We start from the raw sequence: 112,604 nt of genomic DNA, 5'->3' as shown, positions 1-112,604 counted from the left end.
CCAATGGAAATCCAACCGATCCTGAACACCATCAAGGACCTCACCGAGCGTTCCCAGTCAATTCGGGGGTATCTTTGACTACGATCACAAGCATGACCGCCTGATCGAAGTCAACCGCGAGCTGGAAGACCCCAACGTCTGGAACAAGCCTGAGTACGCCCAGGCACTGGGCCGCGAGCGTGCCATGCTGGCCCAGGTCGTCGAGACCCTGGACAAGCTGTCCAACGGCCTGGGTGACTGCCAGGACCTGCTCGACATGGCCGTCGAAGAAAATGACGAAGGCGCCGTCGGCGACGTCGTGACCGAGCTGGAAAGCCTGGAAGAAAACCTGGCCCAGCTTGAGTTCCGTCGCATGTTCAGCGGCGAGATGGACATGAACAACGCCTACCTGGATATCCAGGCCGGCTCCGGTGGTACCGAAGCACAGGATTGGGCCAACATCCTGCTGCGCATGTACCTGCGCTGGGCCGACAAGCGTGGTTTCGACGCCACCATCATCGAGCTTTCCGAAGGTGAAGTGGCCGGCATCAAGGGTGCCACCGTGCACATCAAGGGCGAGTACGCCTTTGGCTGGCTGCGCACCGAAATCGGCGTGCACCGCCTGGTGCGCAAGAGCCCGTTCGACTCCGGCGCCCGTCGCCACACATCGTTCTCGGCGGTGTTCGTATCGCCCGAGATCGACGACAAGGTCGAAATCGAGATCAACCCGTCCGACCTGCGCATCGACACCTACCGCTCCTCCGGTGCCGGTGGTCAGCACGTGAACACCACCGACTCGGCGGTCCGTATCACCCACGTGCCGACCAACACTGTGGTGGCTTGCCAGAACGAACGTTCCCAGCACGCCAACAAGGACACCGCCATGAAAATGCTGCGGGCCAAGTTGTACGAACTGGAAATGCAGAAGCGCAACGCTGCTTCGCAGGCGCTGGAAGACAGCAAGTCGGACATCGGCTGGGGCCACCAGATTCGCTCCTACGTGCTGGATGACTCGCGCATCAAGGACCTGCGTACCGGCGTCGAGCGTAGCGACTGCCAGAAAGTCCTCGACGGCGACCTCGACCAGTATCTGGAAGCGAGCCTCAAGCAGGGCCTGTGATTAGCACCCCCATGCCGCGCTACCTGGCCAGCCGCCGGTAGCGCGTGCCCTGCCCGGAACGGGCAACGAATACCTGATGGAAAGAATGACGACATGAGCGACCTGAAGACCGAATCGCAAGACCTGCAACAGGAAGAAAACGCCCTGATCGCCCTGCGCAAGGAAAAACTTGCCGCCGAGCGTGCCAAGGGCAATGCCTTCCCCAACGACTTCCGTCGCGACAGCTACTGCAACGACCTGCAGAAGCAGTATGCGGACAAGACCAAGGAAGAGCTGGAAGCAGCCGCGATCCCGGTCAAGGTCGCCGGCCGCATCATGCTCAACCGTGGTTCGTTCATGGTTATCCAGGACATGACTGGCCGTATTCAGGTCTACGTCAACCGCAAGACCCTGCCGGAAGAAACCCTGGCCGCCGTCAAGACCTGGGACCTGGGCGACATCATCAGCGCCGAAGGCACCCTGGCCCGTTCCGGCAAGGGCGACCTGTACGTCGAAATGACCAACGTGCGCCTGCTGACCAAGTCGCTGCGCCCGCTGCCCGACAAGCACCACGGCCTGACCGACACCGAGCAGCGCTACCGCCAGCGCTACGTCGACCTGATGGTCAACGAAGAAACCCGCCACACCTTCCGTGTGCGTTCGCAGGTGATCTCGCACATCCGCAAGTTCCTCATCGAGCGTGACTTCCTTGAAGTCGAAACGCCGATGCTGCAGACCATCCCGGGCGGTGCGGCAGCCAAGCCGTTCGAAACCCACCACAACGCCCTGGACATGGCCATGTTCCTGCGTATCGCGCCGGAGCTGTACCTCAAGCGCCTGGTCGTGGGTGGCTTCGAAAAAGTGTTCGAGATCAACCGTAACTTCCGTAACGAAGGCGTTTCGACTCGTCACAACCCTGAATTCACCATGCTCGAGTTCTACCAGGCATACGCTGACTACCGCGACAACATGGACCTCACCGAGGAACTGTTCCGCGAGCTGGCGCAACTGGTGCTGGGCTCCACCGACGTGCCGTACGGCGACAAGGTATTCCACTTCGGCGAGCCGTTCGTGCGCCTGTCGGTGTTCGACTCGATCCTCAAGTACAACCCGGAGCTGACCGCTGCCGACCTGCAGGACGTTGACCGCGCCCGCGAGATTGCCAGGAAGGCTGGCGCCAAGGTGCTGGGCCATGAAGGCCTGGGCAAGCTGCAGGTGATGATTTTCGAAGAGCTGGTCGAGCACAAGCTGGAACAGCCGCACTTCATTACCGAGTACCCGTTCGAAGTGTCGCCGCTGGCCCGTCGCAACGACGAGAACCCGGCCGTTACCGACCGTTTCGAGCTGTTCATCGGTGGTCGCGAGATCGCCAACGCCTACTCCGAGCTCAACGATGCCGAAGATCAGGCCGAGCGCTTCCTGGCCCAGGTGGCCGAGAAGGACGCGGGTGACGATGAAGCCATGCACTATGACGCCGACTTCGTTCGTGCGCTGGAGTACGGCATGCCGCCGACCGCCGGCGAAGGCATCGGCATCGACCGCCTGGTGATGCTGCTGACCAACTCGCCGTCGATCCGCGACGTCATCCTGTTCCCGCACATGCGTCCGCAGGCCTGAGTGAGCTGAACGAGCCGCCTTTCGAGGCGGCTTTTTCTTGCCTGAAGCTTTATGTTGTCGGTACCGGCCTCTTCGCGGGTAAACCCGCTCCTACAAAGGCCTTGTAGGAGCGGGTTTACCCGCGAAGGGGCCAGCACTGACGAAACACCGCCCATGAGGTATCCCCCGTGACACCCGCCATGCCTGACCAAGGCGCCGCCGGCATCGCCACCGCCGTCGCCGAAAGCGTGCAATACCAAGGCCGCAAGACTGCCCGCCAAGGCAGCGAACAGCGTCGCCAGTTGATTCTCGATGCCGCCATGCGCATTGTCGTGCGCGATGGCGTGCGCGGTGTGCGCCACCGGGCAGTGGCCGCCGAGGCCGGCGTGCCATTGTCGGCCACCACCTACTACTTCAAGGACATCGAGGACCTGCTCACCGATACCTTTGCCCAGTACGTCGAGCGCAGTGCGGCCTACATGGCCAAGCTGTGGGCCAACACCGAGGTGGTGTTGCGCCAGTTGCTGGCACAGGGCGATGGCAGCCCGCAGGCCCGGGCGCGGCTGGCTGACGAGGTGGCGCGTATGACCGCCGACTACGTTCAGCGGCAATTGCTGAACCGCCGTGATTTCCTGATGGCCGAGCAGGCCTTCCGCCAGGAAGCATTGCTGTGCCCGCGACTGGCCGAGCTGGTGTGCGCTCATGAACAGATCCTGCTGCACGGCACCCGGCAATTGCTGCAGGTCGTGGGCTCGCGGCAGCCGGAGCAGGATGCACAGATGTTGACGGCGATTATCGAGCAGTTGGAATATCAAGGCCTGCTCAAGCAAGCGAATGCGCAAGCCGATGGGCAGATGCTCGCTATGCTTACCCGATACCTGCAACTGGTGCTGGCATCGGCCTGAGGCGAGAACGACCTTTTCAAGGAGAACCTGATGAAAGCCTGGCGTGTGGTGTTGTTGACTTTGTCATTCCTGCTGCTGGGCGGTTGTCTGGTGACCTTCCATGAGCCCTTGCCCAGCAACCAGGCAGCGCCCAAGGCCCTGCTCGGCAAGTGGAGCAGCAAGGACGCCTGGGGGGAGCCGCTGAAACTGGTGATCAGCCGTAGCGGTGGCGACGCCTACAAGGCGGTGGCCACGGCCAAGGGCAAGGCCCCTGAAGAGTACGTGTTCACCGTGTCACGCCACGGCAACCGCTGGTACTTGTCGGCTGGCGTGCCCAAGCGGCTGGGTGGCAATTTCCTGATTGGCGGCTTCGACATCGTCGATGGCAAGGAACTGGTGGTCTACAACCTGGACGTCGAGCAGGTGCAGCAGGCGGTGGACAAAAAGGAACTGACCGGGCGCAGCACCGAAGTGCCGGACGACAACGGCGACGGCGTGCTGATCGACAGCCCGGCGGCGCGGGTGCTGGCCTACCTGGACGACCCGGCCAACTCCGACCTGTTCGTCGAAGTGGCGCGGTTCCAGCGTTCCGGCAAGTAGTGGCCTGTACCGGCCTCTTCGCGGGCAAGCCCGCTCCTACGGGGGCCTTGCCAGGCCTGGGCTTCGTGATATCCATGTAGGAGCGGGCTTGCCCGCGAAGAGGCCGGTACAGGTTTCGTGTACTAGAAAGGAGTCCCCGGTGGACGAATACCAGCAAACCATCCGCGCCCTGTCCGACCGCATCGTTGCGGCACAGACGCCTATTCGGGTCCTGGACGCGGTGAAGTGGGACGACAACATCCGCCAGGGTTTTCTCAAGGCCAAGGGCAAGGAGCCGCCGGCGGTAGATCGTGCCTACTACCAATCGCGCCCGCTGTCGTTCGACTCCAGCGCTGTCAAGGCCGAGTTCCAGGGCATCGAGCGCGACATCATTCGCCAGCTGGGCCAGTTCAACCCGGTCGGGCAGATCATGAAGCGCATGTGCCGTGAATACCGCATGGTGGTGCGCATGCTTGAAGCGCGCGGTACCGAAGACTTCGGCCTGATCTCCCAAGAGCTGTATGGCGCCGCCTCGGATGCCTTCCACGCCGGTGACCCGACCCTGGCCGACCTTGGGCTGATGCTGTCGGACTACCTGAACAACATCGATGGCCGTGGTGACCTCAAGGATGAGCCAAAGAACCTCACCGCCAAGGAAGCCGTGGAGATCCTCCAGCATCGGCTGAACAAAGTGTTCGGCGAGGCCGAGGGAACCATTCGTGTGTTCGAGTCAGACGGCATCGTCGCTGACGCCGCAGCCGGTGCCGACTACATCAAGGTGCGTGCCGATGCCATGTTCAACACCCGCGATGTGCGCGCCCTGGAGGTGCACGAAGGGTTGGTGCATGTCGGGACCACGCTCAATGGCCTGAACCAGCCGATCTGCACCTTCCTGGCCAAGGGCCCGCCCTCGTCGACGGTAACCCAGGAGGGCCTGGCAATCCTCATGGAGGTGATCGCCTTTGCCTCCTACCCCAGCCGCCTGCGCAAGCTCACCAACCGCACCCGAGCCATCCACATGGTCGAGGAGGGTGCAGACTTCATGCAGGTCTACGGTTTTTTCCGCGAGCAGGGCTTCGAGATGGCGCAGAGCTACAGCAACGCCAGCCGGGTGTTCCGCGGGTCGGTGCCCAACGGCTTGCCATTCACCAAGGACTTGTCCTACCTCAAGGGCTTCATCATGGTTTACAACTACATTCAGTTGGCCGTGAAGAAGGGCAAACTGGAACAGATCCCGTTGCTGTTCTGTGGCAAGACCACCCTGGAAGACATGCGCACCCTGCGCCAACTCGTCGAGGAAGGGCTGGTCGAGCCGCCCAAGTACCTGCCCGAACAGTTCCGCGACCTTAACGCGCTGTCGGCCTGGATGTGCTTCTCCAACTTCCTCAACCACCTGAGCCTGGACCGTATTGAAGCCGACTACGCGAACATTCTCTGAGAACTGCCGCCTGCTGGTCCTGGGCCTGGTCCTGCTGAGCCTTGGCGGCTGCAGCAGCCTGCTGTTCTACCCCGAGCGTGGTCAGGCCTTCACCCCTGAGCGGGCCAAGCTGGAATACCGCGACGTCACGCTGACCACTGCTGATGGCATCCGCCTTCACGGTTGGTGGCTGCCGGCCAAGGCCGGGGTCGAAGTCAAGGGTACGGTGCTGCACCTGCACGGCAACGGCGGTAACCTGCCTGGGCACCTGGGGGGTAGCTACTGGCTGCCGGAGCAGGGCTATCAGGTGTTGATGATCGATTACCGCGGCTATGGCTTGTCTCAGGGCCAGCCGAGCCTGCCGGAAGTGTACGAGGACATTGCCGCAGCCATGGCCTGGCTGGAGCAGGCGCCCGAGGTCAGGGGAAAGCCGTTGGTATTGCTGGGGCAGAGCCTGGGCGGTGCGATGGCCATTCATTACCTGGCGGCCCACCCCGAGCAGCGCCAGCGCTTCAGCGCCCTGGTGTTCGATGGCGTGCCGGCCAGTTACCGCGCGGTGGGGCGCTTTGCGCTCAGCACCTCCTGGATGACCTGGCCATTACAGGTTCCGCTGTCGTGGCTGGTGCCGGACGGTGACAGCGCGATCCACTCGATCGAGCAATTGAGCAGCCCGCCCAAGTTGTTTTTCCACAGCATCGACGACAACCTGGTGCCGATGGACAACGCCATTCGCCTGTATCAGCACGCGCCACCACCGCGGGTGCTGCAACTGACCCGAGGGGGGCACGTGCAGACGTTCGCCGACCCTACCTGGCGCCAGGTGATGCTGCGATTCCTCGATGACCCCAGCCATTTCAACGGCCTGCGGCGGCTAGCCGAAGTGCCCAATTACCCTGACGAGAAGAACAAGCAATGAGTGAAGAACGCAACGCTATCCCGCTGATCCTGACCGGCGTCGGCAGCATCATCGTGACGGTGGGGGCTTTGTGGTATTACGGTTATCTGCATTTCGCCAAGCCCGAAGATGCCCTGCTGCTGCAGGATTTCACCATGCTCAAGACCATCCCCGGCGAGGACTACAAGGTATCGCTGGACCCGGCGCCGCAAGTGGCCCAGTGCGTCGATGGGGTGCTGGTGCTGTTCGACACCCAGCAGAAAGGCCTGACCGGCGTGCTGGTGGACAACCGCAAGCGTGCGGTGCGCTGCATGGGCGAGGAAACACCGCAGCAGGTGCAGTGAGTGTTCGGCGCAGCATTTTTGGCGCCCGCGAGATCGAGCGCCGCCCGCGCGGCGCATCGCGAGCAAGCTCGCTCCTACATCTGTTTCGGGCCAGTTACGCCTGTGACAGACGCGCGCGACCGCCTTGTTTGTACGACGCGATAACGCGCTATGCACCAAGGCGTTCGCGCGCCAACCCCACAGGCATAATTGGCCCGAAACAAACAGAAAGGCCTGACCGACGTGCTGGTGGACAACCGCAAGCGTGCGGTGCGCTGCATGGGCGAGGAAACACCGCAGCAGGTGCAGTGAGTGTTCGGCGCAGCATTTTTGGCGCCCGCGAGATCGAGCGCCGCCCGCGCGGCGCATCGCGAGCAAGCTCGCTCCTACATCTGTTTCGGGCCAGTTACGCCTGTGACAGACGCGCGCGACCGCCTTGTTTGTACGACGCGATAACGCGCCATGCACCAAGGCGTTCGCGCGCAAATCCCACAGGAATAATTGGCCCGAAACAGATGTAGGAGCGAGCTTGCTCGCGATGCGCCGCGCGGGCGGCGCTCGATCTCACAGGCGCCACAACATTATCGGCGAACAAAGAAAAGCCCCGCCTCAATCGCGGGGCTTGTCCTTTCAGCGTTCCAGCCTTACCGCTGAGCCTGGCTCACCGAGCGTGGTGCCACCGGCTGGTTGTCGTTGGAGATGGTCACCTCCACCCGTCGGTTCTGCGCACGCCCCGAGTTGCTCGAGTTGTCCGCTACCGGGTACTCCTTGCCATAGCCTTGCGAAACGATACGCGCCGGATCTACCCCGGCACGTACCAGTGCCATGCGCACGCTGTTGGCGCGGCGCTCGGACAGTGTCTGATTGTAGTTGGCCGAGCCGACGCTGTCGGTGTAGCCCTCGACGATCACCTTGCGTTCCGGGTTTTCCTGGAGGAACCGCGCCAGCTTGGTGATGTTCGGGTAAGCGCTGCTCTTGAGTTCGGCTTTGTTGAAGTCGAACAGTACATCGCCGAAGGTCACCAGCGTTCCGCGGTCGGTCTGCTTGGCGTTGAGGCTCTCCTGCAGCTTGGCTATCTGCGCGTCGCGGGCATCCAGCTTGGCCTGGGCGCGCTGGGCCGAGGCGTTCTTCAGTTCAGCTTCGGCAGTGCGCAGGGCAATGGTCTGCTTGGCCACTTCGACGCGCTGGTTGGTCAGGTAGGCCAGTTGGTCGACTTTCTTCTCGTCTTCACGGTCCATGTAGGCCTTGTCGGCCTTGTTCAGCCAGTCCTGGGCGTCCTTGGTCTCCAGCGCCGCAACCTTGCTCGCTTGCGGATTGCTCTGCAGAGAAGAGAAGTTGGTGCGGGCCGCTTCCAGGTTGGCATTCGGATCGTGCGAGCAGGCAGCAAGACCGACGCTCAGGGCCAGCAGGGCGGGAATCATGACGTGTTTGCGCATAGTGTTCATCCTTTGATCGAGTGCGAAGGCTAAGGTTGGCGGGGCAGGGTTCACTGAACGCTGCGCAGGCCTTCCTCACGTACGTCCTGAACGCCCTGGCGGGCATCCTGCACGGCCTTCTGGGCTTTGGCTGCCTGGGCCTTGCGTTCGGCGAGGCGGGCATCCCATTCGGCCTGTTGGGCCAGGCGCTTGGCCTCGTCGTACTTCTTGTCGTGCATGGCGATTTCGGCTTGCTTGAACTTGTCCTGAGCCGCCTTCATTTCCACGGCGGCGAACTCGGTACCGCCGGCGCTGACGGCGGAGTTCACGGCGGACTGGGTAACGGCATACTGCTCGGTGGGCGGATTGCCCGCACAGCCGGCCAGGACCAGGCTACTGCCCAGTGCCAGCGCGGCCAGCTTGAACCCGCGCACATGAGTGGATGACAGTTTGCTAGTGCGGGTCTTCATGGTGGTCAGTTCCATTGGATCACTCCTGATAACGACGATGTCCGTAGCAGTCCATCGCTCAATCCCTGACAAAACCGCGCGCTTCAGCTCAACGGTGCACGAGGGCAGTGTGCAGGGTTTTAGCGTGATGGCTATTGGCTCCGACTCGGACGTTTTTCGAATAGTTCAGAAAAAAGCGTCGTAATCGGATAACTATTTCTGACTGATCGGTCAGTGCGATTTGTCTGGAACTTTCTCAGGCTGAAGCGGTATTCCGGGCCTTTAGCAGGCCCGGAACGGGGGGAGCGGACGGTTACTTGTCGCTGTCGACTGTAGCGTTGCTCAAGTTGTGCAGGTGCTGGCGGGACAGGGAGAGAAAGCGCGGTGTAGGACCAACGTCTTCGTACAGGGGGTCACCCTCTTCGTCGGTGGCGATGACCTGGCGGCCCTGTACATAGGGGAAGCTGGCCTCCAATTCTTCAAGGGCGGCTGCGACCAGTTCGCCGAGCAGTTCTTCGGCCGTGCGTTTGGGGTACATGTCGATCAGCGCGGCCAGGCGCGCCTCGGACTCCAGGTCCAGGTGCAGGACATGGCCCGTACGGCTGAGGGTGCCGGCGGCATTCTGTTCCCAATGCTGGGCGAGTTCACGAATTTTCATGATGACCTCTGTTGACGCCTGGAAAGGCTGCACTGCATGGGAGTGCTGTGCTTTCACTTTAGTTTGGTTTGGCCGATCACGGCTTGCCATCGTCGCCCGGCTGTGGGCACTCTTGGGGGATACCGCCCCCCCTGTAGGAGCGGGTTTACCCGCGAACACCGGCACCGCCGGTGCCAGGCACCGCCTTGGGTTATTCACGGGTTAACCCGCGCTTGCACAGGGCGCGCTGAGGCTGATAGGGATGCAACGGAGAGAGCGCCAATGACTGATATCGATGTGCGTTTGCGTGAAGATGTCCATGTGTTGGGCGAACTGCTTGGCGAAACCATTCGCCAGCAGCATGGCGATGCGTTCCTGCAGAAAATCGAGGACATCCGCCACAGTGCCAAGGCCGACCGCCGCGGCCCTGGTGAGCAACTGAGTTCAACCCTGGCGGACTTGGCCGAAGAAGACCTGCTGCCTGTAGCGAGGGCCTTCAACCAGTTCCTCAACCTGGCCAACATGGCCGAGCAGTACCAGTTGATCCGCCGCCGCGACGCTGACCAACCCGAACCTTTCGAAGCGCGGGTACTGCCCGAGCTGCTGGGGCGTCTGAAGCAGGCCGGCCACAGCAACGACGCCCTGGCCCGGCAACTGGCCAAGCTCGATATTCAGTTGGTGCTCACCGCACACCCCACCGAAGTGGCCCGTCGCACGCTGATCCAGAAGTACGACGCGATCGCCGGCCAACTGGCCGCACAGGACCATCGTGACCTGACCGCGGCAGAACGCCAGCAAGTGCGCGAACGCCTGCGCCGGCTGATCGCCGAGGCCTGGCATACCGAAGAAATCCGCCGCACCCGGCCTTCGCCGGTAGACGAAGCCAAGTGGGGTTTCGCAGTGATCGAGCATTCGCTGTGGCACGCCATCCCCAGCCACCTGCGCAAGGTCGACAAGGCCCTGCTGGAGGCCACTGGCCTGCGGCTGCCGCTGGAGGCCGCGCCGATCCGCTTTGCCTCGTGGATGGGGGGGGACCGGGATGGCAACCCCAATGTGACGGCTGCCGTCACCCGCGAAGTGCTGCTGTTGGCGCGCTGGATGGCCGCCGACCTGTTCCTGCGCGATATCGACGCACTGGCCGCCGAGCTGTCCATGCAGCAGGCCAGCGACGCCCTGCGCGCGCAAGTCGGCGACAGTGCCGAGCCTTACCGCGCAGTGCTCAAGCGATTGCGCGACCGCCTGCGTGCGACACGCGCATGGGCGCAGTCGGCCTTGACCAGCAACCAACCGGCCGGTGCCGACGTGCTGGTGGAGAACCGCGAGCTGATCGCGCCGCTGGAGCTGTGCTACCAGTCACTGCACGAATGCGGCATGGGCGTTATCGCTGAAGGCCCGCTGCTTGACTGCTTGCGCCGTGCGGTCACCTTCGGCCTGTTCCTGGGCCGCCTGGACGTGCGCCAGGACGCTGCCCGTCACCGTGATGCGCTGACCGAGATTACCGATTACCTGGGCCTGGGGCGTTACGCCGACTGGGATGAGGAGCAGCGCATCGCGTTCCTCCAGGCCGAGTTGAAAAACCGCCGGCCCCTGCTACCTGCGCATTTCAAGCCGCAAGCGGACACCGCCGAAGTGCTGGCGACCTGCAGGGAAGTGGCCGCTGCACCGGCCGCCTCGCTGGGGTCTTACGTCATCTCCATGGCGGGGGCCGCCTCGGATGTACTGGCGGTACAACTGTTGCTCAAGGAAGCCGGCCTGACCCGCCCCATGCGTGTGGTGCCACTGTTCGAGACCCTGGCCGACCTCGACAACGCCGGCCCGGTCATGCAGCGCCTGCTTGGCCTGCCGGGCTACCGCGCGGGCCTGCGCGGCCCGCAGGAAGTGATGATCGGCTACTCCGATTCGGCCAAGGACGCCGGCACCACGGCTGCTGCCTGGGCGCAGTACCGGGCTCAGGAAAACCTGGTGCGTATCTGTGCCGAGCATCAGGTCGAGCTGCTGCTGTTCCACGGTCGTGGCGGTACGGTCGGGCGAGGCGGTGGCCCGGCCCATGCCGCGATCCTTTCGCAGCCACCGGGTTCGGTAGCGGGGCGTTTCCGCACCACCGAGCAGGGTGAAATGATTCGCTTCAAGTTCGGCCTGCCGGGCATCGCCGAGCAAAACCTCAACCTGTACCTGGCTGCCGTGCTTGAAGCCACGCTGTTGCCACCGCCGCCCCCGCAACCTGCCTGGCGTGAGGTGATGGACCAGTTGGCTGCCGATGGTGTCCAGGCCTACCGCAGCGTGGTACGGGAGAACCCTGATTTCGTCGAGTACTTCCGCCAGTCGACGCCAGAACAGGAGCTGGGGCGCCTGCCGCTGGGCAGCCGCCCGGCCAAGCGCCGCGCCGGGGGTATCGAAAGCCTGCGCGCCATCCCGTGGATCTTCGGCTGGACCCAGACCCGGCTGATGCTGCCGGCCTGGCTGGGCTGGGAAACCGCGCTGACTAACGCCTTGGCTCGGGGGCAGGGTGAGTTGCTGGCGCAGATGCGTGAGCAATGGCCGTTCTTCCGCACTCGCATCGACATGCTGGAAATGGTCCTGGCCAAGGCCGATGCGCAAATTGCCGAGGCCTACGACGAACGTCTGGTGCAACCGCACTTGCTCCCTTTAGGTGCGCACCTGCGCGACCTATTGTCGCAGTCGTGCCAGGTGGTGCTGGGCCTGACCAGGCAGCCGGTGCTACTGGCGCACAGCCCCGAGACACTGGAATTCATTAGCCTGCGCAATACCTATCTGGACCCGTTGCACCGCCTGCAGGCAGAGTTGCTGGCCCGCTCGCGCAGCCGCGAAGCCGCTCTGGACAGCCCGTTGGAGCAGGCCTTGCTGGTGACCGTGGCGGGTATTGCTGCCGGGCTGCGCAACACCGGCTAAGGGCAAGCCCGGGTCATGCCTGGCGAGTGTCATACAGGCCCGGCACAATGTCGGGAAGGGTGGTTGCGCCGGGCGCAACCGCCTGCCCGGTCAGCCGCAAGTGGCGCATTCCTGCAACTTTGGGACGCTTGTCTGGCTGCCGGGCGCTGTGTATCTTGAGCAGCCTTCTGACCGATTTATGGTCATACCCGATTTTCCGGACTTGGCCCTGGTTGCCGAATCCATTGAATTTCATAAAAAAATTTGAGGAGCACAAGATGCGCGTAATTCTGCTGGGAGCTCCCGGGGCCGGTAAAGGTACTCAGGCAAAGTTCATCACCGAAAAGTTCGGTATTCCACAGATCTCCACCGGTGACATGCTGCGTGCCGCCGTCAAGGCCGGTACCCCGCTGGGCCTGGAGCTGAAGAAAGTCATGGATGCCGGCCAGCTGGTCTCCGACGAGTTGATCATCAGCCTGGTGAAGGAGCGCATTGCCCAGCCTGATTGCGCCAACGGCTGCCTGTTCGACGGCTTCCCACGCACCATCCCGCAGGCCGAAGCCATGGTCGCTGCCGGTGTCGACATCGATGCCGTGGTCGAAATTGCCGTGGACGACGAAGAAATCGTTGGCCGCATGGCTGGCCGCCGCGTGCACCTGGCCTCGGGCCGTACCTACCACATTCAATACAACCCGCCGAAAGTGGAAGGCAAGGACGACGAGACCGGTGAAGACCTGATCCAGCGTGACGACGACAAAGAAGAAACCGTTCGCCATCGCCTGTCGGTCTACCACAGCCAGACCAAGCCGCTGGTGGATTTCTACCAGAAGCTGTCGGCTGCCAATGGCGGCAAGCCGAAGTACAGCCACATCGAAGGTGTCGGCTCGGTTGAAGCCATCACCGCCAAGGTCCTGGCAGCCCTGAGCTGAACCGGCGCCTGACGCACCTCGACAACGGCCCGCTTGCGGGCCGTTGTCGTTTGTAGGCCGCACAGCGGCCCCCTCGGGACACAACGCCGCTGCTGCTCTATACTGCCGCTCTTTTTCATTCGCACCTGGATACCCGTTCGATGACCACCCTGCTGGCCCTGGATACCGCCACCGAAGCCTGTTCCGTCGCGCTGCTGCATGACGGCAAGGTAACCAGCCACTACGAGGTGATCCCGCGCATGCATGCCCAGAAGCTGCTGCCGATGATCAAGCAACTGCTGGCCGACTCTGGCGTGGCACTGAATGCGCTGGATGCCATTTCCTTTGGCCGTGGCCCGGGCGCGTTCACTGGCGTGCGTATTGCCATCGGTGTGGTGCAAGGCCTGGCCTTTGCCCTCGAACGCCCGGTGCTGCCGGTGTCCAACCTGGCCGCACTGGCCCAGGGTGCATTGCGCGAGCATGGTGTGCAGCAGGTGGCAGCGGCCATTGATGCACGCATGGATGAAGTGTACTGGGGTTGCTACCAGGCCACGGCGGGCGAAATGCGCCTGGTCGGCCGTGAAGCCGTGTTGCCGCCCGAGCAGGTGGCGCTGCCGGCAGGCAGCAATGGCGAGTGGTTCGGTGCCGGTACCGGATGGGGCTATGCCGAGCGCCTGGCGGTACAGGTGGCGGCTAGCAACCCGGGTGCCTTGCCCAACGCCCTGGACGTCCTCAGCCTGGCCACCTTTGCCTGGGCCCGTGGCGAGGCAATCGTCGCCGAGCAGGCGCAGCCGGTTTATCTGCGCGATAATGTAGCCACGCCCAAGAAGCACTGAGTGCTGTTCGTCGGTTATCGCCGAACACGCTAAAACCTTTTGCGCGATCTGTGGTCCAGTTATCACTCAAGCATTAGCGACGGAACCCTGATGCTGCTAAATTGCCATCATTGGTCCTGAGTGCTCATGCCATGCGTATCGACGGTTTCTCATCGCAGTCCTACCCGCTCAAGCGCACCTCGCGCAAAGCAGCGGTGCGTGACCAGGCCATCGACGATGCCGAGGTAATCGAGGAGGCAGAAGCCGCCCCGCAGGAAACCACCGCCCGCCGCCCTGGTGGTGGACTGCCAGCCCGGCAGCAAGACATGGTTTTCCCTCGTGCCCGTGACCGCCGCACCGCCACCGCACTGGCCAGCTACCTGAGCACTGCCGGTTTTACCGACTGGGACATGGAAGTACTGGGGCTCGACCTGTACATTTGATGGATGAATCCGTCACCACTGCCTTACTTTCTCGGTTGCCCGTCGTGGAGCGAAAACGCCTGGCGCGACTACCTGTACCCCGCTGACGCCAACAGTAATCAAATGCTTGGCTTCTACAGCCAGGTCTTCAACGCCGTCGAAGGCAACACCACTTTCTATGCACGTCCCGCGCCCGGGACCATTGCCCGCTGGGCGCAAGTCATGCCCGAGCACTTTCGCTTCACTGCCAAGTTTCCGCGGGATGTCAGCCATGAGGGCGACCTGCGTGACCAGCTTGAACCTGCCTTCGACTTCACCCGGCTGATGGCCCCGCTGGGCCAGCGCGTATCACCCTACTGGCTGCAGTTGCCGGCCCAGTTCGGCCCGGCGCGCCTGGGTGAGCTTTGTCACTTCCTCGATCAGATCGCCGTGCCGGTGGCCGTGGAAGTGCGCAACCAGGCCTTTTTTGCCAAGGGTGAGGAAGAACGCCTGCTCAATCGCCTGCTGCACGAACGCGGCGTAGAGCGCATCTGCCTCGACCCCCGTGCGTTGTTCAGTTGCATCTCGCGCGACCCTGCCGTGCTGCATGCGCAGTCGAAGAAGCCCAAGGTACCACCGCGTCCGGCAGCCTTCAGCCAGCATCCGCAGGTTCGCTTCATCGGCCATCCGGAACTGGAGGCCAATCAGGCCTTCCTTAGCCCTTGGGTAGAAAAGGTCGCCGCCTGGATTGAAGAAGGCCGCAATCCCTATATCTTCCTGCACACCTCGGACAATCGCCTGGCTGCGGCGCTGGCCCAGCGTTTCCATCAGCGCCTGATGGCGCGCCTGCCTGGCCTGGCACCTTTGCCGGAATTGCCGCGCGCCCCTGAGGTCGAACAATTGGGGCTACTCTGACCTTTCCCTGACTGCCGGAGGTTGAACCATGGATGTGCAAACCCTGCGAGCTGAGGCCTTCAAGGCGTTACACGAGCGCGAGGGCGCGTTCGTCATTCCCAACCCGTGGGATGCCGGCTCCGCCAAGTTGCTCGCCAGCCTGGGTTTCGAGGCACTGGCTACCACCAGTGCCGGCTTGGCCTTCAGCCTGGGCCGGCCAGACGCCGAAGGCGCCTTGAGCCTGGACGATACACTGGACAATGCCGGCGAGATCGTCGATGCCACCGCGCTGCCGGTGGCCGCCGATCTGGAAAACGGCTTTGGCGACTTGCCCGAAGACTGTGCCCAGACCATTCTGCGTGCCGCCGAAGTCGGCCTGGTGGGCGGCTCCATCGAAGATGCCAGTGGCCGCAGTGATGCGCCCATCTATGACTTCGGGCTGGCCGTGGAGCGGGTGCGCGCCGCCGCGCAGGCTGCGCGAAGCCTGCCATTCCCGTTCACCTTGTGCGCCCGGGCAGAAAATCTGCTGCACGGACGCATGGACCTCGACGACACCATCCTGCGCCTGCAAGCCTATGCCGAGGTCGGTGCCGACGTGCTCTACGCCCCCGGGCTGCGCACCGTGGAGGAAGTCCGTGCCGTGGTGCAGGCAGTCGCACCGCGCCCTGTGAATGTGCTGATGGGCATGGCGGGCGTGCCGCTGAGCGTCAACCAGTTGCAGGACCTGGGCGTGCGCCGCGTAAGCGTTGGCTCGTCGCTGGCCCGTGCTGCACTCGGGGCCTTCTACCGGGCGGCGCAGGAAATTCGCGATGAGGGCACGTTCGGCTACGGTGAGCAGGCAATGCCGTTTGCCCAGCTGAACGACCTGTTCCGCCGCTGATGCGGGCATTGCTGGCGCTACTGGTCGGCCTGCTGACGGTGGCCGGCCTGGCCTGGCACTTTGGCTGGCGCCTGCCTGCCGCATGGAACCCCTGGGCGCCGCTGGACGTACGCCAGCCGCCCAACCTGCTGACCCCCTACAAACTGTCGCGCCTACGCGATGACCCAGCGCTGTGCCGGCAGGCGCTGGAAACCAGCCACCTGCGTTACCGGGCACAAGCCGATAGCCCGGCGTCGGCCAGCTGCCCACTGCGGAACGTATGGCGCATCGAGGGCGGCCAGGCGCGGCTGAGCAGCAGCTTTCTGGCCAGTTGCCCGTTGGCGGTGGCCTATGCACTGTTCGAAAACCATGGCTTGCAGCCGGCGGCGCAGGAAGTGTTTGGGCAACCGGTGACGCAGGTCGATCACCTGGGCAGCTTTGCCTGCCGCAACGTCTACCACCGCAAGCAGGGCCGTTTGAGCCAGCATGCCACGGCCAATGCCTTGGACATCAGCGGTTTCCGCCTGCAGGACGGCCAGCGGATCGTGCTGGCGCGTGACTGGCAGGCGGGTGGGCAGAAGGCCGAATTCCTGCGTCGGGTGCAGCGGGCGGCTTGCGAGAGCTTCAGCACGGTGCTGGGGCCGGACTACAACGCGGCTCACCACAATCACTTTCACCTGGACATGGGGCGCTGGCAGGTGTGCCGCTAGCCTCAGGCGTGAGCGCGCACGTTGTTCAGCACCACAGGGCGCGCCCAGTGGATGTCGAACTCCAGGTCATTTTGCTGCTTGGCCAGGGTGGCGTCGTCGAACGGTTCGGGCGCCGGGTCCAGCAGGTTCGTCTCGAACTCGGCAATGGGCAGGAATAGTGACCGTGGCGTGGGGCCAGGGCCGGGCTCGGCAATGGGCTGGCCCTGGCTCATTACCACCGGACGCAGCCAGCTGTTGTTGATGTCGAGCTGGCGCTGCTGCTCGATCAGTTCAATGGCACTGAACGGCTCGGGCGCGGGTGGTAGCAGCTTGGCTTCAAGTTCGGCCTTGGGCAGAAACAACGGTTCGGGCGGCGCCACGATGGTGTCGTGCACCGGGCAGGCGCGCTGGGCGTCAATCAACGCCAGTGCACGGGCGCCGCCGATGGGTTCACCGCTGTCCTGGTCGTACTGCACGAACGACTGGCTGACGCCGTCTACGGGCTCTTCCTGCTGCTCGGCCATCGCCCGGGCAAAGAAATCCTGCCACAGGTGGCTGACGCCCCCGAGTGCCTGGGTGTTGTGCTGACTGTAGTTGCCGACAGGCGACAAATAGGTCAAGCCGATGGGAAGAGTATCTGACATGGCAGTCGTGCGCGCTGTGCTCTGGCAGAATAGCGGGATATTGCCTGTATCGGCCGTGGCTGCCGATTCATTAAGGGCTTGGTTTGATTTTTCGGGTGTAAACGATGGAAGAGCAAGGCACGGGTATCAGGGTCGAGGCAATGGCAGCTGAGTATGCGCAACAGGCCAGGGCGTGGGCTGAACGCCTGGGCCTGCCGCTGCAGGACGATACCGCCGCCTTCGCGGTGCAGGTGGGCGCCGACGGCTTGCAGATTCAGCAACTGGGCCCGCAGGCGCCCGGGCCGGTGCGTGTGGACTTCGTCGAAGGCCAGGCTGCGCATCGCCGCCAGTTTGGCGGTGGCAACGGGCAGATGATCGCCAAGGCTGTGGGCATTGCCCAAGGTATCCGGCCGCAGGTGCTGGATGCCACGGCGGGGCTGGGCAAGGACGCGTTCGTGCTGGCCAGCCTTGGCTGCCAGATGACCCTGATCGAGCGCCAGCCGCTGATTGCCGCGCTGTTGGAGGACGGCCTGGCGCGGGCGCGAGCGGACGAAGAAGTGGGCCCGATTGTCGGGCGCATGCGCCTGCTGACCGGCAACGCCATCGAGCGCATGCGCGCCTGGGAAGGGGAGGCGCCGCAGGTGATCTACCTCGACCCGATGTTCCCGCACCGCGACAAGAGCGCCCTGGTGAAAAAGGAAATGCGCGTGTTCCGGCCTTTGGTCGGTGACGACCTGGATGCCCCGGCCCTGCTCGAAGCCGCCCTGGCGCTGGCCAGCCACCGGGTGGTGGTGAAGCGGCCGCGCAAGGCGCCGATCATCGACGGGCCGAAGCCCAGCCACAGCCTGGAAGGCAAGTCGAGCCGGTATGACATTTATCCGAAGAAGGCCTTGAAGGCCTGATCTGCCCCTATCTGGCCGGCTAGCACGATCATTGTAGGAGCGGCGTTAGCCGCGAACACCGGCAACGCCGGTGCCATCCACTGCGTCGCCTCCTTCGCGGGTAAACCCGCTCCTACAATGACCTGTTATTTCTTCCAGTAGTCATTAGTTGGCTAAGGGCGCGATCCTAACGGACATTTGATCCTGATTGAGGGTAATGTTCATGTCGCCTGCTCCTTATGCCCGGCAAGCTGGCCGCCAGTTTTTTTACTGTAACGGCAAGATAGTTGCTGAATTGAATGGCGATGCCCGCTGGCGTTTCTTTCAGGCTAATGACCTGGTGCTGGCTCAGAAAGATCATCAGTCCTCGGGCTTGTCCAGCATGCTGGCGGCATCCGACCAGCAGCGCTCGGTCCTATTCATTTATGAAAGGAAACGCCTGGAATCACAGGTTTACTCGCCCTATGGGCATCACAATCAGGGTAGCGGCTTGCTGTCGTTGCTTGCCTTCAGTGGCGAGCGGCTGGATGCAAGTTCGGGGCTTTACCATCTGGGGAATGGTTACAGGCAATTCAGCCCGGTCATGATGCGCTTTTGCAGCCCGGACAGTTGGAGCCCATTCGGTGCAGGTGGTTTCAACGCGTACGCATACTGCGCGGGAGACCCCATTAATCGCACTGATCCGACTGGACACTTTTGGGGGATCGGAAAGTTCTTCAGAAGACTATTCCGGCTGAAGCCGAAGCGGCCAAAGGTAACGAAGACTTTCGCTCCAGAGGCTCAAAGCGCCACTATTCAAGCTGCCAAAAACAGTACCTTATTTCCGAACGCTCAGCAGACGGTTGACGCGGATAATCAGATCATGAAGGATGTTAATCAAATCCAGATTGATGAACAATATGCGATCAGGCTACAAAACGAGAGTTCGTTGACTGACAATATTGCTGCTCAGTCGCAGATTACCATTCCGGGCCCAGAACAACTTTGGCGGAACGAAGGGCGGCACAGGAGCAACTCAACAAGAAGTCTGCAATTCAAAGGGCTTTTGCGGAGTTGGAAGAGGCTAGAGCCAGGACGCGAGACGGGATGAGCACCTCGAAAGACGCCATAATTATTGAACAGTTGGAGAGCAATATTCAGAGATGGTTGGATTAATGGTCTAAGTTGTTGTCTCTGCCTTCCGTAGATGGCGCACGAAAGGCAGAGGCAGAACTTCAGGGCCGGTATGTAATTTCAACCCTTCAAGGCTGGAACGCTCGCAAGAACACCCTCACCACCTCGCGCACATGCGCCTCGGCTTCATCGCCCTCCAGCGGCCCCGCACATCCCAGCAGCAACCGGTAATCCGGTGCCCCTTTGACCAGGCAGAAGAAGTGCTCCGCAGCGCGCAGCGGGTTGTCGATGCGCAGCAGCCCGCGCTCATGTGCCCCGCGCAGTAGCGCTTCCATGCCAGCGAGCACGCGCTTGGGCCCGGCTTCGTAGAAGTACTCGCCAAAACTCGGGTCCAGGCTGCCCTGGGCCATGATCAGGCGGCTGAGTTTGATCGCTTCGTCACTGCTGATAAGCGCCTGGAAGTTGCGGGCAATCGTCAGCAGCACTTCTTCCACCGGTACCCCCTCGGGATACTCGAACAGCAGGTCAGGCAACTGGATCTGGCAGGTGGCCATGACCGCCGAGCAGAACAGGGTCTGCTTGTCGGTGAAGTGGCTGTACACAGTGAGCTTTGAAACACCTGCCGCCGCAGCGACCGCATCCATGCTGGTGTTGGCGTAGCCAAGGCTGAGGAACAGCGTCTTGGCCGCTTCGAGAATTGCCTCGCGCTTGGCCAGGTCCTTGGGCCGGCCCGGGCCGATGGGTGCGTCGTTGGACATTGTGGTCTGCATCTGGTTGAAGGATCACCATCTTAACGGGTCAGGCGCCATCCGGCGAAAGCCAGGCTGCATTACCTGCTCACCGCGCGCTTGAAAAACCCGCGCACACCCTTCCCGGCATCGTTGCGCTGATTTAATATACCCGTCAGTACAAATATTAAATGTGCACTCCGCGAAAGGATTCATCATGTTGCGCCATGCCTTGTCCATCGCTCTGCCCGCCGCTGCTGCCCTGCTTCTGGCGGCATGTGGCCAGGAAGCCGCCCCACCCGCTGCGCCGCGCCCGGCGCTGGTGGTGCAGCCGCAGCCGGCCGAAGCCGCTGCCGACAGTTACCCCGGCGAAGTGCGCGCGCGCTTCGAGCCGGAGCTGGCCTTCCGCATTGGCGGCAAGGTCAGCAAGCGCCTGGTGGAGGAGGGGCAGCGGGTCAAGGCCGATCAGCCGCTGGCCGAGCTGGACCCGCAGGACGTGCGCCTGCAACTTGAAGCCAATCGCGCCCAACTGGCGGCTGCCGAGGCCAACCTGGCATTGGTGCGCGCCGAGCGCGACCGCTACCAGAAGCTGCTGGAACGGCAGATGGTCAGCCATTCCCTGTACGACAATGCCGAAAACCTCTACCGCGCAGGCCTTGCCCGTCTGAAGCAGGCCAAGGCCGAGTTCGATGTGGCTGGCAACCAGGCCGAATATGCCGTGCTGCGTGCGCCGCAGGCCGGGGTGATCGCCAAGCGCCAGGTTGAAGTGGGCCAGGTGGTCGCCGCCGGGCAGACCGTGTTTACCCTCGCCGCCGATGGCGAGCGAGAAGTGGCCATCGGCCTGCCGGAGCAGCAGTTCGCTCGCTTCGCTGTGGGCCAACCGGTGAGCGTGGAGCTGTGGTCGCACCCGCAGGCGCGTTTCCAGGGGCGCATTCGCGAGCTGTCACCGGCTGCCGACCCGCGTTCGCGCACGTTCGCGGCGCGCGTCGCCTTTACCACGGCCGCCGTTCCGGCTGAGCTGGGCCAGAGCGCCCGGGTGTTCATCGCCAAGGATGGGCTGATCCCGCTGTCGGTACCGCTGTCGGCAGTGACTGCGGAAAACGGTCAGGCCTATGTCTGGCGGGTGAACAAGGAAAGCCGCCTGGAGCGGGCGACGTTGCGGCTGGGGGCGTATGGCAGCGACAGTGTGCCGGTACTCGAAGGCCTGGACCCGGGTGACTGGGTGGTTGCCGCTGGTGGCCATGTACTGCGCGAGGGCCAGGAGGTACGCCCTGTGGACCGCAGCAACCGTGTAGTGAACCTGACGGCCAAGGAGTAAGTCCCGATGGGTTTCAACCTTTCTGCCTGGGCACTGCGCAACCGCCAGATCGTCCTGTTCCTGATGATCCTGCTGGCCGCCATTGGCGCCATGTCGTACACCAAGCTTGGCCAGAGCGAGGACCCGCCATTCACCTTCAAGGCCATGGTCATCCGCACCCTGTGGCCGGGCGCCAGCGCCGAAGAAGTGGCGCGCCAGGTGACCGAGCGCATCGAGAAGAAGCTGATGGAAACCGGTGAGTACGAGAGGATTGTCTCATTCTCCCGCCCCGGCGAATCGCAGGTCACCTTCATGGCCCGCGACTCGCTGCACTCCAAGGACATCCCCCAGTTGTGGTACCAGATCCGCAAGAAGGTTGCGGACATCCGTCATACCTTGCCGCCGGAGATCCAGGGCCCGTTCTTCAACGACGAGTTCGGCACCACCTTCGGCAATATCTATGCGCTGACTGGCGAAGGCTTTGACTATGCGGTGCTCAAGGACTACGCCGACCGTATCCAGATCCAGCTGCAGCGGGTCAAGGATGTGGGCAAGGTCGAGCTGATCGGCCTGCAGGACGAGAAAGTCTGGATCGAGCTGTCCAACCTCAAGCTGGCCACCCTCGGCGTGCCGCTGGAAGCCGTACAGAAGGCGTTGCAAGAGCAGAACGCGGTGAGCACCGCCGGTTTCTTCGAGACGCCCAGCGAGCGCCTGCATCTGCGGGTGAGCGGGCGTTTCGACAGCGTCGAGCAGATCCGTCAGTTCCCCATTCGCGTGGGTGATCGCACCTTCCGGATTGGCGATGTCGCCGAGGTGCACCGTGGCTTCAACGACCCACCCGCACCACGCATGCGCTTCATGGGCGAGGATGCCATTGGCCTGGCAGTGTCGATGAAAGACGGTGGCGATATCCTTGTTCTGGGCAAGGCCCTGGAAGGCGAGTTCGAGCGCCTGGCGCACAGCCTGCCGGCCGGCATGGAGCTGCGCAAGGTTTCGGATCAACCGGCGGCGGTGAAGGCTGGCGTGGGGGAATTCGTCCAGGTGCTGGTCGAGGCGCTGGTCATTGTGCTGCTGGTGAGCTTCTTCTCGCTGGGCCTGCGCACCGGCCTGGTGGTGGCGCTGGCCATTCCGCTGGTGCTGGCCATGACCTTTGCCGCCATGCATTACTTCGGCATCGGCCTGCACAAGATTTCCCTCGGCGCACTGGTGCTGGCCCTTGGCTTGCTGGTGGACGACGCGATCATTGCCGTGGAGATGATGGCGATCAAGATGGAGCAGGGCTACGACCGCCTCAAGGCAGCAAGCTATGCCTGGACAAGTACGGCCTTCCCGATGCTCACCGGTACGCTGATCACGGCAGCAGGCTTTCTGCCGATTGCCACCGCTGCCTCCAGCACGGGCGAATACACCCGGTCGATCTTCCAGGTGGTGACCATCGCTCTGCTGACCTCGTGGGTGGTGGCTGTGGTGTTCGTGCCTTACCTGGGCGAGCGCCTGCTACCCGACCTGGCCAAGCTGCATGCCGCACGCCATGGCAAGGACGGCCATGCGCCAGACCCCTACGCCACCCCGTTCTACCAGCGTGTGCGACGGCTGGTGGAGTGGTGCGTACGGCGGCGCAAGACGGTGATCCTGCTGACCGTTGCCGCCTTCATCGGCAGCATCCTGCTGTTCCGCTTCGTGCCCCAACAGTTCTTCCCGGCCTCCGGGCGCCCGGAGTTGATGGTTGACCTGAAGCTGGCCGAAGGCGCCTCGCTGGCCAATACCGCCAAGCGGGTCAAGCAGCTGGAGGCGCTGCTCAAGCAGCAGGACGGTATCGACAACTACGTGGCCTATGTGGGCACCGGTTCGCCGCGCTTCTACCTGCCGCTGGACCAGCAACTGCCGGCAGCCAGCTTTGCCCAGTTCGTGGTGCTGGCCAAGTCTATGGAGGACCGCGAGCGCCTGCGCAGTTGGCTGATCAGCACTGTGGACCAGCAGTTCCCCGACCTGCGTGCCCGGGTCACGCGCCTGGAGAATGGCCCGCCCGTGGGCTACCCGGTGCAGTTCCGGGTCACTGGCGAGCATATCGAGAAGGCCCGTGCACTGGCCCGTGAAGTGGCTGACAGAGTGCGCGAGAACCCGCATGTGGTGAACGTGCACCTGGACTGGGAAGAACCCAGCAAGGCGGTGTTCCTCGAAATCGACCAGGACCGCGCCCGGGCGCTGGGTGTGAGCACCGCGCACCTGGCGAGCTTCCTGCAAAGCTCGCTGATCGGCACCACGGTCAGCCAGTACCGCGAGGACAATGAGCTGATCGAGATCCTGCTGCGCGGCACCCTCCAGGAGCGCAGTGACCTGGGCAACCTGGGTAGCCTGGCGTTGCCTACCGACAATGGCCAAAGCGTGGCGCTGTCGCAGGTGGCGACCCTGGAGTACGGCTTTGAAGAAGGCATCATCTGGCACCGCAACCGCTTGCCGACGGTGACCGTGCGCGCCGATATCTACGATCAGGAGCAGCCGGCGACGCTGGTGAAACAGATTCTGCCGACCTTGCAGGACATCCGCGCCAAGCTGCCCGATGGCTATCTGCTGGAGGTGGGCGGCACAGTGGAGGACTCCGAGCGAGGGCAGAAATCGGTGAATGCCGGTATGCCACTGTTCGTCGTGGTAGTGCTGAGCTTGTTGATGATCCAGCTGCGCAGCTTCTCGCGCACGGTGATGGTGTTCCTCACCGCGCCGCTGGGGCTGATTGGTGTGACCCTGTTCCTGCTGGTGTTCCGCCAGCCGTTTGGCTTTGTCGCCATGCTCGGCACCATTGCCCTGGCGGGGATGATCATGCGCAACTCGGTGATCCTGGTGGACCAGATCGAGCAGGACATCGCAGCGGGGATGGAGCGTTGGCAGGCGATCATCGAGGCCACCGTGCGGCGCTTCCGGCCGATCGTGCTGACCGCGCTGGCGGCGGTGCTGGCCATGATCCCGTTGTCGCGTAGTGTGTTCTACGGGCCGATGGCGGTGGCGATCATGGGCGGGTTGATCGTGGCCACGGTGCTTACACTGCTGTTCCTGCCAGCGCTGTATGCGGCGTGGTTCAGGGTGAAGAAGGGCTGAAGACCGCAGGGGGAGGGCTTGGCCCTCCCTTCGCGGGTGAACCCGCTCCTACAGCGCGCCGAAGACCTTCTTGGCCAGGCTGGTAGCCGCAGCTGCCGGGTTCTGGCGAATGCTCTGCTCCTGTTTGCCGATCATCTCGAACAGGCCATCCAGCGCCTTCTCGGTCACGTAGTTCTCGATATTGGCGTCATCCTTGACCAGCCCCAGGCCTTTGGCCTGGGCGGCGAAGGCATTGTACTGCTGGGCCACGCCAACCTTGTCGGTGGCCTGCTTGACGATTGGCAGGAACTTGGCGCGGATCTGCTCGCGGCTGCTCTTGTTCAGGTACTGGGTGGCCGAGTCGTCACCGCCGCTGAGAATGCCCTTGGCATCGGTCACGCTCATGTTCTTCACGGCATCCACCAGAATCGCCTGGGCCTGCGGCACGGCAGCCTCGGCGGCCTTGTTCATGCTGGTTTCTAGGGCTTCGACTTGTTCACCCTTGCCGAACATCTTCATCGCCTTGGCAGCTTTGCCCAGGTTGCCTGGCAGCTCGATGCGCACGTCCGGGTTGTTGCTGAAGCCGCCTGGGGTGCTCAGTTGCTTGACGGCCAGTTGCGCACCTTGGGTCAGGGCGTCCTTCAGGCCGCCGGTGGCGTCTTTCTGGCTGAGGTCGCCGAGCGACAGGGCCAGGGCGCTGGCCGACAGCAGCAGGCCGGCGCACAGGGTGGTGAAGCGCAGGGAAGTGCGGATCATGAAGCTTTCCTTGTAAACGGATGAGTACGGGTATCAGCGAACCTGGTCTACCTTGATGCGTACCGATTGCGGGTCACTGCCATCGAGCGCGACAGCGTGATGTTCGGTGTTGATGAACAGCAACTTGCCATTCAGCTCGATGCGCGCGCTCACCGCATAGCGGTGGCCAGGCTTGACCTGCGCGGGGTCATAGGTGAGATGGAACGGCAGTGGTACGTTGCCTTTGACCGGGCCGGCCTGGCGCGCCAGGGTTACGGCAGGGGCGTCCATCAGCGACACATCCTGCAGTTCCACGCTCAGGGTGGCGGCAGGCGGCAGGGCAATACGCTGCAGGTAGAAGACTTCACCGTCCAGGCTGGCCTGGCTGTGTGGGGTTTGGCTGGAACAGGCTGCAAGCAGGGATGCGCAACACAGCATAAAGAGCTTTTTCATGGAATCTCCGGTGTCCTTGGAGCTGGCTTGTGGCCAACCCCAGGGACTTTAGCGGATTTTCCCGACCGATGAACCGTTAGAGGGCCGAAGTTTCCAGCCCGTCGTCACGGTGCAGGGCCACCTGGCGGATCGACAGGCGCAGCTCGGCCGACAGCACACGCTTGGCCACGCCCTCGGCCAGCTCGCCGAGCTTGTCCTGATAACCCAGCTTGCCTTGCGCGTCGGCGTGCAGCACGCCTTGCTCGAGCAAGGTCTGGATGAAGTGGCGGAACAGCGTCTTGTCGAAGAACTCCGGCGCGTTCAAACCATGCAGGATCGACAGGCGCTGGGCCATCATCACGCACAAGTCTTCCAGCGCTTCGGCGCTCAGGCTGTTCTGCCCGCTGTTGATCAGCAGCGAGGTGGCCATGTAGAAGCGCTGCAGGGTCTGGGTGATGGTACGGGCGAGCAGGGTCAGCAACACGAATTGCCGCGAGCTGGGCGCCGGGCGCACGTACAGATCGTTGTCCTGGCGCAGCAAGCCCTGTTCCACCAACGCGACCAGCCATTGGTCGATTACTTCGTCCAGCTGTTCTGGCGTCCAGCGCAGGAACAGTTCGGCCTGCAGGTACGGGTACAGCGCGTGCACATACTGGCCCAGCAGTTCACGGCTCATGCGTGAACTGCTAAGGAAGAAGCTGTCCAGCAGCGCCGGCAGGGCGAAGATGTGCAGCACGTTGTTGCGGTAATAGGTCATCAGTACCGCATTGGCTTCATCCAGATAGAGGATGCGGCCCAGGGCGTCCTTCTGCTCGGCCACCAGGTTCATGCTGCGTACATGTTCGATCAGTGCCTGGCCGTCGCCCTCGGGCAGGGTGGTATGCGGCGAGTAGGGCACTTGGCGCAGCAGCGCCAGGTACAGGTCGAGTACGCGGGTCAGGGCGCGTTCGTCCAGGGCAAGGCGGCTGGTGGACAGCAGTGCCAGGGCCACCAGGTTGACCGGGTTGATGGCGGCTGCCTCGTTGAGGTGACGGGCCACGGTTTCTCCCAAGCGGGCGGTGGTGGCGTTGAGCCAGTCCGGACGGTACTGCGGACCGTGATCCTGTTCACGCCAGCCGGGCTGCTGCTGGTCGAGGAAACCAGCCAGGCGGATGGGTTCGCCGAAGTTCACGTAGACCTGGCCAAAGCGCTGCTTGAGTGCGCCGAACACCTTGAAGATGTCGAACACCGACTCCTTCTTCTTGCTGGCGCCGCGCAGTTCGCCCAGGTAGGTACGACCTTCAAGCACGCGTTCGTAGCCGATGTACACCGGCACGAACACGATTGGCGTACGCGACGAACGCAGGAAGCTGCGCAGGGTAATGGCCAGCATCCCGGTGCGCGGCTGCAACATGCGCCCCGTACGCGAGCGGCCGCCTTCGACGAAGTACTCGACCGGGAAGCCCTTGGTGTACAGGGTATGCAGGTACTCGTTGAACACCGCCGTGTAAAGCGGGTTGCCCTTGAACGTGCGGCGCATGAAGAAGGCGCCACCACGGCGTAGCAGGTTACCCACCACCGGCATGTTGAGGTTGATGCCTGCAGCCACGTGCGGCGGAGTGAGGCCATTGCGGAACAGCAGGTACGACAGCAGCAGGTAGTCGATGTGGCTGCGGTGGCACGGCACATAGATCACTTCATGGCCAGGGGCGATACCCTGCACCTGTTCGATGTGGTTGACCTTGATGCCGTCGTAGATCTTGTTCCAGAACCAGCTGAGCACCACTTCGAGGAAGCGGATGGCGGTATAGGTGTAGTCCGAGGCTATCTCGTTGCCATAGCGCAATGCCTGGGCCTCGGCTTTGGCCAGCGGCAGGTTCTCGCGCTGTGCTTCGTCGGCAATCGCCTGGCGCACTTGTGGGGCATGGACCAGGCCTTTGACCAGGGTGCGTCGGTGCGAGATGTCCGGGCCGATAACCGCCGTCTTGAGGTTGCGAAAGTGCACGCGCATCAGGCGCTGTGCCATGCGCACGGTGCGCTCGTGGCCTTTGTTGTGCTGCACCAGTTCGCGCAGGTGGATTGGCGCGGAGAACTGTACCCGGGTCTTGCGCCCGAGGATCAGTACGGTCAGCAGCCGGCGCAGGCGCCCGGTTACCGCCCAGCTGTCGGCGAACAGCAGCTTCCAGGGGCTGGACTCGCTGGCCGGGGTCTGGCCCCAGAACACGCTGACAGGAATGATCTGCGCATCTTCTTCGGCATGCTGGCTGACGGCAGCCACCAGGCGCTCGAGCGTGGGCGGGGCGCCGCTTTTGTCCTGGCGGCCGAGCCAGTCCGGGTCGGGGGTCAGGTAGAAGAACCCGGCGGGTTCCTGCAGTGGGCCGACGGCTACCGGCAGCACCGGGCGCGGCAGCCCCGCCTTGGTGCACTCGTGGTCGAGCACGGCCAGGTCAGTGAGCGCGGGCGAGGGCAGTGCGTAGAACACCGGCCGGCTGCGGTCGAGGTTGAGGGTCATGGAAGACTGGTTGATGGTCTCGGAGCGCACCCACAGGTACAACAGGCGACGCAGGCCGCCGAAAATCAGGCGGCGCAAGGGGGAACGGGTCATGGGGTGTGTGCCCTGGGTGTGATTATCAGGTGAGTATCCTGCTATTTAGTCTGCCGTATCGGCGTAAGTTCAGCAAAATTCGGCCAACAGCGGGGCCGTCATCAATTTTTTTTGTTCTGTGTCATATACTCGGCCTGCCACTTGCAGGATATTTCGGCAAGCGGCGTTGGCACGGGGCAGGTGACCTCATGCCTGCAAGGCGATCTTCACAATAAAAATCCGGAGTAGTTCAGATGTCGTCTCGTGAGACTGGGAATGTAAAGTGGTTCAACGATGCCAAGGGTTATGGCTTCATTCAGCGCGAAGGTGGTGCGGATGTGTTCGTCCACTATCGGGCGATTCGCGGTGAGGGGCATCGTACCCTGGTCGAAGGGCAGCGGGTGGAGTACGCCTGCGTGCAGGGCCAGAAAGGCCTGCAAGCCGAAGACGTAGTGGGCCTCTGAGCCTCTGGTTTCAAGCCGTAGGAGCGGGCTTGCCCGCGAAGCAGCCACCACGGTGGCTGTCACGGGCATAGCCCATGTTCGCGGGTAAACCCGCTCCTACAGAAACAAGCAAGGCTGCCGTTTCATGATGTACGCCAGGTGATTTCCTCTTCACCGTCGGCGCTGATGCGGACCCAGCGGTCGGCATCTTCTTCCCCGTCTTCCTCAACCCAGCCACCCGGTGCGCAGCGCACTTCCACACCCAGTGCGGCAAATGCGGCGCGGGCGCAGGCAACGTCATCAACCCAGGGCGTCTGGTCGCTTTCCAGGTACAGGCTGTTCCATTTCCCTACAGCCTTGGGTAACCAAGTGACCGGAATGTTACCGGCCTGGCATTTGAAGGTATGGCCTTTCTGCTTCCATTCAGTGCACGGGCCGATCGCCTGGGCAAGCCATTCGGCAATCTGCTTGTGGTCGACGTCGGCGTCCTTCAGGTAGATCTCGATATCAGGTTGACGCATAAGGGCTCCGGATGTGCTCAGTCTTGGCGCACGAAATAGTCATAACGCATGGAAACCGTGACCTCGAACGGCTCGGGCTGGTCGATCACCTGGGCCCTTTTTTCAGCGCTGGCGCGCCAGCCGTGTGGGGTCATGGCCAGCAGGTCGGCGCGGGCCTTGGGCGCGGCCAGGCTCAGGCGGAACTCGAGGGTTTCGCTGTGTGCATGGGCCATGCCTTCAGGGACCAGGGCCAGGTGCTTGTCGTCGGCGTAAGGGCGTACTTCATCGTAGAGCACTTCACGCAGTTCCATCAGGTGGCCGCTGGTCGGGCCGACCCGCATCAGGCCGCCGCCGGGGCTGAGCAAACGCTTGGCCTCGGCCCAGTCAAGCGGGCTGAAAACGCTGGCGATGAACTGGCAGCTGGCGTCGGTCAGCGGCACGCGGGCCATGCTGGCGACCATCCAGGTGACCGCCGGTGCTCGGCGGCACGCACGCTTGACCGCTTCGCGGGAGATGTCCAGCGCATAGCCGTCGGCGGCCGGTAAGGCCTGGGCGATCTGTGCGGTGTAGTAACCCTCGCCGCAGCCGATGTCCAGCCAGGCGCCTGGCTGGCGCTCGGCGGCCAGCTCGGCCAGGCGGCGGGCGACTGGCGCGTAATGGCCGGCGTCGAGAAAGTCGCGGCGGGCCTCGACCATGGCCTGGTTGTCACCGGGGTCTCGGCTGTTCTTGTGCTGCACCGGCAGCAGGTTCAGGTAACCCTGGCGGGCGCGGTCGAAGCGGTGGCCGGCCGGGCACACCACACCATTGTCGAGCCGGCTCAGCGGCGCTTGGCAAAGCGGGCAGGCAAGCATCAGGCGAGCAACCGGACCAGGGTCTGGTAGTAGATTTCGGTCAGCAGATCGAGGTCACTGGCAAGGATCCGCTCGTCAACCTGGTGGATCGTAGCGTTGACCGGGCCGAGTTCGACCACCTGGGTGCCCATGGTTGCGATGAAGCGTCCATCGGAGGTGCCGCCGCTGGTGGAGGGCTGGGTATCGCGACCGGTGACGCCCTTGATGCTGGCCGCCACGGCGTCGAGCAGCTCGCCTGGCTCGGTCAGGAACGGCAGGCCCGACAGCGCCCAGTCGACCGACCAGTCCAGTTCATGCTTGTCGAGAATCGCCGATACCCGCGCCTGCAAGCCTTCAACGGTGGACTCGGTGGAAAAACGGAAGTTGAACAGCGCGGTCAGCTCGCCCGGGACCACGTTGGTGGCGCCGGTGCCGGAATTGACGTTGGAGATCTGGAAGCTGGTTGGCGGGAAGAACGCGTTGCCTTCGTCCCAGTGCTCGGCAGCCAGTTCCGCCAGGGCCGGGGCGGCCAGGTGGATCGGGTTGCGCGCCAGGTGCGGATAGGCCACATGACCCTGCTTGCCGCGTATGGTCAGCTTGGCGCCCAGCGAACCACGGCGACCGTTCTTGACCACGTCACCCAGCAAGGTGGTGCTGGACGGTTCGCCGACGATGCACCAGTCCAGGCGCTCGTTGCGCGCTTTTAGGCGCTCGACCACCGCTTTGGTGCCGTGGTGAGCCGGGCCTTCCTCGTCGCTGGTGATCAGAAACGCGACCTTGCCGCGGTGGTTCGGGTAGTCCTGCACGAAGCGCTCGCTGGCGATAACCATGGACGCCAGGCTGCCCTTCATGTCGGCGGCGCCACGGCCGCAGAGCATGCCGTCGGCGTCGATCAGCGCCTCGAAGGGTTCATGCTGCCATTGCTGGACCGGGCCGGTGGGCACCACGTCGGTGTGGCCGGCAAAACACAGTACCGGGCCGTCCTGGCTGCCGTGGGTGGCCCAGAAGTTGTCGACGTCTTCAATGCGCATCGGCTCCAGCTGGAAGCCTACGGCACCCAGGCGTTTCATCATCTGCGCCTGGCAATCGGCGTCGACGGGGGTGACCGAGGGGCGACGGATCAGGTCGCAGGCCAGTTGAAGGGTAGGCGAGAGCTCGGCAGGGGCCGTCATGGGGGACTCCGGGGCAAGGCAAGGCGGGGAAATCTGAGGGGCGTTATCTTATATCAAATGATTTCGGGCAGCACGGCCCATTCGCGGGCACGCCCGCTCCACCAGGTACCGCACAGCTCTGAATGCCTGTGGCAGGCCTGTGGGAGCGGGCGTGCCCGCGAATGGGCTGCACAGGTCAGCCCAGGCAACTTCAAGCCTGCTGCGCTTCGGCAGCCTTTTCTGCGGGCTTGGGCAGCGACGACAGAAATGCCATCACCAGCGCTGCCACATATGGCAACGACTGCACCAGCAACATCGCCACCCAGAAGCGCATGTCCGAGCTCGGCAGCCCCTGAACTAGGTAGATGCCTAGCGCCGCGCCCCACAGCAGCACCATGATGAACAGCTCTTCACGCGCTTCGGAAATCGCCACCAGCAACCCATGGCTGTCAGCATTCTTCGGCGTGCGGAAGAACGGCATGCTGCTGGTGAAGAAACCATACAGGACCGCCTTGGCGATGGTGTGCGACAGTGCCAGCCCGGCCAGTGCAGCTGCGAAGGCATCCTTGAGGTTCACCCCCACCGCTCGGCGGTACAGGAAGACGATCTTGCCGACCTTGAAGAAGAACAGCGCCAGCGGCGGGATGGCAAAGATCATCAGCGGCGGGTCGACCCGATGCGGCACGATGATCATCGCCGCCGACCACAGCAGCGCGCCGATGGTGAAGAAGATGTTCATGCCATCGGCGATCCACGGTAGCCAGCCGGCCAGGAAGTGGTAGCGCTGGCCACGGGTCAGCTGGCTGCCTTTGCCGCGCAGCAGTGCGCTGGCGTGGTGCTTGATGATCTGGATGGCGCCGTAGGCCCAGCGGAAGCGTTGCTTCTTGAAGTCGATGAAGGTGTCAGGCATCAGGCCCTTGCCGTAGCTGTTGTGGGCGTAGGCGGCTGACAGGCCTTTCTCGAACACGCGCAGGCCCAGTTCGGCGTCCTCGCAGATGCACCACTCGGCCCAGCCCAGTTCTTCCAGCACACTGCGCCGGGTCATGGTCATGGTGCCGTGCTGGATGATCGCGTCACGGTCGTTGCGGGTGACCATACCGATGTGGAAGAAGCCCTTGTACTCGCTGTAGCACAGCTTCTTGAAGGCGCTTTCGTGCTGGTCGCGGTAATCCTGCGGTGACTGCACCACGGCAATTTTCGGGTCGGCGAAGTGCGGCACCATGTGCTTGAGCCAGTTGCGGTCGACGCAGTAGTCCGAGTCGATTACCGCGATCACTTCGGCGTCCTTGGCCGTGTGCGGGATCAGGTAATTCAGTGCACCGCCCTTGAAGCCGGCCAGAGGCGCGACGTGGAAGAACGTGAAGCGCTCGCCAAGCTTCTCGCAGTGGGCCTTGAGCGGCTCCCAAACGGCCGGGTCCTTGGTGTTGTTGTCGATCACCAGCACTTCGTAGTCGGGGTAGTCCAGGGCGGCCAGGGCGTCGAGGGTTTGTTTCACCATCTCAGGTGGCTCGTTGTAGCACGGCACATGCACCGACACCTTGGGCCGGTAGGCACTGTCGGCCTGCACGGGCAGGAACTCGCGGCGGCGCTTGTGTATCCATACCGCCTCGGCCAGTTCGTGGGCCTCGGTGAGCAGCACGATGAACACGCCCAACGCGCCAAGGGCCAGCAGCACGCCCACGGTCAGGCTGAACCAGGTGCTGTACTGCTGGCTATAGTCGTAGGCGATCCACACCAGTACCGACCCGCACAGGAAGGTGATGAACGTCAGGAAGGTGCGACCACGCTGGCGCAGGGCCGAGCCATCGATGAACAGCACCGTCAGGGCGATCATTGCGAGCACCACAGACGCCACTGCCAGGGCCCGCCACTGCGGGATCGCCACCACGGGGCCGTCGAAGTTGAACTTCTGCTGGCGCTCGGCGTTGTAGACCCCCCAGTAGGCGCCTACCGAGCCTTCGTCGCTGGCTTTCCAGGGTTGGTCATAGGCTTCAATGACAAAGTAGTTATAGCCCCTGCGGTTGAGGGTGTTGACCAGGGTGCGCAAGTAGATGGCCTGGTCGGCCTGTGTGGCATCGGCACCACCGCGCATGCGGCCGTTGCTTGGCCAGCCGACTTCCGACAGCAGCAGGGGTTTGCGCGGGAACTGGCGCTTCAGTTCACGGGCGCGGTCGAGGACGAACTCGACCGAATCCTTCATCGGCACGAACTCCCAGTAGGGCAGGATGTGCGCCGCAATCAGGTCGACGTGCCTGGCCAGCTCGGGGTGTTCCTTCCAGATGTGCCATTGTTCACTGGTGGTCACGGGCACCTTTACAGCTGCGCGTACCCGGTCCAGGTATTTGATCAGATTTTCCGGTGTGACTTCTTCCCGGAACAGCGCCTCGTTGCCGACCACCACCCGCACCACGCTACGCGACGTGTTGGCCAACTGGATGGCCGTGGCGATTTCGCGCTCGTTGCGCTCCAGGTCCGGGCTGATCCATATCCCCAGTGTTACCCGCAGGCCCAACTCCTCAGCCAGGCGCGGGATGTCGGCCTGGGTGCCTTCCACGGTATAGATACGGATGCTGTCGGTCAGTTTGCTCAACTGCTCCAGGTCCTGGCGCATTTCGTCGTCAGTGGGATACTGACCCTTCTGTGGGCTTTCGCCCAGGCGGAACGGCGAATACGAAAAGCCAGAGATCTGTTCTGGCCAGGCGGGGGCGGAGACCGGGCGGTTGATCAGTGCCCAGAACCCGGTGAACAGTGCGGCGATGGCCAGCACCACTACCAGGTTCAGGCCGAATTTACGTGAAGACATCGTCGTCCATTCATGTCGAAGTGATAGGACATTAAAGCAGGGTTGGCAGTCTCTTTCCTAACGATGCAGGGCAAGGGCTCACTGGCATATAATGCGCGCCGGTTTTTTGGGGTATGAACATGAGCACAGAAGATCCACGCTTTGCCGGCGTTGCCCGGTTGTATGGCGACCAAGGGCTGCAACGGCTGGGCCTGGCCCATGTGGGCGTGGTCGGTATCGGCGGTGTGGGCTCGTGGGTGGCCGAAGCGCTGGCCCGCAGCGGCGTGGGCGAAATCACCCTGTTCGACCTGGACGATGTCTGTGTCAGCAACACCAACCGCCAGGCCCATGCGCTGGAAGGGCAGGTGGGGCGGCCCAAGGTCGAGGTCATGGCCGAGCGCCTGCGGGCGATCAACCCGGCGTGCACGGTGCATGCGGTGGCCGACTTCGTCACCCGCGAGACCATGGCCGAATACATCACCGAGCACCTCGACTGCGTGATCGACTGCATCGACAGCGTCATGGCCAAGGCGGCGCTGATCGCCTGGTGTCGGCGGCGCAAGATTGCCATTGTCACTACCGGTGGCGCGGGTGGGCAGATCGACCCGACGCAGATCCAGATCGCCGACCTGAACAAGACCTTCAACGACCCGCTGGCCTCGCGGGTACGCTCAACGCTGCGCCGCGACTACAACTTCTCGCGTAACGTCAGCCGCAACTATGGCGTGCCGTGCGTGTTCTCCAGCGAACAGCTGCGTTACCCCAAGGGTGATGGCAGCGTTTGCCTGCAGAAGAGCTTTGTCGGTGAGGGCGTGCGTCTGGACTGCTCGGGGGGCTTTGGAGCGGTGATGATGGTGACCGCGACCTTTGGCATGGTGGCGGCGAGCAAGGCGATCGAGAAGCTGGTGGCCGGCGCGCGCCGGCCGTCGGAACGGGTCAAGCCTGAATAGACCGCGTGGGCATCTTCGCAGGGCCGGCCGCTACAGGTATTGCCTCTCTCTCAAGCATGATGCCGTACCTGTGGGAGCGGGCAGGCCCGCGAAGAAACCGGCGCCGATTCAGCGGTTGGACGCCAACTCCGCCATCCGCTGCAACACTGCATGCAGCCCATTGCTGCGCGACGGCGACAATTGGCGCTCCAGCCCGAGCTGGGTAAACCACTCGCGCAGATCAAGCCCGGCCAGCTCCTCACTGGCCAGTCCCTGCACCCGCACCAGCAACAGCGCCAGCAGCCCACGCAACAAGCGGGCATCGCTGCTGGCCTTGAACCGCCACACGCCCTCGACCTGCTCGGCCACCAGCCACACCAGGCTCTCGCAGCCATGCACCCGGTTGGCTTCGGTCTTTTCGGCGTCATTCAGCGGGTCCAGCCGTTCACCCCACTGCATCAGCAGCCGCGCACGCTGTTCCCAGCCTTTGCCCTGTTGAAAAGCTTCCAGCGCTTGCTGCGCCTGTTCCGGCAGGCTCATCGCAACAGCTCCAGGCCTTGGTCCAGCGCGTCGAAGAAACGCTGCAAGTCATCGCTATCGTTGTACAAACCCAGTGACACCCGTATCGCGCCCTCCAGCCCCATCCCCTTCAGCAGTGGCATGGCACAGTGGTGACCGGCGCGCACGGCAATGCCCTGTTCAGTCAGTAGGTGGGCGATATCAGCGTTGTGCACGCCCTCGATGACGAAACTGGCCAGGGCCGTCTGCGGTGCGCCCAACACCCGCACGCCCTCGCGGTCGCCTAGGCCACGCAGCAGGTGCTGGTGCAGGCTGGCTTCATGCGCTGCGACCGCATGGGCATCGAGGCTGGCCAGGTAGTCCAGTGTCGCGCCCAGGCCGATCACCCCGGCAATGGGCGGCGTACCCGCTTCGAAGCCCAAGGGGGCGGGACGGAAGGTGGCGCTGTGGTACTCGGCCAACTGCACCATCTCGCCACCGAACTGCCAGTGGCGCAACAGCTGCAGAGCCTGGCTGCGGCCATAGAGCACGCCGACGCCGTCCGGACCGTACAGCTTGTGGCTGGAAAACACATAGAAGTCGCAACCCAGTTGCTGCACGTCATGGCGGCCATGCACCACGCCCTGGGCGCCATCGACCACAGTCAGCGCGCCCTGGGCGCGGGCATGGGCCAATAGCGCTGGCAGCGGCTGCCAGGTACCCAGCACGTTGGACAGCTGGCTGATGGCGAGCACCCGGGTGCGTGGGCCGATCAGTTGCAGTGCCTGGTCCTGGTCGATACGACCATGGGCATCCAGTGGCAGCACCACCAGGCGCAGGTTGCGCCGGTGCGCCAGCTGTTGCCAGGGCAACAGGTTGGCATGGTGCTCCAGGGCACTGACGGCAATTTCGTCACCGGCTTCCAGGCGGTGTTCCAGGCCATAGGCCAGCAGGTTCAGTGCCGAGGTGGCGCCGTGGGTGAACACGATCTGCCGCGAGTCTGCGGCATTGAGCCAGGCGGCGACCTTGTCGCGGCTGGTTTCGAAGGCCTGGGTCGCCAGCGCACCGGGCAAATGCTGGGCACGGTGCACGTTGGCCGCGCCATGGCCGTAGTAATGGCTCAGGGCATCGAGCAAGGCTTGCGGCTTCTGGGTGGTGGCGGCGCTGTCCAGATAGGTCTGGTGCTGCCGTTGCAGGGCGGCGATGGCGGGGAAGTCGGCACGCCAGGGAGAGGGCTGGAACATGTTTGCGAGGCCTGGAATGAAAATCGGGTCTGGTGCATTGGCGCCAGACCCGATCTTAACACCTCAAACCCGGCAAGGTTCTCAGTTGTGAGCGTGCAGCGCTTCGTTCAGCTCGATGGCCGACTTGTGGGTCTTGCACTCAACTGCGCCGTTGAGCGAGTTGCGGCGGAACAGCAGGTCGGTCTGGCCGGCCAGGTCGCGGGCCTTGACCACTTTGACCAGTTCGTTGTTCTCGTCCAGCAGGTTCACCTTGGTGCCCGCGGTGATGTACAGGCCGGCTTCGACGGTGTTGCGGTCGCCCAGCGGAATACCGATACCGGCGTTGGCGCCGATCAGGCAACCCTCGCCGACTTTGATGACGATGTTGCCGCCACCGGACAGGGTGCCCATGGTCGAGCAGCCGCCGCCCAGGTCCGAGCCCTTGCCGACGAATACGCCAGCGGAAACGCGGCCTTCGATCATGCCCGGGCCTTCGGTGCCAGCATTAAAGTTGACGAAGCCTTCGTGCATGATGGTGGTGCCTTCGCCAATGTAGGCACCCAGGCGCACACGGGCGGTGTCGGCGATACGCACGCCGGCCGGGACCACGTAGTCGGTCATTTTCGGGAACTTGTCCACCGAGAACACTTCCAGCAGCTCGCCCTTCAGGCGTGCTTCCAGTTGCAGTTCGGCCAGTTCGGTCAGGTCGACCGCGCCCTGGTTGGTCCAGGCCACGTTCGGCAGCAGCGGGAAGATGCCGGCCAGGCTTACGCCATGCGGCTTGACCAGGCGGTGCGACAGCAGGTGCAGCTTGAGGTAGGCCTCTGGGGTCGAGCTCAGTGCTGCGTCTTCGGCCAGCAGGGTGGCGACCAGCGGCTTGTGGCTCTCTGCCAGACGGGTCAGCAGGGCGGCCTGGGCAGCGTCCACGCCTTTCAGGGCTTCGGCCAGTTGTGCGGCCTGGGCGTTGCTGAAGGCGATGGCCTGGTTGCCACCTTCGTAACCGAGAACAGGGGCTACTGCAGCTACCAGTTCGGCGCTCGGGTTGAGCAGGGGTTGTGCGTAGAACACTTCCAGCCAGGCGCCCTGGCGGTTCTGGGAGCCGACACCAAAGGCCAGGCTGAACAGGGTATTGGACATGTGATTACCTCGTGCGAAATAGGGTAGGGGCTCAGGCCAGGGCAGCGGCGTACAGGTCGGGCTTGAAGCCAACCAGGGTACGCGCGCCAAGGTCGAGCACCGGGCGTTTGATCATCGACGGCTGGGCCAGCATCAGCTCGACGGCCTTGGCCTGGTCGAGGTCTGCCTTGCTGGCGTCGTCCAGCTTGCGGAAGGTGGTGCCGGCACGGTTGAGGATGACTTCCCAGCCGTGTTCGTCGCACCAGCGGTTCAGGCTGTCACGGTCAATGCCTTGGGTCTTGTAGTCGTGAAATTCGTAGGCGATGGCTTTGTCTTCGAGCCAGGTACGCGCCTTTTTCATGGTGTCACAGGCTTTGATGCCGTAGAGCGTGTAGGTCATTGTGTACATTGGGGGTACAAGTCGCCCCAATCTCTCCGTTTTTCGATGTCAGTCGCGGGATTATGCGGGAACGCTCCTCGCGGCGCCACGCCCGTGGCGCCCCTGTTTATTGATCAGGATGTGTTCAAGCGACCAGGCGCTGGACCGACCCGATGATCTCATCGCCGTGTTGCTGTTCGGCTGTGCGCAGATCGAAGGCCGTCTGCAGGTTGAGCCAGAACTCAGGGGTGGTGTCCAGGCAGATGGACAGACGCAGTGCCATGTCGGCGGAAACACCGCCCCGTTCGCGCAGGATGTTGTTGACGGTTGGCGTTGCTACACCCAACGCCCTGGCCAGAGCCGCGGCGCTGAAGCCCATTTCCTTCTGGAAGTCCTCCCGCAGGATTTCACCCGGATGGATTGGACGCATACCGTTCTTGAGCATGATGCACCTCAGTGGTAATCGACAATTTCAACGCTAACTGGCCCGTGTTCTGTCCAGGTGAAGCACAACCGCCATTGGTCATTTACACGGATATTGTGTTGGTCGGCGCGGTTGCCGCTCAGTGACTCGAGGCGATTGCCAGGTGGCGACCTAAGGTCTCGCAACTCTGTTGCGGCATCGAGCATGGCCAGTTTGCGCTCCGCGACTGACTTGATATCTGACCAACGCCGTGTCTTTCCCGTTGTGAAGAGCGCTTCCGTGTCGGCACAGCTAAAGCTTCGAATCATGAGCCTGAATGCTTAACGTTATTCGTTAATGTCGATTATACGACGGGATCGCTGTAGTTCAAGTCTTCAATAACGGGGCACGCGACTCCCAAGCTCCGGTCACATCTGCTGGGTATCATCATGTTACATATTCCCCCGTCACCTGCGACTATCGTGCAGCGGCCCCGAACCGTCGGTCGCCGCTAACATATTGTTTCAATGGCGATGCCTCGCCCTGCCATCGTTTCAGCTCACAAAGGAAGCTTTCCCGGATGCAGTCCGCCTACACCGTCCTCATCCTGTTGACGTTGGTCAGCCTGTCGAAGCTGGTCGGCCGCATGATTCCGCTGCCGTTGCCGTTGGTGCAGATCGCCGCCGGTGCTTTGCTGGCCTTGCCGACACTGGGCTTGCATGTGGCCTTGAACCCGGAGTTGTTCCTGTTCCTGTTCTTGCCTCCGCTGCTCTTTGCCGACGGATGGCGCATTCCCAAGCGTGAGTTGTGGCGCATTCGCGGGCCTGTGGTGGCGCTGGCTGTCGGGTTGGTACTGTTCACCGTGGTCGGGGCCGGCTACTTCATTCACTGGCTGCTGCCGAGCATCCCGTTGCCGGTGGCCTTCGCCCTGGCGGCAGTGCTGTCGCCCACCGACGCCGTGGCGGTTTCGGCCATCGCCCAGGACCGCCTGCCTACCCCGCTGATGCACATGCTGCAAGGGGAGGCCCTGATGAATGACGCATCAGGCCTGGTGACCTTCAAGTTTGCCTTGGCGGCGGCGATCACCGGGGCGTTCTCGCTGGCCGATGCAAGCTTCAGTTTCGTCCTGGTCGCGCTGGGTGGCCTGGCGGTGGGCGTTGCCCTGAGTTGGCTGGTCGGCCGCTTGCGCGCCTGGATGATCGCCCGCGGCTGGGACGATCCAGCTACCCATGTGGTCTTCATGCTGCTGCTGCCGTTCGCCGCCTACGTGCTGGCCGAGCGTCTGGGTGTTTCGGGCATTCTCTCGGCGGTGGCCGCCGGCATGATGCAGAGCTGGCTCGACTTGCTGCCGCGGCAGACCAGCACTCGCTTGCTCAACAGAAGCGTCTGGTCGCTGCTGGAGTTTGCCTTCAACGGCCTGATCTTTCTGCTGTTGGGCCTGCAATTGCCGGACATCATCAAGGCGGTGGTCAGCCACGAAGCTACCCTGTGGCCGACCCTGGCTTACCGCTGCCTGGATGTGGTGGCGATCTTTGCCGCGCTGATCCTGCTGCGGTTCGTCTGGGTGCAGAGTATCTGGCGCTCGATCGGTGTGGTGCGCCGCTGGCGCGGTAAACCGGCGCTGGTGCTGATGCCCACGGCGCGCTCCTGCTGGTTGCTGACCCTGGGCGGTGTGCGGGGCGCAGTGACCCTGGCCGGTGTGATGTCGATACCTTTGCTGATGGGGGCGGGCAAGGCCTTCCCGGAACGGGACTTGCTGATTTTCATTGCAGCCGGGGTGATCCTGCTGTCGTTGATCAGCGCCTGCATCGCGCTGCCGATATTACTGCGCGGGGTCACCAAGAGCCCGGACGAGCGCTTGCACCAGGAAGTGCAGGAAGCCTGGCGGCGCACGGCCGAGGCGGCGATTCATGCCTTGGAAGCAGAGGAGGTGATCGACGCCACTGCCCCGCAAGACGCCGCGCAGGCTACCTTGGCGACCGAGCTGAAGGCGCGGTTGATGGCAGAGTATCGGGATGAGCTGGAAAGCTATGACGACAGTGCCGAAGCCAGGGCATTGGCCGAACAGATGGACTTGCTGGAGCGGCGTTTGCGCTTGCGTGCACTGAGGGCGCAGCGGCTGGAGCTTTACAACCTGCATCGCCAGCACCTGGTGGGGGATGAGGTGGTGCGGCAAGTACTGGGTGAGCTGGATATGAGTGAGGCGAACCTGGGTTCAGTCAAGTAGATCCCAAGAGGGCTGCGTTGCAGCCCCTGTAGGAGCGGGTTTACCCGCGAAGAATCCAACGCGGTAAATGGCACCGGCCGTGCCGCGCTGGTAACCCGCTCCCACAGGCCCCTGCCAGATCAGCGGTTTTGCAGGAAGGCGCGAATCCGCTCCGCCGCCTCGATGCATTCGGCCAGCGGTGCAACCAGTGCCATGCGCACGCGCCCGGCACCCGGGTTCACCCCGTCCACTTCACGTGACAGGTACGACCCCGGTACCACGGTCACATGCTGGGCTTCGAACAGGTCACGGGTGAACTCGGCATCGTCGCCCGGTACCTTGGCCCACAGGTAGAAGCTGCCGTCCGGGCGCTGCACGTCCAGTACCGGCTGCAGAATATCCAGCACGGCGTCGTACTTGGCCCGGTACTGGTCGCGGTTCTCGCGCACATGCGCCTCGTCCTGCCAGGCGGCGATGCTGGCCAGTTGGGTTTGTACCGGCATCGCGCAGCCGTGGTAGGTGCGGTACAACAGAAACGGCTTGATGATCCGGGCATCGCCAGCGACGAAGCCCGAGCGCAGCCCCGGCAGGTTGGAGCGCTTGGACAGGCTGTGGAACACCACGCAGCGCGCAAAATCGCTACGACCAAGCTCGGCGCATGCCGTCAGCAGGCCTGGCGGTGGTGCGTCTTCGTCGAAGTACAGCTCGCTGTAGCACTCATCGGCGGCGATCACGAAGTCGTGCTCGTCAGCCAGGGCAATCAGCTTCTTCAGGGTGTTCATCGGCACCAGCGCACCGGTAGGGTTGCCCGGCGAGCACAGGAACAGGATCTGGCAACGCTTCCACACCTCGGCCGGTACGGCGTCGAAGTCCGGGTTGAAACCGTTGTTTTCCAGGCACGGCAGGTAGTGCGGGGTGGCGCCGGCCAACAGCGCTGCGCCTTCGTAGATCTGATAGAACGGGTTGGGGCTTACCACCAGGCCGTCATCGGCGCGGTTGACCACGGCCTGGGTGAAGGCGAACAGTGCTTCACGGGTGCCGTTGACCGGCAGGATGTGGCGGTCGGCGTCCAGCCAGCCGGTCGGCACGCCAAAGCGTCGTTCGCACCACTGACCGATGGCCTGGCGCAGGGCTGGCAAGCCGATGGTGCTGGGATAAACCGCCAGCTTGTCGAGGTTGTCGGCCATGGCCTGGGCGACGAACGCCGGCGATTCGTGCTTCGGCTCACCGATCGACAGGGCGATGGCGCGTTTGTCCGCCGCAGGCGTCACGCTGCCCAGCAGGGCACGAAGCTTTTCGAACGGATAGGGCTGAAGCTGGGTCAAGGCATGGTTCATCGGCGCAAGGTCTCGTCAATCGTCTAATCGTTAAAAGGTCACGCGGGTCTGGCTGGTGTCGCTACCTTGGCCGGCCTGCAGTTGCTGCACGATGGCCTCCTGCAGGCGGCTGCACAACTGCGGGTCTGACAGCGGTTGGTTGTCGGCATCGGTAATGAAAAACACGTCTTCTACCCGCTCGCCGAGGGTGGCGATCTTGGCGTTTTGCAGCGAAAGGTCGAACTCCAGGAAAATCCGTCCCAGCCGGGCCAGCAGGCCCGGGCGGTCTGGCGCGGTGATTTCGAGGATGGTCACCGGCCGCTGGGCATCGTTGAGGATGGTCACTTGCGGCGGGAAGTCGAAGTGCTTGAGCTGGCGCGGTACCCGGCGCTGGATGATGGTCGGGTAGTCCTCAGGGTTGCGCAGCGCTTCGGTCAGGCCGTCGCGAATCTGCTTGACCCGTTGCGGGTTGTCGCCGATCGAGCCACCGTCGTTGTCCAGCACAATGTAGGTGTCGAGGGTGAACTGGCTGCTCGACGTGATGATCCGGGCGTCGTGGATGTTCAGGTTCAACTGCGACATGGCCGCCACCGTCACGGCGAAGAAATCATGCTGGTCGGGGGCATAGATGAAAATCTGCGTGCCGCCTTCGAACTCGCGCTGGGTGGTTTCCTTGATCAGTACCAGTGGCCCGCCATCGGCCGGTTGCTGCAGGATCGCATCCGTGTGCCAGGCCACGTCGGCGGCGGTGTGCTTGAGGAAATAGTCATCGCCCAGTTGCGCCCATAGCTGCTCGACGTCGTCCGGGTCGGTCCCCTCGCGCACCAGGATATCCAGCGCTGACGACTGGGTCTGGCGAATCTGCTCTTCGCGGTCCAGCGGGTTTTCCAGGCCCCGGCGCAGGGCGCGCTTGGTCTCGCTGTACAGCTGGCGCAGCAGGCTGGCGCGCCACGAGTTCCACAGGCTGGGGTTGGTGGCGTTGATGTCCGCCACAGTCAGCACGTACAGGTAGTCAAGGCGTGTCTCGTCGCCCATGTGCAGGGCAAAGTCGTTGATCACCTGCGGATCGGACAAGTCCTTGCGCTGAGCGGTGGTCGACATCACCAGGTGGTTCTGCACCAGCCAGACGATCAGGCGGCTGTCCCAGGCCGGCAACTGGTGCCGTTCGCAGAACTTCTGCGCGTCCACTGCACCGATTTCCGAGTGGTCGCCCTGGCGACCCTTGCCGATGTCGTGGTACAGGCCGGCCAGGTAGATCAGCTCGGGTTTGGGCAGGCGCCCCATGAGCTTGCTGGCCAGCGGGAATTTCTCGGACACCGGCGTGTATTGCAGCTTGCGCAGGTGCTTGATGAGGTTGAGGGTGTGCGCATCGACCGTATAGATGTGGAACAGGTCATGCTGCATCTGCCCGACGATCAGGCCGAACTCTGGCAGATAACGGCCAAGAATGCCGTAGCGGTTCATCCGGCGCAGGTTGCGGTGGATGCCGATTTCGCACTTGAATAGCTCGATGAACAGGCTGGTATTGCGGATATCGGTCCGGAACGTGTCGTCGATCAGGTGGCGGTGTTCGCGCAGCAGGCGCACGGTATCGGCACGCACGCCCTTGATCTCGGGGTGTTGGGCCATCAGCACGAAGATTTCCAGCATGGCGAACGGCGTTCGCTTGAACACGTTCGGGTTGGCGGCCTCGATATAGCCGTCATGCAGGCGGAACCGCGCGTTCAGCGGCTGGGTGCTGCCACTTTCCTCGTCGGCGAGGATAACTTCTTCGAAGTGCTGGATGATCAGGTCGCACAGCTGGCTGATGCTCATCACCACCCGGTAGTACTGCTGCATGAACTGTTCGATCGCCCGCTTGGGGTTTTCGTCGCTGTAGCCCAGCAGCGTGGCGAGGCTGCGCTGGTGATCGAACAGCAGGCGGTCTTCGGCGCGCCCGGCCAGCATGTGCAGGGCATAACGGACTTTCCAGAGGAAGTCCTGGGACGAAGCCAGCAGTTCGTTCTCGCTTTCCAGCAAGAAGCCTTCGCCGGCCAGTGCATGCAGGTTCAGTGTGCCGTACTGGCGACGGGCTACCCACAGTACCGTCTGGATGTCGCGCAGGCCACCTGGCGAACCCTTGACGTTGGGTTCGAGGTTGTACTCTGTGTCGTTGTACTTGTGGTGGCGGGCCTTGAGTTCGGCGCGCTTGGCCAGGAAGAACTCCTTGCTCGGCCACATGTGTGCGGTGCTGGTGACTTCCAGCATGCGCTGGCGCAAGGCCTCGGGGCCGGCGATGGTGCGGCTTTCCATCAGGTTGGTGATTACCGTCAGGTCGGCGCGGGCCTGTTCGGCGCACTCGTCGACGGTACGCACGCTCTGGCCGACTTCCAGGCCAATGTCCCACAGCAAGGTAAGAAAGCGCTCGATGGCGTCGCGGTACTGCTCGTGCTCGGCAGCGCCTAGCAGAATCAGCAGGTCGATGTCCGAGTGCGGGTGCAGTTCACCGCGCCCATAGCCGCCCACCGCAACCAGGGCAATGCCGCTCTGGTCGCCCCAGTCGAACTGGTTCCACGCCTGTTGCAGGATATTGTCGACGAGCCAGGCGCGGGCCTCGATCAGCGGGCGAATGTCGCTGCCGGCGCGAAAACGCTTGTCGAGCACCTCGCCGGCCAGGCGGATGGCTTTCTTGAAGGCGGCGATGGGGCTCGCCTTGAGGGCCAGTTCCGCCTGGAACTGGCCACGGTCGAACAGCTCGGGGTCCACCTGGGGCATCGCGTCACGTTCCTGTCGTGGGGTGGCCTGTCGGGGTGCGGTCAGGCCGAAGTGCGCGGGATGGTGTCGTCCTTGCGCAGGGTGAAGATCTCGTAGCCGGTCGCGGTCACCACCAGAGTGTGTTCCCACTGGGCCGAGAGCTTGCGATCCTTGGTGATGGCGGTCCAGCCGTCGCCCAGCACCTTGGTGTCGGCCTTGCCCTGGTTGATCATCGGCTCGATGGTGAAGGTCATGCCTTCCTTCAGCTCCATACCCGTGCCAGCGCGGCCGTAGTGGAGGATCTGCGGCTCTTCGTGGAACACCTTGCCGATGCCGTGACCGCAGAACTCGCGTACCACCGAGAAACCGTTCTTCTCTGCGTGCTTCTGGATCACTTCACCGATGTCGCCCAGACGGCAGCCCGGCTTCACCAGCTCGATGGCCTTGTACATGCATTCCTGGGTGACCTTGGACAGGCGCTCGGCCCAGACCGGCACGTTGCCGACGTGGAACATGCGGCTGGTGTCGCCGTGGTAGCCGTCCTTGATCACGGTGACGTCGATATTGAGCGTGTCACCGTCCTTGAGCGGCTTGTCGTTGGGTATGCCGTGGCAGACCACATGGTTGATCGAGGTGCAGATCGACTTCGGGTAGCCCTTGTAGTTGAGCGGTGCCGGGATGGCCTGCTGGACGTTGACGATATAGTCGTGGCACAGGCGGTCGAGCTCTTCGGTGGTGATACCGGGCTTGACGTGTTCTTCGATCATTTCCAGCACTTCGGCGGCCAGGCGGCCAGCGATGCGCATCTTCTCGATGTCTTCTGCGGTCTTGATGGTGACGGTCATTACAGGCTCTCTACGGCGCCGTGCACGGCGCGAACAAACGGGAAAGGCCGGATTCTAGCAGAGCAGGGCGCCGATCGGTCGGGATAAAGGCGGCCATGCTGTTGTCTACAGCTGGCATTCTGGCGCGAAAGCCGGGGTGCTGCAAAAAGTGCTGACAGACGCAACAGTATCCGGGTTCCGTTCGCTCGCGGTCTGTGGTATAAAATGCGCCGCTTTCGGGGACGACCCCGTCAGTACTTAACCCACACACGTGTCGACACGATGACCTGGGTGCCCCGAGTTGCAGAATTCGCGGGTTGGTCATTGGGATACGTGGAGGCCCAACCCGACTTATCAAGGAACTATCATGTCCCAAGTCAATATGCGCGATATGCTGAAGGCCGGTGTGCACTTCGGCCACCAGACCCGTTACTGGAACCCGAAAATGGGCAAGTACATTTTCGGCGCGCGTAACAAGATCCACATCGTCAACCTGGAAAAAACCCTGCCAATGTTCAACGACGCTCTGTCGTTCGTAGAGCGCCTGGCCCAGGGCAAGAACAAGATCCTGTTCGTCGGCACCAAGCGTTCCGCCGGCAAGATCGTTGCCGAGCAAGCAGCTCGTTGCGGTTCGCCATACGTTGATCACCGTTGGTTGGGCGGCATGCTGACCAACTACAAGACCATCCGCGCTTCGATCAAGCGTCTGCGCGACCTGGAAACCCAGGCCGAAGACGGCACTTTCGCCAAGCTGACCAAGAAAGAAGCCCTGATGCGCTCCCGCGACCTGGAAAAACTGGATCGCAGCCTGGGTGGCATCAAGGACATGGGCGGTCTGCCAGACGCTCTGTTCGTTATCGACGTTGATCACGAGCGCATCGCGATCACCGAAGCCAACAAGCTGGGCATCCCGGTTATCGGCGTTGTCGATACCAACAGCAGCCCGGAAGGTGTTGACTACATCATCCCAGGTAACGATGACGCCATTCGCGCTATCGAGCTGTACATGACTTCGATGGCTGACGCAGTCATCCGCGGCCGCAACAACGTTGCCGGCGGCACCGAAGTTTACGCTGAAGAAGCGGCTGCACCTGCTGCTGAGTAATAGGCGCTAGCGTCTACTTGGCACGCAAAAAGGGGGCTCTGCCCCCTTTTTGCCACCTTGAAATCCTGCTGTCAGCATCGGCCCCGCATCATGGGCCTGCTGAAATCAAAGCAGCGGATTTGCAGAATTGAACGCCCGTGATTGACGGGTGGAATGGTTGAAAAACTTTCCAAGAGGATTTTGAAATGGCAGCAATTACTGCAGCGCTGGTAAAAGAACTGCGCGAGCGTACCGGCGAAGGCATGATGGATTGCAAAAAGGCCCTGGAAAAGGCCGGCGGCGACATCGAGAAAGCCATTGACGACATGCGTGCCTCGGGCGCCATCAAGGCCGCCAAAAAGGCTGGCAACGTCGCTGCTGAAGGCGCTATCGCCGTCAAGACCGACGGTACATCTGCCGTCCTGCTGGAAGTGAACTCGCAGACCGACTTCCTGGCCCTGCAAGACGACTTCAAGAACTTCGTGGCCGAAAGCCTCGAAGAAGCCTTCGCCCAGAAGCTGACCGACGCCGCCCCGCTGATCGCCTCGCGCGAAGCTGCTCGTGAAGCCCTGGTTGCCAAGTGCGGCGAGAACGTCAACATCCGTCGCCTGGTGCGCGTTGAGGGTGACGTTGTCGGTGCCTACCTGCACGGCAACAAGATCGGCGCTGTCGTCGTTCTGAAAGGCGGTGACGTTGAGCTGGCGAAGAACATCGCCATGCACGTTGCAGCTTCGAACCCTGAGTTCCTGGATTCGTCGGAAATCTCCGCCGAGGCCATCGAGCGCGAGAAGAATGTCTTCCTGCAGCTGAACGCCGACAAGATCGCCGGCAAGCCGGAAAACATCGTTGAGAACATGATCAACGGCCGTATCACCAAGTTCAAAGCCGAAGCCTCGCTGAAAGAGCAAGCCTTCGTCATGAACCCGGAAGTCAAGGTTGGCGAGCTGGCCAAGAAAGCCGGTGCTGAAATCGTTTCCTTCACCTACTTCAAAGTAGGCGAAGGCATCGAGAAGCCAGTCGACGACTTCGCTGCTGAAGTTGCCGCTCAGGTAGCTGCTGCCAAGCAGTAAGACAGCCCCGTCTGTCGCCCCAAAGAGGCTGCCCGCTCACGCGCGCAGCCTCTTTGTCAAAACGGAGAGGGGTTTATACGACTCCCTCTTCGCTGGCACCGAAGCGGTGCCACGCTACAGTTAGCAGGCTGCAAACAGCCCGCACGAATTTTCTAAAAGTACGCCGCAGGAGAGACTCGCAATGGCTCAGCAGGTGAGTGGTCGCCAACCTCGCTATAAACGCATTTTGCTCAAACTTAGCGGCGAGGCCCTGATGGGCTCGGAAGACTTCGGGATCGACCCGAAAGTGCTGGATCGCATGGCGCTTGAAGTTGGCCAGCTGGTAGGGATCGGTGTTCAGGTCGGCCTGGTGATCGGTGGTGGCAACCTGTTCCGCGGCGCCGCGCTCAGCGCAGCCGGCATGGATCGCGTCACGGGTGACCACATGGGCATGTTGGCTACCGTGATGAACGGCCTGGCCATGCGCGATGCGCTGGAGCGCTCGAACATCCCGGCCCTGGTAATGTCGGCCATTTCCATGGTGGGTGTCACCGATCATTACGATCGTCGCAAAGCTATTCGTCACCTCAACTCCGGGGATGTGGTAATTTTCTCCGCCGGTACCGGCAACCCGTTCTTCACCACCGACTCCGCGGCCTGCCTGCGCGCCATCGAAATCGATGCTGACGTGGTGCTGAAGGCGACCAAGGTCGATGGCGTGTACACTGCCGATCCATTCAAGGACCCGCACGCCGAGAAATTCGATCACCTGACCTACGATGAGGTTCTGGATCGCAAGCTGGGTGTGATGGACCTGACCGCAATCTGCCTGTGCCGTGACCACAAGATGCCATTGCGGGTATTCAACATGAACAAGCCTGGCGCCCTGCTGAACATCGTGGTGGGTGGCGCTGAAGGTACACTGATCGAGGAAGGCCAAGCATGATCAACGACATCAAGAAAGACGCGCAGGAGCGCATGGGCAAGTCCATCGAAGCCCTGTCTCGCAACCTGGCTGCAATCCGCACCGGTCGCGCTCACCCAAGCATCCTGGACAGCGTCAAGGTTACCGCCTGGGGTAGCGAAATGCCGCTGAACCAGGTCGCCGCGATCACCGTCGAAGATGCCCGCACCCTGAAGATCGTCGCTCACGACAAGAACCTCAGCGCTGCCATCGAAAAGGCTATCCTCACCTCCGATCTGGGCCTTAACCCGTCCAGCGCCGGTACTACCATCCGTGTACCGATGCCGGCCCTGACCGAGGAAACCCGCAAGGGCTACACCAAGCAGGCCAGCGGTGTTGCCGAGGATGCCAAGGTGGCCGTGCGCAACGTGCGCCGCGACGCCCTGGCTGACCTGAAAAAACTGACCAAGGACAAGGAAATCAGCGAAGACGAAGAGCGTCGCGCCGCTGACGAGATCCAGAAGCTGACCGACAAGTTCGTTGCTGAAGTCGATGCTGCCTTCAAAGCCAAGGAAAAGGACCTGATGGCCGTCTAAGGCCGGGGTTTTTTAATGGAAAAGACCAAGCCAGCGGCGCCGTCCTCGGTGCCGCGTCATGTCGCGATCATCATGGATGGCAACAACCGCTGGGCGAAAAAACGCCTGCTGCCTGGCGTGGCCGGGCACAAGGCGGGTGTGGACGCCGTTCGCGCGGTCATCGAAGTCTGTGCCAAGGCCGGGGTCGAGGTGCTGACCCTGTTCGCCTTCTCCAGCGAGAACTGGCAGCGCCCTGCCGAAGAAGTCGGTGCGCTGATGGAGCTGTTCTTCTCGGCGCTGCGCCGTGAGGCCAAGCGCCTTGACGAGAACAATATCAGCCTGCGCATCATCGGCGACCGTTCGCGTTTCCATCCTGAGCTGCAGGCCGCCATGCGCGAGGCCGAGGCAGCGACCGCCGGCAACAACCGTTTCATTCTGCAGATAGCAGCCAACTACGGCGGCCAGTGGGACATCGCCCAGGCTGCCCAACGGTTGGCGCGGGAAGTGCAAGCTGGGCATCTGCGCCCGGAGGACATCACCCCGGGTCTGCTGCAGACCTGCCTGGCAACCGGCGAACTGCCGTTGCCGGATCTTTGCATTCGCACCGGTGGCGAGCACCGCATCAGCAATTTCCTGCTGTGGCAGCTGGCCTATGCCGAGTTGTACTTCTCCGACCTCTACTGGCCGGACTTCAAACACGAGGCCATGCGCAAAGCCCTGGCCGATTTCGCTTCGCGCCAGCGCCGCTTCGGTAAGACCAGCGAGCAGGTCGAGGCTGGAGCTCGTGCTTAATGCTTAAACAACGCATCATTACTGCGCTGATCCTGCTGCCGGTCGCGCTGGGCGGTTTCTTTCTGCTCAATGGCGGGGATTTCGCCCTGTTCATCGGCTTCGTGGTGGCCCTCGGCGCCTGGGAGTGGGCACGCCTTGCCGGGCTTATGGCCCAGCCGCTGCGCATCGCCTATGCGGTGGTGGTCGCCGGGGCGCTGATGCTGCTGCACATCCTTCCGGAGCTGGCGCCCTGGGTGCTGGGCGCTGCGGTGATCTGGTGGGGGCTGGCCACCTGGCTGGTGCTTACCTACCCGCGCAGCAGCGATCTGTGGGCCAGTGCTGCCTGTCGGCTGTTGATCGGTCTGCTGGTGCTGCTGCCGGCTTGGCAGGGGCTGGTGCTGCTCAAGCACTGGCCCTTGGGGAACTGGCTGATCCTGTCCGTCATGGTGCTGGTGTGGGCTGCCGACATCGGTGCGTATTTTTCTGGCCGGGCGTTCGGCAAGCGCAAGCTCGCCCCGCAGGTCAGCCCGGGCAAGAGCTGGGAAGGTGTGTATGGTGGGCTGGCGGTCAGCCTGTTGATTACCCTGGGTGTCGGCATCGGCCGCGACTGGGGCTTTGGTCAGATCCTGCTGGGCCTGCTGGGCGCTGCGTTGCTGGTGATGTCTTCGGTGGTCGGTGACCTGACCGAGAGCATGTTCAAGCGTCGCTCCGGCATCAAGGACAGCAGCAATCTGCTGCCTGGGCATGGTGGTGTGCTCGATCGCATCGACAGCCTGACTGCGGCAATCCCGATCTTTGCAGTGCTGCTGTGGGCTGCCGAATGGGGTGTGATGTGAGTCGCCCGCAACGTATTACCGTGCTCGGGGCCACCGGCTCCATCGGCCTGAGCACGCTGGATGTGATTGCGCGTCACCCTGACCGTTATCAAGCGTTTGCCCTCACTGGCTATTCGCGCATCGACGAGTTGTTGGCGCTATGTGTGCGTCATCGCCCGGCATTCGCTGTGGTGCCGAGCACCGAAGCAGCGGTGAGGTTGCGCGCAAGTCTGGCTGCAGCCGGTTGCTCCACCGAGGTGCTTGAAGGCGAGGCCGGGCTTTGCCAGGTGGCGTCGGCCGCTGAAGTGGACGCAGTGATGGCTGCCATTGTCGGTGCTGCCGGTCTGCGTCCCACGCTGGCGGCAGTCGAGGCAGGCAAGAAGGTGTTGCTGGCCAACAAGGAAGCACTTGTAATGTCGGGCGCGCTGTTCATGGAGGCGGTGCGGCAAAAGGGTGCCGTGCTGCTGCCGATCGACAGCGAACACAACGCTATCTTCCAGTGCATGCCTGGCGACTACGCCCGTGGCCTGAGTGCTGTCGGTGTGCGCCGGATCCTGCTTACCGCTTCTGGTGGGCCGTTCCGCGAGACGCCGGTCGAGGCGCTGCTGGACGTGACCCCGGAGCAAGCTTGTGCTCACCCTAACTGGTCCATGGGGCGCAAGATTTCCGTGGATTCGGCCAGCATGATGAACAAAGGCCTCGAGTTGATCGAGGCCTGCTGGTTGTTCGATGCCGCGCCGTCCAAGGTTGAGGTGGTGGTGCACCCGCAAAGCGTGATCCACTCACTGGTCGACTACGTGGACGGTTCGGTGCTCGCGCAACTGGGCAACCCGGACATGCGTACGCCGATCGCCAGCGCGTTGGCCTGGCCGGAACGGATCGATTCCGGGGTCGCCCCCCTGGACCTGTTCGCCATCGCCCGTCTGGATTTCCAGGCGCCCGACGAACAACGCTTCCCTTGCCTGCGCCTTGCGCGGCAGGCTGCCGAGGCAGGCAACAGCGCGCCTGCCGTGCTCAATGCAGCCAACGAAGTTGCCGTCGAGGCATTTCTTGAACGGCGCATCCGCTTCCCGGAGATCGCGGGTATGATCGAACAGGTACTCGACCAGGAACCCGTCGTGCCACTGCCTTCGCTGGATGCGGTATTTGCCGCCGATCAGCGTGCCCGGGAGCTTTCCCGTGAATGGCTGAGGCGTCACGGTCGCTGATGCAGGCCCGCCAAGGTTCGTGAGGGGGCTGGGCAGCAATGCCGGCCCGCTGAACATCATTCGGAGATGGACATGACAGCGCTCTACATGATTATCGGCACCCTCGTGGCTCTGGGTGTGCTGGTCACTTTCCACGAATTCGGTCACTTCTGGGTGGCGCGCCGCTGCGGCGTCAAGGTGCTGCGTTTTTCGGTCGGTTTCGGCACGCCGCTGCTGCGGTGGCATGACCGCCACGGCACCGAGTTCGTTGTTGCGGCCATTCCTCTGGGCGGCTACGTCAAGATGCTCGACGAGCGCGAGGGCGATGTGCCGCCAGCGCTGGCCGGGCAGTCGTTCAACCGCAAGTCGGTGCGCCAGCGTATAGCGATTGTCGCCGCAGGCCCGATTGCCAACTTTCTGCTGGCTATCCTGTTCTTCTGGGTGCTGGCGATGCTGGGTACCCAGCAAATCCGACCGGTTATCGGTGCGGTCGACAGTGGCAGCCTGGCAGCATCGGCCGGGCTGACCGCGGGTCAGGAAATCGTTTCTGTTGACGGCAAGCCGACCAACGGATGGTCGGCGGTCAATCTGCAGCTGGTTCGTCGTCTGGGGGAGAGCGGTACCTTGCAGATTGGCGTGCGTGATGAGGGCGCCAGCAACGAGCGTCAGTTGCAGGTCAAGCTGGACAGCTGGCTCAAGGGCGCCGACGAGCCCGACCCGATTCAGTCCCTGGGGCTGCGCCCATGGCGCCCGGCGATCACGCCGGTGCTGGCCGAGATCGATCCGAAGGGGCCGGCTGCCGCTGCAGGCCTGAAAACCGGGGACAAGCTGCTGGCTCTGGATGGTGTGGCAGTGACCGAATGGCAGCAAGTTGTCGACAGCGTGCGTGCCCGCCCGGATGCCAGGGTAGTGGTGCGTGTGGAGCGCGATGGTGCAGCCCTGGAGTTGCCGGTGACCCTGGCCCGCAAGGGTGAGGGCAAGGCAGTGGGAGGCTATCTTGGCGCTGGCGTCAAGGGTGGCGAATGGCCTGCCAGCATGCTCCGCGAGATCAGCTACGGCCCGCTGGATGCGGTGGGTGAGAGCTTGTCGCGTACCTGGAACATGAGTGTCCTGACCCTTGAATCGCTGAAGAAAATGCTGTTCGGGGAGCTCTCGGTAAAAAACTTGAGTGGACCGATAACCATTGCTAAAGTGGCGGGCGCTTCAGCCCAGTCCGGCGTGGGGGATTTCCTGAATTTCCTGGCCTACCTGAGCATAAGCCTGGGGGTTCTTAACCTGCTGCCCATACCTGTGCTGGATGGGGGGCATTTGCTGTTTTACCTGGTCGAGTGGGCGCGCGGTCGTCCGCTGTCGGATCGGGTGCAAGGTTGGGGGGTTCAGATCGGTATCAGTTTGGTCATAGGGGTGATGTTGCTCGCCCTGATCAACGATCTGGGTCGACTATAAAGCTTCGCTCAATTGCGAACCTGTCGTTTGTGACGGCAGGTTGTTTATTGCCAGTTGGAATAAAAGGACTTCATGAAACGTCTGCTGCTAACTGCGGTCATGTCCGCACTGATGATCGCTGAAGTTCACGCCGAGTCCTTCACCATCTCCGATATTCGCGTCAACGGGCTGCAGCGGGTTTCCGCCGGCAGTGTGTTCGGTGCCTTGCCACTGAACGTTGGCGACCAGGCCGACGACCGTCGCCTGGTGGACTCGACTCGTTCCTTGTTCAAGACCGGGTTCTTCCAGGACATCCAGTTGAGCCGCGATGGCAATGTGCTGATCATCAACGTGGTCGAGCGCCCGTCGGTGTCGAGCATCGAGATTGAAGGCAACAAGGCGATCAGCACCGAAGACCTGATGAAGGGCCTGAAGCAATCGGGCCTGGCCGAAGGCGAAATCTTCCAGCGCGCCACCCTCGAAGGCGTGCGTAACGAGCTGCAGCGCCAGTACGTGGCCCAGGGCCGCTACTCGGCCGAGGTCGACGCCGAAGTGGTGCCGCAGCCGCGCAACCGTGTGGCGCTGAAGATCAAGATCAACGAAGGCACCGTCGCTGCCATCCAGCACATCAACATCGTTGGTAACAACGTATTCGACGACGAGACCCTGGGGCAGTTGTTCGAGCTGAAGACCACCAACTGGCTGTCGTTCTTCAAGAACGACGACAAGTACGCCCGTGAAAAGCTCTCCGGTGACCTGGAGCGCCTGCGCTCCTACTACCTGGACCGCGGCTACATCAACATGGACATTGCCTCCACCCAGGTGTCCATCACGCCGGACAAGAAGCACGTCTACATCACCGTCAACATCAACGAAGGCGAGAAATACACCGTTCGCGACGTGAAGCTGTCCGGTGATCTCAAGGTGCCGGAAGACCAGGTCAAGTCGCTGCTGCTGGTGCAACCGGGCCAGGTATTCTCGCGCAAGGTGATGACCACCACGTCCGAGCTGATCACCCGCCGTCTGGGTAACGAAGGCTATACCTTCGCCAACGTCAACGGCGTGCCACAGCCGAACGACCAGGACCACACCGTCGACATCATGTTCGTGGTCGACCCGGGCAAGCGTGCCTACGTCAACCGCATCAACTACCGCGGCAACACCAAGACCGAAGACGAAGTGCTGCGTCGCGAAATGCGCCAGATGGAAGGCGGCTGGGCTTCGACCTATCTGATCGATCAGTCCAAGACCCGTCTGGAGCGCCTGGGCTACTTCAAGGAAGTGAACGTCGAGACCCCGCAGGTGCCAGGCACCGACGACCAGGTCGACGTCAACTACAGCGTCGAAGAGCAGGCCTCTGGTTCGATCACCGCCAGCGTCGGTTTCGCCCAGAGCGCCGGCCTGATCCTCGGTGGTTCGATCAGCCAGAGCAACTTCCTCGGTACCGGTAACAAGGTATCCGTCGGTCTGACCCGTTCGGAGTACCAGACCCGCTACAACTTTGGCTTCGTTGATCCCTACTTCACTGCCGATGGCGTCAGCCTGGGTTATAACGCCTTCTATCGCAGCACCAATTACGACGACCTCGACGTCGACGTTGCCAGCTATGCGGTGGACAGCTACGGTGCCGGCGTCAGCCTGGGCTACCCGATCAGCGAGACTTCGCGCCTGACCTACGGCCTGAGCGTGCAGCAGGACAAGATCAAGACCGGCAAGTACACCGTTGACGAGATTTTCGACTTCCTCGAGCAGGAAGGTGACAATTTCCTGAACTTCAAGGCCTCGATCGGCTGGTCCGAGTCGACCCTGAACAAAGGCGTACTGGCCACCCGTGGTCACTCGCAAAGCCTGACCCTGGAGTCCACCATTCCGGGCAGCGACCTGTCGTTCTTCAAGCTTGACTACCGTGGCCAGCTGTTCAAACCGATCACCAACGACTACACCCTGCGCCTGCATACCGAGCTGGGCTATGGTGATGGTTACGGCAGCACCTCTGGCCTGCCGTTCTACGAGAATTATTTCGCGGGTGGTTTCAACTCTGTCCGTGGCTTCAAGGACAGCAGCCTGGGCCCACGCAGTACGCCTAGCCGCGGCGAGGCCAATGGCGGCAAGCCGGGCACTATCCGCGACCCGGATCAGGATCCGTTGCCGTTTGGTGGTAACGTGCTGGTGCAGGGCGGTGCCGAGCTGCTGTTCCCGCTGCCGTTCGTCAAGGACCAGCGTTCACTGCGCACCTCCGTGTTCTGGGACGTGGGTAACGTGTTCGACACCAATTGCGGCAACAAACCTGATTGCGAGAAGGTCGGGTTCTCGGGCATGGCCAGTTCGGTCGGCCTGGGCGTGACCTGGATTACCGCTCTGGGCCCGTTGAGCTTCAGTCTGGCAATGCCGGTCAAGAAGCCGGACGATGCCGATACCCAGGTGTTCCAATTCTCTCTGGGCCAGACCTTCTAAGGTCGGCCCCTGCTTAACGACAACGGTTTATCCAGGAGTGCATCGTGCGTAAATTGGCTCAACTGGCCGTAGTGGCCGCGGCGCTGGTCGCCACCCCGGCTTTCGCCGAAATGAAGGTTGCCGTCCTGAACTACCAGATGGCCCTGCTCGAGTCGGATGCCGCCAAGAAGTATGCGGTGGATGCCGAGAAAAAGTTCGGTCCGCAACTGACCAAGCTGAAAAGCCTGGAAAGCAGTGCCAAGGGCATCCAGGACCGCCTGATCAAGGGCGGCGACAAGATGCAGCAGCAGGAGCGTGAGCGCCTGGAGCTCGAGTTCAAGCAAAAGGCTCGCGACTTCCAGTTCCAGTCCAAGGAGCTGAACGAAGCCAAGGCCGTTGCTGATCGCGACATGCTCAAGCAGCTGAAGCCGAAGCTGGATGGCGCTGTCGAGGAAGTGATCAAGAAGGGCGGCTACGACCTGGTCCTCGAGCGTGGTGCGGTCATTGATGTCAAGCCTCAGTACGACATCACCCGCCAAGTCATCGAGCGCATGAACCAAGCCCGTTGATATGAGTGTGACCATGACGCTAGGCCAACTGGCCGAGGCACTTGGAGCCACCCTCAAGGGGCCCGAGGCGCTGCAGATTACCGGGCTGGCCACCTTGCAGGAGGCTGGCCCCGGTCAGTTGAGCTTCCTCGCCAACCCGCAGTACCGCAAATTCCTGGACGACAGCCAGGCGGCTGCAGTGCTGCTGAAGGCTGCGGATGCCGAAGGCTTTGCCGGCAATGCACTGATCGTCGCCGATCCGTACCTGGCCTACGCACGCATTTCCCACCTGTTCGACCCCAAACCCAAGGTTGTGGCGGGTATTCATCCCAGCGCCGTGGTAGCTGAGGACGCGCAGGTGGATGCCAGTGCCAGCATCGGGCCGTTCGCGGTCATCGAAAGCGGTGCGCGCATCGCCGCCAATGTCAGTGTGGGTGCACACTGCGTGGTCGGCGCACGTTGCGTGATCGGCGAGGGCGGTTGGCTGGCACCGAGGGTCACGCTGTATCACGACGTAACCATCGGCAAGCGTGTGGTCATTCAGTCGGGTGCCGTGATCGGCGGCGAGGGCTTCGGCTTTGCCAACGAGAAGGGCATCTGGCGCAAGATTGCACAGATCGGCGGCGTCACCATTGGTGATGACGTTGAGATCGGTGTCAATACTGCTGTCGACCGTGGCGCGCTGTCCGACACCCGGATCGGCGACGGGGTCAAGCTGGATAACCAGATCCAGATCGCTCACAACGTTCAGATCGGTGATCACACTGCCATGGCCGCTTGCGTCGGGATCTCCGGCAGCACGCGCATCGGCAAGCACTGCATGCTGGCCGGTGGTGTGGGGCTGGTTGGGCACATCGATATTTGCGATAACGTTTTCGTTTCCGGAATGACCATGGTTACCCGTTCGATCACTGAACCGGGTTCCTATTCTTCCGGCACTGCCATGCAGCCGCTGGCTGAATGGCGCAAGAGCGCCGCGCGTATCCGCCACCTGGACGACATGGCCAAGCGTCTCCAGCAGCTGGAAAAACGCGTCGATACCGTGACCTCAGGTGGCCTGCCGACATCAGAAGGCTGATACCATTCCCTGAGCAAGAGTGAACAGTCGCTAGCTGGCTCCTCTTTGGATTGCAAAAGGAGCGTGTGGTCAGCACCTGCGCTCCCTATTCTTATTACAGGCTTCCCCACCGAAATGATGGACATCAACGAGATTCGCGAATACCTGCCTCACCGCTACCCGTTCCTGCTGGTAGACCGTGTGACGGATCTGGACTTCGAGGCCCAGAGCATTCGTGCCTACAAGAATGTCAGCATCAACGAGCCGTTTTTCAATGGCCACTTCCCGGCACACCCGATCATGCCGGGTGTCCTGATCATCGAAGCCATGGCCCAGGCAGCCGGCATCCTTGGTTTCAAGATGCTCGATGCCAAGCCGGCCGATGGCACCCTGTACTACTTTGTCGGTTCCGACAAACTGCGTTTCCGTCAGCCGGTGCTGCCGGGTGACCAGCTTGTGCTGGAAGCCAAGTTCCTCAGCCGTAAAAGCATGATCTGGAAGTTCGAGTGCCGCGCCCTGGTCGACGGCAAGCCGGTCTGCTCGGCAGAAATCACCTGCGCGGAACGATCCCTATGAATTCGATTGATCCTCGGGCCATTATCGATCCGTCGGCCAGGCTGGCCGACGGCGTCGAGGTCGGCCCTTGGTCGATCGTTGGCCCTGATGTAGAAATCGGGGAGGGCACCGTTATCGGCCCGCATGTTGTGCTCAAAGGGCCGACCCGTATCGGCAAGCACAACCGTATCTTCCAGTTTTCCTCGATTGGTGAAGACACCCCGGACCTGAAGTACAAGGGTGAGCCGACGCGCCTGGTAATCGGCGATCACAATGTGATTCGCGAAGGGGTTACCATCCACCGCGGTACTGTTCAGGACCGTGCGGAAACCACCGTGGGCGACCACAACCTGATCATGGCCTATGCCCACATTGGCCACGACAGTGTCATCGGCAACCACTGCATCCTGGTAAACAATACGGCGCTGGCAGGTCATGTGCATGTGGGTGACTGGGCGATCCTGTCCGGTTACACCCTGGTTCACCAGTACTGCCACATTGGCGCCCACGCGTTTTCCGGTATGGGCACGGCGATTGGCAAGGACGTTCCGGCCTTCGTTACCGTGTTCGGCAGCCCGGCCGAAGCCCGCAGCATGAACTTCGAGGGCATGCGCCGCCGCGGTTTCAGCGACGAGGTGATCCATGTGCTGCGTCGTTGCTACAAGATTGTCTACCGTCAGGGCCTGACCGTCGAAGACGCACTCAAGGAGCTGGCTGAACCTGCCGCGCAACACCCCGAGGTCGAGCTGTTCCGTCAGTCGATCCTGAGCTCCGCTCGCGGCATCACGCGCTGATATGGCCCAGCTTTGCGTAGCGCTGGTCGCCGGTGAGGCCAGTGGCGATATTCTTGGTTCAGGCTTGATGCGCGCCCTCAAGGCGCGCCATCCCGACGTACGTTTCATCGGGGTTGGCGGCCCCTTGATGGAAGCCGAAGGCCTGCAATCCTATTTCCCCATGGAACGTCTGGCCGTCATGGGGCTGGTCGAGGTGCTGGGGCGCCTGCGCGAGCTGCTCAAGCGCCGCAAGTTGCTGATCCAGACCCTGATCGAAGAAAAGCCCGACGTATTTATCGGCATCGACGCCCCTGACTTCACCCTCAATATCGAGCTGAAGCTGCGTCAGGCCGGGATCAAGACCGTGCACTATGTCAGCCCGTCAGTGTGGGCTTGGCGGCAGAAGCGCGTGCTGAAGATTCGCGAGGGCTGCGACCTGATGCTGACGCTGTTGCCGTTCGAGGCGCGGTTCTACGAAGAGCAGGGTGTGCCAGTGCGTTTTGTCGGCCACCCGCTGGCAGACACCATCCCGCTTGAAGCCGACCGCTCTGCCGCGCGTGCCACGCTGGGCCTGGGCGAGGGGCCGGTGGTGGCACTGATGCCGGGCAGCCGGGGCGGCGAAGTAGGGCGCCTGGGCGCGTTATTCCTCGACGCCGCCGAGCGCCTCTGTCAACAAGTGCCGGGTGTGCGCTTCGTGTTGCCCTGCGCCAACGCCACGCGGCGTGCCCAGATCGAGCAGATGCTGGAAGGGCGCCAACTGCCGCTGACCCTGCTCGATGGCCAGTCCCACCAAGCCCTCGCGGCTTGTGACGCGGTGCTGATCGCCTCGGGCACCGCCACCCTCGAGGCGCTGCTGTACAAGCGGCCGATGGTGGTGGCGTACCGCCTTGCGCCCTTGACCTACTGGATTCTCAAGCGTCTGGTGAAAAGCCCTTACGTGTCATTGCCGAACCTGCTGGCCCAGCGAGAGCTGGTGCCCGAGTTGCTTCAAGACGACGCCACCAGCGAAGCGCTGGCCAACACCTTGGCGCCGCTGGTGCGCGATGGAAGCCAGCAGACCGAACGTTTCGACGAAATTCACCGCACCCTGCGCCGTGACGCCTCCAATCAGGCGGCCGAAGCGGTACTGGCCCTGCTCAAGGACCGCTGACATGCAAATTGGACTGGACTTCAACCTGGTAGAAGACCTGGTCGCCGGCGTTGACGAAGTGGGCCGTGGCCCGCTGTGTGGCGCGGTGGTCACGGCGGCGGTGATTCTTGATCCTGCACGGCCGATTCTCGGTCTGAACGATTCGAAGAAACTCACCGAGGCCAAGCGTGAGGCGCTGTTCGACGAGATCTGCGAAAAGGCCTTGAGCTTCTGCATCGCCCGCGCCGAAGTCGAGGAAATCGACAGTCTGAACATCCTGCAGGCCACCATGCTGGCCATGCAGCGGGCAGTGGAGGGTTTGCACATTACGCCGAAGCTGGCATTGATCGATGGCAATCGCTGTCCGAAGCTGGCTGTGCCTGCAGCACCGGTGGTCAAGGGGGACAGCCAGGTGCCGGCCATTGCGGCGGCATCGATCCTGGCCAAGGTGTCCCGTGACCGGGAGATGAGCGCCTTCGAACTGATCTACCCGGGGTATGGCATTGGCGGGCACAAGGGCTACCCGACCCCGGTGCATCTCGAGGCCTTGGCGCGCCTTGGGCCTACGCCCATTCATCGGCGATCCTTCGCCCCTGTGCGGGCGGCCTGGGAAGCGCGCGAAGGCGTCAGCGATTCCCTGATCTGACCTATTGAGGCCGCTTTGCGGCCCTTGGCGGGCACGCCCGCTCCCACAGGATTCATCGGTCTGAGCAGCGGTGCCGTACCTGTGGGAGCGGGCGTGCCCGCGAAGGGCTGCAAAGCAACCCCAAAAAAAGCCCCTAGTTAGGCTACAATCCCGCCCTTGTCGTTAAGCACTGCTACAGGATCTTCCATGTCGGTTTCCTTCGTTCACCTGCGCGTCCACTCCGAATTCTCGCTGGTTGACGGCCTGGTGCGGATCAAGCCGCTGGCCAAGGCGCTGACCGGGATGAACATGCCGGCGGTCGCCATCACCGATCAGAGCAACATGTGCTCGCTGGTGAAGTTCTACAAGACTGCCATGGGCGCCGGTATCAAACCGATCTGCGGTGCCGACCTGTGGCTGGCCGGTGCCGACCCGGAAGCCCCGCTGTCACGCATCTGCTTGCTGGCCATGGACCCCAAGGGCTATCGCAACCTCACCGAATTGATCTCGCGCGGCTGGACCGATGGCCAGCGCAACGGCCTGGTCATCCTCCAGCGTGAATGGATCGCCCCCGCCAGCGAGGGCCTGATTGCCCTTTCCGCGGGTAAGGAAGGCGACATCGGCATGGCCTTGCTGGCTGGGCGGCAAGATGAAGCCGAAGCGCTACTTCAAGACTGGATGGGCATGTTCCCCGAGCGCTTCTACGTTGAAGTGCAGCGCACCAATCGCGCACGCGACGAGGAATACGTGCATGCGGCGGTGGCGTTGGCCGACAAGCTTGGCGCCCCGCTGGTGGCTACCAACGACGTGCGCTTCATCAAGCAGACGGACTTCGACGCCCACGAAACCCGCGTATGCATCGGCGAGGGCTGGACCCTCGACGACCCGCGCCGTCCGCGTTGCTACAGCGACCAGCAGTACCTGAAGTCGGCAGAGGAAATGGCCGAGCTGTTCAGTGACCTGCCCGACGCCATCGCCAACACCGTCGAAATCGCCAAGCGCTGCAACATCCAGGTGCAGTTGGGCAAGTACTTCCTGCCTGACTTCCCCACGCCCAACGGCATGGGCATCGACGACTACCTGCGGCATGTGTCCCACGAAGGTCTGGAAGAGCGCCTGGCGGTGCTCTGGCCGAAAGAGACCACGCCCAATTATGAAGAAAAACGTCAGGTTTACCTGGACCGCTTGAAGTTCGAACTGGACATCATCATCCAGATGGGCTTCCCCGGTTACTTCCTGATTGTTATGGACTTCATCAAGTGGGCCAAGAACAACGATGTACCGGTTGGCCCGGGCCGCGGTTCGGGTGCTGGCTCGCTGGTGGCGTACGTACTGAAGATCACCGACCTCGACCCGCTGGCCTACGACCTGCTGTTCGAGCGCTTCCTCAACCCTGAGCGTGTTTCCATGCCCGACTTCGACGTCGACTTCTGCATGGACGGCCGTGACCGGGTGATCGACTACGTGGCCGAGGCCTACGGTCGTAATGCGGTGAGCCAGATCATCACCTTCGGTACCATGGCCGCCAAGGCAGTGGTACGTGACGTGGCGCGGGTACAAGGCAAATCCTATGGCCTGGCCGACCGCCTGTCGAAGATGATCCCCTTCGAAGTGGGCATGACTCTGGAGAAGGCCTACGAGCAGGAAGAAATCCTGCGCGACTTCCTCAAGGGCGACGAAGACGCCCGTGAGATCTGGGACATGGCCCTGAAGCTGGAGGGTGTGACCCGGGGTACCGGCAAGCACGCCGGTGGTGTTGTTATCGCACCGACCAAGCTCACCGATTTTTCGCCGATCGCCTGTGATGAAGAGGGTGGTGGCCTGGTAACCCAGTTCGACAAGGATGACGTCGAGGCCGCCGGCCTGGTGAAGTTCGACTTCCTCGGTCTGCGTACCTTGACCATCATCAAGTGGGCGATGGAGATCATCAACCGCGAGCAGGCCAAGAAGAACCTGCCCGACCTCAACATCGACTTCATCCCGCTGGACGACCGCAAGACTTACGAGCTGCTGCAGAAGGCCGAAACCACGGCGGTGTTCCAGCTTGAATCGCGTGGCATGAAGGAGCTGATCAAGAAGCTCAAGCCCGACTGCCTGGAAGACCTGATCGCACTGGTTGCGCTGTTCCGCCCGGGCCCGCTGCAGTCGGGCATGGTGGACGACTTCATCAACCGCAAGCACGGCCGCGCCGAGCTGGCCTACCCCCACTCCGACTACCAGTACGAAGGCCTCAAGCCAGTACTGGCGCCGACCTACGGCATCATCCTGTACCAGGAACAGGTGATGCAGATCGCCCAGGTGATGGCGGGTTACACCCTGGGTGGCGCCGACATGCTGCGCCGAGCCATGGGTAAGAAAAAGCCCGAGGAAATGGCCAAGCAGCGCGGTGGTTTCATCGAAGGTTGCGTAGCCAACAATATCGATGCGGACCTCGCCGGTAACATCTTCGACCTGGTAGAGAAGTTCGCGGGCTACGGCTTCAACAAATCCCACTCCGCCGCCTATGGCCTGGTGTCGTACCAGACCGCCTGGCTGAAAACCCACTACCCGGCGCCGTTCATGGCCGCGGTCCTGTCGGCGGATATGCACAACACCGACAAGGTGGTGGTGCTGGTGGAGGAGGTGCGCAGCATGAAGCTGCGCCTCGACGCGCCGGACGTGAACTTCTCGGACTTCAAGTTCACCGTCAACAACGACGGCCGGATCGTCTACGGCCTTGGCGCCATCAAGGGCGTCGGTGAAGGCCCGGTGGAGGCGATTGTCGAGGCCCGCGCCCAGGGTGGTCCGTTCAAGGACCTGTTCGATTTCTGTGAACGCATCGACCTCAAGCGGGTCAACAAGCGTACCCTTGATGCGCTGGTGCGCAGTGGCGCGCTGGACCGCCTTGGCCCGCACTTCCATGACGAGATCAAGGCCTACCACGCCAACATCGACATCAACCGGGCAACCTTGCTGTCGGCGCTGGGCGAGGCCATCAAGGCAGCCGAGCAGGCTGCGCACACCGCTGACAGTGGCCATGTCGACCTGTTCGGCGGCATGTTCGACGCGGCAGATGTCGACGTCTATGCCAACCATCGCAAGGTGCGCGAGCTCACCCTCAAGGAGCGTTTGAAGGGGGAGAAAGACACCCTTGGCCTGTACCTGACCGGCCACCCGATCGACGAGTACGAGACCGAAATTCGCCGCTTCGCCCGCCAGCGCATCGTCGACCTCAAGCCGTCGCGCGAAACCCAGACCATCGCCGGCATGATCATTGCGCTGCGGGTGATGAAGAACAAGAAGGGCGACAAGATGGGCTTTGTCACCCTGGATGACCGTTCCGGGCGGATCGAAGCATCGCTGTTTGCCGATGCCTTCATGGCGGCACAGTCTTTGCTGCAGACCGATGCCATGGTGGTGGTGGAAGGCGAGGTCAGCAATGACGACTTCTCCGGGGGCTTGCGCCTGCGGGTGAAGCAGGTGATGACCATGGAAGACGCGCGCACCAAGCTGGCTGAGAGCCTGCGCCTGAAGGTGGCGCACGACGCACTGAAAGGCGACCGGCTGAAGTGGCTGGGCGAGCTGATCACCCGCCATCGTGGTGCTTGCCCGATCACGCTGGAGTACACCGGCAGCGACGCCAAGGCCATGCTGCAGTTTGGCGAGCAGTGGGCGATCGACCCGGCCGATGGGCTGATTCAGGCGCTGCGTGACCAGTTCGGGCGTGAGAACGTCTTCCTGCAATATCGTTGAACCGACAAAAATTTAATCTCGACCTGAATGCGCCTGATCCCTTAAGGTATGGCGCCAAACGGATCAACCGGCCGGCCGCCTGGCCGTAGACCCAAGACGGATGACTATGAACCCGAATTTCCTCGATTTCGAACAGCCGATTGCCGACCTGCAAGCCAAGATCGAAGGCCTGCGCCTGGTGGGTAACGACAACTCGCTGAACATCAGCGATGAAATTGCCCGTCTGCAAGACAAGAGCAACACCCTGACCGAAAGCATCTTCGGCAACCTGACCAGCTGGCAGATCGCCCGCCTGGCCCGTCACCCGCGTCGTCCATACACCCTGGACTACCTGGAGCACATCTTCACCGAGTTCGAAGAGCTGCACGGGGACCGTCACTTCTCTGACGACGCCGCCATCGTGGGTGGTACTGCGCGTCTGGACGGCAAACCGGTGATGGTCATTGGCCACCAGAAGGGCCGTGAAGTGCGCGAGAAAGTGCGTCGCAACTTCGGCATGCCGCGCCCGGAAGGCTACCGCAAGGCCTGTCGCCTGATGGAAATGGCCGAACGCTTCAAGATGCCGATCCTGACCTTCATCGACACGCCGGGCGCCTACCCGGGTATTGACGCCGAAGAACGTAACCAGAGTGAAGCCATTGCCTGGAACCTGCGGGTCATGGCACGCCTGAAAACCCCGATCATCGCTACCGTGATTGGTGAGGGTGGTTCCGGTGGGGCACTGGCCATTGGCGTGTGCGACCAACTGAACATGCTGCAGTATTCCACCTATTCGGTTATCTCGCCGGAAGGCTGTGCTTCGATTCTGTGGAAAACTGCCGACAAAGCAGCAGACGCGGCCGAAGCCATGGGTATCACTGCCGAGCGCCTGAAGAGCCTGAACATTGTCGACAAGGTCATCCAGGAGCCGCTGGGCGGCGCCCACCGTGACCCGGCCAAGATGTCCGAAAGCATTCGTGCCGATCTGGTGCAGCAGCTGGACATGCTCGGCAAGTTCGACAACGACGCGCTGCTGGCCCGCCGTTACGAGCGCCTGATGAGCTACGGTCTCTGATTCTGATTTGCCCCGGGGGCCGTTTTTGTGGCCCTTGTGATTGACGGCACCGGCTTCGCCGGTGTTCGCGGGTAAACCCGCTCCTACAGGGAATGCACGGCCCCTGTGGGAGCGGGTTTACCCGCGAATGCGGCATCAAACCTTTCGAGGTCCTGATGATTGATCTCGCCCCCTGGCTCAACGCCCCCACCTGGTTCATCGCGTTCTCTGGCGGCCTCGATTCCACCGTCCTCCTGCACCAGCTGGCCGACTTCGCTTGCAAGCACACATCCCCCCCGCTGCGTGCCATTCATGTCCACCATGGCCTGCAGTCCGCTGCCGACGCATGGCCTGCTCATTGCCAAGCCATCTGCGACAATCTTGGCATCGAACTCCAGGTCATCCATGTCCAGGTCAGCCCCGGCGCCAGCCTTGAGCAGGCCGCTCGCGACGCCCGCTATGCCGCTTTCAGGCAAATGCTCGGCCCGGGCGACATCCTGTTCACTGGCCAGCACCGCGACGACCAGGCCGAGACCCTGCTGTTCCGCCTGTTGCGCGGCGCGGGCCTGCGCGGCCTGGCAGCCATGCCGGTGCAGCGGGCATTAGGGCGGGGCAGCCTGGTCAGGCCGTTGCTGGGTTGTTCCCGGCAGCAGTTGCAGGACTACGGCAAAGCCCAAGGGCTGGTCTGGATCGATGACCCGTCAAACGCCGATACACAATTCGCCCGCAACTACCTGCGCGGCGAAGTGATGCCGCACTTGCAGCAACGTTGGCCTCAGGCCAGCCAGAACTTCGCCCGTGCAGCAGAGCATCTGGGTGAGGCGCTGGGTTTGCTGGACGAACTGGCCCGGGAGGATCTGGCGCTTACGCGTAAGGGGGCGCCCATCGCCTGGCCGGGGCTGGATTCCCTCGACCTGGCCGCCCTGGTGGCGCTATCGTCGGCCCGTCAGCGCAATGCCTTGCAGTACTGGCTGAGCCAGCGCACCCGTTTGCCCGATACCCGGCACTGGGCCGGCTGGGCAGACCTGCGCGATGCCGCTGCCGATGCCCGGCCAGTCTGGCGGCTTGCCGATGGACGGTTGGTGCGTAGCCACGGGCGCATCTGGTGGTTGAGCGGTGATTGGCTACAGCAACCGGCTGGCTCGCTGGCCTGGCCCGAGCCTGATGTGCCATTGCGGTTGCCGGGCAATGGTAGCGTGCGTCTTGTTGGCGCAGCCGTGCCGGGCGGGTTGCACATTGCCTACCGTCAGGGTGGTGAAATGCTGGAGGTTCCCGGCCGTGGCCGGCGTGACCTCAAGCGCCTGCTCAACGAGCAACAGGTGCCGCATTTCCTGCGCTCGCGCCTGCCGTTGCTGTATCGCGGCGAATGCCTGCTGGCGGTAGCCAACCTGCCCGGGCTGGTGCAGGCGGATTGCCAGTTGCACTGGCAGTTACCGACGAACGCGCAAGGTTTGAGCTGAAGGGTACATTCCGGTAGACTACCCTCCCTTCTTGATACAACTTCTGTGGGTTCCGCGAAAACACAGGAGTTGCCGATTACCAAGCAGTTTTTTGCCGAGCTGATTCTGGAAATGACGAGCGAACGCCATGCCGGGGATACCCTGGCTGTACAGACGCGGCAGTTTTTCGAGATGCACTGTGATTGACGCAGGTGATCGGGGGCTTCGGCCTTCCTTCGCTTTCTCCGGCGGCGCTGGCCGCCTTAACGCAGACTTCTAGGGTTTTTCATGACGCGCTACATATTCGTCACGGGCGGTGTTGTTTCTTCATTGGGGAAAGGCATTGCCTCGGCTTCCCTGGCGGCCATCCTGGAAGCGCGGGGCCTGAAGGTCACCATGCTCAAGCTGGATCCGTACATCAACGTCGACCCGGGCACCATGAGCCCGTTCCAGCACGGTGAAGTTTTTGTCACCCATGATGGTGCCGAGACCGACCTCGACCTGGGTCACTACGAGCGGTTCATCCGCACCACCATGACCCAGAACAACAACTTCACCACTGGCCGTATCTACGAGCACGTGCTGCGTAAAGAGCGTCGTGGTGATTACCTGGGCGCGACCATCCAGGTCATCCCGCACATCACCGACGAAATCAAGCGTCGCATCATCAAGGGTGCCGGCGATGCCGACGTGGCCCTGGTGGAAATCGGCGGTACCGTGGGTGATATCGAGTCGCAGCCGTTCCTCGAGGCGATTCGCCAGCTGCGCGTCGAAGTGGGTTCCAAGCGTGCCATGCTGATGCACCTGACCCTGGTCCCGTACATCGCCACCGCTGGCGAAACCAAGACCAAGCCGACCCAGCACTCGGTCAAGGAACTGCGCTCCATCGGCCTGCAGCCTGACGTGCTGATCTGCCGCTCCGACCACCCGGTCGATGCTTCGTCGCGTCGCAAGATCGCGCTGTTCACCAACGTTGAAGAGCGTGCGGTGATTTCGCTGGAAGACGTCGACACCATCTACAAGATCCCGGGCGTACTGCACGCACAGGGCCTGGACGACTTCGTCGTCGAGCGTTTCGGCCTGCAGTGCAATGGCGCCGACCTGTCCGAGTGGGACAAGGTGGTCGATGCCAAGCTCAACCCGGAGCACGAAGTGACCATCGCCATGGTCGGCAAGTACATGGAGCTGCTGGATGCGTACAAGTCGCTCATCGAAGCGATGAGCCACGCCGGCATTACCAACCGTACCAAGGTCAACCTGCGTTACATCGACTCGGAAGACATCGAGAACCAGGGTACCAGCCTGCTGGAAGGCGCTGATGCCATCCTGGTTCCGGGTGGTTTCGGCCTGCGTGGCGTGGAAGGCAAGATTACCGCGGTGCAATATGCCCGTGAAAACAAGGTGCCGTACCTGGGTATCTGCCTGGGCATGCAGGTGGCCGTCATCGAGTTCGCCCGTAACGTGATGGGCTGGAAGGACGCCAACTCCACCGAGTTCGACCGTAACAGCGGCCACCCCGTGGTCGGCCTGATCACCGAGTGGGCCGATGCCACGGGTGCCGTCGAGACCCGCGACGAGGCTTCCGACCTGGGCGGCACCATGCGCCTGGGCGCACAGGACTGCCAGCTGGCTGCCGGCTCCAAAGTGCACGACTGCTACGGCAAGGACGTGATTACCGAGCGTCACCGTCACCGCTACGAAGTGAACAACAACCTGCTTCCACAACTGGTGGACGCTGGCCTGGTGGTTTCCGGTCGTTCCGAAGACGGCGCGCTGGTGGAAGTGGTCGAATCCAAGGACCACCCATGGTTCGTCGCCTGCCAGTTCCACCCGGAGTTCACCTCCACCCCGCGTGACGGCCACCCGCTGTTCAGTGGTTTCGTCAAGGCAGCCCTGGCTCAGAAGAACAAGGCCTGATCAATGACTCAGAAGATCATTCGCGTCGGTAACATCGAGATCGCCAACGACAAGCCGTTCGTCCTGTTCGGCGGCATGAACGTCCTGGAGTCCCGTGACCTGGCAATGAAGGTCTGCGAAGAGTACGTGCGGGTTACCGAAAAGCTTGGTATCCCGTATGTGTTCAAGGCCAGCTTCGACAAGGCCAACCGTTCGTCGGTAACGTCCTACCGTGGGCCTGGCCTGGAAGAAGGGCTGAAGATCTTCGAAGAGATCAAGCGCACCTTCAATGTGCCGGTGATTACCGACGTGCACGAGCCGTATCAGGCCGAGCCGGTGGCCAAGGTGTGTGACATCATCCAGCTGCCGGCCTTCCTGTCGCGGCAGACCGATCTGGTGGTGGCCATGGCCAAGACCGGTGCGGTGATCAACATCAAGAAGGCCCAGTTCCTCGCACCTCAGGAAATGAAACACATCCTGGCCAAGTGCGAAGAGGCCGGTAATGACCAGTTGATCCTCTGCGAGCGTGGTTCAAGCTTCGGCTACAACAACCTGGTAGTGGACATGCTCGGCTTCGGTATCATGAAGCAGTTCGAGTACCCTGTGTTCTTCGACGTGACCCATGCCCTGCAGATGCCGGGTGGTCGCGCCGATTCTGCCGGTGGCCGCCGCGCCCAGGTTACCGACCTGGCCAAGGCCGGCATGAGCCAGGGCCTGGCCGGGCTGTTCCTCGAAGCGCATCCCGACCCGGACAACGCCAAGTGCGATGGTCCGTGCGCGCTGCGCCTGGACAAACTGGAGCCATTCCTGGCCCAGCTCAAGCAACTGGACGACCTGGTGAAAAGTTTTCCGACGGTAGAAACCGCGTAAAGCTCATTTCTCGGGTAAAGTACTGCCCGTTCCACCCCTGACCCGCCGGTCAGGGGCTCCCTTCACTTGGCCTGCCAATCGCAATCTCAGCCAGGTGAACGGCAAGAATTCTCTAAGCTGCGTTGTTTTCGTCAATTCTGGAGTGCTTACAACAATGGCAAAAATCGTCGACATCAAAGGTCGTGAAGTTCTCGATTCGCGTGGCAACCCCACTGTGGAAGCCGATGTACTGCTCGACAACGGCATCATCGGCAGCGCTTGCGCGCCGTCCGGTGCTTCCACCGGCTCGCGCGAAGCGCTGGAGCTGCGTGATGGCGACAAGAGCCGTTATATGGGCAAGGGCGTGCTGAAGGCCGTCGCCAACATCAACGGCCCGATCCGTGACCTGCTGCTGGGCAAGGACCCTTCCGACCAGAAGGCTCTGGACCGCGCCATGATCGAACTGGACGGTACCGAGAACAAGGCCAAGCTGGGCGCCAACGCCATCCTGGCTGTTTCCCTGGCTGCCGCCAAAGCAGCTGCCCAGGACCAGGACCTGCCGCTGTACGCGCACATCGCCAACCTGAACGGCACCCCAGGCGAGTACTCGATGCCGGTTCCGATGATGAACATCATCAACGGTGGCGAGCATGCCGACAACAACGTTGACATCCAGGAGTTCATGGTTCAGCCGGTTGGCGCCAAGACCTTCTCTGACGGCCTGCGCATGGGCACCGAAATCTTCCACCACCTCAAGGCTGTACTGAAGGCCCGTGGCCTGAACACCGCCGTAGGTGATGAAGGTGGTTTCGCCCCTAACCTGGCATCCAACGAAGACGCCTTGGGCGCCATCGCCGAAGCTGTCGAAAAAGCCGGCTACAAGCTGGGCGCCGACGTGACCCTGGCTCTGGACTGCGCGGCTTCCGAATTCTACGAAGACGGCAAGTACAACCTGTCCGGTGAAGGCAAGTCGTTCGACGCCGAAGGCTTCGCCGACTACCTGAAAGGCCTGACCGAGCGTTTCCCGATCATTTCGATCGAAGACGGCCTGGACGAGTCCGACTGGGCTGGCTGGAAAATCCTCACTGACAAGATCGGTGAAAAAGTCCAGCTGGTCGGTGACGACCTGTTCGTGACGAACACCAAGATCCTCAAGGAAGGCATCGAGAAGGGCATTGGTAACTCGATCCTGATCAAGTTCAACCAGATCGGCTCGCTGACCGAAACCCTGGAAGCCATCCAGATGGCCAAAGCTGCCGGTTACACTGCAGTGATCTCGCACCGTTCCGGTGAAACCGAGGACTCGACCATCGCCGACCTGGCTGTGGGTACTGCTGCTGGCCAGATCAAGACGGGTTCGCTGTGCCGTTCCGACCGCGTTTCCAAGTACAACCAGCTGCTGCGCATCGAAGAGCAACTGGGCGCCAAAGCGGTTTACCGCGGTCGTGCCGAGTTTCGCGGCTAAGCAAGAGATGGTAAAAAGGCAGCAGCCGAAGTTGTAGGAACGTTCGTACTGAACTTTCCTACGTACCAACGGGTTTCTGTCGACGAAGCCTGGCCTCGGCCAGGCTTCGTGCTATTCGAGGCCCCGAAGTAAAACGCGGCAGCTTTTTAACCTGGATAACGTGATGCGCAGTCCCTATTGGTTGTTCCTCGTTCTGCTCTTGCTGTTGGGTGGCCTGCAGTACCGCCTGTGGGTGGGTAGCGGCAGCCTGGCGCAAGTAACCGAACTGAAGCAGCAGATTGCCGATCAGCATGCCGAAAACGAGCGCTTGCTCGAGCGTAATCGCGTGCTCGATGCTGAAGTGCTAGAGCTGAAAAAAGGCATGGAGACCGTTGAAGAACGAGCCCGCCATGAATTGGGGATGGTAAAAGAGGGCGAAACCCTCTTCCAGTTGCCACAGAAATGATCGATACCTTGCCGGCCTTCTGGGCCGTGATTCCTGCGGCGGGTGTAGGTGCCCGCATGGCTGCCGACCGCCCCAAGCAATACCTGGAGCTGGCTGGGCAGACGCTACTCGAGCACAGCCTCGACTGTTTTCTTGGCCATCCGGCGCTTAAAGGCGTGGTGGTCAGCATTGCCGAAGACGACCCGTACTGGCCTGGCCTGCGCTATGCCAGCGACCCACGCATCCAGCGCGCGGCAGGTGGCCGTGAGCGAGCTGACTCGGTGCTTAACGCCTTGCTGATGCTGCATGCCCAAGGGGCGGCTGACAGCGACTGGGTACTGGTGCACGATGCCGCGCGGCCGAACCTGGCACGCAGCGACCTGGACAAGCTGTTGTCGGAGCTGGCGTACGATCCGGTGGGTGGTCTGCTGGCGGTGCCGGCGCGCGATACCCTCAAGCGCGCCGACAGTAATGGCCGGGTGAGTGCTACTGTGGACCGCAGCACGATCTGGCAGGCGTACACACCTCAGATGTTCCGCCTTGGAGCGTTGCATCGGGCGCTGGCCGAATGCCTGGTGTCGGATGTGGTGGTGACCGACGAGGCTTCTGCCATCGAATGGTCCGGTCAGGCGCCGCGGCTCGTGGAAGGGCGCAGTGACAACATAAAGGTGACCCGGCCCGACGATCTCGAATGGTTGCGCCAGCGCTGGGCGGGTAAACGCTGAACATTCTCCTGTACTGGCCTTTTCGCGGGTTCACCCGACGAGGCCAGTACATGCAGTACATCCCGTTAGCCGAACCGGTATTCCGGCAACCCTGCCAACCCCTCCTTCAGGTAATCCACCAGCCGTCGCACCTTCGGCGACAGGTGCCTCTGCTGCGGATACAGCGCCCAAACCGCGGTATTCGGCGGCTGGTGCGCCTCAAGCAGCGACACCAGCGCGCCGCTATTGAGGTGTTCCAATACGTAGTAATCCGGCAACTGGCACAACCCTATCCCTTGTAACGCCGCATCCAGCACGGCCTGGCCACTGTTGCAGCGCCAGTTACCCTGTACCCGCTGGCTGATCTCACGGCCATCCTGCTGTAGTGCCCATAAGTCCGAACTCCCCACCAGGCAATTGTGCCGCGCCAGCTCGGACAGGCTGTGTGGCCGGCCATAGCGCTCAAGATAGGCCGGCGAGGCGCACAGGTACATGCGCCTCGGCGCCAGACGGGTGGCCACCAACCGAGAGTCGGCCAGGCGGCCCAGGCGGATGGCCAGGTCCATGCCTTCATGCAGCAGGTCGAGGGTGTGGTTGCTCAGCTCCACATCCACGCGCAGCTGCGGGTACAGCGCCATGAATCGTGTCACCAGCGGCACGATGAAGCGCTCGCCGTAGGCCACAGCGCAGGTCATGCGCAGCAAGCCCTTGGGTTCGCTGGCCAGGTCGCCCATGGCGCGCAACGCTTCCTCACGGCCATCCTGCAAGCGCTGGCAGTGCTGCAGGAAGGTCTGCCCGGCCTCGCTCAGGGTTACCCGGCGGGTACTGCGGTACAGCAAGCGCGTTTGCAGGCGTTCCTCCAGCCGGGCGATCTGCCGGCTGATGTGCGATGAGGAGACCCCCAGGCGTTCGGCGGCGGCAGTGAACTGGCCCGATTCGGCCACGGCGACAAATTCGTCGATGCCTTCCCATCGGCTGCTCATTGATTATCCCTGTATGGCAATAATGTTTTGTCTTTGGCCTGATTATTCATCAAAAGGCGCTGAATTACACTGCGAGACTGAATCGACCCACTGTCTGGAGACCTTTGATGATCAAGTCCCGTGCTGCCGTAGCCTTCGAAGCCAAGAAACCCCTGGAAATCGTCGAAGTCGACGTGGCCATGCCAAAGGCCGGTGAAGTGCTGCTGCGCGTGGTCGCCAGCGGTGTCTGCCACACCGATGCCTATACCCTGTCCGGTGCTGACCCGGAAGGTATCTTCCCATCGATCCTCGGCCACGAAGGTGGTGCAATTGTCGAAGCGGTAGGCGAGGGGGTCACCTCGGTCGCCGTGGGCGACCACGTCATCCCGCTGTACACCCCGGAATGCGGCAAGTGCAAGTTCTGCCTCTCGGGCAAGACCAACCTGTGCCAGGCCATCCGCGCCACCCAGGGCAAGGGCCTGATGCCGGACGGCACCACGCGCTTCTCGTACAAGGGCCAGGAGTTGTTCCACTACATGGGTACCTCGACCTTCTCCGAGTACACCGTGCTGCCGGAAATTTCCGTGGCCAAGATCCAGAAAGAAGCACCACTGGAAAAGGTCTGCCTGCTGGGCTGCGGCGTCACCACCGGTATCGGCGCGGTACTCAACACTGCCAAGGTCAAGCCGGGTGATACCGTGGCCATCTTCGGCCTCGGTGGCATCGGTCTGTCGGCCGTGATCGGTGCGGTCAAGGCCAAGGCCTCACGTATCATCGCCATCGACATCAACCCGGCCAAGTTCGAAATCGCCCGCCAACTGGGTGCCACCGATTGCGTCAACCCGAAAGATTACGATCGCCCGATCCAGGAAGTGATCGTCGACCTCACCGATGGTGGCGTGGACTTCTCCTTCGAGTGCATCGGCAACGTTCAGCTGATGCGCGCCGCTCTGGAATGCTGCCACAAGGGTTGGGGTGAGTCGGTGATCATCGGTGTGGCCGGTGCCGGCCAGGAAATTTCCACGCGTCCGTTCCAGCTGGTGACCGGTCGCGTGTGGCGTGGTTCGGCGTTTGGCGGCGTGCGTGGCCGCAGCGAGCTGCCAAGCTACGTGGAAATGTCCGAGAAAGGCGAGATCCCGCTGGACACCTTCATCACCCACACGATGGGTCTGGAAGACATCAACAAGGCCTTCGACCTGATGCATGAAGGCAAGAGCATCCGTAGCGTGATCCACTTCTGAGGTCTGCCATGAGCCTGGATAACATCTCCTGCCAGAAAAGCTTCGGCGGCTGGCACAAGCGTTACCGGCATCACTCCAAGGTGCTGGGTTGCGACATGGTGTTTGCTGTGTACCTGCCGCCGCAGGCCGAGCAGGGCGAAAAGCTGCCGGTGCTGTACTGGCTCAGCGGCCTCACCTGCACCGACGAGAACTTCATGCAGAAGGCCGGCGCCCAGCGTCTGGCCGCCGAGCTGGGGCTGATCATCGTTGCCCCAGATACCAGCCCGCGTGGCGAGCAGGTGCCGGGCGACCCGGACGGCGCCTGGGACTTCGGCCTGGGCGCTGGCTTCTACCTCAACGCCACCCAGCAACCCTGGGCCCAGCACTACCGCATGCACGACTATGTGGTGGAGGAGTTGCCAGCCCTGATCGAGGCGCACTTCCCGGCGTCGGGCGAGCGTAGCATCAGCGGCCACTCCATGGGTGGGCACGGCGCGCTGGTGTGCGCCTTGCGCAACCCGGGGCGCTACCGGTCGGTGTCGGCATTCTCGCCGATCAGCAATCCGATGGATTGTCCGTGGGGCGAGAAGGCCTTCAGCCGCTACCTGGGTGAAGACCGTGGGCGCTGGCGTGAGTGGGATGCCAGCGTGCTGCTGGCCGAAACCCCTGCTGGCCAATGCCCGCCGTTGCTGGTGGATCAGGGCGACCGTGACGATTTCCTCGAGAAGCAGCTCAAGCCTGAAGCGCTGGAACAGGCGGCACGCAAAGGTGGCCATGAAATGACCCTGCGTATGCAGCCGGGCTATGACCATAGCTATTACTTCATTGCCAGCTTCATCGAGGAGCACCTGCGTCATCATGCGGTGGCACTGGGGCGGGTGTAAGGCGTAGCTTTTTCGGTGCCTGGGAGATCGGGCGCCGCCCGCGCGGCGCATCGCGAGCTGCGCTCGCTCCTACGTTTGTTTCGGGCCAGTAACGCCTGTGCCAATGCGCGCGACCGCCTTGTTCGTCCAACGTGATATCGAGCCATGCAGCAAAATGCTCGCGCGCAAATCCCTCAGAAATAACTGGCCCGAAACAAACGTAGGAGCGAGCGCAGTTCGCGATGCGCCGCGCGGGCGGCGCCGATCTCCCAGGCGCCGACAATGCCGCGTAAATCACCTCACGCCCCACTGCCTCAAAAGCAGGTAGAATCACGCCCTGACTCATTCAGGGCGTTTTTTTATGCGTATTGGCCACGGCTACGATGTGCACCGTTTCTGCGACGGTGATTTCATTACCCTGGGCGGGGTGCGTATCCCCCACAAATACGGCCTGCTGGCCCATTCCGACGGTGACGTGCTGCTGCACGCCCTGAGTGATGCCTTGCTTGGCGCTGCGGCGCTGGGCGACATCGGCAAGCATTTCCCCGACACCGACCCACAGTTCAAGGGTGCTGACAGCCGCGCGCTGCTGCGCCATGTGGTCGGTATCGTCAAGGCCAAAGGCTGGGAGGTCGGCAACGTTGACGCCACCATCGTCGCTCAGGCACCGAAAATGGCCCCACACATCGAAACCATGCGCCAGCTGATCGCCGAAGACCTGCAGGTCGAACTCGACCAGGTCAATGTCAAGGCCACCACCACAGAGAAGCTGGGCTTTACCGGCCGCGAGGAGGGCATTGCCGTGCATTCGGTCGCCCTGTTGCTGCCAGCATGACCGAACTGGAACTGCTGGGCCCTCGCGCATCGGGTGAAGCACTGGGTACCGCCGTCCTCAAAGCGGTTGCCGAAGACTTTCAGGTTGACGAAGTCCTGGATATCCCACTATCGGGCCAAGGCGAGCACCTGTGGCTGTGGGTCGAAAAGCGTGATCTGAACACCGAAGAAGCCGCCCGACGCCTCGCCCGCGCCGCTGGCGTACCGGTGCGCAGCATCAGCTACGCCGGCCTCAAGGACCGCCAGGCGCTGACCCGCCAGTGGTTCAGCCTGCACCTGCCGGGTAAGGCCGACCCGGATCTGTCGCGTGCAGAGGATGCCAGCCTGCGTGTGCTCAAGCAGGTGCGCCATCAGCGCAAACTGCAGCGTGGCGCGCATTCGGCCAACGGGTTCACCTTGCGCCTGACGGCCCTGGCTGCCGATCACCAGGCGGTGGATGCGCGCCTGGAACAGCTCAGACAGCACGGTGTGCCCAACTATTTCGGCACTCAGCGTTTCGGGCACGGCGGTGGCAACGTTCATGACGCCCTCGATTGGGCCGCGCGCAAGGCTTTGCCTGAGCAGCGCAACGTGCGTTCGCGGCTGCTTTCGGCCGGGCGCAGCTATCTGTTCAATCAGTTGCTGGCTGCGCGTGTCGCTGACGGTAGCTGGGCCCGAGCCCAGGTCGGGGACCTGCTGGCGTTCACCGACAGCCGCAGTTTCTTCCCGGCGGGTGAGGCGGAATGTGCCGACCCGCGCCTGGCGATTCTCGACCTGCACCCGACCGGGCCGATGTGGGGGGAGGGCGCTTCACCTGCTGGCGCTGTGCCTGCCCAGCTGGAAAACGCTATCGGCGCACGCCAGCCGGCACTTTGCCAGTGGTTGGCCCAGGCGGGCATGGATCACGAACGACGAATTCTGCGGCTCCCTATTGGCGGCCTGACGTGGCATTATCCCGAGCCTGATATCCTGCAACTGGAATTCGTCCTGCCGGCCGGATGCTTCGCCACCGTGGTGGTGCGTGAAGTCGTGGATCTGGTGTCGGCAGGGCAGACGGACAGCCCATGCGTATTCTGATTTCGAATGACGACGGTGTTACCGCACCTGGCATCGCCGCGCTGCACGCTGCGCTGGTGGATTATGCCGAGTGCGCAGTGATCGCCCCGGATCAAGACAAGAGCGGCGCCGGCAGTTCGCTGACGCTGGACCGGCCACTGCACCCGCAGACCCTGGCCAATGGCTTCATCAGCCTCAATGGCACGCCGACCGACTGCGTGCACCTGGGGCTCAATGGGCTGTTGCCGCAGACGCCGGACATGGTCGTGTCGGGGATCAACCTCGGTGCCAACCTGGGCGACGACGTGCTGTATTCGGGAACGGTCGCTGCGGCGCTGGAAGGCCGCTTCCTCGGCGGTACCTCGCTGGCGTTCTCGCTGTTGTCGCGCCTGCCGGACAACCTGCCGACCGCGGCCTATATCGCCCGCCGTCTGGTCGAGGCACAGTCGCGCCTGGCGTTGCCGCCACGCACCGTACTCAACGTCAATATTCCCAACTTGCCGCTGGAGCACATCCGTGGCATCCAGCTCACCCGTCTTGGTCACCGGGCACGTGCGGCGGCGCCAACCAAGGTGGTCAACCCGCGTGGCAAGGAAGGCTACTGGATTGCTGTGGCCGGTGATGCCGAGGACGGCGGCCCGGGCACCGACTTCCACGCGGTGATGCAAGGCTACGTATCAATTACCCCGCTGCAACTCGATCGCACCTTCAATGATGCCTTCGAGCAGCTCGATGGTTGGCTGGAGGGCCTGCTCTGATGCGTGAGGACGATATGCTGCGGCGTGGCATCGGCATGACCTCTCAGCGTACCCGGGAGCGGCTGATCCAGCGCTTGTGCGAGGAGGGTGTTTCGAACACCCAGGTGCTCGACGTAATCCGTCGTACGCCGCGCCACTTGTTCGTTGACGAGGCGCTGGCCCATCGGGCTTACGAAGACACCGCGCTGCCGATCGGCCACAACCAGACCATTTCACAGCCGTTCATGGTTGCGCACATGAGCGAGCTGTTGCTCGAGGCCGGGCCGCTGGACAAGGTGCTGGAGATTGGCACCGGCTCGGGCTACCAGACGGCGATCCTGGCCCAGCTGGTCGAGCGGGTGTTCTCGGTAGAGCGCATCAAGGTACTGCAGGACCGGGCCAAAGAGCGCCTGGTGGAGCTGAACCTGCGCAACGTGGTATTCCGCTGGGGTGACGGTTGTGAGGGGTGGCCGGCGCTTGCGCCCTACAACGGCATCATCGTCACCGCCGTGGCGCCGGAAGTGCCACAGGCACTGCTCGACCAGTTGGCACCCGGTGGGCGCATGGTCATCCCGGTAGGGCCTGCCGGCGAAGTGCAGCAACTGATGCTGATCGTGCGCGAGGAGCATGGATTCTCCCGTCGCGTACTGGGGGCTGTGCGTTTCGTGCCACTGCTCAATGGTCCCCTGGCCTGAGGTCTGTTGATCTGAGCTGTGCAGGCATGAGGCGCGGTGTATTTTTGTGCCGCCGGCGAATTCTTGTCGCTTCGCCCTGTCTATCAGGCGGTGCGAAGCGCTAACGCACAGCGTGCGCCGGGGGGGTTCGCCCGTCTTTCGTACCCGTCTGCCAATACCGGCTGGCTTGGTTATAATTGCAACAATATTGCATTTCTTGTCTTCATATAGATTTTCGGCACCATGAGGGGAGCGCGGGTGGGTCACACAGTCATTCGGCAGCGCAAGGACGGGTCGGGTTTCAAGCTTCTGGTGATTGCATTGGCCATGGGCGCGCTTCTGGTGGGTTGCTCAAGCACCAGCAGCAACAACGCGCGGGTGGTCGACCGCAACAACACCGTGCCCAAGCGCCCGGCGGTGACTTCCGGGCAATACATCGTCAAGCCAGGCGACACCCTATTCTCCATCGCCTTCCGTTATGGTTGGGACTACAAGGAGCTGGCTGCACGCAATGGCATCCTGGCGCCCTATACCATCCGCCCGGGGCAGGCGATCCGTTTCAGCAGCGGTTCCAGCAGCCGCACCACGGTGGTATCCAACCCGTCCTCGTCAAGCCGCACCACGGTCACGCGGCGGCCTGTGGGCAGCACTGCAACCGCGCCCGCCAGCACCCGTAAACCAGTCGCGCCGGCCTCTTCGGGCAGCGCGCCCGTGGTTGCCAGCGTGCCGGCTGCGGAGCGTGCGGTAGGCGGCTGGGCTTGGCCTGCCAACGGCGTGCTGATTGGAAAATTTGCTTCAAACGGTAGTTTGAATAAAGGCATTGATATCGCCGGTGATTTGGGACAGCCTGTTTTTGCTGCGTCTGATGGTGCAGTGGTATACGCCGGGAGTGGTTTGAGGGGCTACGGCGAGCTGATCATCATCAAGCACAGCGACACCTACGTCAGTGCCTACGGTCATAACCGCAGGCTGTTGGTTCGGGAGGGGCAGCAGGTCAAGGCAGGGCAGTCGATTGCTGAAATGGGGTCTACGGGCACAGATCGGGTGAAGCTGCATTTCGAGATTCGCCGCCAGGGCAAACCCGTCGATCCGCTCCAGTTCCTGCCACGTCGTTGATCGTTGTACCCAGCCTGTTCCTGTGATGTAGAGGGGACAGGCTCAAGCGCTGCCAGGGATAAAGGTGCCGCTCGAGTCTGAGTTCGAACTCAGCAAAGGATTATAACAATGGCTCTCAGTAAAGAAGTGCCGGAGTTTGACATCGATGATGACGTCCTCCTGATGGAGACGGGCATCGTTTTGGAAACGGATGTGGTGTCAGACGAACCTGCTGTATCTTCGGTTCGGACGAGGGCCAAGTCGGGCTCTTCGCTCAAGCAACACAAGTACATCGATTACAGCAGGGCGCTCGATGCCACCCAGCTGTATCTCAACGAGATTGGTTTCTCGCCGCTGCTTTCGCCGGAAGAAGAAGTGCATTTTGCGCGCTTGTCGCAGAAGGGTGACCCTGCCGGCCGCAAGCGCATGATCGAAAGCAACCTGCGCCTGGTTGTCAAAATTGCCCGTCGTTACGTGAACCGTGGCCTGTCGCTGCTCGACCTGATCGAAGAGGGCAACCTGGGGTTGATCCGTGCGGTCGAGAAGTTCGACCCGGAGCGTGGTTTCCGTTTTTCGACCTATGCGACCTGGTGGATTCGCCAGACCATCGAACGGGCGATCATGAACCAGACTCGCACCATTCGCCTGCCGATCCACGTTGTCAAGGAGCTGAACGTCTATCTGCGTGCCGCGCGCGAGCTGACCCAGAAACTCGACCACGAACCCTCACCAGAAGAAATCGCCACGCTGCTGGAGAAGCCGGTTACCGAGGTCAAGCGCATGCTGGGCCTGAATGAGCGGGTGTCGTCTGTGGATGTTTCGCTTGGCCCGGACTCGGACAAGACCCTGCTTGATACGTTGACCGACGACCGCCCGACTGATCCGTGCGAATTGCTGCAGGATGACGACCTGTCGCAGAGCATTGATCAGTGGCTGGGTGAGCTGACCGACAAGCAACGCGAGGTGGTGGTGCGTCGCTTTGGCCTGCGTGGGCATGAAAGCAGTACCCTTGAAGATGTTGGCCTGGAGATTGGCCTGACCCGGGAGCGGGTGCGGCAGATTCAGGTAGAGGGGCTCAAGCGTTTGCGCGAGATCCTTGAGAAGAATGGCCTGTCCAGTGAGTCGCTGTTCCAGTAGCGAAGGTCTGTCACTCAAAACGCCCCGATGACCTCGGGGCGTTTTTGTGTGTGGGGCGAAAAGTTTGAGAACGTCGGGGGGGGGGGCACTTCAGGGCAGAACAGATATCTAATATGTACTGCGCTACCCCGGTAACATTGCCTGTAAGCCTTTTCTTACTCGTTTTGTAAGCTATCTACGCACGTCTCAGTAGACCATTGTCGTTTCCTGGCGCTGGTTTTTTACAAGTCATTGAAAATCATGCTTTATTCGCCGCTGACCAAATGTGTCTTCGGAAATACCCTGTGAGGTCTGGCGCTTGCCCGCCCGACTCAACCCGCTAGTATTCGAACTGTGCACAGGGACATGCGCAGGCCTTCAGGATGAAGGCCAGGGACATCGCAAGAAGCGATTTCATCAGGATGATGTTTGGGACAAGCAGGGACTACGGAAAAAATGTGGGCGGGTCAAACCGCCCCTTTTTTTGCCCGCAGAAAAACAAAAAAGGCCCCAAGGGGCCTTTTTCGCATCTGGGCGCTATCAGCGCTCCAGGTCGGCAATCTTGCCGGTCTTGCCGTCCCACTCTTCAGCGTCTGGCAGGGCATCCTTACGTTCGGTGATGTTCGGCCAGATTTCCGCCAGCTCCGCGTTCAGCTCGATGAAGTTCTCCATGCCAGCAGGCACTTCGTCTTCCGAGAAGATGGCTTGCGCTGGGCACTCCGGCTCGCACAGGGCGCAGTCGATGCACTCGTCCGGGTGGATGACCAGGAAGTTCGGGCCTTCGTAGAAGCAGTCCACCGGACAGACTTCCACGCAGTCGGTGTATTTGCATTTGATGCAGTTGTCGGTGACGACGAAGGTCATTTCTAATTCTCTCCTCAGGCGACGGCGGCGGCCCTTCCTCTCAGGGCCGCGCGGTTTACGGCGATGTGGCTGCAGGCCAGGCTAATAACCTGCAGCACCAGCAAACCGCGGCGGATTCTATCAGCTTGTAGTGGGCGCCGTTATAACAGGTTCTTTAGTTGATATAGCATTTCGATAGCTTGACGCGGGGTCATGTCGTCCAGTTGCAGCTTGCCCAGCTTCTCGATGGCTGGGTGTGGCAGGCTGGCGAACAGGTCGCTCTGGTGCGGTACCTGAGGCGCATCCTTGGCTTTTGCGGCCGCAGGCTGCTCGTGCGGCAGGCTGGTGGTTTCCAGGCGCCCCAGGTGTTCGCGGGCTCGCTGGATGACCACCGTCGGCACACCGGCCAGTTGCGCCACGGCCAGGCCGTAGCTCTGGCTGGCAGGGCCGGGCAGTACATGGTGCAGGAACACGATGCGTTCGTTGTGCTCGGTGGCGTTCAGGTGCACGTTGGCCACCAGCGGCTCGCTCTCCGGCAGCACGGTCAGTTCGAAGTAGTGCGTGGCGAACAGTGTGTAGGCACGCAGTTGGGCCAGGCGCTCGGCGGCGGCCCAGGCCAGCGACAGGCCGTCGAAGGTACTGGTGCCGCGGCCCACTTCGTCCATCAGCACCAGGCTGCGGTCGGTGGCATTGTGCAGGATGTTGGCGGTTTCGCTCATCTCGACCATGAAGGTCGAGCGCCCGCCGGCCAGGTCATCGCTGGAGCCGATGCGCGTGAAGATGCGGTCGACCAGCGACAGCTCGCAACTCGCCGCAGGGACGAAGCTGCCGATGTGCGCCAGCAGCACGATCAGGGCGGTCTGGCGCATGTAGGTGGACTTACCGCCCATGTTCGGGCCGGTGATGATCAGCATGCGCGTGTTGTTGTCCAGGCCCAGGTCGTTGGCCACGAACGGCGTGGTCAGTACCTGCTCCACCACCGGATGGCGGCCCTGCTCGATGCGCAGGCAAGGCTCGTCGACGAAGCGCGGGCAGTTAAGGTCGAGGTTCAGTGCGCGCTCGGCCAGGTTGCTGAGCACATCCAGTTCAGCCAGGGCGGCAGCGCTGTCCTGCAGCGGTGCCAGGTGGCTGATCAAGGTTTCCAGCAGGGCGTCGTAGAGCATCTTTTCGCGGGCCAGGGCGCGGCTCTTGGCCGACAATGCCTTGTCCTCGAACGCCTTCAGCTCTGGGGTGATGAAGCGCTCGGCGCCTTTGAGTGTCTGACGGCGGATGTAGTCGCCCGGGGCCTGCTCGGCCTGCTTGGTCGGCAGTTCGATGAAGTAGCCGTGTACACGATTGTAGCCGACCTTGAGGTTGGCAAGGCCGGTACGGGCCTTTTCCCGGGCTTCCAGGTCGATCAGGAACTGGCCGGCGTTCTCGCTGATTGCCAGCAGCTCGTCCAGTTCGTTGTCGTAGCCCGCCTTCAGTACGCCGCCATCGCGGATCACCGCGGGCGGGTTGTCGATGATCGCCCGTTCCAGCAGGCTGGCCAGTTCTGGATAGGTGCCGGTAATGGCCGCCAGACGCGCCAGGTGCGGCGCTTCGAGCTCGGTCATGGCGTTCTGCAGCTCTGGCAACGCGCCCAGCGCATCGCGCAGGCGTGCCAGGTCGCGCGGGCGGGCATTGCGCAGGCCAATACGGGCGAGAATCCGCTCGATATCGCCAATTTCCTTCAACTGCGGCTGCAGTTTTTCGAAGCGGTAGCTGTCGAGCAGGCAGCGGATCGAGTCCTGGCGTGCTTGCAGCACCTTGAGGTCACGCAGCGGGCGGTTCAGCCAGCGGCTCAGCAGGCGGCTGGCCATGGCAGTCTGGCAGCGGTCGATCACCGATTGCAGGGTGTTGTCGCGCCCGCCGGCCAGGTTGATGTCCAGCTCAAGGTTTCGTCGGCTGGCACCATCGAGTATGACCGTATCGTCCAGGCGCTCGTGGCGCAGGCTACGCAGATGCGGCAGGGCGGTGCGCTGGGTTTCCTTGGCGTAGGTCAGCAGGCAGCCGGCGGCACCAATGGCCAGGGTCAGCTTGTCGCAGCCGAAGCCCTTGAGGTCCTTGGTCGCGAACTGCTGGCACAGGGCCTTGCGTGCCGAGTCGCGGTCGAAGTCCCACGGTGCGCGGCGGCGGGCGCCAGGGCGCTTCTCCGCAGGCAGGTCCCGTGGCCAGTCGTCGGGGATCAACAGCTCGACCGGGTTCAGGCGCTCGAGTTCGGCCAGCAGGTTTTCCCAGCCCTTGATCTCCTGCACGCTGAAATTGCCGCTGGTGATGTCCAGTACCGCCAGGCCGAACAGGCGCTCGTCACCGAGCAGTGCGGCAATCAGGTTGTCGCGGCGCTCGTCGAGCAGTGCCTCGTCACTGACCGTGCCGGGGGTGATGATGCGCACCACCTGGCGCTCCACCGGGCCCTTGCTGGTGGCTGGGTCGCCGACCTGCTCACAGATCACCACCGACTCGCCGAGCTTGACCAGCTTGGCCAGGTAGCCTTCCAGCGAATGGAACGGAATCCCGCACATGGGGATGGACTGGCCGGCCGACTGACCGCGGGCGGTCAGGGTGATATCCAGCAGTTTCGCGGCCTTTTTCGCATCTTCGTAGAAGATTTCGTAGAAGTCGCCCATGCGGTAGAACATCAGCTGGTCCGGGTGCTGGTTCTTCAGCTTCCAGTACTGCTGCATCATCGGGGTGTGTGCGGAAAGATCTGAGATTGCTTTATTCATCAATGGCTTAGAAAGTAGGTCTCAACATTGTGGGGCAAATTTGAGGCGTTCTGTGTTGCGTTTGCGACGCCGAGACCCACCGGATTTTAAAGTCGCATAGGTTACCACGGGTACCGGGCAGGCAGTACCGGGCAACCGCGATGAAGGCTTATTGACACCATGTGCCCCCTGTGGAGAATTGCGCAACTTGATCATCAGGGATGGCCTGCCTCATTCACCTGCGGTGGTACCTGGCCCGGTAAACATCTATTGCAAGGTTGATTAGAGCAGTGAGCGGAATTCGTTTTGACGTCGATGCGGTATTTTGTATTTCCCTCGAAACGCGGAGTGACCGGCGTGCCCTGTTCCGCGAAACCATCGGCCGGCAACTCGACAATCAAGTGGTCTTTCATGTCGTTGAAAAAAACAGCGACCCCAGGCGAGGGTGCTACGAGTCGCATCAACAACTGGCCCGCCATGCGCTCGACAATGGCCACGACAGGATTCTGATTTTTGAAGATGATGCCAAGGCCTATGAATTCAAGGCTTGGCAGGTGCGCTGGGTAAACCGGTTCATGCAGACCCGGCGATTCGAGGCCCTGCACCTGGGCTATTCCATGGGGCGAACCTGGCTGACTTGGTTCCCGTTCATCGCCAGGGGCCGGGTTGTTGCGCTGCACGCTTACGTGCTGTCCCGCGAGGGCTGCAGGATTCTGGCAGAGACGCCCTATGATGGCACGCCTGTGGATGTGTTGGTCAAACACAAGATTCGCCAGCATTGCGTGTTCCCCATGATGTTCCGCCAGCATGCTGCCGCCGTTGCAGGCAGTGACCTGGAGCAGGTAGTGCGCAATGAGGATGAATGGTGGGAACGTAACTGGGCGAAGCACCGCCGCTCACCTCTGAAAACATCTGGCGCACCATGCTTCGGCTGAACTTCTGAGGTAGTCATTTTGTTCAGGCGTATCGTGTGTAGGCTGTTCCGGCACCGGTCCATAGAGGTCGAGCGCATTTTTGTCGGAGAAATCGTTATCTCACGTAGAGTCTGTGGGCGCTGTGGCCAGCCGCTGCGGGATTTGGCTGAATATCAGTGAGCGGCGGCGGGTACTTTAAAATTGCGTCGATGCTCTGATGCATGCCATGAGTGGTCTATCGTCAGTGAGATCGGGTGCCGCCCACCCTCCCCGGAATGATAGGGTAGAGGGCAGCCTACCAGGAGCACCCTACATGGACCCGATCACCACGCTCGCCACCCGCCTGGGTGAGCACCTGCGCCGTTTCAATGCACAGGTGACTACCGCCGAATCGTGCACCGGTGGTGGCATTGCCGAAGCCATCACCCGCATACCTGGCAGCTCGGCCTGGTTCGAGGCCGGTTACGTCACCTATTCCAATGCCCAGAAAACCCGCCAGCTGGGGGTGCCTGAAGCGTTGTTCGGGCAGGTGGGGGCAGTCAGCCAGGAAGTGGTCGAAGCCATGGTCCGTGGGGCTCAGGCCGCCAGTGGCGCACGCTTCGCCGTGGCGGTGAGTGGTGTGGCCGGGCCGGACGGCGGCTCGCCAGCCAAACCGGTGGGCACTGTGTGGCTGGCCTGGGGGGATGGCGACCGGGTGTTCAGCGAACGTCGGCAGTTCGACGGTGACCGCGAGGCGGTGCGCCGACAGACGGTGATCGCCGCGTTAGACGGCTTGTTACAGCTTGGTGCCGAGTAAATCGACGACAGGGGTTTGCGCGGGCGTCTGCCTGTGGAATAATACTGGCTACTTATACAGGTATTCCGGCCGTCAGGGCCAAGTCGAACACGTGAGGATTTCAATGGACGACAACAAGAAGCGCGCCTTGGCTGCGGCCCTGGGTCAGATCGAACGCCAATTCGGTAAAGGCGCGGTCATGCGCATGGGTGACCATGAGCGTCAAGGCATTCCGGCCATCTCCACCGGCTCGCTGGGCCTGGACATCGCCCTCGGCATCGGTGGTCTGCCAAAAGGCCGTATCGTCGAGATCTACGGCCCGGAATCGTCGGGTAAGACTACGCTGACCCTGTCTGTCATCGCTGAAGCGCAGAAGAACGGTGCCACCTGCGCCTTCGTCGACGCCGAACATGCCCTTGACCCTGAGTACGCCGGCAAGCTGGGCGTCAACGTCGATGACCTGCTGGTTTCGCAACCGGACACCGGTGAGCAGGCCCTTGAAATCACCGACATGCTGGTGCGCTCCAATGCGGTCGACGTGATCATTGTCGACTCCGTGGCCGCACTGGTGCCGAAGGCCGAAATCGAAGGCGAGATGGGTGACATGCATGTGGGCCTGCAGGATGCAGTATTCGGAATCGCAGCATAGTTTTGGTTCACTTAGGAGGTCTCCCTTCCCTCACAAGGGATACGCCCTAAGCTAATCAGCAATATTCGATTAATCCTAATTTGAGTGGTCGGCGAGAATGGATCAGGCAAAAAACAAAGCGTTGGAAATGGCTCTTTCTCAGATCGAGAAGCAGTTTGGTAAGGGTGCCATCATGCGGCTCGGCTCCGACCGCACAATGGACATCGATGTTGTTTCGACCGGTTCTCTTGGTCTGGACATCGCTCTGGGCGTGGGTGGTCTGCCACGTGGTCGTATCGTTGAAATCTACGGCCCTGAGTCCTCTGGTAAAACTACCCTGACTCTTTCTGTAATTGCCGAAGCTCAGCGTCAAGGTTTGACCTGCGCATTCGTCGATGCCGAACACGCACTTGATCCAATCTACGCCGCCAAACTCGGCGTAAACATCGATGATCTTCTGTGCTCGCAGCCAGACACTGGCGAACAGGCACTTGAGATCGTAGACATTCTGACTCGTTCGGGTGCGGTTAACGTTATTGTTGTCGACTCCGTTGCTGCACTTGTACCGAAGGCTGAGATTGAAGGCGAGATCGGGGACTCCCATGTTGGCCTTGCCGCCCGAATGATGTCTCAGGCGATGCGGAAGATCACTGGTAACCTGAAGAACTCCAACACTATGTGTATCTTCATTAACCAGATCCGTATGAAGATCGGTGTCATGTTCGGCAGCCCGGAAACCACCACTGGTGGTAACGCCCTGAAGTTTTACGCCTCGGTACGTCTGGACATTCGCCGTATTGGCGCGGTCAAGGAAGGCGACGAGGTGGTTGGTAGCGAAACCCGCGTTAAAGTGGTCAAGAACAAAGTTGCTGCTCCTTTCAGGCAGGCAGAGTTCCAGATCGTTTACGGTCAGGGTATCAGCAAGGCTGGCGAGATCGTTGACCTGGCTGTCTCCAACAACTTCGTTGAGAAGTCCGGTGCTTGGTACTCCTTCGAAGGTAACAAGATTGGCCAAGGTAAGGCCAATACCATGAAGTGGCTGCTGGAAAACAAGCCTGCCATGGACAAGCTGGAAGGTATGATTCGCGAGAAGCTGATGTCGAAGCCTCAAGCTGAAGCAGCTACCAACCAGTCCGCAATTGAAGAGCCGGCTGACGACTATTGATCTTGCAGTGGCCTGAGGTCACTCATAGTAGTCGCTAGTTAAGATGCTGTTCCCCATAAAGCCTAGCTCCCCAGCTAGGCTTTTTATTTCGTGTAAAAATCAATACCTCCCCCTTCAAGGTGAACTACCGTTCGCCTCTCGCCCAGCTTGACTCTAAAAAATCCCCATCGAATTCTTTTGTGATCAAAAACAGCTTTCTGACCCACCGCCTGCGCCGGTAAATATGGCGTATACATTTGCGGATCCTGCTACGCTCTCCAGCGTAGAAAGATTGGCGCGAATCAGAGCATCCGAGTTCCAAGGGGTGGTTGAGGTGGAAGGGAACGACACGCTAACCCGCTGCTCGGGATCCAAGAGTTTACTTTCAACTTGGGACAGAAATTCTTCCAAAGACGAGATTTGTTCGTAGCGCATGACGAGTCTGAAGCCCCGGAGTTCGAATTAACAATCTAGCGGGCAAGCGAAGGGTCTCCCGCATGGCAGCTTTGAACTATTTGCGGCCACATGTCAAACGTAGCCCATGTGTACAGGTTAGCCCTTCACGGGCTCTAGCTGCATAGACATTGGCCACAAACAGCCCGGACTTGGATTGGAGCAGGTTTTTGAAGGTTTGACACTGCTCACCAACCCGCGAAGGCCTGCTATAGCGAGGTGGTCACGATGCTTCCAACGGTGTTCATACCTGAGCAAAGAAGCTCCAATACGCTTTCGACCGCCCATACCCTTGAAACAAAAAAAGCCCGCTTGAAGGCGGGCTTAAAACGAAGAGGGTAATTCAGCTGGCATCATTGCCAACGTTGATGGCTCAGACCTTCAGCTCATCAAGGACGCTCAGCACAGCTTCGTGTGCGATGCTGATGATGCGATCCACTTCCTGTTCGGTCGTGACCAGAGGAGGAGCAAAGCCCAGGATTTCACCGTGAGGCATAGCACGAGCGATCAAGTTGCGATCACGGGCTGCTTTCGAGATCCGTGCACCAACCTTGAGGGCTGGGTCAAAACGCTTCTTGGTGGCCGGATCCGCTACGAACTCAATGGCGGCCATCATGCCCACACCACGCACTTCGCCGACGATTGGCAGCGAGGAGAAGGTCTCCTGCATCGACTTTTGGAAATACTGACCAACCTTGTCGACGTGCGCTGGAATGTTCTCACCCTCGACGATGTCGAGCACAGCGTTTGCTGCCGCGACACCGATAGGGTGGCCCGAGTAGGTGTAGCCGTGGGAGAAGGCACCAACGCGATCAGCGCCTTCCTCCATCACCTTGTACACCTTCTCACCAACAATCGAAGCCGACAGCGGTGCGTAGGCAGAAGTCAGGCCTTTAGCTACGGTGATCAGATCAGGCTCGATACCGTACTTGTCGCAGCCGAACATGGCACCAGTACGGCCAAAGCCGGTGATCACTTCGTCAGCGATCAGCAGGATGTCGTACTTTTTCAATACAGGCTGAACAGCAGCCCAGTAGCCTTCTGGCGGAGGGGTAATACCACCGGTTCCGAGCACAGGCTCAGCAATGAATGCGCCGATGGTGTCTGGGCCTTCACGCAGGATGAGCTCTTCGAGTTCACGTGCACGGCGGGCAGAGAATTCCAGCTCAGTCTCACCTGGCTCGGCGCCCCAGTAGTAGTGAGGAGCACCAGTACGCAGGATGCCTGCAATCGGCAGATCCATGTGGTCATGGTAGAACGACATGCCGGTCATGGAACCAGAAACTACGGAGCAACCGTGGTAGCCGCGCTCACGAGCAATGATCTTCTTCTTGTTCGGCTTACCGCGCAGGTTGTTGTAGTACCAGACCAGTTTGGCTTGGGTCTCGTTGGCATCCGAACCGGACATGCCGTAGAAGACCTTGCTCATTTTGCCCGGAGCCATCTTCACCAGGCGGTCAGACAGGCGAGCGAGCTCTTCCGTGGTGTGCGCAGCATAGGTGTGGTAGTACGCCAGCTTGTGGGCTTGCTTGGAGATCGCCTCGGCGACTTCGGTACGGCCATAGCCGACGTTCATGCAGTACAGGCCAGCGAAGCCATCGATGTACTCACGCCCAGTCGCGTCAGTGATAGTGATCCCTTTCGCGGTTTCGATGATTGTTGGATCACCTGCCTTGCCAGAGGCAAAGTCTTTCAGCTGGGTGAACGGGTGGAGCACTGCACCGCGATCTTGTTGGGAGATCAAATCTTGCTTTTGCTTATCCATTTTTCAATCCTCTTGTGATTTTTACAGACCGCCGATGCAGACGTATTTCAGTTCCATGTACTCAGCCAAACCGTGCTTCGAGCCTTCACGGCCCAAGCCCGATTGCTTCCAGCCGCCAAACGGGATTGGTGCGCCGGTGAACTTCGGAGTGTTGAGTGCGACCATGCCGTACTCGAGTCGGTCAGATACTCGGCAGGCACGACGAAGGTCGTTGGTGTACACGTAGGCAGCGAGGCCGAACTCGGTGTTGTTGGCCCTGGTCACTACTTCATCTTCGGAATCGAAGGGCAGGATTGCCGCCACGGGGCCGAAGGTCTCTTCGAAAGCGATGTCCATTTTGTCCGTGACGTCAGCCAGAACAGTCGGAAGGACGAAGCTGCTACCCAAGTGATTGTCGATACCGCCGCAGGTGAGTTTTGCACCCAGCGAGAGAGCATTCGAAATCTGCTCTCGGCACTTGTTGGCAACCGTTACCCTAGTCATTGGGCCGATATCGACGCCCTCTTCAAGGCCATGGCCAACGCGTAACTTCTCGGTGGCCTTGGTGAATTCTTCTACGAATTGACCGTAGATGTTGCGATGCACATAGATGCGATTCGCGCCCAGGCAATCTTGACCTGAGGTTGCGAACTTGGCGCCAATGCAGCCTTCGACAGCTTCAGCAATCGAGGCATCGTCGAACACAATGAACGGAGCATGGCCACCCAGTTCAAGGGATACTTTCTTGACCGTATCCGCAGACTGACGCAGCAGAATCCGACCAACCTCTGTGGAACCGGTGAAACTGAACGCACGGACTGCGGAGGCGGCCAAGAGACGAGCCGACATCTTCGGTGCATCCCCGGTCAGCACCTGGAACACACCAGCAGGAATACCAGCCTCTTCAGCCAACCGTGCTAGAGCCAGGGCAGACAGCGGAGTTTCAGGCGCCGGCTTGACGATCATCGGGCATCCAGCCGCCAGTGCAGCAGCAGCCTTGCGGGTGATCATGGCGCTGGGGAAGTTCCAGGGCGTGATGGCCACGGTTACACCAATCGGCTGCAGCTTAGTGACCAACTGGCTGTTCGGGAGATGGCTTGGAATTGTCTCGCCGTAGCAACGCTCACCCTCTGCCGCAAACCACTCGACAAAGTTCGCGCCGTAATTGATCTCTCCGCGTGATTCGCTGAGCGGCTTACCTTGCTCGCAGGTCATGATGATCGCCAAGTCTTCTTGGTTCTCACGCATCAGTGCTGCCCATTTACGAAGGACTGCACCGCGCTGTGCCGGCAAGGTGTTCCGCCAACCATCGAAGGCACGCGAAGCGGCTTCGACGGCCAGATCTACCCAGGACTCGTCGCAATGGGCTACCTGCGCGATCACCTGGTCATTAGCTGGATCAGTGACGTCGAGCGAGCCCTCGCCAGTAACCCAGCGCCCATCAATGTAGGCCCGAGTTTCAAGCAGGTCATTACGACGAAGCTTATTGAGGGCGGAGGGCGCAAGATCTTTCATTTTTATATGCCTCGAAGAGATAAAGCTGATGTTCGACGAGGATCATTCTATGTCTGGCTTGGCGCTGGAAATGTGAGTATTCCAACCCGTGCGCGCAGTAATGCTGTGATGTTTTCACATTCGCGCAGCTTTCCTGCGTCATTTCTCAGAGATGCGATTTCAGGTCTGTAGGTGCATATAAAACGGTTGGAACAAAACCAATTCTGTGTAGAAAAACAAAAAAGGCTGCACTTGGCAGCCTTGTTGGAGGGGCAAATGTTTAAGAAATTTTCTCAGCCAGAACTGCGATTGTGTCACCGCACTGCACGAGCCCCGGGAAGTGACGGCAGGCAAGGAGGCCGTCACGTTGGGCCTTGTATTCGGTAGGTGCCACACCTGTTCTTGTGACGTCGTACACTCGAGCAATCACATCGCCTTTGGAGACCTGATCGCCCAGATTGAAGCAGTATTCAATGAGCCCGGCATGCTCGCTCGCAATGAAGCAATTGTCGTCAGGCATATCCAGGAAGATGCTGTCCTGAGCAATATCAAGATCACCCATAACCGCGCCTGCATGAATCAGGAAGTTTCGTACCCCACGCTCTGCAATTTGAATAGTGGTGGCGCTAGCCGTGCCCCCACCACCAAGCTCGGTTGTAACAAAAATTTTGCCAGCTTCTTCGACAGCCGTATCAAACATGCCCACGCTATCGATCTCCAGCATTTTCATGCTGTAAGGTGCCGCGAAAGCATCCATTGCGCGTTCGCCTTTCTGCTGCTGCAGCTTGTCCGGCAGAATATGAACAGCGGCAAATGGAATGAAATCCAGAGTCTTGCCGCCAGAGTGGATATCAAGGACGTAATCCGCCAATGGCAGCAAGTGTCGCTGGATATAGTCAGCAATTTTTTCCGTAACTGTCCCGTCAGCCTTACCTGGGAAGGTACGATTCAGGTTCCCGCGATCAATCGGAGAGGTTCTGGAGGCGTTTTTAAAAGCAGGATAGTTCATGAAGGGCAAAATAATGATTCGCCCTCTGACTGTCTCAATGTCCAATTGATTAGCCAGCTTGGTGAGTGCAATCGGGCCTTCATACTCGTCGCCATGATTGCCGCCAGTGAGGAGCACAGTCGGGCCGATCCCGTTTTTCATGACGGTGATAGGAATCATGATCGCGCCCCACGCAGAGTCATCACGTGAGTAAGGCAGCTTCAAGAACCCGTGCGACACCCCTTGTTGGTCGAAGTCGATAGTTGGCTTGATGGGACTAGGTTTCATTGCATATTCCTTATTTGTTTGTCGTTCAAGTAGGCTAAGGCTCAGCGCAGCGGCTATGACTCGACCCAACAGGTGTAACCAGTGCGTAGGGGTGGTGCACTACTCGCATTGGCATTTAGCTTTGTTGGCTGACGTATCTGATGTACACTCAGCTAACGCAACTGACTCATTTTCATCAAGTATTAGTAGGGGTGAGAAACTCATGGAGCTTGATAGGATTGACTTACGAATTTTAAGTGCCTTGCAAGTCAACAACAGGCTCACCTCTGAAGAGCTTGGTGATTTGGTCGGTTTATCTTCCACGGCCTGCCAGCGCAGGCTTAAGCGCCTGCGCAGCGAAGGGGTCATCGAGAGCGACGTCTCCATCATCAACCCTAAAGCGGTTGGAAGACATGTCACCATGCTGGTGCTGGTCACTTTGGAACGAGAGCGCTCAGACATTATCGATAAGTTCAAGCAGGCCATTAAAAATACCCCTGAGGTCATGAGCGGATCCTATGTCACGGGTGATGCTGACTTTGTACTCCTCGTAACCTCAAAGGATATGGAGGACTACGAGAACTTCACCCGAAGGTTCTTCTACGAAAACAATGACATCAAGAGTTTCAAAACAATGGTCGTGATGGATCGGGTAAAGGCCGGATTCACACTTCCAATTGATGATGCTTAGCACCTCTTGGCTCTTCAGGAGGGCTACTCCTGAAGAGCCAGCAGAAATTCTTAATTTGCTTCTCTAACGGCGCTCAGAAAACTGCGGGTACGCTCTTCCTGGGGGTTCTCGAACAGTTGGCCTGGAGCACCTTGTTCATGAATTCGACCCTTGTAGAAGAAGCAAACGCGATCCGCAAACTCCCGAGCAAAGCCCATTTGGTGAGTAACCATAAGCATGGTCAGCTTATGCTCGCTTCCAAGTCGACGGATGACGTTAAGGACTTCACCGCAGAGTTCCGGGTCGAGCGCCGAGGTGACCTCGTCGAAAAGCATGACCTTTGGTCTCATGGCTAGGGCCCGTGCTATCGCGACCCGCTGCTGCTGGCCACCAGACAGTTGCGAAGGGTAATGATCGAGCTTGGCGCCCAGTCCAACCATTTCAAGCAACTGCACGGCGCGATCCCTGGCTTCAGCTGGTTTTACACCCAGGACATGGACGGGGGCCTCAGTGACGTTTTCCAGCGCAGTACGGTGGGGAAAGAGGTTGAACCCTTGGAATACCATTCCTATTTTGCCCCGGACAGCACGCACGTGCTTCGCGTCGGCTGGAACCAGCTTTCCATTCCTTCCTTGCATGTGAGTCAGCGACTCGCCTTCGACCAGGATGCTTCCCTCATCGATTCCCTCAAGGGTCATCAGCACTCGGAGCAGCGTCGACTTACCTGACCCGCTGGGGCCAATGATGGCGACTTTTTCGCCTGCCGAAACATCCAGTTCCAGGCCGTCCAAGACAGTGAAGTTGCCATATCGCTTGGTTACGTTTCGGAAGCTAACCATGGGCTTGTCAATGGCCGGTGACGAAGTTGCACCTGAACTGACACCTGTCAAAATTTCGCTTGGAGCTATCTGAATGGTGGAAACAGGAGAAGTGGTCATTATTTTTGCTCCAAGCGCGCTTCAACGCGGCGTACCATATAAGCTAGAACAATACTCAGAACAAGGAAGAACACGCCTACCATGGTGATGGGCTCAAGATATCGGAATGTCTCAGAGCCGATGTTCTTTGCTTGCTGCATGATCTCAACGACAGTGATAGCTGAAAGCACAGGTGTATCTTTCAGCATCGCAACCAGGTAGTTGCCAACCGGTGGTAAAATCGGGCGAAGAGCTTGGGGTAAAATGATGTTTCGATAGGCAAGCGAAGGACTCATGTTGAGTGCTGTCACTGCCTCCCATTGCCCTCGTGGAACCGAATCGAGTCCGCTTCGATATACCTCTGCCAGATAGCAGGCGTAGTGTAGACCAATGCCTAGCACGCCTACTTGCATTGCTGTCAGGCTAACGCCGTAGTTAGGCAGAACATAATAAAGAAAATAAACTTGGATCAGTAAAGGTGTACTGCGGATAAATTCGATCACCCCACCTATTGGCCAAGAGATCCATATTCTTGCGCTGCGTCTGCCAATGGCGAGGAACAGCCCAAGAACGATAGCGATTGCAAAACCCAGCAATGTGACGCCGATTGTGTTAAGAGCTGCCCGGAACAATTCGGGCAAGAGCTGTATTGCATAGTTCCAGTCGAAGAAATTCATCACAGGCTCCCTTGGACACGACCACGGGCCAGATGTCGCTCTAAACGCCGCATTGCCAAGTTAATCGCTTGGGCCATTACGAAGTACATGAGCAGCGCAAGGGCGAAGACCTTGAGAGTCTCAAATGTAGCCTGATCGAGTTGGCGCGCCCTGAAGCTCAAATCTGCAAGCGTTATAAGGGAAACAAGGGATGTGTTTTTCAACAGCTCGATCAGCAGATTAGTTCCAGGCCCCATCGCTGCGAGCAGGGCTTGCGGAAAGATGATGCGACGAAAGCGTGTGAATGGGCCAAAGTTAAGTGCTGTGCAAGCTTCATATTGACCTTTAGCTACCGAATTAATCGCGCCGCGCATTATCTCTGCACCATAAGCGCCGATATGTAGCCCAAGGCCAACGATTGCGACGGTATAGGGGCTAAGCTCGAGGTTGAATGGAGGAAGCGGAAGGACGAAGAAAAGCCAGAACAGCTGAACGAGCAGCGACGTACCCCGGAATATCTCAATGTAGACGACGCAAAACCAGCGCAGCGGCCTCCATGTCGACATTTTGCCGAGTGCCGCCAGGGTCGCTGCAACGATGGCCAGGAGAGATCCGAAGAAGGTGACCTGCAGGGTAACCCATGCGCCCTGGAGCATAAGTGGTAGTAAATCTGCCATTTGACTCTACCTCACGTTAAATCAGCCAAAGGCGCGGCAGTGGATTTGACGCGCCGATTTGGATGCAGGGTTACTGCCCGCAGAGCTCCGCAGCTGTTTTCGTAGTGAGGTTGCTCTTGTCGAATCCGAATGGCGCCACTGTTTTCAGGTGTTCTTCACTACCGAGCCATTTCTTGAGCTGGGCATTGACCTGGTCACGAAGCTCCTTGTCTTCCGGTCTGAAGGCCAAGGCACCGTAGCCGATATGGGAAGGGTCATCTTTGAAGTCGGTCATGGCCTCTACCGAATCACCGCCTTTGGCCGCGAGCCCTTTCATCGTGAGCTGTGTGCCTACAGCAGCATCTGCCCGCTTGGCACGAACTGCCTGCAGCTGAGCCGTGGTATCTGGAACCTGGAGGATTTGTTCGTCTTTCACGCCAGAGTCACGGGCGTACTGGAGCTCCACGGTGCCCGCCATAATGGCCAGCTTCACCTCTGGGTTCTTTGCGACATCTTCGTAGCTGAACAGCTTCTTGGGATTGCCTTTCGGCACCAGGAGCGCGTCAGGGAGCTGGTAGTGAGGGTCGGTGAACAAGACCTGCTTGCAGCGGGCTGGAGTGATGTACATGCCGGCTGCGATAGCATCGAAACGACCAGCTCGCAGGCCAGGAATCAGCGATCCCCATTCGGTGAGTACACCATTGACGTCCTTGATCCCCAACTGCTTGAAAATCGCGGTGGCGATTTCAGGCGACTCGCCCGTGACTTTTCCATCGGTTCCGGTATAGGCGAAAGGCGTTTCGTTGGCATAGCCAATCCGAACACTGCCCTGCTCTTTGAGAGAGTCGAGGGTTGTAGCTGCGTGTGCGGATACGGCGATGCTCGCAATGGCACACGCCAGGGTCAGGCGTTGAGCGACTGCGGAAAGCGAAGTGACCAAGTTCATCAAAAATCTCCCTCTATTGTAATTGGCCCGCGTGGCGCGGAGTTTTGGGCAGATAGAAGATCACGCTGCAGCGCCGCTATTTTTGGAATTGATAGCGGTAGCTTGAAGAAGACCCAAGCCTTCCTCGGAAGCGTGAGATGAGCATACAAAAGGCTTTCCGTGACGAGCATTGCACTAGGACAATTGATCTCAACATGTTGTAACGTCCATGCTGTAGGCCGTGGCTTAGGAGCAAGCATAGCGATGATGGAAAAATGGCGGGAAGCGGTTGAGCACGCCCGTGGCGGCGAGTCCAAGTACAAGATTCTTGTCCAAGCGATCAGCTCGGACATCGAACAGCATAAGCTGGCGGATGATCAGCGCCTGCCACCTCAACGGCAGGTTGCCGATGCCTTGGGGATAAGTGTCCAAACCGTGACCAACGCCTACAAGGAACTCGAGCGCCAAGGGCTAGTAAGGTGCGAAGTGGGTCGCGGGAGTTTCGTTTCTCGGCGAATGAGTGACCGTGTAGCAAGCTACATTCTCGATGCTCCCGAGCGCGCACTCGTCGATCTATCCACCGCCCGAATCATTCACACCCCAGAGCATGACAGGTACTGGCGAGAAACATGTGCCGAGCTTGCTAATGAGGTCGATCAAAGCTGGATCCGGCTGTGCCGACCTGTAGCGGGGTTCGATGCTCATCGTGATGCCGCCTGCCATTGGCTTGGGCGCCTTGGCTTGGCGGGGCTGGCTCGAGAAGATGTGTTGATCACAAATGGGGCAGCTCACGGTCTATTTCTGGCGCTGGCCTCCCTTGCAGGCCCTGATGACCTGGTGCTCTGTGAAGGCATGACCGATCACGGTGTTATTGGGAACTCTCAAGTCCTCGGTTTCAATCTGAAAGGCCTAGACACTGATCGTGACGGGATCGATCCCGAGCACTTTGAGGACATATGCAGCAACGAGCGCGTTACGGCCCTGGTATGCACGCCGAACCTTAATAACCCGACCAGCGCGTTGATGCCCAATAGCCGTAGGAAAGAGATAGCCTCCATCGCTCGTCGCTTCGGTGTCCACATCATTGAGGATGACGTCTATGGCCCCCTACTTAACCAGTACGAAGGCCCTCCAATCAGCTCATATGCCCCCGAGCTCTCGTTTTACTGCACCAGCATGACGAAGTCAGTTCTGACAGGGCTACGCATTGGGTTCCTTAAAGTACCTAAACGACTGGCGCTGCGAACAGAAAGCATCCTCCGCGTGACGAGCTGGATGGCTGCCCCCATGCTTGCCGAGGTCGCCGCACGGTGGATTATGGATGGGAGGGCGGACACATTGATCCAATTGCAGCGAAGGCTCCTGGAGACACGCCAGAAGCTGGTAGCAGATGAGATGGGGGACTACCTCTATTGCCATCGCCCTCATTCGTTAAACGCTTGGCTGAATGTGCCAGCACATTGGGACGTTTCCAGCCTGGTGCGCACGCTTCGACAACAGCATATTGCGGTTACGTCACCGGAGCCGTTCACCGTTCGGGGGGTGACCCCAGCACGCGGCATCCGGCTTTGCATCGGCGCTGAAACGAGTGAAAGCGAGCTATCCCAGGCCCTGAAAACCATGCGGATGACTTTTGAACAATACCCAGGAGTCCATGACTTCTGACCGTTTGACACAAATCTGAAAAAACGCCACCGGATTGCCCTAGTACATTCATTATGACAATCAGCGGCTCGTAGACTCCGAAAAAACAATCGTTCGGTGGTCTACCATGCCGGCAGTGACAGTTCGAGAGGCCCTCATCGCCCGGGAGCGCATTAAGCACCTGGTGCGCGAAACGCGAATGGAGCTCTCTCCAAGCCTCTCCGACTTCATGAGAGTGCCCGTGTACCTCAAGCTGGAATGCCACCAGGCGACTGGTAGCTTCAAGCTGAGAGGGGCCACGAACGCGATTGCGGGCCTTACCTCTCAACAGCGTGCTCTGGGAGTAGTCACCGCTTCTACGGGCAATCATGGTCGTGCCCTTTCCTATGCCGCAGCTGCCGCCGGCGTTCGCGCTACCGTGTGCCTTTCAAGACTTGTCCCTTCTAACAAGGTGGCTGCGATTCGTGCGCTGGGCGCCGCTGTCCAGGTGGTTGGTAACTCTCAAGACGATGCTCAGTTCGAAGCTGCCCGTCTCGCTCAAGAAGAGGGCCTTACCTTCATCCCTCCTTTCGATCACCAGGATGTAATTGCAGGCCAAGCCACTTTGGGCCTGGAGATCGCTGAGCAGCTTCCTTCCGTTTCGCAGGTACTCATACCTCTGTCGGGTGGAGGACTTTTCTCCGGCGTGTCCTTGGCTCTTAAGGCACTACTTCCCCAGGTGAAAACACATGGTGTGAGCATGAGGCTTGGCGCAGCAATGGCACAGAGCCTCGAGGCTGGAAAGCCCGTGAATGTTGAAGAAGTAGCCACGCTGGCCGACTCGCTCGGTGGCGGAGTTGGACTGCGAAACCAGTACACATTTGAGCTCACCCGTCGACTCATCGACCGCGTGATTTTGCTCAATGAAGGCTCAATCGCGGATGCGATGCTCCATGCCTACTTAGAAGAACGGCTCGTCATTGAGGGAGCAGGAGCGGTAGGTATTGCAGCTCTGCTTACCAGGCAGGTTGAAGCTCAAGGGCCAATCGTGATCGTCGTGAGCGGTGGGAATGTCGACATGGCCCAACACCAACGCATCATCCTGGAAGCTGTGCGCGACCGCCGCCCAGCACGTGCTTGAAGAGGTGCCACGTGAGCGAAGTCCTTCTGCTTAACCAACGCGAAATTCGTGAGTGCGTAACGCTCGATACAGACAGTATCGATGTAGTGGAAAACGCATTTGCATCGCTGGCCAGAGGCAAGGTGGTCATGCCGCCAATCCTCCGGTTAGACATCTCCGAGCACAATGGTGAGGTGGACGTCAAAACCGCTTACCTGCCAGACCTTGAGAATTTCGCTATCAAGGTCAGTCCAGGCTTCTTCAACAATCCTGGTCTAGGCCTACCAAGTCTGAACGGCATGATGATGCTGCTCTCTGGACGCACTGGACTTCTCCAAGCGCTCCTACTCGACAACGGATACCTCACTGCCGTTAGGACAGCAGCTGCTGGGGCTGTGGCTGCACGTTGGCTCGCCCGCCAGGACAGTGAAGAGGTTGCCCTTCTTGGTGCAGGTGAACAGGCCGAGCTTCAACTCAAAGCGCTGCTTCTTGTACGGGATATCAAGCGAGTACGGGTATGGGCTAGGAGTGCCGCAAAAGCGCAGCAATTGGCCTTGCAGCTATCGAGCGTCTACGGCCTGGAAGCCACTGCCGCAGAGTCGGTCGATGAAGCAATGTCGAGCGCTGACATTGCAGTCACCTGCACGCCGAGCAATCAGCCAATTTTACATCGCAGGCACTTGCGGCCTGGTCTCCATATCACGGCTATGGGGGCAGACACCGAACACAAAAACGAGGTTGCTCCTGAGGTAATAGCAGCAGTCGATCACTACGTTGCGGATCGAGTCAGCCAGACGGCAACACTCGGAGAACTCCATCACGCGATCAACGCTGGTGTTGCACAAGACCCTCGTGTGTACGCCGAACTGGGTCAGGTGATCCTTGGAGATCGTGTCGGAAGGTTGACTCCAACCGACGTAACTCTTTGCGATCTCACCGGCACAGGCGTTCAGGACACAGCGATTGCCAACCTGGCTTTTTCCAGAGCAATCAGCACAGGCAAAGGCTTGCTCTACAACAACTGAATCACCAGGCAACACAATAAAACCATACCCCAATCATGAGGGATCGATCATGTCTGAAATTGTTGTGAACCTTCCGTTTACACGGGAGGAGTACGCCCAGCGTATCGCCAAAGTCCGTGCAGAAATGCAGGCTAGGAACATCGAGCTGCTGCTGGTTACTGACCCTTCGAACATGGCTTGGCTGACCGGCTACGACGGTTGGTCGTTCTACGTCCACCAGTGCGTACTGCTGGCCATGGAAGGTGAGCCTGTTTGGTATGGCCGTAACCAGGACGCTAACGGCGCTCGACGTACAGTCTTCATGAAGCAAGACAATATTGTCGGCTACCCCGATATCTACGTTCAGTCGACTGAACGTCACCCAATGGACTACCTCTGCAAAGAGGTGATCCAGGCGCGTGGCTGGGATTCGCTCACTATCGGCGTTGAGCTGGACAACTACTACTTCAGCGCTGCGGCATACTTGGCACTGCAGCAGCATCTGCCAAAGGCCAAGTTCCTTAACGCGAACGCGCTCGTAAACTGGCAGCGTGCGGTGAAGTCCCAGCAAGAAATTTCCTACATGCGTGTGGCTGCCCGAATCGTCGAGAAGATGCATGACCGCATCTTGGAGCGTATTGAGCCCGGCATGCGGAAGAACGAGCTGGTTGCAGATATCTATGCCAGTGGCATTCTCGGTGTCGATGGCTATGGCGGGGACTACCCGGCCATCGTGCCGCTACTTCCTACCGGAGCAGACGCCAGCGCCCCACACCTGACCTGGGATGACTCTCCATTCAAGGTCGGCGCCGGCACCTTCTTCGAAATCGCCGGCTGCTACAAGCGCTATCACTGCCCGCTGTCCCGAACTGTTTACCTGGGCAAGCCACCGCAGCATTTCATCGACGGTGAGAAAGCAGTCGTCGAAGGTATCGCTGCCGGCCTCGAGGCCGCCAAGCCTGGCAACACCACTGGTGATATCGCACGTGCCTTCTTCGGCGTGCTTGAGAAGTTCGATATCCACAAGGACAGCCGTTGCGGTTACCCAATCGGTATCAGCTATCCACCAGATTGGGGCGAGCGCACCATGAGCCTGCGCCCGAGCGACAACAGCGTGCTCAAACCTGGTATGACCTTCCACTTCATGCCTGGCCTATGGATGGATGATTGGGGGCTCGAGATCACCGAGAGCATCCTGATCACTGATACTGGGGTCGAGACGTTCTGCTCAACTCCTCGCAAACTCTTCGTCAAGGACTGACGAAAAGTTTGCAAGTCGCTGGAGCTATAGTGCCACGGCTATTTTCAGCGACAATGTGATGGTGCTTTAAAAGCACCATCACTCCAGCCACTTCTATGTTTACAAAAAAGCACACAACCTTAAAGAGGTTGAAAATTGATTGTTCCCCAGGAACGAGCACAACCTGTGCCTAACGCCTGAAATTTATCAAGGACGACGTTGGATAAGAGTAGTACACCATACTGGGCTGGTGGCGTAGACCTCCTGCTCAAGCGCTAAAAGACAGATAACAAAAAAAGGTGACAACATGCCCCGCAGCGACTTCTTGCATAACTGCCAACTATTATCGAAATCAAAGAGCGGCTTCGCGATAAAGCGCAGATCAGCAGTTGGTCATTTGGCCATGTGCATTCAAGCCTGACTAGCCAGTTCGTCTTACCTAAGAAAAGTGGTAAATTATGTCTATTAGTACGCATCCAGCTTCAACCATTTCTTCGAGCACATTAAAAAGTTCGAGCACGAGCATGCCTCGCAAAGCCGTGGTCGCCGCTGCATTAGGCAACGCAACGGAATGGTTCGATTACGGAATCTATGCTTACGGGCTCACCTTCATCTCAGCTGCCTTGTTTCCTGGCTCTCAATCTGAAGCCCTTTACTTCGGCCTAGCAACATTCGCTATCTCGTTCCTCATTCGACCCCTTGGCGGGATGTTTTGGGGGCCACTAGGTGACCGAATTGGCCGCAAGCGCGTGCTGGCCATGACTGTCCTCATGATGTCTGTAGCAACATTTATTATTGGCATCCTGCCTACTTATCAATCGGTAGGCTGGATAGCACCTGTAGCGCTTATCGCGCTGAGGCTCATCCAAGGTTTCTCAACTGGCGGTGAGTACGGTGGAGCAGCTACTTTTCTAGCGGAATACGCGCCTGACAAGCGGCGAGGTTTTTACGGTAGCTTCCTGGAGTTTGGCTCCCTCGCTGGTTTTTCACTCGGCGCTTTGGTGACCTTGAGCGTATCGGTCGCCATTGGAGATGCCGCCATGTACGAGTGGGGGTGGCGCGTTCCATTCCTGATCGCAGCTCCACTGGGCGTCATCGCAGTCTATTTGCGCACCAGGATCGAAGACACCCCTGTGTTTCTAGAACTCGAAAAGAAGATGGCAAGCGAGCCTGCTCGACCCAAAACTTCTATTTCTGAAATTTTCGGGAAGTACAAGAAGGCAGCATTGTCGCTAGGTGTACTGGTAGCAGCACTCAACATCACTTATTACATTCTGCTGGCATACATGCCTACTTATATGCACAAGGAAGTCGGAGCAAGCGAAAACATGTCATTGCTTGCACCCCTGGTTGGCATGTTGGTTATGATGATGTTCGTACCATTGGCGGGGCGAATCTCAGATGTGGTTGGCTTCAAAAAGATGTGGTTCTTCTCGCTTATAGGCCTATTCATTTTAGCGATTCCCATGTTCAAGCTAATGTCCACAGGGCTGACGGGGTCAGTGATAGGATTTGCAGTGCTAGGAGCGTTTTTTGTCCCTCAGCTTGCCACCATTTCCGCTATGTTCCCGGCAATGTTTCCAACGCAAATCCGGTATGCGGCGCTGGCCATTGTTTACAATATTTCGGCGTCTATTTTTGGCGGTACAACACCACTGGTATGCGATCAAATTATTAAATTCCTCGGCTCACCTGACGCACCTGCCTACTACATTATGGTTGCATCAGCACTTGGGATTATTGCATTGTTCTTTGTGATCGAGACAAAAGGCTGCTCGATTCGCGGGGATGGAATCCCTGGGGCAAAGTAACCTAATAGGTAGATGATATAGAGCCTGGGTGCAAATCTGCACCTAGGCTGTTGCGAAGCTACAATCCTCCGGGCAAGCCGACTGGCTACGTCCACCTAAGCAGCAGCGCGCCACCCTTCCTTTTTATTCTTATCACGCCGCTTGGCATTTGGCCCTGATAGCAGGTGTATTCGTTATCTCTTGCCCTAATCGAAGTCGTGCGGTATTTCGCAGTTTATCAACGAAAAAAGTTCAAAGCGCGCAGGAATTGAATACTGCTGTCATCTCTTGCGCGTCATAACGCAGTATTTAATCAATCACATAGCTACCAGCAACACAATCCACTGGAGTGACGAAAAATCATCCGAAATATTGCCTATGCTCTTCAGCGGTTTTAAGATTTTTATCTGAGCTACGTTATTTTTTCAGCGAAATTCACTTCTGGCATCTGGTTACACTGGCCGTATCGCGCACTGCGAGAAGAACAAAGAATTTCTAAATTACGAGGTGCCTGGAAATGCGTGTACTGATACTCGGTAGCGGCGTCGTCGGAACTGTCAGTGCCTACTATCTCGCTCGAGAGGGTTTTGAAGTCGTCGTGGTAGATCGCCAGGACGGCCCCGCGATGGAAACAAGCTTCGCAAACGCAGGGCAGGTTTCTCCGGGGTATGCCTCACCTTGGGCAGCACCTGGAGTGCCATTGAAGGCCATTAAATGGATGCTTCAGCAACACGCACCTTTAGCGATCAAACCTACGTCTAGCCTGGATCAGTATCGTTGGATGATCCAGATGTTGCGCAACTGTAATCCGGCAAGCTATGCAGTTAACAAAGAGCGGATGGTTCGGATTTCCGAATATAGCCGAGACTGCTTGGATGAACTCAGGGCTGAGACTGGTATATCTTACGAGGCTCGCCAGCTCGGTACTACGCAACTGTTCCGCACTCAAGCTCAAGTAGATAATGCTGCTAAGGATATAGCTATCCTGAAACAGTCAGGCGTGCCTTTCGAGTTACTTGATCGCGACGGAATTGCTAAAGCTGAGCCGGCGCTCGCAAGTGTGCGCGATAAGCTAGCAGGGGCTCTTCGCTTGCCAAATGATCAAACCGGTGACTGCCAGATGTTCACGCGGAAGTTGGCAAAGATGGCCGAAGAGCTTGGTGTGGAGTTTCGTTTTGGATGTAATATTGACCGCCTCGAATGCTCTGGAGATACTATTTCCGGCGTATGGATCGACGGAAAACTCGAAGTAGCCGACCAATATGTGCTGGCGCTGGGAAGTTACAGCCCCCAGATGTTAAAGCCGCTGGGCATCCAAGCACCTATCTACCCCCTTAAGGGATACTCCCTTACGATTCCCATCACCGATGCAAGCATGGCTCCCTCATCAACCATTCTTGATGAAACCTACAAGGTCGCTATCACACGCTTCGATGATCGAATCCGTGTTGGTGGCATGGCTGAAATAGCAGGCTTCGATCTGTCACTGAACGCTCGCCGCCGAGACACGCTTGAGCTTGTTGTAGGCGACCTTTATCCAAAAGGTGGGGATCTCACCAAAGCTACGTTTTGGACAGGGCTACGGCCAGCAACGCCTGACGGTACTCCGATTGTAGGTAAAACAAAATACCGCAACCTGTTCCTCAATACCGGCCACGGGACTCTAGGCTGGACGATGTCTTGCGGCTCAGGTCGATTGCTGGCCGATTTGATGGCAGGAAAAAAGCCAAAGATCAGCGCCAAAGGCCTTGATATCTCCCGTTACTCCAACCAAAAGGAAGCCCATAATCATGGCAATCCAGCGACTGCACTCTAATGAGCGCCTGAGCAACACCGTTATTCACAATGGCATCGTCTATCTCGCAGGCCAGTTGGCGAACAACCACGATGCCGACATTCGCACTCAAACTGCCGAGACCCTGGCGAACATCGACAGGCTTCTTGAGGAGGCCGGTAGTCACAAGTCGAAAATCCTCACAGTGACTATCTATCTGAAAGACATCACCACCGACTTCGCTGCCATGAACGAGGTTTGGGAAGAGTGGGTCGCGGAAGGTCAGGCTCCTGCGCGAGCCTGTGTTGAGGCCGCTATGTTCAAGCCAAGCCTGCTCGTTGAGATGTCCGTAGTAGCAGCAATCGCCTGACGCTTACAAGCGCACCCGGCAGGCGCCCATCCAGCCTGGTAACAGGTCAGAGGCGCTCGCCGGGCACCGCTAAATCGATCCAGGAACAAACTCATGAACCACGTGCTTGCCGACATTAAAGAGTTTCAACAAGAGCTCATCGCTATCAGGCGCGACATCCACAAACATCCTGAAACCGCTTTCGAAGAACATCGCACCTCACAGCTGGTCGCCGACCGGCTCACTCAGTGGGGCTTGGAGATTCACCGTGGACTGGCAAAAACCGGGGTCGTTGGAACGCTCGTTGGACGCTCGCCAGGAATCACCATCGGCCTGCGTGCCGATCTCGATGCACTCAACATCGAGGAGCACTCCCTGCGTGGCCACAAATCAATTCACGAAGGGAAAATGCATGCGTGCGGGCATGATGGCCACACTGCAATGCTCCTAGGGGCGGCACGCTACTTTTCTCTGAATCGGGATTTTCCAGGCATCATCCATTTCATCTTCCAACCCGCCGAGGAGGGCCAGGGGGGCGGACGAGTGATGATAGAAGAAGGCCTATTCAAGCTTTTCCCCTGCGATATGGTGTTCGGCATGCATAACATGCCTGGCATTGCTGCTGGCGACTTTGCGATCTGCCCAGGCCCCATGATGGCTGCCAGCGACACATGGACGGTTACCTTCTCAGGTTCAGGTGGCCATGGCTCTATGCCGCACCTGGCCACCGATGCAACGCTCGCAGGAGCGAACTTCATCACCGGCATCCAGTCGATCATCTCTCGCAATGTGGCTCCATCCGACTCTGCCGTGCTCAGCGTCGGATACGTGTACGGCGGCCACTACAACTCAGCGAACGTGATTCCATCGTCGGTTGTTGTCCGAGGTACTGCTCGAAGCTTTTTGCCAGAAACCCGTGACCTGATTGAGAGACGTATGACCGAGATCTCTCAGGCATGTGCAGCAGCGAACGGGTGCGAAGTCGAATTTGAGTACCTGCGGCGATATCCGCCCGTGATCAATGCAGCAGTTCAAACCGAGCTGGCTGTCAGTGCGGCAGGCCTAACTGTTGGCGAGGGGCGTGTGAACACTGAACTTAAGCCACTGACTGCAGGCGAGGATTTTTCCTTCATGCTTCATGAGGTGCCAGGGGCCTACATTTTGATCGGGAATGGCCGAGATGATGGGTACGCTGCCAACATTCACACGCCTGAATTCGACTTCAACGACTCGATTCTGGCAACTGGCTCGGCCTACTGGGTCAACCTGGTCAAGGTTGCTAATGGCTAAGCAGTTCATCACATGTCTTGAAGCCAGGATTTAGTCCTCGGTTGGTGAAGCTGGTGTTTCCAAGATCCTTTGGTAAAAACCCAGATCCAGCCACTGACCGAACTTGAAAGCAGCCTGCTTGATCACCCCAGCCTCAACGAAGCCGAGCCGTTCATGCAGTATGATGCTGCCTCGGTTGGTGGTATCGATCCCTCCTATCATCGTGTGAACGTCACGTGCGATAGCCTCGTCTATGAGCTTCTGCATTAGAAGCTTCCCTAGCCCTTTGCCACGGGATTCATGGTGGATGTAGACCGAGTGCTCGACGCTGTATTTGTAGGCGGGCCAGGCGCGGAACGTCCCATAACTGGCGAAACCGAGAAGCTTCCCGGCATCGTCTTCAACGCCAACCACCGGGAAGTCGTTGCGTCGCTTTACCTCAAACCACCCGATCATGGATTCGGCAGTCCTAGGCTTGTAATCGTACAGGGCCGTGGAGGTCAAAATCGCGTGGTTGAAAATCTCCAGTATCGCGGCTGAATGCCGCTCTTCGGTACAACGCACCAGGTTGTTCATATGCTCTCCAGAAATCCACTATATGATACGATTCGTATCGCATAGGTGATTTGCGCAGAAGAGAAGACATGAAGACGATTGATCAGATCATCGCAAAACAGCTTTCATCGCTCCGTCAGGAACAGCGCCTGAGCTTGGCCGAACTTGGCGAGAAGGCAGGCGTGAGCAAGGCCATGATCTCGAAAATCGAACGACTTGAAAGCAGTCCAACAGCTGCAGTTCTGGGTCGACTGGCAGCGGGCTTAGGGGTTTCGCTGACCGAGCTACTCACAGAGGAAACTGCGCTTCCTTACTCAATTCTGCGACGTCAGGCAGACCAGCCAACCTGGCAGGACAGCCAAAGCGGCTACATCCGTAGGCAGGTCGCGGAACGGAAGGAGTCTAGCAGTAGCGAGCTGATCGAAATCGACCTGCCACCGGCTACTCGAGTCGATTACCCTCAATGGCACAGCAATCCCTACCATCAGCGAGTTTGGTTGCTCGAGGGGGCGCTAGAGGTGCTGTACGGTGACGAGAGATACTCGATGCAGCCTGGTGATGTGCTTGAATTTGCGGTCGACAGGCCGGTGAGTTACATCTCTGGCCAGGACGATGGCTGCCGCTACCTGCTGAACCTTTTATATCAATGAATGCAGGCTATACGGCCACACGGACGTAACGTCCAACGCCTATCGAGTGGGGACTGCTCGTAACTCATTACGCAGGCTGGTGATACTGCCCGCGTGTATGCGTCCGTCCAGCTCACGTTGCGTAAGTCAGGTCTGCACCCACTCATGCGGTAGCAGTTGGCCGATCTGACAGGCCCGCTTTGTCGGTAGGGGAAAGTGTGCCGGAGCTGATCGTACTCGAAACACCTCTGAGCCAAGCATCCAGGGTACTTACAGAAATAAAAAACCGCCTGGAGAGGCGGTTTTAAGGTCTTGCTCGGGGTCTCCGGCTCTCCACGACGGGGTTTAGGTTGCCGTTGAAGAGGTCTTTTCCTCTGAGAGGTTCTGGCGCCGGACACGTACTACATGAGGCTACCTACCAGGCATTCGCTGCGTCAAGAAGCGATGCTTACTGACGCCACGATTCCACAGTCTCGGCACCGTGTTCAGCTTTCCATGCCTTCAGAACAGCGTGGTTGCCGCCCTTGGTTTGCACGACTTCACTGTTGTGCGGGTTTTTGTATACCTTGACCTCGCGTGGCTTGCGAGTGGATTTCTCTTGAGTCTGAGGGGCTAGACGACGAGTGCCAGCTTGCGGATCCAGGATGTTAATCACTTCGCGGAGGCTGTAACCGTATTCGCCAAGCAAGGCACGGAGTTTGTTTTCAAACTCCATTTCGGCCTGGATGGCGCCATCGCTTTTCATCGCTTCCAATTCTGCGAGCTGCTGAGCGAGTTGCAGCTCAAGACGACGGAATTCTGCAAGACGAGACATTGTTAGCTTCCTACGTTGTTGGTGGGGCAAGAATACATTCAGTCCCTGCTCAACTGCTATCCCGGACTGAAGATAGCTCTCGATCTAAAACAGGGTTTTCACCTCAACGAACACCGATCCGGTCTCTGCGGCAGCTCGAACCTTGCGGTCGATGACTTCGGCGAACGGTATCTGTTTGTCGAGTGCGTCGTGGATGTCTTTGCCAGAAATACACACCAGGCTTTTCCCACGACCGAAGGCTTCTAGTCCAACATCCGTGAAACCGTAGTAGCTGATGAACACTCCGCGTGTCCATGCAGCCTTCTCGTTGATCTTGCCCTGTAGGATATGAAGCTCACCAGCTCCAACGGGGTTAGTTACCCACTTCGCTTCGACGAGGTAGATGTCACCGCGACAGAGGAAGCTCCCGTCGATCTGTTCCCCGGTATTCCGGAAAGGGGCACGTGGTTGGAGATTGGAGGCCTCAAACAACTGCTGCAGGAACGTCTCAAACGCATAACCACGTGCCTGAGGCGCGAGCTTATGGATATCAAGCAGGGCCTGCTTGAGCTTGGCCGCCTCATCAATGCTGACTTTGCGTACTGCGGCAAATGGATCGCCTGCAACGCCGCTACTGGAGGTGCCCGATTCCAAATCTTGGATCAGGGTTAGAAAACGCCCTTCGGCATTCGCAACTGGGTCATCTCGACCTTCATACAACAGGTGAGCCTGTCGATGTGCCCACACGGCCTTCAAGGCTCGTACACACGTCTGGGTATCTGCAAGGTTTAGGAAGCTGCGAAAGCGCTTGGCCTTGGACGTACCATCGGCGGTGAAGAGTTGATCATCAATATCGATCTCCAACTCCCCGAGGAAGAACCGGCTGAAGGTAGCGTTCGAAAAATCCAAAACGTACCCCCCTTCCATTTCGAAGAGGAGATCCAGGAGCTTCATATCAAACGGTTTTATCTTGGGCATGCCACGCGTCCTTGATCAAGCACAGCTAATCGAGCATACGACATCGCTGTGAAAGACCCAACGGGCTATCGAGCTCAGAGCCCACCATCCGAAACGATAGTAAGCCCGGGCTTCTTCTAAGAAGTCAGAGAAGCATTGCTGCTATGTGCGGAGCAGAGCGTACTGACCCAGGTCGTACCCACCTGCCTTGCAGGAGAGCCACAGTAGGAGCAAGTCTTCAGCGATAGCTCGGTGGCAACATCCACCGCTCCTCGGCAGTAGGCATCCCCGCCATCGTAGAAAAAGTGCAGCTCGCCGAATTTGGATTTGATCTGCGCGACGGTCACCGGGACAACATCAGGGTGGCGAGCCAGATGATCCCGCAGCGTATCGCACAGTGCGAGGAGGAGGTTTTTCCAGCCAGGCCCGCAGTAGATCAAATCGACGCCAGGATCAGAAAACAGCTGCGGATAGCGCTGACGGAACTCTCCAATGTCGATCTCGGGTAGAACTTCAGGCGGCGTCTTCATAGTGCTTAAGTTTCACTGTAGGGGTAGAGGCTCGGCCATGTGATTTGCGATCAAACCGCAAGCGGAGCGCGCCGGCCCACGACGGGCCATAGACGTGAGGATGGAAGCCCGCAGGGCCAGGCCGCACGAACGTGTGGCCTGGTTCACGACAGCCGCCCGCGCATGCGGCACGCCTCACAATCAGCGGTGCTGCTTGCTGAGCCTTGGGCACGCTCGCATGCCCAGTCTCAAACTAATGAATCAGTTCAGTGTTCGGGAAGCGGTTACCAACCAGTCGGCAAAAGTCCTTCAGGCTTCGACGCCCACCATCGCGCCGGAAGGTGGCAATCACATACCGGGAATGGATGGTAGTGATCACCCAGAATTTCCCTTCCTTCTTCATAGCCAGGATGTCGGAAGTCTGGATCAGGTGCCCATCGGCGAATCGACCATAAGGCTCCTGGCGGACATGGCCAAAAACTACGCCCACAGCGCTTAGTCTGTGAATATGGACGTTCACGAGAAACGCAGTGATCTCGTCCTCATACTGTTGGCCAACCGCTCGAGCAATCCGCAGCAGGTCGAAATCGCTATAGCGTTTGACGTGAAAGTCGACCGCTACCGTGTTGTCCTCTGTCACGCGTGAGCACTCCGATGTTCAGTCCCGGTGCTGGGTTTCGTGGCACGTCGACGGTAAAGCTCTTTCACGCCAATCAGAGAGCCGACATTAAGTTCAGGCTCATGCGTATCGAGGTATACCGCACCGCTCTCGACCTCAAGCACGCAAACGGGCACTTCAGCACGGTCGAACCCCATCGATAGAGAAGTCAGCTTTTCCATCTTCCAACTGCCATCCTTGTTCATCCAGCAGGGGGTGACCGCTTGGACTTCTTGGACAACCAGGCTCTCGTCCTGGGATACCAGCAGCTCCACAAGGCGCGCCTCGTCATTGATCATTTCCTGGGAGGCTACAAATCGATCCTCGAACCGGCGCTTGATGCTGACGTGGTACCAGTGAGTCGCTAGAGATCGGGAGACTGCATGAAAGTGGGCGAGGCCATCCCCAAACATACCTACCGGGCCAGCCTGGTCTTGCGTGCTAATGCGGAACATCGTGGATCTCATCTGGGCAAGTCCGCCTAGCGGAACCTGCGGGTCAAAATAATGCGAATATTGTCTTCAGCGAGGCGGTTTGCTCACGACCCTGGCCGATCAGCACGTACACCGTGTTTCGCGTCTCAAACATGCATACGCCGTCGTAGGTCTTGCACAGCGTGGAACGCACCCACCCTCCAGGCGGAAACCGTCCCTCGCTGTCGTAGATGACGCAATGGGAGTACAGGAACATCGGCTGCAGGCCTACAGAACGAACCCTTGCAAGCGATTCAGGCGGCTCATCCACATGGAAGAGGAGCCAGTCCTCAACGAGGCAGTACGTTCTACGAGGGAAGCGTTCGGCGAGCAGTGCCTCAACCTCAGGTCGAGACAGCAACGTGCCGGCGGAAGAGATTTGTCCTTCCCGGAGCAGCTCGTGCTCATCAGGGCTATCAGTCACCAAGTACCTCGGTATCCAAAACGACGAGGTGATGTGCGAACGGGAACGCAGCGGCAGATCGCCATTCGACTCACTCGAACCAATATATCTGTTTGAGCGAGTCGAGGCAAACGAGGCATACCGTCTCATTTTGCGGAGGCAGAAATGCCGCTACGCCACTCTCTCGCCGCTGTGCTCCAGTCACTGCGAACGCAGCAAGGCCTGTCTCAGCAGGAGATCTCTGGTCTTGTGCGTCAGCAAACAATCAGCGAATTGGAAGCGGCTCGCTTCACGGCCACCATCGATACCGTGAAGGATCTGGCCATTTCATTGAACATCAGCCCAGCGACCCTATTCGCCATGGTCATTGCTGCTGAAAATCAGCAGACGACACACCAGGTGCTGATCGATGCAATTGTGGAAGCAGAGGCCTTGGGCAAAGCCAACGAGATCATGGAGCGACGGCCTCGCGAGATTGAGCATCCGCGTGTGACGGCTGCAAGAGAGAAGTGGAAGGCAGTTCAGGCGCTGAAAAAAGACGGCCTTACCCAGGCTGAGGTGTCTCGTGCTCTGGGGTACTCGAAGGGCACTGTGTGGCGGCTTTGGGAGCGAGAGCCAGGCGTTTAAACCAGCATCGAGGTCGGATCGCGTCACTTGGCCACGAACGTGACCACGGTAGCAAACCTATGCTTCAGGTCTGCGGACAAATTCTTTCAGTCGCTCCCGTGACGCTAAGACCTGGTCTCGGATCTCTTCCGGGTCGATTGACATCCTTCCACCCTCACAGACATGGAGGGTCTTGAGGGAGTTAAGGATGCTCCGATCAACTTGTCGTGCAGCCGCGGCAAGTTGCAATTTTCCAGGCACCTACAGCGTCATTGGACGAAAAGTGACCGAAAAATCATGTACGGAGAGCTTTTTCGACCGGTTCTCCGTGTTAAACGCGAACCTCACCCATACCCATGAGCTGTTTTCGAACCCTCCACAGGTTTGCCAGGGCGAACAGCGTGGTCAACTGAGCCGTGTTTTTCATCAGCCCACGAAAACGTATTTTCACGTAACCAAACTGCCGCTTGATCACGCGAAACGGATGCTCGACCTTGGCCCGTGTCTGAGCCTTGCAGAACTCGATCTTGCGCTTGGCT

General features: G+C 60.5%; 104 protein-coding genes and 3 pseudogenes (1 of these 107 only partly in view). 68 read left to right on the top strand and 39 right to left on the bottom strand.

The features are described from left to right. Positions 1–3 precede the first annotated feature (3 nt). The 8 genes and pseudogenes from prfB to ACE4QZ_RS21630 all read left to right on the top strand — a co-directional run. Positions 4–1,099 (top strand): peptide chain release factor 2 gene (prfB, locus tag ACE4QZ_RS21665; protein ID WP_061405587.1). Its coding sequence is split into 2 segments (ribosomal slippage): positions 4–75 and positions 77–1,099, totalling 1,095 coding nucleotides; the frame shifts between segments, so codons are not numbered across the junction. 93 nt (positions 1,100–1,192) lie between these two features. Next, entirely contained in the window at positions 1,193–2,695 is a 1,503-nt protein-coding gene (gene lysS, locus ACE4QZ_RS21660) for a lysine--tRNA ligase (protein ID WP_028698371.1), read from the top strand. A gap of 179 nt (positions 2,696–2,874) precedes the next feature. Next, entirely contained in the window at positions 2,875–3,579 is a 705-nt protein-coding gene (locus tag ACE4QZ_RS21655; protein WP_003252210.1) for a TetR/AcrR family transcriptional regulator, read from the top strand. 30 nt (positions 3,580–3,609) lie between these two features. Beyond that, entirely contained in the window at positions 3,610–4,158 is a 549-nt protein-coding gene (locus ACE4QZ_RS21650) for a hypothetical protein (protein WP_021785891.1), read from the top strand. Positions 4,159–4,297: 139 nt separating this feature from the next. Continuing rightward, positions 4,298–5,575: a flavohemoglobin expression-modulating QEGLA motif protein gene (locus tag ACE4QZ_RS21645; protein ID WP_028698370.1), complete on the top strand. Its 1,278-nt coding sequence runs from the start codon at positions 4,298–4,300 to the stop codon at positions 5,573–5,575. Next, positions 5,547–6,470 carry an alpha/beta hydrolase gene (locus ACE4QZ_RS21640; protein ID WP_103462979.1) on the top strand — a complete coding sequence of 308 codons (924 nt, stop codon included), beginning with the start codon at positions 5,547–5,549 and terminating at the stop codon, positions 6,468–6,470. The genes ACE4QZ_RS21645 and ACE4QZ_RS21640 overlap by 29 nt, the downstream gene beginning before the upstream one ends. Beyond that, positions 6,467–6,793 carry a hypothetical protein gene (locus ACE4QZ_RS21635; protein ID WP_003252219.1) on the top strand — a complete coding sequence of 109 codons (327 nt, stop codon included), beginning with the start codon at positions 6,467–6,469 and terminating at the stop codon, positions 6,791–6,793. Before ACE4QZ_RS21640 ends, ACE4QZ_RS21635 begins: the two co-directional genes overlap by 4 nt. Before the next feature lie 201 nt (positions 6,794–6,994). After that, positions 6,995–7,084, top strand: a pseudogene (locus ACE4QZ_RS21630) (hypothetical protein); the annotation flags it as partial. 332 nt (positions 7,085–7,416) lie between these two features. Here ACE4QZ_RS21630 and ACE4QZ_RS21625 read toward each other — a convergent pair. The 3 genes from ACE4QZ_RS21625 to ACE4QZ_RS21615 form a co-directional block, all read right to left on the bottom strand. Next, positions 7,417–8,208, bottom strand: coding sequence for an OmpA family protein (locus ACE4QZ_RS21625; protein WP_053870484.1), 792 nt, complete (start codon positions 8,206–8,208; stop codon positions 7,417–7,419). A 50-nt stretch (positions 8,209–8,258) separates the two neighbouring features. Next, the gene (locus ACE4QZ_RS21620; protein WP_020190164.1) at positions 8,259–8,672 is read right to left on the bottom strand and encodes a DUF4398 domain-containing protein; all 414 of its coding nucleotides are present in this window, start codon (positions 8,670–8,672) and stop codon (positions 8,259–8,261) included. A gap of 277 nt (positions 8,673–8,949) precedes the next feature. Then, the gene (locus ACE4QZ_RS21615; protein WP_021785939.1) at positions 8,950–9,294 is read right to left on the bottom strand and encodes a hypothetical protein; all 345 of its coding nucleotides are present in this window, start codon (positions 9,292–9,294) and stop codon (positions 8,950–8,952) included. 261 nt (positions 9,295–9,555) lie between these two features. Here ACE4QZ_RS21615 and ppc point away from each other — a divergent pair, with 261 nt between their 5' ends. From ppc to ACE4QZ_RS21580, 7 genes are all read left to right on the top strand, one after another. Then, complete coding sequence (ppc, locus tag ACE4QZ_RS21610; protein WP_103462977.1) at positions 9,556–12,183, top strand: phosphoenolpyruvate carboxylase; 2,628 nt, start codon at positions 9,556–9,558, stop codon at positions 12,181–12,183. Between the two features lie 257 nt (positions 12,184–12,440). After that, positions 12,441–13,091 carry an adenylate kinase gene (adk, locus tag ACE4QZ_RS21605; RefSeq protein WP_004575467.1) on the top strand — a complete coding sequence of 217 codons (651 nt, stop codon included), beginning with the start codon at positions 12,441–12,443 and terminating at the stop codon, positions 13,089–13,091. A gap of 140 nt (positions 13,092–13,231) precedes the next feature. Beyond that, entirely contained in the window at positions 13,232–13,906 is a 675-nt protein-coding gene (tsaB, locus tag ACE4QZ_RS21600) for a tRNA (adenosine(37)-N6)-threonylcarbamoyltransferase complex dimerization subunit type 1 TsaB (protein ID WP_021785936.1), read from the top strand. Between the two features lie 131 nt (positions 13,907–14,037). Then, positions 14,038–14,328: a hypothetical protein gene (locus tag ACE4QZ_RS21595; RefSeq protein ID WP_084850406.1), complete on the top strand. Its 291-nt coding sequence runs from the start codon at positions 14,038–14,040 to the stop codon at positions 14,326–14,328. Positions 14,329–14,331: 3 nt separating this feature from the next. Beyond that, complete coding sequence (locus tag ACE4QZ_RS21590; RefSeq protein WP_103462976.1) at positions 14,332–15,201, top strand: DUF72 domain-containing protein; 870 nt, start codon at positions 14,332–14,334, stop codon at positions 15,199–15,201. A gap of 28 nt (positions 15,202–15,229) precedes the next feature. Continuing rightward, positions 15,230–16,060 (top strand): oxaloacetate decarboxylase, encoded by an 831-nt coding sequence (locus tag ACE4QZ_RS21585; protein WP_103462975.1) that lies wholly within the window; start codon positions 15,230–15,232, stop codon positions 16,058–16,060. Beyond that, the gene (locus tag ACE4QZ_RS21580) at positions 16,060–16,749 is read left to right on the top strand and encodes an extensin family protein (RefSeq protein WP_103462974.1); all 690 of its coding nucleotides are present in this window, start codon (positions 16,060–16,062) and stop codon (positions 16,747–16,749) included. The genes ACE4QZ_RS21585 and ACE4QZ_RS21580 overlap by 1 nt, the downstream gene beginning before the upstream one ends. A gap of 2 nt (positions 16,750–16,751) precedes the next feature. On the opposite strand, the gene ACE4QZ_RS21575 is transcribed toward ACE4QZ_RS21580, so the two are convergent. After that, positions 16,752–17,372: an energy transducer TonB gene (locus ACE4QZ_RS21575; protein ID WP_103462973.1), complete on the bottom strand. Its 621-nt coding sequence runs from the start codon at positions 17,370–17,372 to the stop codon at positions 16,752–16,754. Positions 17,373–17,476: 104 nt separating this feature from the next. Between ACE4QZ_RS21575 and ACE4QZ_RS21570 the strand changes: the two genes are divergently transcribed. Both ACE4QZ_RS21570 and ACE4QZ_RS21565 read left to right on the top strand, forming a co-directional pair. Further along, positions 17,477–18,253 (top strand): class I SAM-dependent methyltransferase, encoded by a 777-nt coding sequence (locus ACE4QZ_RS21570; protein ID WP_014592156.1) that lies wholly within the window; start codon positions 17,477–17,479, stop codon positions 18,251–18,253. Positions 18,254–18,449: 196 nt separating this feature from the next. Further along, positions 18,450–19,322: an RHS repeat-associated core domain-containing protein gene (locus tag ACE4QZ_RS21565; RefSeq protein ID WP_103462972.1), complete on the top strand. Its 873-nt coding sequence runs from the start codon at positions 18,450–18,452 to the stop codon at positions 19,320–19,322. Positions 19,323–19,473: 151 nt separating this feature from the next. Here the strand turns inward: ACE4QZ_RS21565 and ACE4QZ_RS21560 are convergent, their stop codons facing one another. Continuing rightward, positions 19,474–20,115 carry a TetR/AcrR family transcriptional regulator gene (locus ACE4QZ_RS21560; protein ID WP_103462971.1) on the bottom strand — a complete coding sequence of 214 codons (642 nt, stop codon included), beginning with the start codon at positions 20,113–20,115 and terminating at the stop codon, positions 19,474–19,476. 175 nt (positions 20,116–20,290) lie between these two features. Between ACE4QZ_RS21560 and ACE4QZ_RS21555 the strand changes: the two genes are divergently transcribed. Both ACE4QZ_RS21555 and ACE4QZ_RS21550 read left to right on the top strand, forming a co-directional pair. After that, a complete protein-coding gene (locus ACE4QZ_RS21555; RefSeq protein ID WP_103462970.1) occupies positions 20,291–21,391 on the top strand; it encodes an efflux RND transporter periplasmic adaptor subunit in 1,101 nt (366 codons plus the stop codon). A 6-nt stretch (positions 21,392–21,397) separates the two neighbouring features. Then, the gene (locus tag ACE4QZ_RS21550) at positions 21,398–24,463 is read left to right on the top strand and encodes an efflux RND transporter permease subunit (RefSeq protein WP_103462969.1); all 3,066 of its coding nucleotides are present in this window, start codon (positions 21,398–21,400) and stop codon (positions 24,461–24,463) included. Positions 24,464–24,511: 48 nt separating this feature from the next. Here the strand turns inward: ACE4QZ_RS21550 and ACE4QZ_RS21545 are convergent, their stop codons facing one another. The 3 genes from ACE4QZ_RS21545 to plsB all read right to left on the bottom strand — a co-directional run bounded on the left by ACE4QZ_RS21545 (position 24,512) and on the right by plsB (position 28,193). Beyond that, a complete protein-coding gene (locus ACE4QZ_RS21545) occupies positions 24,512–25,198 on the bottom strand; it encodes a DUF4197 domain-containing protein (RefSeq protein ID WP_003252248.1) in 687 nt (228 codons plus the stop codon). Between the two features lie 33 nt (positions 25,199–25,231). Further along, a complete protein-coding gene (locus tag ACE4QZ_RS21540) occupies positions 25,232–25,630 on the bottom strand; it encodes a YbaY family lipoprotein (RefSeq protein WP_103462968.1) in 399 nt (132 codons plus the stop codon). Between the two features lie 76 nt (positions 25,631–25,706). After that, positions 25,707–28,193 carry a glycerol-3-phosphate 1-O-acyltransferase PlsB gene (gene plsB, locus ACE4QZ_RS21535; RefSeq protein WP_410480170.1) on the bottom strand — a complete coding sequence of 829 codons (2,487 nt, stop codon included), beginning with the start codon at positions 28,191–28,193 and terminating at the stop codon, positions 25,707–25,709. A 233-nt stretch (positions 28,194–28,426) separates the two neighbouring features. On the opposite strand from plsB, the gene ACE4QZ_RS21530 reads away from it, so the two are divergent. Further along, positions 28,427–28,636 (top strand): cold-shock protein, encoded by a 210-nt coding sequence (locus ACE4QZ_RS21530; RefSeq protein ID WP_003252255.1) that lies wholly within the window; start codon positions 28,427–28,429, stop codon positions 28,634–28,636. A gap of 122 nt (positions 28,637–28,758) precedes the next feature. Here ACE4QZ_RS21530 and ACE4QZ_RS21525 read toward each other — a convergent pair whose 3' ends face one another. The 4 genes from ACE4QZ_RS21525 to ACE4QZ_RS21510 all read right to left on the bottom strand — a co-directional run bounded on the left by ACE4QZ_RS21525 (position 28,759) and on the right by ACE4QZ_RS21510 (position 33,899). After that, entirely contained in the window at positions 28,759–29,136 is a 378-nt protein-coding gene (locus ACE4QZ_RS21525) for a hypothetical protein (RefSeq protein WP_084850399.1), read from the bottom strand. A 17-nt stretch (positions 29,137–29,153) separates the two neighbouring features. Continuing rightward, a complete protein-coding gene (locus ACE4QZ_RS21520) occupies positions 29,154–29,966 on the bottom strand; it encodes a putative RNA methyltransferase (protein ID WP_103462966.1) in 813 nt (270 codons plus the stop codon). Beyond that, on the bottom strand, positions 29,966–31,117 hold the full coding sequence (dapE, locus tag ACE4QZ_RS21515; RefSeq protein WP_021785922.1) for a succinyl-diaminopimelate desuccinylase: 1,152 nt from the start codon (positions 31,115–31,117) through the stop codon (positions 29,966–29,968). Before dapE ends, ACE4QZ_RS21520 begins: the two co-directional genes overlap by 1 nt. 190 nt (positions 31,118–31,307) lie before the next feature. After that, positions 31,308–33,899, bottom strand: coding sequence for a glycosyltransferase (locus ACE4QZ_RS21510; protein ID WP_103462965.1), 2,592 nt, complete (start codon positions 33,897–33,899; stop codon positions 31,308–31,310). 119 nt (positions 33,900–34,018) lie between these two features. On the opposite strand from ACE4QZ_RS21510, the gene tcdA reads away from it, so the two are divergent. Next, positions 34,019–34,828, top strand: coding sequence for a tRNA cyclic N6-threonylcarbamoyladenosine(37) synthase TcdA (gene tcdA, locus ACE4QZ_RS21505; RefSeq protein WP_162149610.1), 810 nt, complete (start codon positions 34,019–34,021; stop codon positions 34,826–34,828). A 108-nt stretch (positions 34,829–34,936) separates the two neighbouring features. Here tcdA and ACE4QZ_RS21500 read toward each other — a convergent pair whose 3' ends face one another. The 6 genes from ACE4QZ_RS21500 to graT all read right to left on the bottom strand — a co-directional run bounded on the left by ACE4QZ_RS21500 (position 34,937) and on the right by graT (position 38,755). Next, positions 34,937–35,347, bottom strand: coding sequence for a SufE family protein (locus tag ACE4QZ_RS21500; RefSeq protein ID WP_103462964.1), 411 nt, complete (start codon positions 35,345–35,347; stop codon positions 34,937–34,939). After that, positions 35,344–36,549: a cysteine desulfurase gene (locus ACE4QZ_RS21495; protein ID WP_021785918.1), complete on the bottom strand. Its 1,206-nt coding sequence runs from the start codon at positions 36,547–36,549 to the stop codon at positions 35,344–35,346. Before ACE4QZ_RS21495 ends, ACE4QZ_RS21500 begins: the two co-directional genes overlap by 4 nt. 81 nt (positions 36,550–36,630) lie before the next feature. Further along, positions 36,631–37,665 (bottom strand): 2,3,4,5-tetrahydropyridine-2,6-dicarboxylate N-succinyltransferase, encoded by a 1,035-nt coding sequence (gene dapD, locus ACE4QZ_RS21490; RefSeq protein ID WP_103462963.1) that lies wholly within the window; start codon positions 37,663–37,665, stop codon positions 36,631–36,633. Positions 37,666–37,696: 31 nt separating this feature from the next. Next, a complete protein-coding gene (locus ACE4QZ_RS21485) occupies positions 37,697–38,044 on the bottom strand; it encodes an ArsC family reductase (protein WP_003252272.1) in 348 nt (115 codons plus the stop codon). A 124-nt stretch (positions 38,045–38,168) separates the two neighbouring features. Then, the gene (gene graA / locus ACE4QZ_RS21480; RefSeq protein WP_003252274.1) at positions 38,169–38,468 is read right to left on the bottom strand and encodes a type II toxin-antitoxin system antitoxin GraA; all 300 of its coding nucleotides are present in this window, start codon (positions 38,466–38,468) and stop codon (positions 38,169–38,171) included. 8 nt (positions 38,469–38,476) lie between these two features. Then, on the bottom strand, positions 38,477–38,755 hold the full coding sequence (gene graT / locus ACE4QZ_RS21475) for a type II toxin-antitoxin system toxin GraT (protein ID WP_101196209.1): 279 nt from the start codon (positions 38,753–38,755) through the stop codon (positions 38,477–38,479). 251 nt (positions 38,756–39,006) lie between these two features. On the opposite strand from graT, the gene ACE4QZ_RS21470 reads away from it, so the two are divergent. Continuing rightward, positions 39,007–40,653 (top strand): Na+/H+ antiporter, encoded by a 1,647-nt coding sequence (locus tag ACE4QZ_RS21470; protein ID WP_103462962.1) that lies wholly within the window; start codon positions 39,007–39,009, stop codon positions 40,651–40,653. A gap of 119 nt (positions 40,654–40,772) precedes the next feature. On the opposite strand, the gene dapC is transcribed toward ACE4QZ_RS21470, so the two are convergent. Genes dapC through map form a run of 3 tightly spaced genes read right to left on the bottom strand, consistent with a single transcriptional unit; the run spans position 40,773 to position 45,526 of the window. Continuing rightward, positions 40,773–41,969 (bottom strand): succinyldiaminopimelate transaminase, encoded by a 1,197-nt coding sequence (dapC, locus tag ACE4QZ_RS21465; protein WP_084850395.1) that lies wholly within the window; start codon positions 41,967–41,969, stop codon positions 40,773–40,775. A 30-nt stretch (positions 41,970–41,999) separates the two neighbouring features. After that, positions 42,000–44,702: a [protein-PII] uridylyltransferase gene (locus tag ACE4QZ_RS21460; RefSeq protein WP_021785915.1), complete on the bottom strand. Its 2,703-nt coding sequence runs from the start codon at positions 44,700–44,702 to the stop codon at positions 42,000–42,002. A gap of 41 nt (positions 44,703–44,743) precedes the next feature. Beyond that, entirely contained in the window at positions 44,744–45,526 is a 783-nt protein-coding gene (gene map / locus ACE4QZ_RS21455; RefSeq protein WP_021785914.1) for a type I methionyl aminopeptidase, read from the bottom strand. A gap of 346 nt (positions 45,527–45,872) precedes the next feature. Here map and rpsB point away from each other — a divergent pair, with 346 nt between their 5' ends. From rpsB to ispD, 23 genes are all read left to right on the top strand, one after another. Then, on the top strand, positions 45,873–46,610 hold the full coding sequence (gene rpsB / locus ACE4QZ_RS21450) for a 30S ribosomal protein S2 (protein WP_003252287.1): 738 nt from the start codon (positions 45,873–45,875) through the stop codon (positions 46,608–46,610). A gap of 185 nt (positions 46,611–46,795) precedes the next feature. After that, entirely contained in the window at positions 46,796–47,659 is an 864-nt protein-coding gene (gene tsf, locus ACE4QZ_RS21445) for a translation elongation factor Ts (RefSeq protein ID WP_003252290.1), read from the top strand. A 181-nt stretch (positions 47,660–47,840) separates the two neighbouring features. Continuing rightward, positions 47,841–48,584, top strand: coding sequence for a UMP kinase (gene pyrH, locus ACE4QZ_RS21440; protein ID WP_003252294.1), 744 nt, complete (start codon positions 47,841–47,843; stop codon positions 48,582–48,584). After that, the gene (frr, locus tag ACE4QZ_RS21435; protein ID WP_003252296.1) at positions 48,581–49,138 is read left to right on the top strand and encodes a ribosome recycling factor; all 558 of its coding nucleotides are present in this window, start codon (positions 48,581–48,583) and stop codon (positions 49,136–49,138) included. Before pyrH ends, frr begins: the two co-directional genes overlap by 4 nt. A 15-nt stretch (positions 49,139–49,153) precedes the next feature. Then, complete coding sequence (gene uppS, locus ACE4QZ_RS21430; protein WP_021785913.1) at positions 49,154–49,909, top strand: polyprenyl diphosphate synthase; 756 nt, start codon at positions 49,154–49,156, stop codon at positions 49,907–49,909. Beyond that, positions 49,909–50,724 carry a phosphatidate cytidylyltransferase gene (locus ACE4QZ_RS21425; protein ID WP_021785912.1) on the top strand — a complete coding sequence of 272 codons (816 nt, stop codon included), beginning with the start codon at positions 49,909–49,911 and terminating at the stop codon, positions 50,722–50,724. The genes uppS and ACE4QZ_RS21425 overlap by 1 nt, the downstream gene beginning before the upstream one ends. Further along, on the top strand, positions 50,721–51,911 hold the full coding sequence (ispC, locus tag ACE4QZ_RS21420; RefSeq protein ID WP_028698299.1) for a 1-deoxy-D-xylulose-5-phosphate reductoisomerase: 1,191 nt from the start codon (positions 50,721–50,723) through the stop codon (positions 51,909–51,911). The genes ACE4QZ_RS21425 and ispC overlap by 4 nt, the downstream gene beginning before the upstream one ends. 72 nt (positions 51,912–51,983) lie before the next feature. Continuing rightward, positions 51,984–53,336 carry an RIP metalloprotease RseP gene (rseP, locus tag ACE4QZ_RS21415; protein ID WP_103462960.1) on the top strand — a complete coding sequence of 451 codons (1,353 nt, stop codon included), beginning with the start codon at positions 51,984–51,986 and terminating at the stop codon, positions 53,334–53,336. Between the two features lie 72 nt (positions 53,337–53,408). Next, complete coding sequence (gene bamA, locus ACE4QZ_RS21410; protein WP_103462959.1) at positions 53,409–55,769, top strand: outer membrane protein assembly factor BamA; 2,361 nt, start codon at positions 53,409–53,411, stop codon at positions 55,767–55,769. A 44-nt stretch (positions 55,770–55,813) separates the two neighbouring features. Next, entirely contained in the window at positions 55,814–56,317 is a 504-nt protein-coding gene (locus tag ACE4QZ_RS21405) for an OmpH family outer membrane protein (protein WP_003252311.1), read from the top strand. 1 nt (position 56,318) lies between these two features. After that, entirely contained in the window at positions 56,319–57,374 is a 1,056-nt protein-coding gene (gene lpxD, locus ACE4QZ_RS21400) for a UDP-3-O-(3-hydroxymyristoyl)glucosamine N-acyltransferase (RefSeq protein WP_410480169.1), read from the top strand. 114 nt (positions 57,375–57,488) lie between these two features. Continuing rightward, positions 57,489–57,929 (top strand): 3-hydroxyacyl-ACP dehydratase FabZ, encoded by a 441-nt coding sequence (gene fabZ, locus ACE4QZ_RS21395; RefSeq protein ID WP_003252314.1) that lies wholly within the window; start codon positions 57,489–57,491, stop codon positions 57,927–57,929. Beyond that, positions 57,926–58,702 (top strand): acyl-ACP--UDP-N-acetylglucosamine O-acyltransferase, encoded by a 777-nt coding sequence (lpxA, locus tag ACE4QZ_RS21390; RefSeq protein WP_021785907.1) that lies wholly within the window; start codon positions 57,926–57,928, stop codon positions 58,700–58,702. The genes fabZ and lpxA overlap by 4 nt, the downstream gene beginning before the upstream one ends. A 1-nt stretch (position 58,703) precedes the next feature. Beyond that, entirely contained in the window at positions 58,704–59,831 is a 1,128-nt protein-coding gene (gene lpxB / locus ACE4QZ_RS21385) for a lipid-A-disaccharide synthase (RefSeq protein ID WP_028698302.1), read from the top strand. Between the two features lies 1 nt (position 59,832). After that, entirely contained in the window at positions 59,833–60,456 is a 624-nt protein-coding gene (rnhB, locus tag ACE4QZ_RS21380; protein ID WP_103462958.1) for a ribonuclease HII, read from the top strand. A 186-nt stretch (positions 60,457–60,642) separates the two neighbouring features. Further along, positions 60,643–64,167: a DNA polymerase III subunit alpha gene (gene dnaE, locus ACE4QZ_RS21375; protein WP_103462957.1), complete on the top strand. Its 3,525-nt coding sequence runs from the start codon at positions 60,643–60,645 to the stop codon at positions 64,165–64,167. A gap of 106 nt (positions 64,168–64,273) precedes the next feature. Beyond that, entirely contained in the window at positions 64,274–65,221 is a 948-nt protein-coding gene (locus tag ACE4QZ_RS21370; protein WP_003252323.1) for an acetyl-CoA carboxylase carboxyltransferase subunit alpha, read from the top strand. Positions 65,222–65,376: 155 nt separating this feature from the next. Beyond that, complete coding sequence (tilS, locus tag ACE4QZ_RS21365; protein WP_103463170.1) at positions 65,377–66,660, top strand: tRNA lysidine(34) synthetase TilS; 1,284 nt, start codon at positions 65,377–65,379, stop codon at positions 66,658–66,660. 267 nt (positions 66,661–66,927) lie between these two features. Then, entirely contained in the window at positions 66,928–68,556 is a 1,629-nt protein-coding gene (locus tag ACE4QZ_RS21360) for a CTP synthase (RefSeq protein WP_012270851.1), read from the top strand. A gap of 3 nt (positions 68,557–68,559) precedes the next feature. Then, a complete protein-coding gene (gene kdsA, locus ACE4QZ_RS21355; RefSeq protein ID WP_021785900.1) occupies positions 68,560–69,405 on the top strand; it encodes a 3-deoxy-8-phosphooctulonate synthase in 846 nt (281 codons plus the stop codon). A gap of 154 nt (positions 69,406–69,559) precedes the next feature. Continuing rightward, entirely contained in the window at positions 69,560–70,849 is a 1,290-nt protein-coding gene (gene eno, locus ACE4QZ_RS21350; RefSeq protein ID WP_103462956.1) for a phosphopyruvate hydratase, read from the top strand. Between the two features lie 163 nt (positions 70,850–71,012). Beyond that, positions 71,013–71,294, top strand: a complete 282-nt coding sequence (gene ftsB / locus ACE4QZ_RS21345; protein ID WP_021785898.1) for a cell division protein FtsB — start codon at positions 71,013–71,015, stop codon at positions 71,292–71,294. Beyond that, on the top strand, positions 71,291–71,998 hold the full coding sequence (gene ispD / locus ACE4QZ_RS21340; protein WP_103462955.1) for a 2-C-methyl-D-erythritol 4-phosphate cytidylyltransferase: 708 nt from the start codon (positions 71,291–71,293) through the stop codon (positions 71,996–71,998). The genes ftsB and ispD overlap by 4 nt, the downstream gene beginning before the upstream one ends. Positions 71,999–72,063: 65 nt before the next feature. Here ispD and ACE4QZ_RS21335 read toward each other — a convergent pair whose 3' ends face one another. Continuing rightward, the gene (locus ACE4QZ_RS21335; RefSeq protein ID WP_021785896.1) at positions 72,064–72,960 is read right to left on the bottom strand and encodes a LysR substrate-binding domain-containing protein; all 897 of its coding nucleotides are present in this window, start codon (positions 72,958–72,960) and stop codon (positions 72,064–72,066) included. A gap of 107 nt (positions 72,961–73,067) precedes the next feature. On the opposite strand from ACE4QZ_RS21335, the gene ACE4QZ_RS21330 reads away from it, so the two are divergent. The 8 genes from ACE4QZ_RS21330 (at position 73,068) to rpoS (ending at position 80,534) form a co-directional block, all read left to right on the top strand. After that, positions 73,068–74,180, top strand: coding sequence for an S-(hydroxymethyl)glutathione dehydrogenase/class III alcohol dehydrogenase (locus ACE4QZ_RS21330; RefSeq protein ID WP_021785895.1), 1,113 nt, complete (start codon positions 73,068–73,070; stop codon positions 74,178–74,180). Positions 74,181–74,188: 8 nt separating this feature from the next. Continuing rightward, positions 74,189–75,043, top strand: a complete 855-nt coding sequence (fghA, locus tag ACE4QZ_RS21325; protein WP_014592130.1) for an S-formylglutathione hydrolase — start codon at positions 74,189–74,191, stop codon at positions 75,041–75,043. 340 nt (positions 75,044–75,383) lie between these two features. Further along, the gene (gene ispF, locus ACE4QZ_RS21320) at positions 75,384–75,857 is read left to right on the top strand and encodes a 2-C-methyl-D-erythritol 2,4-cyclodiphosphate synthase (RefSeq protein WP_103462954.1); all 474 of its coding nucleotides are present in this window, start codon (positions 75,384–75,386) and stop codon (positions 75,855–75,857) included. Next, the gene (gene truD / locus ACE4QZ_RS21315; protein WP_021785880.1) at positions 75,854–76,912 is read left to right on the top strand and encodes a tRNA pseudouridine(13) synthase TruD; all 1,059 of its coding nucleotides are present in this window, start codon (positions 75,854–75,856) and stop codon (positions 76,910–76,912) included. The genes ispF and truD overlap by 4 nt, the downstream gene beginning before the upstream one ends. Continuing rightward, complete coding sequence (gene surE, locus ACE4QZ_RS21310) at positions 76,900–77,649, top strand: 5'/3'-nucleotidase SurE (RefSeq protein WP_021785879.1); 750 nt, start codon at positions 76,900–76,902, stop codon at positions 77,647–77,649. The genes truD and surE overlap by 13 nt, the downstream gene beginning before the upstream one ends. 35 nt (positions 77,650–77,684) lie before the next feature. Then, a complete protein-coding gene (locus ACE4QZ_RS21305) occupies positions 77,685–78,323 on the top strand; it encodes a protein-L-isoaspartate(D-aspartate) O-methyltransferase (RefSeq protein WP_162149611.1) in 639 nt (212 codons plus the stop codon). Positions 78,324–78,560: 237 nt separating this feature from the next. Further along, the gene (locus ACE4QZ_RS21300; RefSeq protein ID WP_021785877.1) at positions 78,561–79,418 is read left to right on the top strand and encodes a peptidoglycan DD-metalloendopeptidase family protein; all 858 of its coding nucleotides are present in this window, start codon (positions 78,561–78,563) and stop codon (positions 79,416–79,418) included. Between the two features lie 108 nt (positions 79,419–79,526). After that, positions 79,527–80,534 (top strand): RNA polymerase sigma factor RpoS, encoded by a 1,008-nt coding sequence (gene rpoS / locus ACE4QZ_RS21295; protein WP_021785876.1) that lies wholly within the window; start codon positions 79,527–79,529, stop codon positions 80,532–80,534. A gap of 519 nt (positions 80,535–81,053) precedes the next feature. Here rpoS and fdxA read toward each other — a convergent pair. Beyond that, the gene (fdxA, locus tag ACE4QZ_RS21290) at positions 81,054–81,377 is read right to left on the bottom strand and encodes a ferredoxin FdxA (RefSeq protein ID WP_004375459.1); all 324 of its coding nucleotides are present in this window, start codon (positions 81,375–81,377) and stop codon (positions 81,054–81,056) included. A gap of 140 nt (positions 81,378–81,517) precedes the next feature. Further along, on the bottom strand, positions 81,518–84,091 hold the full coding sequence (gene mutS, locus ACE4QZ_RS21285) for a DNA mismatch repair protein MutS (RefSeq protein WP_028698024.1): 2,574 nt from the start codon (positions 84,089–84,091) through the stop codon (positions 81,518–81,520). A gap of 281 nt (positions 84,092–84,372) precedes the next feature. Here mutS and ACE4QZ_RS21280 point away from each other — a divergent pair. From ACE4QZ_RS21280 to recA, 4 genes and pseudogenes are all read left to right on the top strand, one after another. Next, positions 84,373–85,025 (top strand): annotated as a pseudogene (locus tag ACE4QZ_RS21280) (hypothetical protein). A 284-nt stretch (positions 85,026–85,309) separates the two neighbouring features. Beyond that, on the top strand, positions 85,310–85,792 hold the full coding sequence (locus ACE4QZ_RS21275; protein WP_010952695.1) for a CinA family protein: 483 nt from the start codon (positions 85,310–85,312) through the stop codon (positions 85,790–85,792). Positions 85,793–85,895: 103 nt separating this feature from the next. Then, positions 85,896–86,393 (top strand): annotated as a pseudogene (locus ACE4QZ_RS21270) (ATPase domain-containing protein); the annotation flags it as partial. 124 nt (positions 86,394–86,517) lie between these two features. Continuing rightward, entirely contained in the window at positions 86,518–87,564 is a 1,047-nt protein-coding gene (recA, locus tag ACE4QZ_RS21265) for a recombinase RecA (RefSeq protein ID WP_038408827.1), read from the top strand. A gap of 805 nt (positions 87,565–88,369) precedes the next feature. Here the strand turns inward: recA and ACE4QZ_RS21260 are convergent. The 3 genes from ACE4QZ_RS21260 to doeB all read right to left on the bottom strand — a co-directional run bounded on the left by ACE4QZ_RS21260 (position 88,370) and on the right by doeB (position 92,510). After that, complete coding sequence (locus ACE4QZ_RS21260; protein ID WP_010955129.1) at positions 88,370–89,761, bottom strand: aspartate aminotransferase family protein; 1,392 nt, start codon at positions 89,759–89,761, stop codon at positions 88,370–88,372. Between the two features lie 21 nt (positions 89,762–89,782). After that, positions 89,783–91,255, bottom strand: coding sequence for an NAD-dependent succinate-semialdehyde dehydrogenase (locus tag ACE4QZ_RS21255; RefSeq protein ID WP_038408829.1), 1,473 nt, complete (start codon positions 91,253–91,255; stop codon positions 89,783–89,785). A 259-nt stretch (positions 91,256–91,514) separates the two neighbouring features. Further along, a complete protein-coding gene (gene doeB / locus ACE4QZ_RS21250; RefSeq protein ID WP_038408831.1) occupies positions 91,515–92,510 on the bottom strand; it encodes a N(2)-acetyl-L-2,4-diaminobutanoate deacetylase DoeB in 996 nt (331 codons plus the stop codon). A gap of 202 nt (positions 92,511–92,712) precedes the next feature. Between doeB and ACE4QZ_RS21245 the strand changes: the two genes are divergently transcribed. Further along, complete coding sequence (locus ACE4QZ_RS21245) at positions 92,713–93,180, top strand: Lrp/AsnC family transcriptional regulator (RefSeq protein ID WP_038408833.1); 468 nt, start codon at positions 92,713–92,715, stop codon at positions 93,178–93,180. A 50-nt stretch (positions 93,181–93,230) separates the two neighbouring features. Here ACE4QZ_RS21245 and ehuA read toward each other — a convergent pair whose 3' ends face one another. The 4 genes from ehuA to ehuB all read right to left on the bottom strand — a co-directional run bounded on the left by ehuA (position 93,231) and on the right by ehuB (position 96,334). Next, a complete protein-coding gene (gene ehuA / locus ACE4QZ_RS21240) occupies positions 93,231–93,998 on the bottom strand; it encodes an ectoine/hydroxyectoine ABC transporter ATP-binding protein EhuA (protein WP_038408834.1) in 768 nt (255 codons plus the stop codon). 98 nt (positions 93,999–94,096) lie between these two features. Next, the gene (gene ehuD / locus ACE4QZ_RS21235; RefSeq protein ID WP_038408836.1) at positions 94,097–94,753 is read right to left on the bottom strand and encodes an ectoine/hydroxyectoine ABC transporter permease subunit EhuD; all 657 of its coding nucleotides are present in this window, start codon (positions 94,751–94,753) and stop codon (positions 94,097–94,099) included. Then, positions 94,753–95,409, bottom strand: coding sequence for an ectoine/hydroxyectoine ABC transporter permease subunit EhuC (gene ehuC / locus ACE4QZ_RS21230; protein ID WP_038408838.1), 657 nt, complete (start codon positions 95,407–95,409; stop codon positions 94,753–94,755). The genes ehuD and ehuC overlap by 1 nt, the downstream gene beginning before the upstream one ends. Positions 95,410–95,479: 70 nt before the next feature. Beyond that, entirely contained in the window at positions 95,480–96,334 is an 855-nt protein-coding gene (gene ehuB / locus ACE4QZ_RS21225; protein WP_049870801.1) for an ectoine/hydroxyectoine ABC transporter substrate-binding protein EhuB, read from the bottom strand. 246 nt (positions 96,335–96,580) lie between these two features. Here ehuB and ACE4QZ_RS21220 point away from each other — a divergent pair, with 246 nt between their 5' ends. From ACE4QZ_RS21220 to ACE4QZ_RS21185, 8 genes are all read left to right on the top strand, one after another. Further along, entirely contained in the window at positions 96,581–97,978 is a 1,398-nt protein-coding gene (locus tag ACE4QZ_RS21220) for a PLP-dependent aminotransferase family protein (protein WP_038410349.1), read from the top strand. Between the two features lie 106 nt (positions 97,979–98,084). Continuing rightward, positions 98,085–99,077 carry a hydroxyectoine utilization dehydratase EutB gene (eutB, locus tag ACE4QZ_RS21215; protein WP_038408840.1) on the top strand — a complete coding sequence of 331 codons (993 nt, stop codon included), beginning with the start codon at positions 98,085–98,087 and terminating at the stop codon, positions 99,075–99,077. A gap of 11 nt (positions 99,078–99,088) precedes the next feature. Continuing rightward, positions 99,089–100,081 carry an ectoine utilization protein EutC gene (eutC, locus tag ACE4QZ_RS21210; RefSeq protein WP_038408842.1) on the top strand — a complete coding sequence of 331 codons (993 nt, stop codon included), beginning with the start codon at positions 99,089–99,091 and terminating at the stop codon, positions 100,079–100,081. A gap of 49 nt (positions 100,082–100,130) precedes the next feature. Further along, on the top strand, positions 100,131–101,321 hold the full coding sequence (doeA, locus tag ACE4QZ_RS21205) for an ectoine hydrolase DoeA (protein WP_038408844.1): 1,191 nt from the start codon (positions 100,131–100,133) through the stop codon (positions 101,319–101,321). A gap of 503 nt (positions 101,322–101,824) precedes the next feature. After that, positions 101,825–103,111: an MFS transporter gene (locus ACE4QZ_RS21200; protein WP_196996910.1), complete on the top strand. Its 1,287-nt coding sequence runs from the start codon at positions 101,825–101,827 to the stop codon at positions 103,109–103,111. Positions 103,112–103,607: 496 nt separating this feature from the next. Beyond that, positions 103,608–104,906 (top strand): D-amino acid dehydrogenase, encoded by a 1,299-nt coding sequence (locus ACE4QZ_RS21195; RefSeq protein WP_038408852.1) that lies wholly within the window; start codon positions 103,608–103,610, stop codon positions 104,904–104,906. Beyond that, on the top strand, positions 104,881–105,234 hold the full coding sequence (locus tag ACE4QZ_RS21190; RefSeq protein WP_038408854.1) for a RidA family protein: 354 nt from the start codon (positions 104,881–104,883) through the stop codon (positions 105,232–105,234). Before ACE4QZ_RS21195 ends, ACE4QZ_RS21190 begins: the two co-directional genes overlap by 26 nt. 93 nt (positions 105,235–105,327) lie before the next feature. Then, the gene (locus tag ACE4QZ_RS21185; RefSeq protein ID WP_038408856.1) at positions 105,328–106,503 is read left to right on the top strand and encodes a M20 aminoacylase family protein; all 1,176 of its coding nucleotides are present in this window, start codon (positions 105,328–105,330) and stop codon (positions 106,501–106,503) included. Positions 106,504–106,533: 30 nt separating this feature from the next. Here ACE4QZ_RS21185 and ACE4QZ_RS21180 read toward each other — a convergent pair whose 3' ends face one another. Further along, positions 106,534–107,058: a GNAT family N-acetyltransferase gene (locus ACE4QZ_RS21180; RefSeq protein WP_038408858.1), complete on the bottom strand. Its 525-nt coding sequence runs from the start codon at positions 107,056–107,058 to the stop codon at positions 106,534–106,536. A gap of 68 nt (positions 107,059–107,126) precedes the next feature. Here ACE4QZ_RS21180 and ACE4QZ_RS21175 point away from each other — a divergent pair, with 68 nt between their 5' ends. Beyond that, a complete protein-coding gene (locus ACE4QZ_RS21175; RefSeq protein WP_038408860.1) occupies positions 107,127–107,687 on the top strand; it encodes a helix-turn-helix domain-containing protein in 561 nt (186 codons plus the stop codon). Positions 107,688–108,114: 427 nt separating this feature from the next. On the opposite strand, the gene ACE4QZ_RS21170 is transcribed toward ACE4QZ_RS21175, so the two are convergent. From ACE4QZ_RS21170 to ACE4QZ_RS21145, 6 genes are all read right to left on the bottom strand, one after another. Beyond that, on the bottom strand, positions 108,115–108,480 hold the full coding sequence (locus ACE4QZ_RS21170) for a histone-like nucleoid-structuring protein, MvaT/MvaU family (RefSeq protein ID WP_038408862.1): 366 nt from the start codon (positions 108,478–108,480) through the stop codon (positions 108,115–108,117). 84 nt (positions 108,481–108,564) lie between these two features. Further along, positions 108,565–109,437, bottom strand: a complete 873-nt coding sequence (locus ACE4QZ_RS21165) for a restriction endonuclease (RefSeq protein WP_038408865.1) — start codon at positions 109,435–109,437, stop codon at positions 108,565–108,567. Positions 109,438–109,553: 116 nt separating this feature from the next. After that, positions 109,554–109,946 carry a hypothetical protein gene (locus tag ACE4QZ_RS21160; RefSeq protein ID WP_132579041.1) on the bottom strand — a complete coding sequence of 131 codons (393 nt, stop codon included), beginning with the start codon at positions 109,944–109,946 and terminating at the stop codon, positions 109,554–109,556. A gap of 232 nt (positions 109,947–110,178) precedes the next feature. Continuing rightward, positions 110,179–110,565, bottom strand: coding sequence for a hypothetical protein (locus tag ACE4QZ_RS21155; RefSeq protein ID WP_038408869.1), 387 nt, complete (start codon positions 110,563–110,565; stop codon positions 110,179–110,181). Further along, entirely contained in the window at positions 110,562–111,038 is a 477-nt protein-coding gene (locus ACE4QZ_RS21150) for a hypothetical protein (protein WP_038408871.1), read from the bottom strand. Before ACE4QZ_RS21150 ends, ACE4QZ_RS21155 begins: the two co-directional genes overlap by 4 nt. Positions 111,039–111,081: 43 nt before the next feature. After that, a complete protein-coding gene (locus ACE4QZ_RS21145) occupies positions 111,082–111,480 on the bottom strand; it encodes a DUF6957 family protein (RefSeq protein ID WP_038408873.1) in 399 nt (132 codons plus the stop codon). A 144-nt stretch (positions 111,481–111,624) separates the two neighbouring features. Here ACE4QZ_RS21145 and ACE4QZ_RS21140 point away from each other — a divergent pair, with 144 nt between their 5' ends. Then, entirely contained in the window at positions 111,625–112,086 is a 462-nt protein-coding gene (locus ACE4QZ_RS21140; RefSeq protein ID WP_038408875.1) for a helix-turn-helix domain-containing protein, read from the top strand. 310 nt (positions 112,087–112,396) lie between these two features. Here the strand turns inward: ACE4QZ_RS21140 and ACE4QZ_RS21135 are convergent, their stop codons facing one another. Further along, positions 112,397–112,604, bottom strand: the 3' portion of a protein-coding gene (locus ACE4QZ_RS21135; protein ID WP_003117291.1) for an IS5-like element ISPa41 family transposase. 773 nt of this gene lie beyond the right edge of the window; the window shows 208 of its 981 coding nt (coding positions 774–981); its start codon lies beyond the right edge, outside the window — the gene reads right to left on this strand; it ends in the stop codon at positions 112,397–112,399.

It is taken from the genome of Pseudomonas sp. DCA-1, from assembly GCF_046523955.1.
In the GTDB taxonomy this organism is placed as follows: Bacteria; Pseudomonadota; Gammaproteobacteria; order Pseudomonadales; family Pseudomonadaceae; genus Aquipseudomonas; species Aquipseudomonas putida_Y.
The sequence above is the reverse complement of the archived record's forward strand: the minus strand, read 5'-3'. Positions and strand labels throughout refer to the sequence as shown.

What these genes read in the sequence shown, in the direction of transcription:
- ACE4QZ_RS21255 (WP_038408829.1), bottom strand. Translation starts at nt 91,255, where the DNA reads ATGAAAGATCTTGCGCCCTCCGCCCTCAATAAGCTTCGTCGTAATGAC.
- ACE4QZ_RS21590 (WP_103462976.1), top strand. Translation starts at nt 14,332, where the DNA reads ATGAATCCGTCACCACTGCCTTACTTTCTCGGTTGCCCGTCGTGGAGC.
- ACE4QZ_RS21175 (WP_038408860.1), top strand. Translation starts at nt 107,127, where the DNA reads ATGAAGACGATTGATCAGATCATCGCAAAACAGCTTTCATCGCTCCGT.
- ACE4QZ_RS21510 (WP_103462965.1), bottom strand. Translation starts at nt 33,899, where the DNA reads ATGTCTTCACGTAAATTCGGCCTGAACCTGGTAGTGGTGCTGGCCATC.
- ACE4QZ_RS21540 (WP_103462968.1), bottom strand. Translation starts at nt 25,630, where the DNA reads ATGAAAAAGCTCTTTATGCTGTGTTGCGCATCCCTGCTTGCAGCCTGT.
- ACE4QZ_RS21530 (WP_003252255.1), top strand. Translation starts at nt 28,427, where the DNA reads ATGTCGTCTCGTGAGACTGGGAATGTAAAGTGGTTCAACGATGCCAAG.
- tilS (WP_103463170.1), top strand. Translation starts at nt 65,377, where the DNA reads ATGATTGATCTCGCCCCCTGGCTCAACGCCCCCACCTGGTTCATCGCG.
- ACE4QZ_RS21150 (WP_038408871.1), bottom strand. Translation starts at nt 111,038, where the DNA reads ATGTTCCGCATTAGCACGCAAGACCAGGCTGGCCCGGTAGGTATGTTT.
- ACE4QZ_RS21275 (WP_010952695.1), top strand. Translation starts at nt 85,310, where the DNA reads ATGGACCCGATCACCACGCTCGCCACCCGCCTGGGTGAGCACCTGCGC.
- ACE4QZ_RS21460 (WP_021785915.1), bottom strand. Translation starts at nt 44,702, where the DNA reads ATGCCCCAGGTGGACCCCGAGCTGTTCGACCGTGGCCAGTTCCAGGCG.
- lpxA (WP_021785907.1), top strand. Translation starts at nt 57,926, where the DNA reads ATGAATTCGATTGATCCTCGGGCCATTATCGATCCGTCGGCCAGGCTG.
- ACE4QZ_RS21220 (WP_038410349.1), top strand. Translation starts at nt 96,581, where the DNA reads ATGGAAAAATGGCGGGAAGCGGTTGAGCACGCCCGTGGCGGCGAGTCC.
- doeB (WP_038408831.1), bottom strand. Translation starts at nt 92,510, where the DNA reads ATGAAACCTAGTCCCATCAAGCCAACTATCGACTTCGACCAACAAGGG.
- ACE4QZ_RS21200 (WP_196996910.1), top strand. Translation starts at nt 101,825, where the DNA reads ATGCCTCGCAAAGCCGTGGTCGCCGCTGCATTAGGCAACGCAACGGAA.
- ispF (WP_103462954.1), top strand. Translation starts at nt 75,384, where the DNA reads ATGCGTATTGGCCACGGCTACGATGTGCACCGTTTCTGCGACGGTGAT.
- ACE4QZ_RS21655 (WP_003252210.1), top strand. Translation starts at nt 2,875, where the DNA reads ATGCCTGACCAAGGCGCCGCCGGCATCGCCACCGCCGTCGCCGAAAGC.
- ACE4QZ_RS21555 (WP_103462970.1), top strand. Translation starts at nt 20,291, where the DNA reads ATGTTGCGCCATGCCTTGTCCATCGCTCTGCCCGCCGCTGCTGCCCTG.
- ehuD (WP_038408836.1), bottom strand. Translation starts at nt 94,753, where the DNA reads ATGAATTTCTTCGACTGGAACTATGCAATACAGCTCTTGCCCGAATTG.
- eno (WP_103462956.1), top strand. Translation starts at nt 69,560, where the DNA reads ATGGCAAAAATCGTCGACATCAAAGGTCGTGAAGTTCTCGATTCGCGT.
- ACE4QZ_RS21570 (WP_014592156.1), top strand. Translation starts at nt 17,477, where the DNA reads ATGGAAGAGCAAGGCACGGGTATCAGGGTCGAGGCAATGGCAGCTGAG.
- dapD (WP_103462963.1), bottom strand. Translation starts at nt 37,665, where the DNA reads ATGTCCAATACCCTGTTCAGCCTGGCCTTTGGTGTCGGCTCCCAGAAC.
- ACE4QZ_RS21180 (WP_038408858.1), bottom strand. Translation starts at nt 107,058, where the DNA reads ATGAACAACCTGGTGCGTTGTACCGAAGAGCGGCATTCAGCCGCGATA.
- ACE4QZ_RS21170 (WP_038408862.1), bottom strand. Translation starts at nt 108,480, where the DNA reads ATGTCTCGTCTTGCAGAATTCCGTCGTCTTGAGCTGCAACTCGCTCAG.
- ACE4QZ_RS21370 (WP_003252323.1), top strand. Translation starts at nt 64,274, where the DNA reads ATGAACCCGAATTTCCTCGATTTCGAACAGCCGATTGCCGACCTGCAA.
- ACE4QZ_RS21485 (WP_003252272.1), bottom strand. Translation starts at nt 38,044, where the DNA reads ATGACCTACACGCTCTACGGCATCAAAGCCTGTGACACCATGAAAAAG.
- ACE4QZ_RS21615 (WP_021785939.1), bottom strand. Translation starts at nt 9,294, where the DNA reads ATGAAAATTCGTGAACTCGCCCAGCATTGGGAACAGAATGCCGCCGGC.
- map (WP_021785914.1), bottom strand. Translation starts at nt 45,526, where the DNA reads ATGACCGTCACCATCAAGACCGCAGAAGACATCGAGAAGATGCGCATC.
- graA (WP_003252274.1), bottom strand. Translation starts at nt 38,468, where the DNA reads ATGCTCAAGAACGGTATGCGTCCAATCCATCCGGGTGAAATCCTGCGG.
- tcdA (WP_162149610.1), top strand. Translation starts at nt 34,019, where the DNA reads ATGAGCACAGAAGATCCACGCTTTGCCGGCGTTGCCCGGTTGTATGGC.
- dnaE (WP_103462957.1), top strand. Translation starts at nt 60,643, where the DNA reads ATGTCGGTTTCCTTCGTTCACCTGCGCGTCCACTCCGAATTCTCGCTG.
- ACE4QZ_RS21495 (WP_021785918.1), bottom strand. Translation starts at nt 36,549, where the DNA reads ATGTTCCAGCCCTCTCCCTGGCGTGCCGACTTCCCCGCCATCGCCGCC.
- lpxB (WP_028698302.1), top strand. Translation starts at nt 58,704, where the DNA reads ATGGCCCAGCTTTGCGTAGCGCTGGTCGCCGGTGAGGCCAGTGGCGAT.
- dapE (WP_021785922.1), bottom strand. Translation starts at nt 31,117, where the DNA reads ATGACGGCCCCTGCCGAGCTCTCGCCTACCCTTCAACTGGCCTGCGAC.
- rpoS (WP_021785876.1), top strand. Translation starts at nt 79,527, where the DNA reads ATGGCTCTCAGTAAAGAAGTGCCGGAGTTTGACATCGATGATGACGTC.
- plsB (WP_410480170.1), bottom strand. Translation starts at nt 28,193, where the DNA reads ATGACCCGTTCCCCCTTGCGCCGCCTGATTTTCGGCGGCCTGCGTCGC.
- ACE4QZ_RS21160 (WP_132579041.1), bottom strand. Translation starts at nt 109,946, where the DNA reads ATGAAGACGCCGCCTGAAGTTCTACCCGAGATCGACATTGGAGAGTTC.
- ACE4QZ_RS21500 (WP_103462964.1), bottom strand. Translation starts at nt 35,347, where the DNA reads ATGAGCCTGCCGGAACAGGCGCAGCAAGCGCTGGAAGCTTTTCAACAG.
- fabZ (WP_003252314.1), top strand. Translation starts at nt 57,489, where the DNA reads ATGATGGACATCAACGAGATTCGCGAATACCTGCCTCACCGCTACCCG.
- truD (WP_021785880.1), top strand. Translation starts at nt 75,854, where the DNA reads ATGACCGAACTGGAACTGCTGGGCCCTCGCGCATCGGGTGAAGCACTG.
- ACE4QZ_RS21470 (WP_103462962.1), top strand. Translation starts at nt 39,007, where the DNA reads ATGCAGTCCGCCTACACCGTCCTCATCCTGTTGACGTTGGTCAGCCTG.
- ACE4QZ_RS21620 (WP_020190164.1), bottom strand. Translation starts at nt 8,672, where the DNA reads ATGGAACTGACCACCATGAAGACCCGCACTAGCAAACTGTCATCCACT.
- ehuB (WP_049870801.1), bottom strand. Translation starts at nt 96,334, where the DNA reads ATGAACTTGGTCACTTCGCTTTCCGCAGTCGCTCAACGCCTGACCCTG.
- ACE4QZ_RS21550 (WP_103462969.1), top strand. Translation starts at nt 21,398, where the DNA reads ATGGGTTTCAACCTTTCTGCCTGGGCACTGCGCAACCGCCAGATCGTC.
- ACE4QZ_RS21580 (WP_103462974.1), top strand. Translation starts at nt 16,060, where the DNA reads ATGCGGGCATTGCTGGCGCTACTGGTCGGCCTGCTGACGGTGGCCGGC.
- ACE4QZ_RS21625 (WP_053870484.1), bottom strand. Translation starts at nt 8,208, where the DNA reads ATGCGCAAACACGTCATGATTCCCGCCCTGCTGGCCCTGAGCGTCGGT.
- ACE4QZ_RS21565 (WP_103462972.1), top strand. Translation starts at nt 18,450, where the DNA reads ATGTTCATGTCGCCTGCTCCTTATGCCCGGCAAGCTGGCCGCCAGTTT.
- graT (WP_101196209.1), bottom strand. Translation starts at nt 38,755, where the DNA reads ATGATTCGAAGCTTTAGCTGTGCCGACACGGAAGCGCTCTTCACAACG.
- ACE4QZ_RS21165 (WP_038408865.1), bottom strand. Translation starts at nt 109,437, where the DNA reads ATGCCCAAGATAAAACCGTTTGATATGAAGCTCCTGGATCTCCTCTTC.
- ACE4QZ_RS21525 (WP_084850399.1), bottom strand. Translation starts at nt 29,136, where the DNA reads ATGCGTCAACCTGATATCGAGATCTACCTGAAGGACGCCGACGTCGAC.
- ACE4QZ_RS21595 (WP_084850406.1), top strand. Translation starts at nt 14,038, where the DNA reads ATGCGTATCGACGGTTTCTCATCGCAGTCCTACCCGCTCAAGCGCACC.
- tsf (WP_003252290.1), top strand. Translation starts at nt 46,796, where the DNA reads ATGGCAGCAATTACTGCAGCGCTGGTAAAAGAACTGCGCGAGCGTACC.
- ACE4QZ_RS21360 (WP_012270851.1), top strand. Translation starts at nt 66,928, where the DNA reads ATGACGCGCTACATATTCGTCACGGGCGGTGTTGTTTCTTCATTGGGG.
- ACE4QZ_RS21585 (WP_103462975.1), top strand. Translation starts at nt 15,230, where the DNA reads ATGGATGTGCAAACCCTGCGAGCTGAGGCCTTCAAGGCGTTACACGAG.
- ACE4QZ_RS21545 (WP_003252248.1), bottom strand. Translation starts at nt 25,198, where the DNA reads ATGATCCGCACTTCCCTGCGCTTCACCACCCTGTGCGCCGGCCTGCTG.
- lysS (WP_028698371.1), top strand. Translation starts at nt 1,193, where the DNA reads ATGAGCGACCTGAAGACCGAATCGCAAGACCTGCAACAGGAAGAAAAC.
- ACE4QZ_RS21140 (WP_038408875.1), top strand. Translation starts at nt 111,625, where the DNA reads ATGCCGCTACGCCACTCTCTCGCCGCTGTGCTCCAGTCACTGCGAACG.
- ACE4QZ_RS21650 (WP_021785891.1), top strand. Translation starts at nt 3,610, where the DNA reads ATGAAAGCCTGGCGTGTGGTGTTGTTGACTTTGTCATTCCTGCTGCTG.
- ACE4QZ_RS21185 (WP_038408856.1), top strand. Translation starts at nt 105,328, where the DNA reads ATGAACCACGTGCTTGCCGACATTAAAGAGTTTCAACAAGAGCTCATC.
- ACE4QZ_RS21330 (WP_021785895.1), top strand. Translation starts at nt 73,068, where the DNA reads ATGATCAAGTCCCGTGCTGCCGTAGCCTTCGAAGCCAAGAAACCCCTG.
- ACE4QZ_RS21575 (WP_103462973.1), bottom strand. Translation starts at nt 17,372, where the DNA reads ATGTCAGATACTCTTCCCATCGGCTTGACCTATTTGTCGCCTGTCGGC.
- ACE4QZ_RS21425 (WP_021785912.1), top strand. Translation starts at nt 49,909, where the DNA reads ATGCTTAAACAACGCATCATTACTGCGCTGATCCTGCTGCCGGTCGCG.
- recA (WP_038408827.1), top strand. Translation starts at nt 86,518, where the DNA reads ATGGATCAGGCAAAAAACAAAGCGTTGGAAATGGCTCTTTCTCAGATC.
- ACE4QZ_RS21335 (WP_021785896.1), bottom strand. Translation starts at nt 72,960, where the DNA reads ATGAGCAGCCGATGGGAAGGCATCGACGAATTTGTCGCCGTGGCCGAA.
- ACE4QZ_RS21245 (WP_038408833.1), top strand. Translation starts at nt 92,713, where the DNA reads ATGGAGCTTGATAGGATTGACTTACGAATTTTAAGTGCCTTGCAAGTC.
- uppS (WP_021785913.1), top strand. Translation starts at nt 49,154, where the DNA reads ATGGAAAAGACCAAGCCAGCGGCGCCGTCCTCGGTGCCGCGTCATGTC.
- bamA (WP_103462959.1), top strand. Translation starts at nt 53,409, where the DNA reads ATGAAACGTCTGCTGCTAACTGCGGTCATGTCCGCACTGATGATCGCT.
- ACE4QZ_RS21520 (WP_103462966.1), bottom strand. Translation starts at nt 29,966, where the DNA reads ATGCTTGCCTGCCCGCTTTGCCAAGCGCCGCTGAGCCGGCTCGACAAT.
- lpxD (WP_410480169.1), top strand. Translation starts at nt 56,319, where the DNA reads ATGAGTGTGACCATGACGCTAGGCCAACTGGCCGAGGCACTTGGAGCC.
- adk (WP_004575467.1), top strand. Translation starts at nt 12,441, where the DNA reads ATGCGCGTAATTCTGCTGGGAGCTCCCGGGGCCGGTAAAGGTACTCAG.
- rseP (WP_103462960.1), top strand. Translation starts at nt 51,984, where the DNA reads ATGACAGCGCTCTACATGATTATCGGCACCCTCGTGGCTCTGGGTGTG.
- ACE4QZ_RS21560 (WP_103462971.1), bottom strand. Translation starts at nt 20,115, where the DNA reads ATGCAGACCACAATGTCCAACGACGCACCCATCGGCCCGGGCCGGCCC.
- ACE4QZ_RS21195 (WP_038408852.1), top strand. Translation starts at nt 103,608, where the DNA reads ATGCGTGTACTGATACTCGGTAGCGGCGTCGTCGGAACTGTCAGTGCC.
- kdsA (WP_021785900.1), top strand. Translation starts at nt 68,560, where the DNA reads ATGACTCAGAAGATCATTCGCGTCGGTAACATCGAGATCGCCAACGAC.
- ehuC (WP_038408838.1), bottom strand. Translation starts at nt 95,409, where the DNA reads ATGGCAGATTTACTACCACTTATGCTCCAGGGCGCATGGGTTACCCTG.
- ACE4QZ_RS21635 (WP_003252219.1), top strand. Translation starts at nt 6,467, where the DNA reads ATGAGTGAAGAACGCAACGCTATCCCGCTGATCCTGACCGGCGTCGGC.
- tsaB (WP_021785936.1), top strand. Translation starts at nt 13,232, where the DNA reads ATGACCACCCTGCTGGCCCTGGATACCGCCACCGAAGCCTGTTCCGTC.
- surE (WP_021785879.1), top strand. Translation starts at nt 76,900, where the DNA reads ATGCGTATTCTGATTTCGAATGACGACGGTGTTACCGCACCTGGCATC.
- dapC (WP_084850395.1), bottom strand. Translation starts at nt 41,969, where the DNA reads ATGAACCATGCCTTGACCCAGCTTCAGCCCTATCCGTTCGAAAAGCTT.
- doeA (WP_038408844.1), top strand. Translation starts at nt 100,131, where the DNA reads ATGTCTGAAATTGTTGTGAACCTTCCGTTTACACGGGAGGAGTACGCC.
- eutB (WP_038408840.1), top strand. Translation starts at nt 98,085, where the DNA reads ATGCCGGCAGTGACAGTTCGAGAGGCCCTCATCGCCCGGGAGCGCATT.
- ACE4QZ_RS21260 (WP_010955129.1), bottom strand. Translation starts at nt 89,761, where the DNA reads ATGGATAAGCAAAAGCAAGATTTGATCTCCCAACAAGATCGCGGTGCA.
- ppc (WP_103462977.1), top strand. Translation starts at nt 9,556, where the DNA reads ATGACTGATATCGATGTGCGTTTGCGTGAAGATGTCCATGTGTTGGGC.
- ehuA (WP_038408834.1), bottom strand. Translation starts at nt 93,998, where the DNA reads ATGGTTAGCTTCCGAAACGTAACCAAGCGATATGGCAACTTCACTGTC.
- frr (WP_003252296.1), top strand. Translation starts at nt 48,581, where the DNA reads ATGATCAACGACATCAAGAAAGACGCGCAGGAGCGCATGGGCAAGTCC.
- fdxA (WP_004375459.1), bottom strand. Translation starts at nt 81,377, where the DNA reads ATGACCTTCGTCGTCACCGACAACTGCATCAAATGCAAATACACCGAC.
- fghA (WP_014592130.1), top strand. Translation starts at nt 74,189, where the DNA reads ATGAGCCTGGATAACATCTCCTGCCAGAAAAGCTTCGGCGGCTGGCAC.
- rpsB (WP_003252287.1), top strand. Translation starts at nt 45,873, where the DNA reads ATGTCCCAAGTCAATATGCGCGATATGCTGAAGGCCGGTGTGCACTTC.
- pyrH (WP_003252294.1), top strand. Translation starts at nt 47,841, where the DNA reads ATGGCTCAGCAGGTGAGTGGTCGCCAACCTCGCTATAAACGCATTTTG.
- ispD (WP_103462955.1), top strand. Translation starts at nt 71,291, where the DNA reads ATGATCGATACCTTGCCGGCCTTCTGGGCCGTGATTCCTGCGGCGGGT.
- ACE4QZ_RS21305 (WP_162149611.1), top strand. Translation starts at nt 77,685, where the DNA reads ATGACCTCTCAGCGTACCCGGGAGCGGCTGATCCAGCGCTTGTGCGAG.
- ACE4QZ_RS21190 (WP_038408854.1), top strand. Translation starts at nt 104,881, where the DNA reads ATGGCAATCCAGCGACTGCACTCTAATGAGCGCCTGAGCAACACCGTT.
- rnhB (WP_103462958.1), top strand. Translation starts at nt 59,833, where the DNA reads ATGCAAATTGGACTGGACTTCAACCTGGTAGAAGACCTGGTCGCCGGC.
- ftsB (WP_021785898.1), top strand. Translation starts at nt 71,013, where the DNA reads ATGCGCAGTCCCTATTGGTTGTTCCTCGTTCTGCTCTTGCTGTTGGGT.